This window comes from Pseudoxanthomonas sp. 97-1-1 (assembly GCF_057773125.1).
In genome coordinates, this window is the sequence record NZ_JBYMTJ010000002.1 from 167512 (window position 1) to 277179 (window position 109668).

General features: G+C 65.4%; 110 protein-coding genes and 3 pseudogenes (2 of these 113 cut by a window edge). 74 read left to right on the forward strand and 39 right to left on the reverse strand.

The window, feature by feature from the left end; genetic code table 11:
• Positions 1-180 carry the 3' portion of an NHL domain-containing protein gene (locus AC3DET_RS07935; protein ID WP_488391272.1) on the forward strand. The gene continues 2550 nt to the left of window position 1, outside the view, so 180 of the gene's 2730 nt are visible here — the last part of the coding sequence; the start codon falls outside the window, past its left edge; the stop codon is at positions 178-180.
• A 31-nt stretch (positions 181-211) separates the two neighbouring features.
• Positions 212-649, forward strand: coding sequence for a hypothetical protein (locus AC3DET_RS07940; RefSeq protein WP_488391273.1), 438 nt, complete (start codon positions 212-214; stop codon positions 647-649).
• A 65-nt stretch (positions 650-714) separates the two neighbouring features.
• On the opposite strand, the gene AC3DET_RS07945 is transcribed toward AC3DET_RS07940, so the two are convergent.
• The 7 genes from AC3DET_RS07945 to AC3DET_RS07975 all read right to left on the reverse strand — a co-directional run bounded on the left by AC3DET_RS07945 (position 715) and on the right by AC3DET_RS07975 (position 5649).
• Positions 715-1278, reverse strand: coding sequence for a redoxin domain-containing protein (locus AC3DET_RS07945; protein WP_488391274.1), 564 nt, complete (start codon positions 1276-1278; stop codon positions 715-717).
• Between the two features lie 73 nt (positions 1279-1351).
• Positions 1352-2128: a hypothetical protein gene (locus AC3DET_RS07950; protein ID WP_488391275.1), complete on the reverse strand. Its 777-nt coding sequence runs from the start codon at positions 2126-2128 to the stop codon at positions 1352-1354.
• Between the two features lie 91 nt (positions 2129-2219).
• Positions 2220-2864: a MarR family winged helix-turn-helix transcriptional regulator gene (locus AC3DET_RS07955; RefSeq protein WP_488391276.1), complete on the reverse strand. Its 645-nt coding sequence runs from the start codon at positions 2862-2864 to the stop codon at positions 2220-2222.
• A 73-nt stretch (positions 2865-2937) separates the two neighbouring features.
• Positions 2938-3471, reverse strand: coding sequence for a hypothetical protein (locus AC3DET_RS07960; protein WP_488391277.1), 534 nt, complete (start codon positions 3469-3471; stop codon positions 2938-2940).
• 21 nt (positions 3472-3492) lie between these two features.
• Complete coding sequence (locus tag AC3DET_RS07965) at positions 3493-3999, reverse strand: hypothetical protein (protein WP_337731184.1); 507 nt, start codon at positions 3997-3999, stop codon at positions 3493-3495.
• Positions 4000-4009: 10 nt separating this feature from the next.
• The gene (locus tag AC3DET_RS07970) at positions 4010-5095 is read right to left on the reverse strand and encodes an SMP-30/gluconolactonase/LRE family protein (protein WP_488391278.1); all 1086 of its coding nucleotides are present in this window, start codon (positions 5093-5095) and stop codon (positions 4010-4012) included.
• Positions 5096-5235: 140 nt separating this feature from the next.
• Positions 5236-5649, reverse strand: a complete 414-nt coding sequence (locus tag AC3DET_RS07975) for a DoxX family protein (protein ID WP_488391279.1) — start codon at positions 5647-5649, stop codon at positions 5236-5238.
• A gap of 115 nt (positions 5650-5764) precedes the next feature.
• Here AC3DET_RS07975 and AC3DET_RS07980 point away from each other — a divergent pair, with 115 nt between their 5' ends.
• From AC3DET_RS07980 to AC3DET_RS07990, 3 genes are all read left to right on the forward strand, one after another.
• Complete coding sequence (locus AC3DET_RS07980) at positions 5765-6676, forward strand: LysR family transcriptional regulator (protein WP_446538702.1); 912 nt, start codon at positions 5765-5767, stop codon at positions 6674-6676.
• 91 nt (positions 6677-6767) lie between these two features.
• On the forward strand, positions 6768-8162 hold the full coding sequence (locus AC3DET_RS07985; protein WP_488391280.1) for a DUF1800 domain-containing protein: 1395 nt from the start codon (positions 6768-6770) through the stop codon (positions 8160-8162).
• A 2-nt stretch (positions 8163-8164) separates the two neighbouring features.
• Positions 8165-9298, forward strand: coding sequence for a DUF1501 domain-containing protein (locus AC3DET_RS07990; protein ID WP_488391281.1), 1134 nt, complete (start codon positions 8165-8167; stop codon positions 9296-9298).
• A gap of 16 nt (positions 9299-9314) precedes the next feature.
• Here AC3DET_RS07990 and AC3DET_RS07995 read toward each other — a convergent pair whose 3' ends face one another.
• On the reverse strand, positions 9315-12488 hold the full coding sequence (locus tag AC3DET_RS07995; protein ID WP_488391282.1) for a putative bifunctional diguanylate cyclase/phosphodiesterase: 3174 nt from the start codon (positions 12486-12488) through the stop codon (positions 9315-9317).
• Between the two features lie 185 nt (positions 12489-12673).
• Complete coding sequence (locus tag AC3DET_RS08000; RefSeq protein WP_446538797.1) at positions 12674-13630, reverse strand: alpha/beta fold hydrolase; 957 nt, start codon at positions 13628-13630, stop codon at positions 12674-12676.
• Between the two features lie 351 nt (positions 13631-13981).
• Here AC3DET_RS08000 and AC3DET_RS08005 point away from each other — a divergent pair, with 351 nt between their 5' ends.
• Together AC3DET_RS08005 and AC3DET_RS08010 are read left to right on the forward strand one after the other, a co-directional pair.
• Positions 13982-14371, forward strand: coding sequence for an MAPEG family protein (locus tag AC3DET_RS08005; RefSeq protein ID WP_446538698.1), 390 nt, complete (start codon positions 13982-13984; stop codon positions 14369-14371).
• A 227-nt stretch (positions 14372-14598) separates the two neighbouring features.
• Positions 14599-15651 carry a COG3904 family protein gene (locus AC3DET_RS08010; RefSeq protein WP_488391713.1) on the forward strand — a complete coding sequence of 351 codons (1053 nt, stop codon included), beginning with the start codon at positions 14599-14601 and terminating at the stop codon, positions 15649-15651.
• Between the two features lie 17 nt (positions 15652-15668).
• Here the strand turns inward: AC3DET_RS08010 and AC3DET_RS08015 are convergent, their stop codons facing one another.
• From AC3DET_RS08015 to AC3DET_RS08025, 3 genes are read right to left on the reverse strand one after another with little or no spacing between them, the layout of a single operon-like run.
• Entirely contained in the window at positions 15669-15893 is a 225-nt protein-coding gene (locus tag AC3DET_RS08015) for an RNA-binding S4 domain-containing protein (protein WP_337731176.1), read from the reverse strand.
• A gap of 30 nt (positions 15894-15923) precedes the next feature.
• Positions 15924-16622 (reverse strand): serine/threonine protein kinase, encoded by a 699-nt coding sequence (locus tag AC3DET_RS08020; RefSeq protein WP_488391283.1) that lies wholly within the window; start codon positions 16620-16622, stop codon positions 15924-15926.
• Positions 16623-16626: 4 nt separating this feature from the next.
• Positions 16627-17112 carry an RNA polymerase sigma factor gene (locus AC3DET_RS08025; protein ID WP_488391714.1) on the reverse strand — a complete coding sequence of 162 codons (486 nt, stop codon included), beginning with the start codon at positions 17110-17112 and terminating at the stop codon, positions 16627-16629.
• Positions 17113-17321: 209 nt separating this feature from the next.
• Between AC3DET_RS08025 and AC3DET_RS08030 the strand changes: the two genes are divergently transcribed.
• The 6 genes from AC3DET_RS08030 (at position 17322) to AC3DET_RS08055 (ending at position 25981) form a co-directional block, all read left to right on the forward strand.
• On the forward strand, positions 17322-19226 hold the full coding sequence (locus AC3DET_RS08030; protein ID WP_337731175.1) for a DEAD/DEAH box helicase: 1905 nt from the start codon (positions 17322-17324) through the stop codon (positions 19224-19226).
• Between the two features lie 151 nt (positions 19227-19377).
• Positions 19378-20985 (forward strand): sensor domain-containing diguanylate cyclase, encoded by a 1608-nt coding sequence (locus AC3DET_RS08035; RefSeq protein WP_488391284.1) that lies wholly within the window; start codon positions 19378-19380, stop codon positions 20983-20985.
• A 133-nt stretch (positions 20986-21118) separates the two neighbouring features.
• On the forward strand, positions 21119-23548 hold the full coding sequence (locus AC3DET_RS08040; RefSeq protein WP_488391285.1) for a putative bifunctional diguanylate cyclase/phosphodiesterase: 2430 nt from the start codon (positions 21119-21121) through the stop codon (positions 23546-23548).
• 40 nt (positions 23549-23588) lie between these two features.
• Positions 23589-24308, forward strand: coding sequence for a pseudouridine synthase (locus AC3DET_RS08045; RefSeq protein WP_488391286.1), 720 nt, complete (start codon positions 23589-23591; stop codon positions 24306-24308).
• 88 nt (positions 24309-24396) lie between these two features.
• A complete protein-coding gene (locus tag AC3DET_RS08050; protein WP_488391287.1) occupies positions 24397-25467 on the forward strand; it encodes a GGDEF domain-containing protein in 1071 nt (356 codons plus the stop codon).
• A gap of 91 nt (positions 25468-25558) precedes the next feature.
• The gene (locus AC3DET_RS08055) at positions 25559-25981 is read left to right on the forward strand and encodes a universal stress protein (protein ID WP_337731170.1); all 423 of its coding nucleotides are present in this window, start codon (positions 25559-25561) and stop codon (positions 25979-25981) included.
• A 6-nt stretch (positions 25982-25987) separates the two neighbouring features.
• Here AC3DET_RS08055 and AC3DET_RS08060 read toward each other — a convergent pair whose 3' ends face one another.
• Positions 25988-26935, reverse strand: a complete 948-nt coding sequence (locus AC3DET_RS08060; protein ID WP_488391288.1) for a DMT family transporter — start codon at positions 26933-26935, stop codon at positions 25988-25990.
• Positions 26936-27036: 101 nt separating this feature from the next.
• On the opposite strand from AC3DET_RS08060, the gene AC3DET_RS08065 reads away from it, so the two are divergent.
• A complete protein-coding gene (locus AC3DET_RS08065) occupies positions 27037-27681 on the forward strand; it encodes a Pr6Pr family membrane protein (RefSeq protein WP_337731168.1) in 645 nt (214 codons plus the stop codon).
• A 202-nt stretch (positions 27682-27883) separates the two neighbouring features.
• A complete protein-coding gene (locus AC3DET_RS08070) occupies positions 27884-29185 on the forward strand; it encodes an MFS transporter (protein ID WP_488391289.1) in 1302 nt (433 codons plus the stop codon).
• A gap of 5 nt (positions 29186-29190) precedes the next feature.
• On the opposite strand, the gene AC3DET_RS08075 is transcribed toward AC3DET_RS08070, so the two are convergent.
• On the reverse strand, positions 29191-30015 hold the full coding sequence (locus AC3DET_RS08075; RefSeq protein ID WP_488391290.1) for a DUF72 domain-containing protein: 825 nt from the start codon (positions 30013-30015) through the stop codon (positions 29191-29193).
• Positions 30016-30084: 69 nt separating this feature from the next.
• Here AC3DET_RS08075 and rraA point away from each other — a divergent pair, with 69 nt between their 5' ends.
• Positions 30085-30567: a ribonuclease E activity regulator RraA gene (rraA, locus tag AC3DET_RS08080; RefSeq protein WP_337731165.1), complete on the forward strand. Its 483-nt coding sequence runs from the start codon at positions 30085-30087 to the stop codon at positions 30565-30567.
• Positions 30568-30622: 55 nt separating this feature from the next.
• Here rraA and AC3DET_RS08085 read toward each other — a convergent pair whose 3' ends face one another.
• Complete coding sequence (locus AC3DET_RS08085; RefSeq protein ID WP_488391291.1) at positions 30623-32434, reverse strand: DUF885 domain-containing protein; 1812 nt, start codon at positions 32432-32434, stop codon at positions 30623-30625.
• 113 nt (positions 32435-32547) lie between these two features.
• Between AC3DET_RS08085 and AC3DET_RS08090 the strand changes: the two genes are divergently transcribed.
• Entirely contained in the window at positions 32548-32898 is a 351-nt protein-coding gene (locus AC3DET_RS08090; RefSeq protein ID WP_488391292.1) for a GFA family protein, read from the forward strand.
• A 105-nt stretch (positions 32899-33003) separates the two neighbouring features.
• Complete coding sequence (locus AC3DET_RS08095) at positions 33004-33888, forward strand: DUF2785 domain-containing protein (RefSeq protein WP_488391293.1); 885 nt, start codon at positions 33004-33006, stop codon at positions 33886-33888.
• A 15-nt stretch (positions 33889-33903) separates the two neighbouring features.
• Here AC3DET_RS08095 and AC3DET_RS08100 read toward each other — a convergent pair whose 3' ends face one another.
• Positions 33904-34839 carry a LysR substrate-binding domain-containing protein gene (locus tag AC3DET_RS08100; protein WP_488391294.1) on the reverse strand — a complete coding sequence of 312 codons (936 nt, stop codon included), beginning with the start codon at positions 34837-34839 and terminating at the stop codon, positions 33904-33906.
• Between the two features lie 106 nt (positions 34840-34945).
• On the opposite strand from AC3DET_RS08100, the gene AC3DET_RS08105 reads away from it, so the two are divergent.
• The gene (locus AC3DET_RS08105) at positions 34946-35842 is read left to right on the forward strand and encodes a DMT family transporter (RefSeq protein WP_446538683.1); all 897 of its coding nucleotides are present in this window, start codon (positions 34946-34948) and stop codon (positions 35840-35842) included.
• Between the two features lie 136 nt (positions 35843-35978).
• Here AC3DET_RS08105 and AC3DET_RS08110 read toward each other — a convergent pair whose 3' ends face one another.
• Positions 35979-36884: a peptidylprolyl isomerase gene (locus AC3DET_RS08110; protein WP_488391295.1), complete on the reverse strand. Its 906-nt coding sequence runs from the start codon at positions 36882-36884 to the stop codon at positions 35979-35981.
• A 132-nt stretch (positions 36885-37016) separates the two neighbouring features.
• Here AC3DET_RS08110 and AC3DET_RS08115 point away from each other — a divergent pair, with 132 nt between their 5' ends.
• The 3 genes and pseudogenes from AC3DET_RS08115 to AC3DET_RS08125 all read left to right on the forward strand — a co-directional run.
• Positions 37017-37382 carry a PadR family transcriptional regulator gene (locus tag AC3DET_RS08115; RefSeq protein ID WP_488391296.1) on the forward strand — a complete coding sequence of 122 codons (366 nt, stop codon included), beginning with the start codon at positions 37017-37019 and terminating at the stop codon, positions 37380-37382.
• 353 nt (positions 37383-37735) lie between these two features.
• Positions 37736-38218: pseudogene (locus AC3DET_RS08120) on the forward strand (sensor domain-containing protein); the annotation flags it as partial.
• Positions 38195-38299 (forward strand): annotated as a pseudogene (locus AC3DET_RS08125) (sensor domain-containing protein); the annotation flags it as partial. The pseudogenes AC3DET_RS08120 and AC3DET_RS08125, both read left to right, overlap by 24 nt.
• A 137-nt stretch (positions 38300-38436) precedes the next feature.
• Here the strand turns inward: AC3DET_RS08125 and AC3DET_RS08130 are convergent.
• Together AC3DET_RS08130 and AC3DET_RS08135 are read right to left on the reverse strand one after the other, a co-directional pair.
• Entirely contained in the window at positions 38437-39684 is a 1248-nt protein-coding gene (locus AC3DET_RS08130; RefSeq protein WP_142124441.1) for a polyhydroxyalkanoate depolymerase, read from the reverse strand.
• A gap of 79 nt (positions 39685-39763) precedes the next feature.
• Positions 39764-40372 (reverse strand): class I SAM-dependent DNA methyltransferase, encoded by a 609-nt coding sequence (locus AC3DET_RS08135; protein ID WP_488391297.1) that lies wholly within the window; start codon positions 40370-40372, stop codon positions 39764-39766.
• 224 nt (positions 40373-40596) lie between these two features.
• On the opposite strand from AC3DET_RS08135, the gene AC3DET_RS08140 reads away from it, so the two are divergent.
• The gene (locus AC3DET_RS08140; RefSeq protein WP_337731157.1) at positions 40597-41028 is read left to right on the forward strand and encodes a CopD family protein; all 432 of its coding nucleotides are present in this window, start codon (positions 40597-40599) and stop codon (positions 41026-41028) included.
• A gap of 199 nt (positions 41029-41227) precedes the next feature.
• Here AC3DET_RS08140 and AC3DET_RS08145 read toward each other — a convergent pair whose 3' ends face one another.
• The gene (locus tag AC3DET_RS08145) at positions 41228-41602 is read right to left on the reverse strand and encodes a helix-turn-helix domain-containing protein (RefSeq protein ID WP_488391298.1); all 375 of its coding nucleotides are present in this window, start codon (positions 41600-41602) and stop codon (positions 41228-41230) included.
• A 325-nt stretch (positions 41603-41927) separates the two neighbouring features.
• Between AC3DET_RS08145 and AC3DET_RS08150 the strand changes: the two genes are divergently transcribed.
• From AC3DET_RS08150 to AC3DET_RS08160, 3 genes are all read left to right on the forward strand, one after another.
• Complete coding sequence (locus AC3DET_RS08150) at positions 41928-43193, forward strand: HlyD family secretion protein (protein ID WP_488391299.1); 1266 nt, start codon at positions 41928-41930, stop codon at positions 43191-43193.
• Between the two features lie 316 nt (positions 43194-43509).
• The gene (locus tag AC3DET_RS08155) at positions 43510-43983 is read left to right on the forward strand and encodes a hypothetical protein (protein ID WP_488391300.1); all 474 of its coding nucleotides are present in this window, start codon (positions 43510-43512) and stop codon (positions 43981-43983) included.
• Positions 43984-43996: 13 nt separating this feature from the next.
• Positions 43997-46099, forward strand: a complete 2103-nt coding sequence (locus AC3DET_RS08160) for a peptidase domain-containing ABC transporter (protein WP_488391715.1) — start codon at positions 43997-43999, stop codon at positions 46097-46099.
• An 85-nt stretch (positions 46100-46184) separates the two neighbouring features.
• Here AC3DET_RS08160 and AC3DET_RS08165 read toward each other — a convergent pair whose 3' ends face one another.
• On the reverse strand, positions 46185-47879 hold the full coding sequence (locus AC3DET_RS08165; RefSeq protein ID WP_488391301.1) for an alkaline phosphatase family protein: 1695 nt from the start codon (positions 47877-47879) through the stop codon (positions 46185-46187).
• Between the two features lie 141 nt (positions 47880-48020).
• Here AC3DET_RS08165 and AC3DET_RS08170 point away from each other — a divergent pair, with 141 nt between their 5' ends.
• The gene (locus AC3DET_RS08170) at positions 48021-49298 is read left to right on the forward strand and encodes a dicarboxylate/amino acid:cation symporter (RefSeq protein ID WP_488391302.1); all 1278 of its coding nucleotides are present in this window, start codon (positions 48021-48023) and stop codon (positions 49296-49298) included.
• The gene (locus tag AC3DET_RS08175; protein WP_488391303.1) at positions 49295-49726 is read left to right on the forward strand and encodes a GNAT family N-acetyltransferase; all 432 of its coding nucleotides are present in this window, start codon (positions 49295-49297) and stop codon (positions 49724-49726) included. Before AC3DET_RS08170 ends, AC3DET_RS08175 begins: the two co-directional genes overlap by 4 nt.
• Here AC3DET_RS08175 and AC3DET_RS08180 read toward each other — a convergent pair.
• The 3 genes from AC3DET_RS08180 to AC3DET_RS08190 form a co-directional block, all read right to left on the reverse strand.
• Positions 49723-50589 carry a bile acid:sodium symporter family protein gene (locus AC3DET_RS08180; protein ID WP_446538672.1) on the reverse strand — a complete coding sequence of 289 codons (867 nt, stop codon included), beginning with the start codon at positions 50587-50589 and terminating at the stop codon, positions 49723-49725. The two genes, AC3DET_RS08175 and AC3DET_RS08180, sit on opposite strands and share 4 nt — an antisense overlap.
• A gap of 168 nt (positions 50590-50757) precedes the next feature.
• Complete coding sequence (locus AC3DET_RS08185; RefSeq protein WP_488391304.1) at positions 50758-51531, reverse strand: C40 family peptidase; 774 nt, start codon at positions 51529-51531, stop codon at positions 50758-50760.
• Between the two features lie 119 nt (positions 51532-51650).
• A complete protein-coding gene (locus AC3DET_RS08190; RefSeq protein WP_337731148.1) occupies positions 51651-52208 on the reverse strand; it encodes a C40 family peptidase in 558 nt (185 codons plus the stop codon).
• A gap of 83 nt (positions 52209-52291) precedes the next feature.
• On the opposite strand from AC3DET_RS08190, the gene AC3DET_RS08195 reads away from it, so the two are divergent.
• The 6 genes from AC3DET_RS08195 (at position 52292) to AC3DET_RS08220 (ending at position 58561) form a co-directional block, all read left to right on the forward strand.
• Positions 52292-52771, forward strand: coding sequence for an FKBP-type peptidyl-prolyl cis-trans isomerase (locus AC3DET_RS08195; RefSeq protein WP_192201576.1), 480 nt, complete (start codon positions 52292-52294; stop codon positions 52769-52771).
• 113 nt (positions 52772-52884) lie between these two features.
• Positions 52885-54132: a DUF418 domain-containing protein gene (locus AC3DET_RS08200; RefSeq protein ID WP_488391305.1), complete on the forward strand. Its 1248-nt coding sequence runs from the start codon at positions 52885-52887 to the stop codon at positions 54130-54132.
• Between the two features lie 19 nt (positions 54133-54151).
• Complete coding sequence (locus AC3DET_RS08205) at positions 54152-55402, forward strand: NAD(P)/FAD-dependent oxidoreductase (protein WP_488391306.1); 1251 nt, start codon at positions 54152-54154, stop codon at positions 55400-55402.
• Positions 55399-56754, forward strand: a complete 1356-nt coding sequence (gene gorA / locus AC3DET_RS08210) for a glutathione-disulfide reductase (RefSeq protein WP_488391307.1) — start codon at positions 55399-55401, stop codon at positions 56752-56754. The genes AC3DET_RS08205 and gorA overlap by 4 nt, the downstream gene beginning before the upstream one ends.
• A 36-nt stretch (positions 56755-56790) precedes the next feature.
• Positions 56791-57567: an N-formylglutamate deformylase gene (gene hutG / locus AC3DET_RS08215; RefSeq protein WP_488391308.1), complete on the forward strand. Its 777-nt coding sequence runs from the start codon at positions 56791-56793 to the stop codon at positions 57565-57567.
• A 10-nt stretch (positions 57568-57577) separates the two neighbouring features.
• On the forward strand, positions 57578-58561 hold the full coding sequence (locus AC3DET_RS08220; RefSeq protein WP_488391309.1) for a DMT family transporter: 984 nt from the start codon (positions 57578-57580) through the stop codon (positions 58559-58561).
• A gap of 13 nt (positions 58562-58574) precedes the next feature.
• Here the strand turns inward: AC3DET_RS08220 and AC3DET_RS08225 are convergent, their stop codons facing one another.
• Complete coding sequence (locus AC3DET_RS08225) at positions 58575-59717, reverse strand: carboxylate-amine ligase (RefSeq protein WP_488391310.1); 1143 nt, start codon at positions 59715-59717, stop codon at positions 58575-58577.
• 117 nt (positions 59718-59834) lie between these two features.
• A complete protein-coding gene (parE, locus tag AC3DET_RS08230; RefSeq protein ID WP_192201568.1) occupies positions 59835-61724 on the reverse strand; it encodes a DNA topoisomerase IV subunit B in 1890 nt (629 codons plus the stop codon).
• Positions 61725-62004: 280 nt separating this feature from the next.
• Between parE and AC3DET_RS08235 the strand changes: the two genes are divergently transcribed.
• From AC3DET_RS08235 to AC3DET_RS08275, 9 genes are all read left to right on the forward strand, one after another.
• Positions 62005-62256 (forward strand): hypothetical protein, encoded by a 252-nt coding sequence (locus AC3DET_RS08235; protein ID WP_192201567.1) that lies wholly within the window; start codon positions 62005-62007, stop codon positions 62254-62256.
• A 141-nt stretch (positions 62257-62397) separates the two neighbouring features.
• The gene (gene pyrG, locus AC3DET_RS08240) at positions 62398-64059 is read left to right on the forward strand and encodes a CTP synthase (protein ID WP_488391311.1); all 1662 of its coding nucleotides are present in this window, start codon (positions 62398-62400) and stop codon (positions 64057-64059) included.
• A 152-nt stretch (positions 64060-64211) separates the two neighbouring features.
• Positions 64212-65045 carry a 3-deoxy-8-phosphooctulonate synthase gene (kdsA, locus tag AC3DET_RS08245; RefSeq protein ID WP_337731140.1) on the forward strand — a complete coding sequence of 278 codons (834 nt, stop codon included), beginning with the start codon at positions 64212-64214 and terminating at the stop codon, positions 65043-65045.
• Positions 65046-65062: 17 nt separating this feature from the next.
• Complete coding sequence (eno, locus tag AC3DET_RS08250; RefSeq protein WP_192201564.1) at positions 65063-66349, forward strand: phosphopyruvate hydratase; 1287 nt, start codon at positions 65063-65065, stop codon at positions 66347-66349.
• 3 nt (positions 66350-66352) lie between these two features.
• Positions 66353-66703, forward strand: a complete 351-nt coding sequence (ftsB, locus tag AC3DET_RS08255) for a cell division protein FtsB (RefSeq protein WP_192201563.1) — start codon at positions 66353-66355, stop codon at positions 66701-66703.
• A complete protein-coding gene (gene ispD / locus AC3DET_RS08260; protein WP_446538658.1) occupies positions 66703-67398 on the forward strand; it encodes a 2-C-methyl-D-erythritol 4-phosphate cytidylyltransferase in 696 nt (231 codons plus the stop codon). Before ftsB ends, ispD begins: the two co-directional genes overlap by 1 nt.
• 18 nt (positions 67399-67416) lie before the next feature.
• Positions 67417-67908, forward strand: coding sequence for a 2-C-methyl-D-erythritol 2,4-cyclodiphosphate synthase (ispF, locus tag AC3DET_RS08265; RefSeq protein WP_488391312.1), 492 nt, complete (start codon positions 67417-67419; stop codon positions 67906-67908).
• Positions 67905-68963, forward strand: a complete 1059-nt coding sequence (truD, locus tag AC3DET_RS08270) for a tRNA pseudouridine(13) synthase TruD (protein WP_488391313.1) — start codon at positions 67905-67907, stop codon at positions 68961-68963. Before ispF ends, truD begins: the two co-directional genes overlap by 4 nt.
• A gap of 119 nt (positions 68964-69082) precedes the next feature.
• Positions 69083-69307, forward strand: coding sequence for an outer membrane protein assembly factor BamD (locus AC3DET_RS08275; RefSeq protein WP_192201560.1), 225 nt, complete (start codon positions 69083-69085; stop codon positions 69305-69307).
• 59 nt (positions 69308-69366) lie between these two features.
• On the opposite strand, the gene AC3DET_RS08280 is transcribed toward AC3DET_RS08275, so the two are convergent.
• Positions 69367-69915, reverse strand: coding sequence for a Smr/MutS family protein (locus tag AC3DET_RS08280; RefSeq protein ID WP_488391314.1), 549 nt, complete (start codon positions 69913-69915; stop codon positions 69367-69369).
• 89 nt (positions 69916-70004) lie between these two features.
• On the opposite strand from AC3DET_RS08280, the gene surE reads away from it, so the two are divergent.
• From surE to AC3DET_RS08305, 5 genes are read left to right on the forward strand one after another with little or no spacing between them, the layout of a single operon-like run.
• Complete coding sequence (gene surE / locus AC3DET_RS08285; RefSeq protein WP_192201558.1) at positions 70005-70784, forward strand: 5'/3'-nucleotidase SurE; 780 nt, start codon at positions 70005-70007, stop codon at positions 70782-70784.
• Positions 70781-71458 carry a protein-L-isoaspartate(D-aspartate) O-methyltransferase gene (locus AC3DET_RS08290; protein WP_298121883.1) on the forward strand — a complete coding sequence of 226 codons (678 nt, stop codon included), beginning with the start codon at positions 70781-70783 and terminating at the stop codon, positions 71456-71458. Before surE ends, AC3DET_RS08290 begins: the two co-directional genes overlap by 4 nt.
• Before the next feature lie 5 nt (positions 71459-71463).
• A complete protein-coding gene (locus tag AC3DET_RS08295) occupies positions 71464-72120 on the forward strand; it encodes an exopolysaccharide biosynthesis protein (protein WP_337731136.1) in 657 nt (218 codons plus the stop codon).
• 37 nt (positions 72121-72157) lie between these two features.
• Complete coding sequence (locus AC3DET_RS08300; RefSeq protein ID WP_488391315.1) at positions 72158-72943, forward strand: peptidoglycan DD-metalloendopeptidase family protein; 786 nt, start codon at positions 72158-72160, stop codon at positions 72941-72943.
• An 11-nt stretch (positions 72944-72954) separates the two neighbouring features.
• Positions 72955-73809, forward strand: coding sequence for an endonuclease/exonuclease/phosphatase family protein (locus AC3DET_RS08305; protein WP_488391316.1), 855 nt, complete (start codon positions 72955-72957; stop codon positions 73807-73809).
• On the opposite strand, the gene AC3DET_RS08310 is transcribed toward AC3DET_RS08305, so the two are convergent.
• Genes AC3DET_RS08310 through yhbY form a run of 3 tightly spaced genes read right to left on the reverse strand, consistent with a single transcriptional unit; the run spans position 73770 to position 75116 of the window.
• On the reverse strand, positions 73770-74405 hold the full coding sequence (locus tag AC3DET_RS08310) for a D-Ala-D-Ala carboxypeptidase family metallohydrolase (protein ID WP_488391317.1): 636 nt from the start codon (positions 74403-74405) through the stop codon (positions 73770-73772). The two genes, AC3DET_RS08305 and AC3DET_RS08310, sit on opposite strands and share 40 nt — an antisense overlap.
• Before the next feature lie 7 nt (positions 74406-74412).
• A complete protein-coding gene (locus AC3DET_RS08315) occupies positions 74413-74790 on the reverse strand; it encodes an Mth938-like domain-containing protein (RefSeq protein WP_446538651.1) in 378 nt (125 codons plus the stop codon).
• Between the two features lie 20 nt (positions 74791-74810).
• Positions 74811-75116 carry a ribosome assembly RNA-binding protein YhbY gene (yhbY, locus tag AC3DET_RS08320; RefSeq protein ID WP_192201551.1) on the reverse strand — a complete coding sequence of 102 codons (306 nt, stop codon included), beginning with the start codon at positions 75114-75116 and terminating at the stop codon, positions 74811-74813.
• Between the two features lie 101 nt (positions 75117-75217).
• On the opposite strand from yhbY, the gene rlmE reads away from it, so the two are divergent.
• The 9 genes from rlmE to AC3DET_RS08365 all read left to right on the forward strand — a co-directional run bounded on the left by rlmE (position 75218) and on the right by AC3DET_RS08365 (position 84247).
• Positions 75218-75850, forward strand: coding sequence for a 23S rRNA (uridine(2552)-2'-O)-methyltransferase RlmE (gene rlmE / locus AC3DET_RS08325; RefSeq protein ID WP_192202383.1), 633 nt, complete (start codon positions 75218-75220; stop codon positions 75848-75850).
• 49 nt (positions 75851-75899) lie between these two features.
• Positions 75900-77828, forward strand: a complete 1929-nt coding sequence (ftsH, locus tag AC3DET_RS08330) for an ATP-dependent zinc metalloprotease FtsH (RefSeq protein ID WP_277726796.1) — start codon at positions 75900-75902, stop codon at positions 77826-77828.
• Between the two features lie 188 nt (positions 77829-78016).
• The gene (folP, locus tag AC3DET_RS08335) at positions 78017-78916 is read left to right on the forward strand and encodes a dihydropteroate synthase (RefSeq protein WP_488391318.1); all 900 of its coding nucleotides are present in this window, start codon (positions 78017-78019) and stop codon (positions 78914-78916) included.
• 57 nt (positions 78917-78973) lie between these two features.
• Entirely contained in the window at positions 78974-79924 is a 951-nt protein-coding gene (miaA, locus tag AC3DET_RS08340; protein WP_488391319.1) for a tRNA (adenosine(37)-N6)-dimethylallyltransferase MiaA, read from the forward strand.
• Positions 79925-80097: 173 nt separating this feature from the next.
• Positions 80098-80376 carry an RNA chaperone Hfq gene (gene hfq, locus AC3DET_RS08345; RefSeq protein ID WP_062355623.1) on the forward strand — a complete coding sequence of 93 codons (279 nt, stop codon included), beginning with the start codon at positions 80098-80100 and terminating at the stop codon, positions 80374-80376.
• A 34-nt stretch (positions 80377-80410) separates the two neighbouring features.
• Positions 80411-81751, forward strand: a complete 1341-nt coding sequence (gene hflX, locus AC3DET_RS08350) for a ribosome rescue GTPase HflX (RefSeq protein ID WP_488391320.1) — start codon at positions 80411-80413, stop codon at positions 81749-81751.
• Positions 81752-81985: 234 nt separating this feature from the next.
• Positions 81986-83110, forward strand: a complete 1125-nt coding sequence (gene hflK, locus AC3DET_RS08355; protein WP_337731128.1) for an FtsH protease activity modulator HflK — start codon at positions 81986-81988, stop codon at positions 83108-83110.
• Positions 83107-83970 carry a protease modulator HflC gene (gene hflC, locus AC3DET_RS08360; RefSeq protein WP_337731127.1) on the forward strand — a complete coding sequence of 288 codons (864 nt, stop codon included), beginning with the start codon at positions 83107-83109 and terminating at the stop codon, positions 83968-83970. Before hflK ends, hflC begins: the two co-directional genes overlap by 4 nt.
• A 91-nt stretch (positions 83971-84061) precedes the next feature.
• The gene (locus AC3DET_RS08365; protein ID WP_192201544.1) at positions 84062-84247 is read left to right on the forward strand and encodes a DUF2065 domain-containing protein; all 186 of its coding nucleotides are present in this window, start codon (positions 84062-84064) and stop codon (positions 84245-84247) included.
• 309 nt (positions 84248-84556) lie between these two features.
• On the opposite strand, the pseudogene AC3DET_RS08370 reads toward AC3DET_RS08365, so the two are convergent.
• Positions 84557-84889 (reverse strand): annotated as a pseudogene (locus AC3DET_RS08370) (endonuclease domain-containing protein); the annotation flags it as partial.
• Positions 84890-85449: 560 nt separating this feature from the next.
• Between AC3DET_RS08370 and AC3DET_RS08375 the strand changes: the two are divergent.
• The 3 genes from AC3DET_RS08375 to AC3DET_RS08385 all read left to right on the forward strand — a co-directional run bounded on the left by AC3DET_RS08375 (position 85450) and on the right by AC3DET_RS08385 (position 87936).
• Positions 85450-86742 (forward strand): adenylosuccinate synthase, encoded by a 1293-nt coding sequence (locus AC3DET_RS08375; RefSeq protein ID WP_192201543.1) that lies wholly within the window; start codon positions 85450-85452, stop codon positions 86740-86742.
• A gap of 278 nt (positions 86743-87020) precedes the next feature.
• The gene (locus tag AC3DET_RS08380) at positions 87021-87341 is read left to right on the forward strand and encodes a hypothetical protein (RefSeq protein WP_488391321.1); all 321 of its coding nucleotides are present in this window, start codon (positions 87021-87023) and stop codon (positions 87339-87341) included.
• A gap of 289 nt (positions 87342-87630) precedes the next feature.
• Positions 87631-87936 carry a hypothetical protein gene (locus tag AC3DET_RS08385; RefSeq protein WP_488391322.1) on the forward strand — a complete coding sequence of 102 codons (306 nt, stop codon included), beginning with the start codon at positions 87631-87633 and terminating at the stop codon, positions 87934-87936.
• Positions 87937-87977: 41 nt separating this feature from the next.
• On the opposite strand, the gene AC3DET_RS08390 is transcribed toward AC3DET_RS08385, so the two are convergent.
• The 5 genes from AC3DET_RS08390 to AC3DET_RS08410 are packed head-to-tail and all read right to left on the reverse strand — an operon-like array spanning position 87978 to position 95201.
• On the reverse strand, positions 87978-91079 hold the full coding sequence (locus tag AC3DET_RS08390) for an HsdR family type I site-specific deoxyribonuclease (RefSeq protein ID WP_488391323.1): 3102 nt from the start codon (positions 91077-91079) through the stop codon (positions 87978-87980).
• Positions 91072-92226: an AAA family ATPase gene (locus AC3DET_RS08395; RefSeq protein WP_488391324.1), complete on the reverse strand. Its 1155-nt coding sequence runs from the start codon at positions 92224-92226 to the stop codon at positions 91072-91074. The genes AC3DET_RS08390 and AC3DET_RS08395 overlap by 8 nt, the downstream gene beginning before the upstream one ends.
• A gap of 1 nt (position 92227) precedes the next feature.
• Complete coding sequence (locus AC3DET_RS08400) at positions 92228-93439, reverse strand: restriction endonuclease subunit S (RefSeq protein ID WP_488391325.1); 1212 nt, start codon at positions 93437-93439, stop codon at positions 92228-92230.
• A complete protein-coding gene (locus AC3DET_RS08405; protein ID WP_488391326.1) occupies positions 93436-94992 on the reverse strand; it encodes a type I restriction-modification system subunit M in 1557 nt (518 codons plus the stop codon). Before AC3DET_RS08405 ends, AC3DET_RS08400 begins: the two co-directional genes overlap by 4 nt.
• Positions 94989-95201, reverse strand: a complete 213-nt coding sequence (locus AC3DET_RS08410; RefSeq protein WP_488391327.1) for a helix-turn-helix domain-containing protein — start codon at positions 95199-95201, stop codon at positions 94989-94991. The genes AC3DET_RS08405 and AC3DET_RS08410 overlap by 4 nt, the downstream gene beginning before the upstream one ends.
• A gap of 607 nt (positions 95202-95808) precedes the next feature.
• On the opposite strand from AC3DET_RS08410, the gene AC3DET_RS08415 reads away from it, so the two are divergent.
• The 9 genes from AC3DET_RS08415 (at position 95809) to AC3DET_RS08455 (ending at position 104415) form a co-directional block, all read left to right on the forward strand.
• Positions 95809-96300, forward strand: a complete 492-nt coding sequence (locus tag AC3DET_RS08415; protein WP_488391328.1) for a hypothetical protein — start codon at positions 95809-95811, stop codon at positions 96298-96300.
• Positions 96301-96417: 117 nt separating this feature from the next.
• Entirely contained in the window at positions 96418-96783 is a 366-nt protein-coding gene (locus AC3DET_RS08420) for a hypothetical protein (protein WP_488391329.1), read from the forward strand.
• A gap of 1255 nt (positions 96784-98038) precedes the next feature.
• Entirely contained in the window at positions 98039-98905 is an 867-nt protein-coding gene (locus AC3DET_RS08425) for a PD-(D/E)XK nuclease domain-containing protein (protein ID WP_488391330.1), read from the forward strand.
• A 579-nt stretch (positions 98906-99484) separates the two neighbouring features.
• The gene (locus AC3DET_RS08430; RefSeq protein ID WP_488391331.1) at positions 99485-100141 is read left to right on the forward strand and encodes a hypothetical protein; all 657 of its coding nucleotides are present in this window, start codon (positions 99485-99487) and stop codon (positions 100139-100141) included.
• 598 nt (positions 100142-100739) lie between these two features.
• Entirely contained in the window at positions 100740-101252 is a 513-nt protein-coding gene (locus tag AC3DET_RS08435; protein ID WP_488391332.1) for a hypothetical protein, read from the forward strand.
• Positions 101253-101300: 48 nt separating this feature from the next.
• A complete protein-coding gene (locus AC3DET_RS08440; protein WP_488391333.1) occupies positions 101301-101696 on the forward strand; it encodes an H-NS histone family protein in 396 nt (131 codons plus the stop codon).
• A 173-nt stretch (positions 101697-101869) separates the two neighbouring features.
• Positions 101870-102466, forward strand: coding sequence for a PIN domain-containing protein (locus tag AC3DET_RS08445; RefSeq protein WP_488391334.1), 597 nt, complete (start codon positions 101870-101872; stop codon positions 102464-102466).
• Between the two features lie 46 nt (positions 102467-102512).
• A complete protein-coding gene (locus AC3DET_RS08450) occupies positions 102513-103100 on the forward strand; it encodes a hypothetical protein (protein WP_488391335.1) in 588 nt (195 codons plus the stop codon).
• Positions 103101-103209: 109 nt separating this feature from the next.
• Entirely contained in the window at positions 103210-104415 is a 1206-nt protein-coding gene (locus AC3DET_RS08455; protein WP_488391336.1) for a site-specific integrase, read from the forward strand.
• Here the strand turns inward: AC3DET_RS08455 and AC3DET_RS08460 are convergent.
• Positions 104412-104759: a helix-turn-helix domain-containing protein gene (locus AC3DET_RS08460; protein WP_488391337.1), complete on the reverse strand. Its 348-nt coding sequence runs from the start codon at positions 104757-104759 to the stop codon at positions 104412-104414. The genes AC3DET_RS08455 and AC3DET_RS08460 overlap by 4 nt on opposite strands.
• A gap of 223 nt (positions 104760-104982) precedes the next feature.
• Between AC3DET_RS08460 and AC3DET_RS08465 the strand changes: the two genes are divergently transcribed.
• Together AC3DET_RS08465 and AC3DET_RS08470 are read left to right on the forward strand one after the other, a co-directional pair.
• On the forward strand, positions 104983-105348 hold the full coding sequence (locus tag AC3DET_RS08465; protein ID WP_488391338.1) for a hypothetical protein: 366 nt from the start codon (positions 104983-104985) through the stop codon (positions 105346-105348).
• A 10-nt stretch (positions 105349-105358) separates the two neighbouring features.
• Complete coding sequence (locus AC3DET_RS08470; protein WP_488391339.1) at positions 105359-105805, forward strand: hypothetical protein; 447 nt, start codon at positions 105359-105361, stop codon at positions 105803-105805.
• Here AC3DET_RS08470 and AC3DET_RS08475 read toward each other — a convergent pair.
• Positions 105802-106350, reverse strand: coding sequence for a MarR family winged helix-turn-helix transcriptional regulator (locus AC3DET_RS08475; RefSeq protein WP_488391340.1), 549 nt, complete (start codon positions 106348-106350; stop codon positions 105802-105804). The genes AC3DET_RS08470 and AC3DET_RS08475 overlap by 4 nt on opposite strands.
• A 100-nt stretch (positions 106351-106450) precedes the next feature.
• Here AC3DET_RS08475 and AC3DET_RS08480 point away from each other — a divergent pair, with 100 nt between their 5' ends.
• On the forward strand, positions 106451-106906 hold the full coding sequence (locus AC3DET_RS08480) for a hypothetical protein (RefSeq protein ID WP_488391341.1): 456 nt from the start codon (positions 106451-106453) through the stop codon (positions 106904-106906).
• A gap of 505 nt (positions 106907-107411) precedes the next feature.
• Positions 107412-107963, forward strand: coding sequence for a hypothetical protein (locus AC3DET_RS08485; protein WP_488391342.1), 552 nt, complete (start codon positions 107412-107414; stop codon positions 107961-107963).
• Positions 107964-108150: 187 nt separating this feature from the next.
• On the opposite strand, the gene AC3DET_RS08490 is transcribed toward AC3DET_RS08485, so the two are convergent.
• Positions 108151-108924 carry a hypothetical protein gene (locus AC3DET_RS08490; protein ID WP_488391343.1) on the reverse strand — a complete coding sequence of 258 codons (774 nt, stop codon included), beginning with the start codon at positions 108922-108924 and terminating at the stop codon, positions 108151-108153.
• 561 nt (positions 108925-109485) lie between these two features.
• On the opposite strand from AC3DET_RS08490, the gene AC3DET_RS08495 reads away from it, so the two are divergent.
• A protein-coding gene (locus AC3DET_RS08495) for a hypothetical protein (protein ID WP_488391344.1) crosses the window boundary here: on the forward strand, positions 109486-109668 show its start. 345 nt of this gene lie beyond the right edge of the window; 183 of the gene's 528 nt are visible here — the first part of the coding sequence; its start codon is at positions 109486-109488; the stop codon falls past the right edge of the window.

Here is a 109668-nt window from a genome sequence, read left to right on the forward strand (position 1 = left end):
GTCGCGGCGCGGTTTCATCGGGCGCTGAGTGGGTGGCAAGAGGATGAGGCGCCCACATCCGTCACCTCTCAGGCCAGGGTGGAGCGGTCGCCGGCAACGGTCGGCGCCGCGACCAGGCCGACAGTGCCGGCACGCCCTCTGCGCTATGGCCGCGCGGCCATCTGCGACAGGCAGCATTGACTCAGACCAGAAAGAGGGTGTTGGCACGCACATGCACATTATCGGATCTGGCAGAGATGCGTTCTTGGAGTTCCTGCGGAATCTTACACCGCAGGCATTGCTGTTCTCCGCCGGTATCGTCGTCCTCTCGCTAATTAAGCGTCCGCTCTTTGCCGTCGCAAACATCGGCTATTGGGCTCTCGTAGTTGGCTTGTTATTGGTCGTTTTCCTCGCGGCAGCCGCAAATACTTGGAAATTCTTCGATAATGCCTTTAGTGGCTCAGCTTGGGCGCGCACGACTATGCGCCGCATCAAGCGTCTTGAATCTTTTCCGCGCAAACGATCGTGGATGTTTCTTGTATCAAGCTGGCGATTCAAGCGGGTTCTGTTTTTGGAGTTCTTCGTGGCTGTTGCAGTTGTTTACTCGTGCCTGATCGCAGTTCTGTCAATGGCAACACACAACACGTTGAGATCACTAGGCGCGCACTAGAAATTCATTCAAGCCGAAACTGCTTCTCGGCGCGGCCCAATCCAGGTGATATCTGGTGCCCGGGATCAAGCGTGCAGCGGGTCCGCATTGCATCCCTGCGTGTCGCAGGCAGTTGCCGGCTCAGGCGTTGGCATTCGAGGGACGCGTGATTCCGCCTGCGCCTCATGCACCAGCGCCGCGATCTGCGCGCCCAGCACCAGGTCGCTGACCTGGCCGAAGTGCTGGTGGCGGATGCGTCCCTGTGCGTCGATGAGGGTGAGCGTGGGCGTGCCGCGCATCGCGTAGGCCTGCATGGTCTGGGGGATCGGCCCGTGCGTGCCGGGGCGGTCCACGCCGACCGGGAAACCGATGCGGTATTCGCGCAGGAAGGCTTGCAGCGACACCGACGTCATCGCGTCATGGTGTTCGAACACGGTGTGCAGTCCGATCACGGCGACCTGGTCGTCGGGGAACGTGGCATGCACGCGCGCGGCCTGCGGCAGGCCGTGCGACACGCAGCCGGGGCAGAGCATCTGGAAGGCTTCCAGCACGACGACCTTGCCGCGCAGGGATTCCAGGGTGATGGCGTCGGATGTGTTGAACCAGCGGTCCACCTGCCAGGGTGGCGCCGGTCGGGTTTGCGTTGTCATGGGGGTGATCTCGTGATGCGCGGCGGCGAACGGTCCGGGAAGCGGACCGTCACCGCGTGGCGCGTACAGCGGTTTACTGGTTGGGTTTGCCGGGCAGGCTCAGGTTGCCCGAAGCGACCTTGAACACGTCCACCACGCACAGCAGCGGCGCATGCACGCTGGCATTGACGCGCAGGCCGGCGGTGACGCCGTCGAAGCTGCCCGCGGTGACCACGCCGATGTCGTCGAACGGCACCTTCACTTCCACCGTCTCGGCATTGAGCGTGGGGCTCCAGCCCGGGCTGTCGAGCAGGATCGGGAAACCCGGCCACGTCTTCGGCAGGCGTGGCTTGCTGCCTTCGGGAATGTCGACCACCGCGAGCGCGCCAGGGCCGCAGGCCTCGTTCGGTTTCAGCACGACCCAGTGGCTGTGCCAGAGGTTGCCGTCGTTGTCGAGCTTGCCGTCGCCGTTCTCGTCGTACAGCGGCGTGTCGTCGAAATCCGGATGCGCGGTGACCGCCATCGCCAGGATGCCGGCGCCTTTCTCGAAGCCGACTTCGTACGGATCGATCGTGGTCGGCCACACGTAGGAGAACACATCGCTGCCGGCCAGCTTGCCGGTGGCGGCGGGCGTGCTCTTGCCGGCCTTGCCGGACACGGCCATGTGGAAGGTGGCGATGTTCTTCTCGGTGGTGATCCTGGTGTGCACGATGTCGAAATCGGCGACCGCCGCCTTGTCGGCGGTGGGCTTGATGCCGCCGGTGTGCGACGTGCCGTCATGGGCCTGCAGACCGCCGACGACCAGCGCGAGCGCGGTGGCCAGTGCGAAGCGTGTGGCGGATGTTTTTTTGCGGGATGTGTTCTGGCGCATAATCGAATTCCTCTTGCTTGCTCTTGCAGGGTGGGTGGGAGGTACCGGGCGGCGTCCGATTGCAGTCGGGCGCCGCCCATCTTGTTTCCGCCTACTGCGGAGTCGGTTGGCGGAAGCGGGCCACGCTTCCAAGCCGTTGTGCGTCATCGGCGGGCTGCTGTTCGGCGCAGTCCACGCGCAGTTCGGCATCGCCGAACGGTGTACCGAGGAAGGCGCAGACATGCGGTGCCCCGGGTTCGCCCGAGGCGAAGGGGCGGAAGAACTCGCAGCCCAGGCAGGTCCGCAGGCCGGTGGCCAACCCCTGTTCCTGCGCCTCGTTCACCAGCAACTGGGTAACGCGCAGCAGGGCGCCGAGGTCGGTTTCGCCCAGAGATTCGACCAGCGAGCCCATGCCCTGGTCCGGGCGCTGCAACTGCGTGGCCATGCGCGAGCCGGAGGAGGTCAGCCTTACGCGCGCCGCGCGCGCATCGTCGGGGTCTGGCGTGCGACGGATCCACTGTTTGCCTTCCAGCGCCTTCAGCGAGTCGCTGAGGCTGGCCGGCGACACGCCCAGGCGCTCTGCGATCTGGCGGGCACGCAGGCCGTCCTGCACGCCCTGCAGCATGCGCAGCACTGCCGCCTGCGTCGGCGGCAGCGAAGGCGTGCCATCCTGGCGCCACGATTGCGCGCGCACGAGGTGGGCGAGCTGTTCCAGGCCCCGGGTGGCCTGCCTGCGCTGGAAGGGGGTATTGATCATGGCCAATAAGTTAGGAGTCCTAACCATGTAAGTCAACGACCGTTCGTCGGCTTGGCGAGACAGGCCCATCGCGTCACCAGCGCATCATCGGCAAGGGATCCAGCGGGTGCCGGCGCAACCGCTGCAGGGTGAGCATCGCCAGGCGCCGGTGGAAGCCCGCATTCGGGAACGCGGCGATCACCTCGCGCACGGCATCGCGAGGAAGCCCGAAGCGGCGCACGCCCCGGCTGACATCGATCCAGTCCGCACGTCGGAACACCTCCACGGTGGCCCGCGTGCCGGGTGGCAGCTCGCGGATCCGGTGGTGGGCATCGATCATCGCATCGACCTCGTCGCACCAGTCCGCGTGGCCGGCGGCATGCAGATGCGCGCGCGCCAGCTGGCGCGACGGCGGCAGGTAGTCGAACGTGCCGGCCGTCCAGATTCCAAGGTCGTGGAAGGCGACCGCGATGCTCAGCTTCTCGAGCGCGAGGGCATCGCCGGGTGCCAGCAGCCAGTAGAAGTTCGCCACCCGGTACGCGTGGTGGCGATAGGCGGTGGCGTCGCCGCCCAGCGACGTCGCGTGCGCGGCGAGCAGGGCGTCCAGCGTCGGCAGCGCGATCAGCATGGCCGCCGCGCGTCCGCTGGCTCAGGTCGCAGGCTGTGCCAGGGTCGTGCGTCCGCGGCGCAGTGCGCGCACCTGCAGCACCATGCCGACGAGGAACACCAGGAAGGTGCCGCCCACCAGCTTCTGCAGCAGCGGGTCCTGTGGCCCGGAGACCAGCGGCGCGCCGATCGGCACGCGCGTGAGCGTTTCGGTGAAGCCGGGGATGAAGTGGAAGTACACCGTCAGAGTGAATCCCAGCGATGCGGCGACGTGCCGCCACGAGCCGGATACGGCGTTGCGCCCCAGCAGCACCGCAAACGCAAGCACGATCAATGTCAGCACGGTCAGTCCGTGCGCCTCGCTCAGCTTGCCGGTCCGCATCAGGAAGAAGCTGGTGATGCAGGTGGCGACGGTGAACCACGTGTACGTCTTGCCGAGCGGCGTCGCATAGCGGATGTCGTGATAGCGCAGCAGCGCGTACAGGCCGCCGAACAGCGAGACCAGGCTGATGGCGGTGTGGAACCAGCCGAAGGGCGTGATGTTGAGCATGGGATGTTCCTCAGTGGGCAGGCGGTGGCGGATCGGGAAGATCGAACTGCACGAGGTTCCAGCGGGTGACGTCCTCCTCCCATTCATCGCCACGCGCGGCGGTGAGGGGCAGGGCCAGGTTGGCGACGATCATGCGGCGACCCTGCACGGCGGTCGCTGCGGGGAACAACAGGCCGCGCGGTGTGCCGTCGCCATCCACGCCCAGGGAGTCGCCGGCACGATGGCGCACGCGCCCCTGTTCGTCCAGTGCCACGATCGTGTCGATCTGGTTGGCGGCGACCCACAGCAATCCCCGGTGGAAGAGCAGGCCATCGGCGCCGTACGTACCGTCGGCCAGCACGTCGATCGCACCGTCCGGCATGCGCTTGCGCAGCACGCGGCCGTCGCCGGCGTTGTTGATGTAGAGCATCGATTCGTCGGCATTGAAGGCCAGCCCGTTCGCGCCGAACGGCAGTGCGCCCGTGGTCGCGAGCAATGGATCGCGCACGAACACGTCGATGGTGCAGGGCCGGCAAGTGGTCGCCTTCGCGATGCGGTAGATCGCACCCTGGAAGGAGTCGGAGACATACAGCGTGCCGGCGCGGTCGAACACCAGTCCGTTGATCGCCGGGAAACCCTCCGATCCATACGTGATCGTGTCCTGGCTGCCATCCGGATTGTCGACACGGCGTGCAGGCGGGGCTGTCGGCGACAGGGCCGTGAACGTTGCGACATCCTCCACCGCGCTGCCTGCATCGAATCGGGCCGGCAGCCGCTGGAGTTTCGATGCCCCGAAGTTGAGTACGTAGACGTGGCCGTCGCGATACGCCACGCCGGTAAGTGGGGTAGCCCCGAAGCGGCGTTGCACCAGCAGGCGGCCGTCGGCGCCGAAGCGCAGCAGCTGGTTGTCGCGGTCGGTCTCGGGCGAACGGGCGTCGAAGGTGCCGACGTAGACCTCGCCGCTCGCGGGATCGACGTCCAGGCTCTCCGGGTGCCGCGCATCGGGCGGCAACGTGGCGAACGCGGTCACCGGCAGGCGACCCACGTCCGCCGCATGGGAAGGCCCCGCTGCCGGGAGCATGGCAAGGCCGAGGGCGAGCAGGAGGCGACCGGACATGCGCGGCTCCACGGACGGGTCAGTCCCCACGTTGGCATGCGCTTCCGGCGGGCGCTTGTACCGGCGTGCGGGCAGGGCCCGGAATGCGGAACGCCGGCGGGTGCCGGCGTTCCAGGTGTGGGACATGAAGCGGAGCGAATTCAGCGGTTGTCGATGCTCCAGCTGCCGGCGCCGCGGGCCGCAAGCGTGATGAAACCACCCGCGATGGCGACGTTCTTCAGGAACATGATCTGCTGGATCTGGTCGCCCAGGTTGCTGTGGAACAGCACAGCGCTGGCGATGGAGAACACCGCAAGAATGCTGGCGACGATGCGGGTCTTGTAGCCGGCGATGATGGCCAGGCCGCCGAGCACTTCCAGCGCGATGACCAGCGGCAGCAGGGCGCCGGGGACGCCGACGGACTCCATGTAGCCGGCGGTACCGGCGTAGGCGGCCAGCTTGCCGAGACCGGAGATGACGAACAGCGAGGCGAGCAGGCTGCGGCCGATGAGGTCGGCGGCGCCACGCAGGGCGGGAACGCGGGTGGTGGTCGGGGTGGCGGTAACGGTGGACATGGTGGACTCCAGGAATGGGGTGGTGGGTGCAGCGGGTACGGAGCGCAGGTTAGGCCGTCGCCATGCATCCCGGAAGCCTATATATTTCGATGAAATCCATCGTTTGGAGCGATAGATGCTCGATGCCGTCACCCTGGACCAGCTGCGCACCTTCATTGCCGCCGCCGAGCAGGGCAGCTTCTCCGCCGCAGGACGCAAGCTGCGGCGTGCGCAGTCGGTGGTCAGCCAGACGCTGGCGAACCTGGAGCTGCAACTGGGCGTCACGTTGTTCGACCGCCGTGCCCGCTACCCGCAACTCACCGACGCCGGCCGTGCGCTGCTGGTGGAAGCGCGCGCGGTGGCTGGGCACATGGACACCTTCAAGGCGCGTGCCCGCAGCATGGCCGAGGGACTGGAGCCGGAACTGTCGGTCGCGGTGGACGTCATGTTCCCGATGGACGCACTGACGCGCGCCGCCGCGCACAGCGGCATCGCGTTTCCGCACACGCCGTTGCGGCTCTACGTGGAAGTGCTGGGCGGCGTGATCCAGCCGGTGCTGGACGGCACTTGCCGCATCGGCGTGGTGGGCTCGTTGCCGGAACTGCCGGACGTGCTGGCAGTGGAGCCGCTGGTGTCGGTGCCCTTCGTCACCGTGGTCGCGCCCGCGCATGCAATGGCCGGCATCCGCGGCACCGTTCCGACGAAGACATTGGTGCAGCATGTGCAACTGGTGCTCACCGATCGCACACCGCTGACGGCAGGTCGCGATTTCGCGGTGCAGTCGCCGCTGACGTGGCGGCTTGCAGACCTTGGCGCCAAGCATGCCTTCCTGCGCGCCGGGCTGGGCTGGGGCCACATGCCGATGCACATCGTCGAAGAGGACCTCGCGGCGGGCCGCCTGAAACGCCTGCGCATCGCAGACGCGGATCCACGCTACGCGCAGATGCCGATGCGCGCGGTGTGGCGCAAGGACACGCCACCGGGCCCGGCGGGACGCGCGTTCATGGCGCAATTGCGCGAGGGCCAGGTCGGCGCTCCAGTCGTGTAGAACCGCTTCGACATCGCTGACGATACGTGGAGCGTGTCAACGCGGATGCGGGCCGCGCGTTGGAAGGAGTATCGCCCCACGGAACTCCGCGATGATCCGCCGCGAAACCATCAGCGCCGCCAACCGCTTCGGCCTGGGCGCGCGACCCGGCACGCTGGCGCAGGTCGACGACCCGCGAGGCTGGCTGCATGCCCAGCTCGAGGCGCCAGCCGTCGCGCCGCGCGCCGCATTGCCTACCAGCGTGGACTACCTTCGGCAGGAATACGACTACCTGCGTGCGCGGCGCGCGGCTCGCAATGGCGACCGCGATGCGGCAATGGGGTTCCGCGAACGTTTCGCCCGATCGCAGCTGGACGAACTCGGCTGGCGCTACCGGCAGGCGGTCGCCACCGGACAGGACTTCGTCGAACGGCTGGTACGGTTCTGGTCGAACCACTTCGCCGTCTCCGCGGACAAGCGAACGGCGGCCCTGTATGCCGCGCCCATGGAGCGCGAAGCGATCCGCCCGCACGTGACCGGTACCTTCGCCGACCTGCTTGTCGCGGTGGAACAACACCCCGCGATGCTGCGTTACCTGGACAACGTGCGGTCGATGGGCGAACAGTCGCGCCTGGCGCAGCGCGCGCGTCGCCGCCGGGAAGACGGAGACGACGATGCGCCGCGCACAGGCCTCAACGAGAATCTCGCGCGCGAGATCCTGGAACTGCATACGCTGGGCGTCGATGGCGGTTACGCCCAGGAGGACGTGCGCGAACTCGCGCGCGCGATCACCGGCTGGAGCGTGCCGTTGCCGCGCGACGCCGGGGCGGGTGCCGCGACGGCGTTCCGGTTCCGCGCCAACGCGCACGAAGCGGGCACGCGCGACGTGCTCGGGCGTCGCTACGCGGCGGAGGGCGAAGCCCAGGGCCGCGCCATCCTGCGCGATCTGGCGGTGCACCCCGCCACGGCGCGCCACGTCTGCGGCAAGCTTGCGCGGCATTTCGTCAGCGACGCACCGCCACGTGCGCTGGTGGATCGCATGGCAGGGGCGTGGGAGCGCAGCGGCGGTGCATTACGCGCCGTGTACGCGGCGATGATCGACAGCCCCGACGCCTGGGCGCCCGACGCACGCAAGCTGAAGACACCGGACGAGTTCGTCGTGTCGGCACTGCGCAGCACCGGCACGTTGCCGGGCGAGCAGCCGCGCGCGCTGGTCGGATTGCTGGGAAAGTTGGGGCAACCGCCGTTCACGCCGCGCTCGCCCGCCGGCTTCGCCGACGATGCGGCGGAATGGAGTGGCGCCGATGCGGTATGGAAGCGCATCCAGGCCGCGCAGACGCTGGCCGAAACCGCGACGGGCGCCGGCCCGGATCCGTTGCGCGTCGCCGGAGACGTCTTCGGTCCGCAGCTGGGTGCGGATACCGCTTTGGCGTTGCGCCGCGCCGAATCGCCGCGCGAAGGGCTGGCGCTGCTGTTCGCCAGTCCCGCCTTCCAGTGGAGGAGCTGACAGTGAAACTGACCCGACGCCATTTCCTCGCGGCCGGCGGTGCCGCGACCACGCTCAGCTTGTGGCCGCGGCTGGCAGGCGCCGCCGATGCGCAGGACACGCGGTTGCTGGTCGTCCTGCTGCGGGGCGGGCTGGATGGCCTGCACGCGGTGATCCCCGTCGGCGACCCGCTGCTGGCGCGCATGCGCGGGGCGCTGATGGTGAAGGATGCGCGCCGGCTCGATGGCGATTTCGCGCTGCATCCGGCGCTGGCCTTCAGTCATGAACTCCACGCCCGTCGCGAATGGTTGCCGGTGCTCGCCGTGGCACCGCCGTACCGGCTGCGCTCGCACTTCGAGGCACAGGACAACCTGGAGAGCGGCACCGCCGCGGGCGGTGGGGCCTCGAACGGCTGGCTCAACCGCTGCGTCGCCGCGTTGCCGTCATCGCGTGCACTTGCGGTCGGCACGGTAATGCCGCTGATCCTGCGCGGGCCGGCCGACGCGACGACGTGGTCGCCGCCATTGCCGGAAGACGTCAATCCGATCCTGCTGCAGCGCCTGCAACCGCTCTACGCCGCCGATGCGCAGCTCGCGCAGCCGTTCGAACAGGCGGTCGCGGCGCAGGCCATGCAGGCTGGCGGCAACGTGGCGCGCCTGCCGCAGGCGATGGCGGCGGCGGCGCGCTTCATGGCCGCGCCCGATGGCCCGCGCATCGGCTTTGTCGAAAACACCGGTTGGGACACCCATGCGCAGCAGGGGCCGGTGCTGGCGCGCAAGCTGGCCGAACTGGACCAGGGCCTGCGCCAGTTCCATGACGGCATCGGCGCGCTCTGGGCGCGCACGGTGGTGATGGTGGTGACCGAGTTCGGGCGCACGGCCGCCGTCAACGGCACCGGCGGCACCGATCACGGCACCGGCACGCTGGCGATGCTGGCCGGCGGGGCGGTGGCGGGAGGGCGCATCGCAGGCGACTGGCCAGGCCTGGCACCGGCACAGCTCAACGAGGGCCGCGACCTGCGTGCGACGACCGACCTGCGCAGCGTGTTCAAAGGCGTGATCGGTGACCACCTGGGCATCGCGACATCGGCACTGGAGGCCCGCGTCTTCCCGGACAGCCACGCTGCGACGGCGATGAGGGGCCTGCTGCGCGGATAAGGCGAAACGCGCCCGGCTATGTCTGTGCCTGGCGCAGCTCGCCGCGCGCCAATGCGGTGGCCTCTTCGACTTCCATCGGCCGGCCGAAGAAATACCCCTGCATCTCGTCGCAACGCATCTGCTGCAGGGCGTGCATCTGTTCGGCGGTCTCGACGCCTTCGGCGATGGTGCGCAGGCCCATCTCGTGGGCGAGCACGAGGATGGTGCGCGCGATGGCGCGGTCGGTGCTTTCCGCGGCGATGCCGTCAACGAAACTGCGGTCGATCTTGATGATGTCCAGCGGCAGGCGCTGCAGGTACGACATGCTGGAATAGCCGGTGCCGAAGTCATCCAGCGCGAGCTGCACGCCGAGCGCATGCAGGGACTGCAGCATCTGCTGTGCGGCGCCCATGTCTTCCACCAGCACGCTCTCGGTGAGTTCGAGCGTCAGTGCGTTGGCGGGCAGTGCGTGGCGCTGCAGGCAGTCGGCGATCCACGGCGCCAGCGTGGGCTGGCCCAGCTGGCTGGGCGACAGGTTCACCGCCATGCCCAGCGTGCGCAGCCCCATCGCACGCCAGCGCGACAGCTGCTGGCAGGCCTGTTCGAGCACGAAATGACCGATGTCTTCCATCAACCCCGCGCTTTCCGCCAGCGGGATGAACACCGATGGCGGCACCTCGCCCCAAGCGGGATGCCGCCAGCGTGCGAGCGCCTCGAATCCGGTCAGTTGCAGCGTGTCGCCTGCCACCACGGGCTGGTACGCCAGCCGCAACTGGCCGCGGGCGACGGCTTCGCGCAGGGCGGTCACGCGGCTCAGGCGGTCGTTGGCTTCCTGCTGCGTGCTGGCGGAAGGCAGTCGCACCTGGTTGCGGCCTGCGCGCTTGGCGAGGTGCCGGGCATCGTCGGCGCTGCGCAGGAGGGTCTGCAGGTCAACGCCGTGTTCGGGCGAATGGGCCAGGCCGATGCTGGCCGTGACGGTGAAGGAGGGATGCGTGGAATACAGCGCGATCGGCTGCCCCACGGCGCGGCGGATGTCTTCGGCGATGCGGGTGAGCTGGTCGATGTCGATGTCGGCGAAATGCGCGAGGAAGCCCTCGCCACCGTAGCGGTACACGAAGCCCTGTTCGCCGCATGCCGCGGAAATGCGCTGGCCCATGCGGCGCAGCACTTCATCGCCGCCGTCGTGGCCGAACGAATCGTTGACCATGCCGAAGCCGTCCAGGTCCATGATCGCCAGGCCGTGGCCCGACATGGAGGGTGTTGCGATCCTCTCGGTGATGAGGTTGGCCTGGGCCGAGAAACGCGGCAGGCCGGTGGCGCTGTCCATCGCGGCGGCATCATTCAGCCGCCGCTGCGCATCCAGGCGGCGTTCGGTCTCCAGCAGCAGCGAACGCGCAGTCTCCGCCGCTTCCGACGAGCGCCGCCGCGAGAGTTCGAGCAGGAACAGCACGAACGCGATCAGCAGTCCGCTGCTAAGGCCGCCCACCACCAGGGCGCGCGGCAGCACGAACGAGCTGAGTGCTGGCGGCGACCACATTTCCAGTTGCACGTCGTGGCCCGGCAGCGAGACCGTCTGCACCGAGAGCGGCGCCCCCGCGGGCTGGCCGTGTTCCACCGTGGCCATGCCCTCGGCCGTCGCGCGCACGGGGCGGTCCGAGAGCACGGCCTTGCTCAGTGTCGTGACGAAGTCATCCAGCGCGACGAAGGCCTGCGTGCGCCGCCCCGCGACATCGACGGTCAGCCACCAACCGCCGGGGACCGATTGCAGGTGGCCTTCTTCCGACACCGGCCCGGCGGGCGAGGGCGCCGCGGGGGCATCGAAGCCAGGCCGCACCCACCGCAGTTCGCTGCCGTCGTCGCCCACGCTGCGTACGACACGGAATGCGCCGTAGACGCGCACCATGTCCTCGACATGCTGGTCGAAGAGGACTTCGGCGGCGTCCGGCCGGGCCGCGGCCAGCGCGGCGGACAACTGGCGCAATGCACCGCGCCGCAGTTCCATGCCGCGCAGGAAGGTGGGCGTGGCGCTGGCGGTCTGGATTTCCATCACGCGGCGCGCCATCGCATCGCGATCGGCCGTCGCGGCGACCCAGTACATGCCGCCCAGGAGCAGCGCCGCCGCCATCGGCATGACGCCGAGCAGGCGATGGCGCAGCGAGTTTTCGCCCGCCACCGCCAGTGCCAGGCCCACCGCCACCAGTTGCGCCGATGCGGTCAGCGATACCTGGTAGATCGACAGGCCTTCACGGTGATAAGGCAACTGGATCAGCAGGCCCAGCGCCGCCATGCCGGCGACCGAGGCCATCGCGATGCCCAGACCGCGGGTGATGCCCCAGCGCAGGCTTTCCCAGCGCTCCAGTGCCTGCGGCAGCACGGCGACCGCCAGCCATGCGGTGAGCACGCCGTAGTCGGTATAGCCTCCGATCAGTGGTGTGGTGAGGCGAGGCAGCCAGCCGAGCCGATGCAGGAGGGCATTCGCCGGGGTGACGATGCCCCCGAGCGTCTGCAGCAGCGTGAGCAGCAACGGCACGGTGACCACGGTCAGCAGGATCCACGCCGGACGTTCCTGTTCGCGCTGGCGCAGCAGCAGGGCCAGCGCCACGAGCGCCACGCAGAGCGTGGAGATGGGCCGCATGGGCGGATAGGCCACGCCCATCTTGCCGACCAGGCTGCCGGGAACGTGCCAGCCGATCAGGGCGAGCGCCGCGAACGCCAGCACGAAGGCGACCAGTTCGGTACTTGCGTCGAGCGTGCGGCCCGAGCGCAGCGATGGCGTATAGACCAGCAGGAACATCGCCAGCGCCGACAGCGCGACCGACCAGCCGATCTCGGCCACGCCGCCGGGCTGCAGCGCGCCCAGCACCGGCTGCACGGCGAGCAGCAGCAGCGCCGCGGCGAATACGCGCATGACGAACTCGGGCCAGAAGCCGCGCCACAACCGCGTCCATACGATGATCGCGGTCGCGGCCAGGACCAGGCAGGTGCCGAGCGCATGGAAATGCCACAGGTGCAGCAGGAACAGCACCGCCAGCAGCCCGGCGACGGCGAGGCGCACCGGGCGCTGCTCGCTGCGCCAGGTGGCGATGGCCACCATCACGCCGATCACCGGCACGCTGTCGTCGACGAAGTGCACGCCGCCGATGTTCACCAGGGTGAAGGTGGCGGCCAACAGCCACGCGAACGCCGCCGCGAAGCGTTGCGCCCAGTGCACGGGCCGCCAAAGGTCCTGGTGTATCGCCAATGCTGTCCCCTGGGGGCCGACACCCCGTCGCACTGTGATACCCAAATCGCCGCCTACCCGCAAGCACGGAGGGTGCAATGGGTGATCCGGCCCGGCAGATCGGCTGCCGGTGCGCGGCCCGCGCTGTGCGGACCGCGCAGGCCTTGCTCGGGCCGTCAGGCCTTGGCGAACGCCAGCATGTCGGCGTTGAGCTTGTCCTTGTGCGTATCGGTGATGCCGTGCGGGGCGCCGGCGTAGACGATCAACTGGCTGCCCTTCACCAGCTTGGCCGACGCGCGCGCGGCGGCATCGATCGGGACAATCTGGTCATCGTCGCCATGGATGATCACGGTCGGCACGTCGAACTTCTTCAGGTCCTCGGTGAAATCGGTTTCCGAGAACGCCTTGATGCTGTCGTACGTGTTCTTGTGCCCGCCCATCATGCCCTGCAGCCACCATGCGTCGATGACGCCCTGCGACGGCTTCGCGCCGGGGCGGTTGTAACCGAAGAACGGTCCCGAGGGGATGTCCTTGAACAGCTGCGAACGGTTGGCCAGCAGGCCGGCGCGGATGCCGTCGAACACGTCGATGGGCAGGCCGCCGGGATTGGCCTCGGTCTTCACCATCAGCGGCGGCACAGCGGATACCAGGCCGGCCTTCTTCACCCGCTTGGTGCCGTGGCGGCCGATGTAGCGCGCCACTTCGCCGCCGCCGGTGGAGAAGCCGAACATCGTGATGTCCTTCAGGTCCAGGTGTTCGATCAGCTGCGCCAGGTCGTCGGCGTAGTGGTCCATGTCGTTGCCGTCCCAGGGCTGGCTCGAACGTCCGTGGCCGCGCCGGTCGTGTGCGATCACGCGGAAGCCGTTGGCGGCCAGGTGATAGGCCTGGGATTCCCAGCTGTCCGCGTTGAGTGGCCATCCGTGGCTGAGGGTCACCACAGGTCCGTCCTTCGGACCCCAGTCCTTGAAGTAAATCTGCACGTCGTCTTTGGTGGTGAACAGGCCCATGGTGGTTCTCTCGATGGCGGGGGGAGGGGAAGGCAGCGCGGATGTCGCGGAAGTAGCCGCCGGCGGGCGGCTGCACGCCGCCAGGGGCAGCAGCGCGGCGGCGGTGACGGCGGCGCCCGCCAGCATCACGTGCCGGCGTTGCAGGTCTATGTCATGCGGGGAGGGTGGCAGGGCCATGCTTCCGGTCCGGTGAAGGCGACCCGGGGTCGCGGTGCGGTAGGGCCTCCACCTTCCCATCGGGGGCGGCGTGCCGATTGCACCCGCGTGCGCAGATGGCACCGCCGTGGCGCAGCGGCGTGCTCGCCGTCAGCCTGCGAAGGTTTCGCCGATCCGTCCGGCACCATCGCGCTACAACAAGCGCCTGGGCCAGCGCCGCGTGCAAGCCGCGAACTACGGCGAAGACTGCAGCCGCCAGGTGCGCGCAGGCGTGCGCGGGGCTGCGCTAGAGTGGGCGGACCTTGCACGAGGCCGTCCACCATGCCGATCGAACTGAAGATGCTCGCCTGGTCCATCGCACTGGGAGTGGCGCATGTGCTGCTGGGGGCCGCGCTGACCACCCGGCAACGTGGGCTGAAGTGGAATGTCGGTGCGCGCGATGCCGTGCTGCCGCCGCTGGAGGGCGCCGCGGCACGGATGGATCGTGCATTGCGCAACTTCCTGGAGACCTTCCCGTTCTTCGCTGCCGCCACGCTGGCGGTGGTGGCGCTCGATCGTGGCGACGCCGGCACCGCGCTTGGCGCGCAGTGCTATTTCTGGGCGCGTCTTGCTTACGTGCCGCTGTACGCGGCGGGCGTGCCGTACCTCCGTACCATCGTCTGGACCGTCTCGCTGTGGGGCCTGCTGCAGGTACTCTGGGCGTTGCTGTGACGTCGCCACGGACGGTGGGTTCATCGCACGGTGGGCCCGCGCCGCGGGTTTGACACTAGACTAGGCCGACCCTCACCCATGCCCGTGCCTTCGTGCGCAGGCGTCGCGCCCTGATCGACCGGATGTTGTCCCGCACCCTGCACCTTCCCCTGTCCCTGCTGCTCGCCGCCAGCCTCGTGCTGGCCGGCTGTGGTGCGCGCGAGGCGGACGGCGATGCGCCCGATGCGATGGCCCAGGCGCCGGCCACCGACGCCGCACCGCCAGCGGAAACAACCTCGCAGCAGGCTGAACGTGGCGACGGTGCGGTGTCCACCGGACCGATGTCGCCTGCGCGTGGCGCGCCTGCCGAGAGTGGCTCCCGCGAGGGCCTGCCTACCGATTGGCCGCTGGCGAAAGTCGAGTCGGGCAAGGCCTGGGTCAGTTGCCGCGCCGACTACAACACCAAGCAGGGCGATGGCGAGCCGCTGGAATCGCTGGCGTTCTTCAGCGTGGTCGATGCGCTGTCGGCATGCCAGAAGGGCGGCGTGCTGCGCCTGCGTTACCAGGGCAAGATCGCGGCGGACTTCACCGATCTGGTCTCGCGGGTGGCCGACATCGCCGAGCGCATGGCCATCCACAAGCGCATCCTCGATCTGGACTCGGCCGGCGGGCAGGTGGAGGACGCGATCAAGGCGGGCGATGCGATCGGCGGCGGCGGCTGGACGATCTGGGTGCGCGAAGGCTCGGTCTGCCACAGTGCCTGCGTGTTCGTGCTCGGTGCCGGCGACAACCGGATGATCTCCGGCAAGGTCGGCGTGCACCGGATCATCCGCATGAGTTCCACGGCGACCACGCGCAGCGAACTGAACGAGGAACTGCGCGGCGTCTACGACCGGGTGAAGGACTATCTGTCGCGCAACGGCGTGGCGGTCGCGGTCGCCGACCTGATGATGACGGTGCCCAACCGCAGGTTGCGCCTGCTCAGCAAGGACGAGCTCCAGGAATACGGCCTGGATGGCACCAATGCCGCCCAGGACGACCTCGACCGCCTGCAGCTGATGCGCCGCTGCGGCGAGGATTTCGTGTTGCGCCGCGACGCCTTCCTGCGCAGCTTCGACAGCGAGTGCAAAGCGGCGGGGAAGGACCTGGACCAGATGCAGGCGTGCGGTCTCACCCTGCGCGAGCGTTTCGAGTTTCCCGATGCGAAATGCCCGGCCGACAGTCCGTTGTCGGAGTTCGACCGCATGGCCGACGCGGAAGAAGCGCTGGAACCCGGCGACGCATCGGGCACCGCGCCCTGACCCGCTCGCGTTGAGGCTCAGCCGGGACCGGCGACCACGCGGATCTCCGCATCGCCGACGCGGACGACCTGGCCGGCGCGGATCTTGGCGGTCTTGCGCGATTCCACCACGCCATCCACGGCGACCTCGCCCGCCGCCACGATGGCCTTGCCCTGGCCGCCGCTGTCGGCAATGCCGACCAGCTTGAGCAGTTGGTTGAGTTCCACGTGGTCGCGGTCAAGTTCGAAATCGATACGTTGCATGCGCGCAGTGTAAGCCACGCGGGTGACGGCTCAGTCCTGCTCGAAGCGCGCGATCTCGTCGAACTGGGCGCGTGCGCGGCGCAGGCTGGCGCCACTGATGCTGTCTTCCATCGCCTTCGCCAGGCGCGGCCGCGCCGGGTTGCGCGACCAGCGATGGAACCAGGCCGTGGCCAGCAATCCCGCCGCGCCGACCAGCAGGCCGATCCACACCATGCCGGGTGCGCGGGCGTACAGGTCGGTACCCCCGAGTCCGGCCAGCACCATCAGCACCGGCACCCACAGGAACCACCACGGCAAGCCCGCCAGCATTCCGTTGACGATGTAGGTGCGCCGCAGCGTGGCCAGCCGCTTCTGGATGTCGACGATGGGCTGGGCGTAGTCGATCTGCCCGATGCGGTGCAGCGTCTGGCCGGCCATCGCGATGGTCGCGATGCCATAGAGCTGCACGATGATGCCGGCCACGACGGTCGTCCATGGCAGGCCGTCGCCGGATTGCCCGCCTCGGATCCACAACAGCGCCGCCAGCAGGATGAAGGGGATGCCGAACAGCGTCTGCGCCACCTGGCCCCAGAACAGCGGGCGCAGGCTCGACAGCGCCTTCTGCTTGCGTTGCTCCAGCAGCACGTGGGCCTGCAGGGCATCGTGCCGTTCCAGGCGGCGCGACAGCGTCTGCCATGCCAGTTTCAGTTCATCGGTTTCCATGGCGATAGTTCCGTAAGAAGAAGTCATCGGGTCAGAGTTCCTGGCGCAGCCGCTGTTTCAGCCGGCTGATCTTGGTGGCGACATTGGTTTCGCTCAGGCCCAGCACGTCGGCCATCTCGCGGTAGCTGTGGTCTTCCAGGTAGAGCAGCAACAGGGCGCGGTCGAGCGGCGGCTGTGCCTGGATGAAGCGGTACAGCAGGTCGACCTGCTGGCGCCCTTCGTAGTCATGTGCATGCGGGTCGGCGAGGTCGTGATGGTCTTCGGTCCACGCCTCGGACGACGGTCCGCGCGTACGGCTCCGGACGTGCGAGATCGCCACGTTCAGCGCGATGCGGTACATCCAGGTGGCGAACGGGCGCGCGTGGTCGTAGTCGGGCCAGGCCTTCCAGAGCTGCGTGGCGATGTCCTGCATCAGGTCGTCGCGGTCGTCGCGGTGCCAGGCGTAGGTGCCGGCGACCTTGGCGATGATGCCGCGGTGGGCCTGCAGCAGCGCCGGGAAGCCCTCGCGGGCGTCCATGGGGCTGTGGGCATTCATGGCGGTGGTCGAATCCATTCCGGCATCGGCTCGATTGTGCGGTGTGCAGGGTGATTCGCCGACGGGCCCGGAAAATCACGCGGCCGCATCGCCGGCGCCGGGTCAGCGGGTGCTGCAGCGCGACAGGAGCCCCCCGAAAGCGCACAATACGCGGCTCGGCGTGCGGCTCCGCGACGCCCCGGAGTATCCGCATGTCCCAAGAATCCCCTTCGCCCGCCCCCCTCCTTTTCGCCGATCTCGGCCTGCCGGCACCGGTCATGGCCGCCGTCACCGAGGTGGGCTACGAGACCCCGTCCCCGATCCAGGCGGCCACCATCCCCGCCATGCTGGCCGGGCGTGACGTGCTGGGCACGGCGCAGACGGGTACCGGCAAGACCGCGGCGTTCGCGCTGCCGGTGCTGGCGAACATCAACCTGAATGCCGGGAGCCCTCAGGCGCTGGTGCTGGCGCCCACGCGCGAGCTGGCCATCCAGGTGGCCGAAGCGTTCCAGAAGTACGCCGGCAAGATTCCCGGCTTCCACGTGCTGCCGATCTACGGCGGCCAGAGCTACTACCCGCAGCTGCAGGCGCTGAAGCGCGGCGTGCACGTCGTGGTCGGTACGCCCGGCCGTGTGATCGATCACCTCGAGCGCGGCTCGCTGGACCTGTCCGGGCTGACCACGCTGGTGCTGGACGAAGCCGATGAAATGCTGCGCATGGGCTTCATCGACGACGTCGAGACGGTGCTGAAGAAGACCCCGGAAACACGCCAGGTGGCGCTGTTCTCCGCGACCATGCCGCCGGCGATCCGGCGCATCGCCCAGACCTACCTGAAGGATCCGGTCGAGGTGAACATCGCCTCCAAGACCACCACCTCGGCCAACATCCGCCAGCGCTACTGGTGGGTCAGCGGCATGCACAAGCTGGATGCGCTGACGCGGATCCTGGAAGTGGAGCCGTTCGACGGCATGATCGTGTTCGCCCGCACCAAGGCGGCGACCGAGGAACTGGCCGACAAGCTGCAGGCGCGTGGCCTGGCAGCCGCGGCGATCAACGGCGACATGCAGCAGGCGGCGCGCGAGAAGACCATCCAGCAGCTCAAGGACGGCAAGCTGGACATCCTCGTCGCCACCGACGTGGCCGCGCGCGGCCTGGACGTGGAACGCATCAGCCACGTGCTGAACTACGACATCCCGTACGACACCGAAAGCTACGTGCATCGCATCGGCCGCACCGGCCGCGCCGGTCGCACCGGCGATGCGATCCTGTTCGTCACCCCGCGCGAGAAGGGCATGCTGCGCTCGATCGAGCGCGCCACCCGCCAGCCGATCGAAGAGATGCAGCTGCCCAGCGTGGAAGCGGTGAACGACCGTCGTGTGGAGAGGTTCCTGGCCCGCATCACCGACATGCTGGCATCCGGCAAGGCCGGCGAATTCCGTGCGCTGATCGAGCGCTACGAACGCGAACAGAACGTGCCTGCGGTCGACATCGCCGCCGCGCTGGCGCAACTGGTGCAGGGCGACACGCCGCTGCTGCTGTCGCAGGAGCGCACCCCGCGCGAACAGCGCCCGGTGCGCAGCGAGACCTATGGCAACGCGCCGCGCCGCGAGCGCGACGAGCGTCCGCGCCGCCACGAGGACGGTCCGGGCGAGCGCCCGGCGCGCAGCTTCGACAAGCCCGAGCGCTCGCGCATCGAGCGTCCCGACACCGACCGTCCGCGCGCCGACAAGCCGCGTGGTGCGCCGGAAGTGGGCATGGAGACCTACCGCATCGAGGTGGGCCACGCCCACGGCGTGAAGCCGGCGAACATCGTCGGCGCGATCGCCAACGAGGCCGGGCTGGAGAGCCGCTACATCGGCCGCATCGACATCCAGCACGACCACACCACGCTGGACCTGCCCGAAGGCATGCCGCGCGAGCTGCTGATGCACCTCAAGAAGGTCTGGGTGTCCGGCCAGCAACTGCGCATCCACAAGCAGGGCGAGGATGCCGGCAGCGCGCCGCCACGCCGGTTCGCGGGCGCAGGCGCAGGCAAGGGCAAGCCACGCGGCGACAAGCCGTTCGGCGCAGGCAAGCCGGCCGGCAAGCCGCACCGCAAGGGGCCGCCGCGCGAGTGACGGCTCTGCCGGTGCCCCCGGCACTGCGAGTGGCACGGAAGTTGCATTCCGGAGACGCAAGCCAGCGCACCGGTCATCGGGAGGGCGGCGACATACCGGAGTGTCTGTGAGGGGGAACGGGGATCAACGTGGCGGAATCGCGGGGTGGCTGATGCTGCTCTTCGCGCTGTCGTGCCCGGTCCAGGCCGCTCCGGAAGCCGGCAGGGACTACCTGGTCACCGGTGCGCCGACCTCCGAACAGGCACCGCAGCGGCACTGCACGGCCGCGATGCTGGCCGGGCTGACCGAGCGGGTCGAGGTCCCCGCACCGCCGGGAGGGTGGTCCGGTGCCCCGCAGGCGGTCAACGTGTTCAACATCTTCGCGGGCGAGGTGCGGGTGCACCATGGCGACCGCGAGGTCTGCGGGCGCATGCACGACGCCCGCACGCGCGATTCGCGGTTCCGTGCCGGCGTGGGCATGGTGGTGGTGCCCCCGGCGGGCAACCGGGAACCCATCGAGGTGGCCTGGGCCACGCCATTGAAGCCCGGATGGATTCCCACCGTCCGCATCGGTGCGCCCAGCCCGGTCCAGCAGTTCGACACCGCGCGCCTGCTGGTGCGGACGGCGTGCGTGGCCATCGCCATCGCGCTGGCCTTCATGGCACTGATGGGATTCCTGAGCACGCGTGATCGGGTCTTCCTGGGTTACACCCTGCTGTGCGCGCTCAGCGTGTTGGGACAGGCGGTGCTCAGTGGTCTGAGCGGCTACCCGGAACCCTGGCTGCCCATCGGCGACGGCGAATCCCGGTGGCTGGTCGCGTTCTCCTGCCTGGGCTTGCCGACGCTGTTGTACGTGATGTGGCTGCTGGTCGGCGGCGCGCGCGCCTGGCCCGGCACGCGACGCTGGCTGCCCTGGCTCGTCGCGGGCATCGGCGCCACCAGCATGGCCGTGGCCTGGTTGCCGCAGGAAGGCCTGTCGCGGCTGGCGACCGGCGTGGACATGGGGTTTTCCGCAGGCTGCGGTGTCATCCTGGCCCTGGGCCTGTGTTTCCTGCGCCGCCAGCGCGCCGATGCCATGGCGGCGATCGCCGCCGTGATGCCGTTCCTGGCGATGGCCGCGATGGACCTGGTCGACAGCCGCCTGTTGATCGAATACCGCGTGGAAGCCATCCAGCTGTCGATCACCTGGTTCCTGACCGTCAGCGCGTACGTGCTGAACCTGCGCCTGGGCCAGTTGCGCCGCCAGCGCGACGAGATGCGCGCCCTGGCCGACACCGACGAACTCACCGGCCTGCCGAACCGCCGTGCCGGCCTGAAGCGGCTGGAGCAGCACATGCGCGATGCCCGCGCGGGTGAGGAATCGCTGGCCGTGGGCTTCCTCGACATCGACCTGTTCAAGCGCATCAACGACGTGCACGGGCATGCGGTCGGCGACCGCGTGCTGGTGGCGGTGGCGGGCACCCTGACCTCGGTGGTGCGCGACCCTGCGGACGTGATCCGGATGGGCGGCGAGGAGTTCCTGGTGCTGTTGCCCGGCATAGGCGGTGCCACCGCGCGGGCGCGCCTGGAAGCGATGCGTACGCAGGTGCGCGCGACCGGCGCCGGGCTGGGCATCGAGGGCCTGCTCGTCACCGCCAGCATCGGCCTGGCGACACTGGAGCCGGAGGACCTCGACGCGGCATCGCTGCTGCGTCGCGCCGACGAGGCGATGTACCGGGCCAAGCGGGCCGGGCGCGACCAGGTAGTCGACGCCGGGGCCGCCCCGGATGACAGCAACTGACGCGGGACGACCATTTGTCGGCGGTCCGTGTCGAATGATGACCATGGCCTCAAGCGCACCGGGGCCGGGCCGATGAACGACGATGGAGGCCTGCGCGAATGCCTTCCATCGCGTGGACCAACAGGAGTGACATGTGGACAACAGGGAAGCACCCCTAGCGGGCGGAATGGCCGGCGGTGACCGCGACCGGGGGCTGCAGCGCCTTCCGGCCCGGGTCGCGGTGCTCATCGTCCTGTCCGCGCTGGGCGCACTGCTGATCGCCGCCGTGCTTGAAACGCAGGCGGGCGCGACCGCCTACATCATCGGCGAGAGCCACTGGTCCAAAGCGCAGCAGCGTGCCGTGCACAGCCTGTACCGCTACGCGCGCCATGCGCAGCCCGCCGACCTGGCCGATGCGCGCGCCGCCCTGCGCGTGCCGCTGGGGGACCGCGCGGGCCGACTGGCGCTGGAGCGCACGCCGGTCGACGTGGCCGCCGCCCGTGCGGGGTTCCTGCAGGGCGAGAACGCGCCGGAGGACATCGAGCGCCTGGTCTGGATGTACCGCATGCTGGGCAAGGCCCCGTACTTCCGCGAATCGGTGCGCCTGTGGCGCGAGGCGGAAGTCGAGATCCAGCAGCTGGTAGCGCTGGCCGACGAACTCGAGTCGCGTCCGCCAGGCGCCACGCGCGACGATGCCAGCGTCCGCGCCTACCAGCACAGGTTGATGGAAATCGACGCGCGCGTGCGCCCGAAGGAACTCGCGTTCTCGCGCTCGCTGGCGGAGGGTGCGCATTTCATGCGGCGCGTCCTGCTGGGGCTCAGCGCGGTGGCGTTCCTCGTGCTCTGCGCGTATGCGCTGCACGTCATGCGCAGCACGCTGCGCCGCGTGCGCGAGACCGAAAGCGAATTCCGCATGGCGTTCCACCAGTCCGTGGTGGGCATGCTCAAGCTGGATCGCGACGGACGTTTCACCCAGGCGAACGAGGCGCTGGCGCAGATCCTGGGGATGCCGCTGCATGACATCCGCTCGCTGCACCTGTCCGACGTCCTGCATGCCGACGATCTGCAATGCGATGCCCACGGCGCCATCGACTGGACCCGCATGCTCGAGCCGGGCGAGCGCCGGCTCGTGCGTCGCGACGGCGACGTGCGCTGGGTGCGCTGGACGGCGTCGGTGGTCGCGGCGCGCGCGCGCTGCGCGGAGCGGGTGTTCGTGCTGGTGGAAGACGTGTCCGAAGCACATGAACTCGCCTGCGAGATCGCGCACCAAGCCAGCCATGACGACCTCACCGGCCTGATCAACCGGCGCGAGATCGCCCGCCGGCTGGGCAGCGCGCTCGGGCAGGCACATGGATGCGATGGGCGGCACACGCTCTGCTACATCGACCTGGACCAGTTCAAGCTGGTCAACGACACCTGCGGGCATGAAGCGGGCGATCGCTTCCTGTGCCATTTCGCCACCCGGGTGGCGGCGCAGCTGCGTCGTGAAGACTGGCTGGGGCGCCTGGGCGGCGATGAGTTCGCGGTGCTGCTGCACGACACCACGCTGGAGGAAGCGGAAGCGGCGATGGCGCGCATCCATGCGTCGCTGGGCGAGTCCTCGTTCCAGTGGAACGGGCGTACGTTCGGCCTGAACTGCAGCATCGGCGTGGCCGAGATAAACGACACGGCAGTGGACGTGGACTGGCTGCTGCGCGCTGCCGATGCCGCGTGCTATGTCGCCAAGGAAGAAGGGCGCAACCGCATCCGCTGCTATCGCGATTCCGATCCCAGCCTCTCGCGTCGCCGCCACGAACTGGAATGGGTGGCGCACACGCAACTGGCGATCGCGGAAGACCGCCTGTTGCTGTATGCGCAGCAGATCGTCGCGCTGGATGGCAGCCAGCGCCTGCAGTACGAAGTGCTGGTACGCCTGCGCGACCGCGAGGGCCGGCTGCATGCGCCGGGGGTTTTCCTGCCGGCGATGGAGCGTTACGGGCAGGGCATGGCGGTCGATGCCTTCGTCGTCGATGCGGTGTGCCGCCACTTCGCCCTGCATCCTGCGCACCTGGCCCGCGTGGATCTGTGCCACGTGAACATGTCCGCGCAGTCCATCGCCGACCCCGCTTTCCTGGAGCACGTGAACCTGCTGCTGGACCAGCACCCGGACGTGGCCACGCGGCTGTGCTTCGAGATCACCGAAACGGCGGTGATCGCCAACCTGGACGATGCCTGCCGCTTCATCGATGCGATGCGGGCGCGCGGGTGCCGGATCGCGCTGGACGATTTCGGCAGCGGCCTGTCGTCGTTCGCCTATCTCAAGCGGTTGCCGGTGGACATCCTCAAGATCGACGGCGCCTTCATCCGCGACCTGGCGCGGGGCGAGGTCGACCTGGCGCTGGTGCGTTCGATGAGCCAGATGGGGCAGGCGCTGGGCAAGGTCACCATCGCCGAGTGGGTCGAAAGCGATGCGGTGATGGCGCAACTGCGCGAGGTGGGCATCGGGCACGTGCAGGGCTACGCCGTCCACGTGCCCTGTCCGCTGGACGAACTGATGGCGGCATGGGAGTCCGTTCCGGCCGCCGCCTACGCGGAACCTGCCTGAAGCGGGCGACGGCGGGCGCCCGATCCCGGATAATGGCGGCATGACCGTCCGCCTCAACAAGCGCATCGCCGACACCGGCTTCTGTTCCCGCCGCGAGGCCGACCGCCTGATCGCGGAACGCCGCGTCACCGTCAATGGCATGGCCGCCGGCATGGGCGCCGTGGTGGGCGAGGGCGACGAGGTGCGGGTCGATGGGCAGCCGCTGAAGGCGCGGGCGGTGAAGGCAGGCAAGCGCAAGCACGTATACATCGTGCTGAACAAGCCGGTCGGCATTACCTGCACCACGGAGTCGTCGGTGAAGGACAATATCGTCGACTTCATCGGCCACGAGCAGCGCATCTTCCCGATCGGGCGGTTGGACAAGGATTCCGAGGGCCTGATCCTGCTGACCAGCAACGGCGACATCGTCAACCAGATCCTGCGCGCGGAGAACCGCCACGAGAAGGAGTACCTGGTGGCGGTCAACAAGCCGGTGACGGACGAGTTCCTGCGCGGCATGGCGCGCGGCGTGCGCGTGCACGGGCAGATGACGCTGCCGTGCCGCACCAGCCGGATCGCCAGGTTCGGTTTCCGCATCACCCTGACCCAGGGATTGAACCGCCAGATCCGCCTGATGGCCGCTGCCTTCGACTACCGCGTCACCCAGTTGCGCCGGGTGCGGATCGACAACGTGAAGCTGGGTGACCTGAAGCTGGGCCGCTGGCGCAACCTCACCGATCAGGAGCTGCGTGGCCTGCTGCCGCAGCAGGAAGCCTGGTGACGCATAGCGTGATCGTCGTCGCGCGGCGGCGACTTACGGTGCGCACGAACACCGGCATACTGCTCCGGTCTCCACATCCCCTGCCGGCATGAGCCGACCTCTCAAGCCCGACAACGAAGAAGAACGCCTGGCTGCCCTGCGCAGCTTCGACATTCTCGATAGCGATCCCGAACGCGCCTTCGACGACCTGGTCCGGATCGCCGCCGCGATCTGCGATGTGCCGATGGCCGCCGTCACGCTGATCGATCGCAACCGGCAGTGGTTCAAGGCCCAGGTCGGCATGGACAACCCGGACCCCTCGCTGGAAACGTCCTTCTGCGCGCACACCATCCTCAGTCCGGGCGCCATGACGGTGGTGCCGGATGCGACGCGTGATGCGCGCTTCGCCGACAATCCGCTGGTCACCGCCGGGAACGGCATCCGGTTCTATGCGGGCGCACCGCTGATGACGTCGGATGGCTTCGCCCTGGGCGCGCTGTGTCTGGTGGACGCGCAGCCGCGGCAGCTGGAGCCGTTCCAGCTCACCGCACTGGATGCGCTCTCGCGGCAGGTCTCCCAGCTGCTGGAGTTGCGCCGCGTAAGCCGGCAACTGAGCCATCAATTGCGCGAGCGCGGCTGGTACGAACAGCAGATGCAGCTCTACCAGGACCAGCTGGAGCAGCAGAACGCCGATCTCTCCGAGCAGACCCGCACCGACGTGCTGACGGGGCTGCCCAACCGGCGGGCATTCGCGGCTGCGCTGGAGGCTGCGATGCGCAAGGCCGAGGAGTCCGGCGAGCCGCTGGCGGTGGCGGTACTGGACGTGGACCACTTCAAGACGATCAACGACCTGCATGGCCACGATGAAGGCGACCGCGTGCTGGTGGCGCTGGCGGACATGCTGAAATCCCAGTCGGCCGGACGTGGACTGGCCGCCCGCTACGGTGGCGAGGAGTTCGTCATCCTGATGCCCGGCGCGAAGTGCGACGAGGCACGGCTGCAGTGCGAGTACATGCGGCAGAGCGTGGGCCTGCTGCCCATCGGCCTGCCGGTATCGGTCAGCATCGGTCTGGCGGACCGTCAGGGCGGGGACACCGCGGAGACCATGTTCCGTCGCGCCGACCAGGCCCTGTACGAAGCCAAGCGCAGCGGGCGCGACCGGGTGGTGGTGGCGACCTGAGTTGATCGGGATCAATGCGCGCCGCGACGGACTGACGCATGCTGTACCCATCGGCGGCGCAGCGGGCGCCCGCCCCATGCGGAGAACGACGATGAAGATCCTGTTGGCCGTGGATGGAAGCGAGATCGGACTGGCGGCTGTCCGCCACCTCGTGGAACTGAGCAAGTCGTTGGCCGAGCTGCCCACCGTGACCCTGCTGTATGTCGATCCGCCGCTGCTGCGCTCGGTCGCGCTCGAACTCGGCAGCGATGGCGTGGAGCGTTACCACGCAGAGAACGGCGCCTATGCGCTGAAGAAGGCGCGCACCGCGCTCAAGCGCGCGCAGTTGCCCTTCGTGGAGAAGATCGTGGTGGGCGAGCCGGCCGAGAGCATCGTCAAGCAGGCCAAGTCCGGCAAGGCGGACCTGATCGTGATGGGTACCCACGGGCGCGGCGCGTTGAAGCAGCTGCTCGTCGGTTCGGTGGCGCTGAAGGTCATCGCCACCAGTCCGGTGCCGGTGGTGGTCGCGCGCTGACCGCGCTCAATCGACGATGTTCTTGGCCTCGGAGGTGCCCAGCACTTCCGGGTGCTCGATGCGCCTGGGGCGTTGCGTCAGCGGATGCAGGAACACCGCCGCCAGGATGATGCCGACGCCCAGGTAGAACAGCGGTGTCAGCTCGCGCTGCTCGCCCAGCAGCACGATCGCCAGCATGATGGCGTAGACCGGTTCCAGGTTGGTCACCAGCTGCACGCCGTATGCACTGAGGTGCTTCAGCGCGACCAGCGACAGCGCGAACGGCAGCAGCGTGCAGGCCAGCGACAGCACCAGCAGCAACACGCCGTCCTTCAGCCCGGGCAGCACGAACAGTTCGCCGGCGAAGGCGGGGAACAGGATCGGCATCAGGGGTGCCAGCAATGTCAGCAGGATGGTGCCGGCGCCAAGTTCCAGTCCGGTGATCGTCAGCGGCTCGCCATGGTCGATCAGGCGCTTGTTGAGCGGCCCGAACACCGCCACCAGCAACGCGGATATCGCGCCGACCAGCACGCCCAGCCGCATGCCGTCGGGGATCCCGCCGACCACCAGCGCCACGCCCGGCAACACCGCGATGCCGAACAGCAGTTCGCGCCAGGAAAACGGCCGGCGTGTCAGCCACGGCTCGATCACCGAGGTGAAGGCCGGCGCCAGTGCGATGCAGGTCACCGCCACGGACGCATTCGACAACTTGATCGCGCCGTAGAACGTCAGCCAGTGCAGTGCCACGATCACGCCGATGCCGCAATACGCGAGGGCCAGCTTCAACGGCATCGCGCGCAGGCCACGCCATACGCGTGGCAGCAAGGCGAGGGCGACCACCACGATCAGCATGCGCCACCAAACCAGCGGCAGCGCGGACAGGCTGATCAGCTTGCCCAGGATGGGCGTGAAGCCCCACAGCAGCACGCACAGGTGGATCTGCAGCTGGGCCCTGGCGGTCGGTGTCATCGGCATGCGTGCATTGTCGCCGAAGCGCCGCGCGGCTGGCGATGAGACCACTCCCGACCGGGCGCTCGCCGTGGCAAGCTGGCGGGACCGCGGATCGAGGATGACCGATGTCGCCCACATGCCTTCCCGTCGTGCCCCGCACGTTCGCAGCGCTTGTGGGGCTGCTTGCCCTGGCGGCGCTGGTGCTGCAGTACGTCCTGATCCTGCAGCTGACCCGCGACAATGTCGGCGTGGTCCTGGGCACGGTGCGCTTCGTCACCTACTTCACCATCCTCAGCAATATCGCGGTGGCGCTGGTCGCCTTCGCCGCGGCGACGGGGCGGTCGGGCTTCTTCGGGCAGGCCCGCGTGCGCGGCGCGGTCGCGTTGTACATCGGCGTCACCGGCAGCATCTACTTCTTCATCCTGCGCCACCTGTGGCAGCCGCAGGGTGCGCAATGGTGGGCCGACACCGGCCTGCACTACGCGGTGCCGCTGGCGTACTGGGCGTGGTGGCTGACGTGTGTGCCGCATGGGGCGCTGCGCTGGCGCGATGTGGCGGGATGGCTGCTGTTCCCGCTGGGTTACGTCGGCTGGGTGTTCCTGCGTGGCGCGTGGGTGGGCGAGTATCCGTACCCCTTCATCGACGTGGGCCAGCTGGGCTGGGCGCGCGTGGGCGTCAACGCGCTGGGCGTCATGGGGGTGTTCGTGGTGCTGGGGCTGGTCGTCGTGGGCCTGGACCGGCTGCTCGGCCGGCGTAGAAGTCCCCTGTAGGAGCGACGTGAGTCGCGACCGTGCATCAAGCTCGCCAGGGCACTTGGCAATCCGACGGACTATGGGCGATGCAGCTGTGCATGACCGGTAGGCGTCCGGTCGCGACTCACGTCGCTCCTGCAGGGGGCGACAGCGCTGGACGCGTCTCGCGCGGCGTGCGATGTTCGCGCGCCACGACCGTACCGACATTCAGGGCTTCCGCATGACCGTCGCTGACGCATCGCGTCCGATCCACCGTCCCTTCGACCGGCGCGATGCGAAGACGCTCGGCCTGTCGGCGCTGGGCGGTGCGCTGGAGTTCTACGACTTCGTCGTGTTCGTGTTCTTCGCCAAGGTGCTGGGTGCGTTGTTCTTCCCGCCCGGTACCGCGCCGTGGCTGGCACAGCTGCAGGTGTACGGCATCTTCGCGGCGGGCTACGTGGCGCGACCGCTCGGCGGCGTGGTGATGGCGCACTTCGGCGACCGCCTGGGCCGCAAGCGCATGTTCACGCTCAGCGTTTTCATGATGTCGGTGCCCACCCTGTTGATCGGCCTGCTGCCGACGCACGCGCAGGTCGGCGCGCTGGCGCCGCTGTTGCTGCTGGCGATGCGCGTCGTGCAAGGGATCGCGGTGGGCGGTGAAGTGCCGGGGGCCTGGGTGTTCGTGGCCGAGCACGTGCCGCGCGGTCGCGTCGGCATCGCCTGCGCCACGCTGACGGCGGGCCTGACCGCCGGCATCCTGATCGGCTCGTTGCTGGCGGCCTGGATCAACGCGCATTACAGCGCGGCCCAGGTGCAGGAGGGCATCTGGCGCGTACCGTTCCTGCTGGGCGGCGCGTTCGGCTTCATCGCGGTGTGGCTGCGGCGCTGGCTGGAGGAGACGCCGGTGTTCGTCGAGATGCGCGAGCGCCGGCAGCTGGCGCGACGGCTGCCGGTGAAGCAGGTGCTGGCCGCACACCGGCCCGCGGTGATCCTGTCGATGCTGGCCTCGTGGCAGTTGACCGCTGCCATCGTGGTGATCGTGTTGCTGACGCCAACGCTGGTGCAGACCAGCTTCGGCATTGCGCCTGCCGTGGCATTCCAGGGCAACAGCCTGGCGACGCTGGCGCTGGTATTCGGTTGCCTGGTCGCGGGCTGGGCGGTGGACCGCATCGGCGTGGGGCGCGCGCTGCTGTTCGGGTCCTTGGGGTTGGGCGCGGCTGCGTACGCGTTGTACGGCGCCCTGGTGGCGGGCCACCAGGCGCAGTTCGTGGCCTGGTACACGCTGGCCGGTTTCTGCTGCGGGGTGGTGGGCGTGACGCCGGCGCTGATGGTGGCGGCGTTCCCGCCCGAGGTGCGCTTCTCCGGCCTGTCGTTCTCGTACAACGTGGCGTACGCGGTGTTTGGCGGACTGACGCCGCCGCTGATCGCATGGGTGTCCGTCGCCTGGGGACCGTTGGCGCCGGCGCACTACGTGTCGTTCACCTGTCTGGTCGGTGTCGGCGTCGCTGCATGGGTCATCGTGAAGCGTCCGCTGCGCTACTGACGGCGCTATCCCGCCAGCTTGCGGATCAGTTCCATCGCCGCGGCCGGATTGCGTTCCTTCGCGCTGCTGATGAAATACACGAACACATCGCGCCGCGGCAGCGCGGCCGCGGGTTCGCCGACGTGCGGCAGCTCGGCGATGTCTTCGCCGCGCGACCAGGCGCGCGCGCGTTCGGCCCACTGCGCCAGTTCCTTCGGCGGATACCCGGTCTCGATCGGCTGCGAGCGCATCAGGCGTGCATAGACGAAGTCCGCCGTGAGGTCGGCGAAAGAGGGATAGTCGGTGGAATCGGTGAAGACCGTGGCGACCTGGTGGCGACGCGCCAGGTCGATGAAGTCCCCATCCACCGCGCCGGGATCGCGGACTTCCAGCGCATGCCGTAGCGGGCGTCCATCGATCTCGCGAGGCAGCAGCGTCAGGAAGGCGTCGAGTTCATCCGCGTCCACGCGCCGGCCCGCTTCGAACTGCCAGACCAGTGGGCCGAGCTTGGCGCCGAGTTCGGCGATACCGGCGACGAAATCCTCCACCTGCACCCGCGTGGAAGCCAGCGAGCGCGATTGCATGATGCGCTTGGGCGCCTTCGCCGAGAACATGAAGCCATCCGGCGTCTGGTCGCGCCAACTGGCGTAGGTCGCGGGCTTCTGCGCGCTGTAGTAGGTGCCGTTGATCTCGATGGCGGTGAGCTGGCGGCTGGCGTATTCCAGCTCACGCCGTTGCACCAGGCCACCGGGATAGAAATTCTTGCGCCAGGGCGCGAAGGTCCAGCCGCCGATGCCGACACGGATACCGTCGGTCGAGACCGGGGGTGCAGAAGCGAAGAGATCGTCCATGCGCGCAGGATAGCGCGGCCTCCGTCGCCGCCGCGTTACCATCGAGCCACCCCACGCCGGAGAATCCGCATGTCCTGGACCACGCCCGATCTGTGCGACCAGTACCCCGATGTGCAGGTCGCCGAGCCGGTGTTCCGCAGCTATGGCGGACGCGTCGCCTTCGCCGGGCCGGCGGTGACGGTGAAGTGCTTCGAAGACAACTCGCGCGTGCGCGAACTGGCCGCCACGCCGGGCGAGGGCCGGGTCATCGTGGTCGATGGCGGCGGTTCGCTGCGTCGCGCGTTGCTGGGCGACCAGATCGCGGCGAACGCGGTGAAGCATGGGTGGTCCGGCTTCCTGATCTTCGGCTGCGTGCGCGATGTCGATGCGCTCGCGGCCCTGCCGCTCGGTGTGCAGGCGCTGGCGTCGCACCCGATGAAGACCGAGAAACGCGGACTGGGCGACGTGGACATGCCCGTGGCGTTCGCCGGTCTGTCGATCGCGCCGGGCGACTGGATCTACGCCGATGCCAACGGCGTGATCGTGGCGACGACGGCATTGCAGGCCGAATGAAGAAGGGCGGGCCTTGTGGCCCGCCCTTCGCGGTGTCGCCTCTGGCGCGCGTCTATTACTTGATCGGCTCGTCCAGCATCAGCTGGCGGACGAAGCGCACCGGCGGCGCGCCGTAGGACAGCACCTGGTCGTGGTAGGCCTTCAGATTGAACTGCGCGCCCTGCTTGGCCTCGGCGGCCTTGCGCATGTCGAAGTGCTCCTGCACGCCGACGAAGTAGGTGGGCAGCTGCGCCGACGTCAGCTGCGCGCGCGTCCACTTGCCTGATGCTTCGCGTTCCTGCTGGAAGGTCTGGCGCACCATCAGGTCCATCGCCTGTTCGCGCGTCCAGCCGTCCACCTGCACGCCCTGGTCCAGGATCGCGTTGGCGATCGTGCGCAGGTAGAACTTCATCTGCACCAGGCGGAACAGCGGATCGTTGTCGAGGTAGCCGGCGTCGGCCATCATCTTCTCGGTGTACACCGCCCAGCCTTCGGCGAACATGCCCGAGCGCAACACGGCGCGCAGCGTGGACGGGAACTTGGCCGAGTGCCAGCCTTCCAGGTAGTGGCCCGGCGTGCCCTCGTGGATGCTCAGCAGGTGGATCATCCGGCTGTTGTATTCGCGCAGGAACGAATCGACCTGTTCCTGGCTCCATTCCTCCGGGATCGGCGAGACGGCGTAGAAGGTCTTCAGGTGCTTGTCGAGCGGGCCCGGCGAATCGCAGTAGGCCACCGCCACGCCGCGCTGGAATTCCGGCATCTCGATGATTTCGACCGGCGCATCGGGCAGCGTGACCAGGTCGTGCTTGCGCACGAACTCGGTGGCCTGCGCCAGCGCGGCTTCCGCATCCGGCACCACCTTGTCGCGCGCCGGGCGTTCGGCGTAGGCCAGCTCGAGTGCGGCCTCGATCGCCTTCTGCTGTTCGTCGGCGCTGGGCGTCTCGGGCAGGGCCGGTGCACCGGGCTTGTCCTTCAGCACGGTACGGGCGATGCCGTACATCTCCTCGCGCACGCGCTTGAGCTCGCCTTCGGCGCGCTGCTTGATGTCGGCGCGCGACAGCGACGACAGCAGCGCGAACTGGAGTTTCTGGTCGTACAGCGCCTGGCCGATGCGGAAGTCGCCCTTCGCGTTCGGCACCAGCGTCTTGTCCAGCCAGGCCTGGTGTTCGGCCACGGCGGTCTTCAGGCCGTCGATGGCGGCCTGCGCCTGCGCACGGTCGGCCTCGGGCAGGTCCTTGAGGTTCGGCGTGATGAAGGTGTCGACGATGCTGAGGATGCCGGCGTTCTGCTTGGCGACGGTTTCGGCATGCACCTTGGGCACGCGCGCCGGGTCGAGGTTCTCGCGTGCCTGCGCCAGCAGCGCCGGGATCTTCTGCATGCGCGCAGTGGCGGACTTCAGGCGCTCGGGCAGCGGCGCGAACTCGCGCGCCATCAGTCCGTAGATCGCGCCGCCGGCCACGTTGTTGTAGACCTGCGGATCCCAGGCCCAGCTCTGCAGCGTCTCGGCGGTCCAGATGTCGTACTGCAACTGGTTGCGCAGGATGGCGGCATCCACCTGGTTTTCGCGCGACAGCGTGGCGACGTCGAGCGCATCGAGTTCGCCGAGGATCTTCTTGCTGAAGTCCAGGCTCTTCTGGCGACCGGTCGTGCTGAGATCATCCAGTTCGCCGTCGTATTTGTGCTCGCCGATCTGGGTGGCGCTGACGGGCGACAACTGCAGCCAGCCATCGAGCGCGCGCTTGGACAGGTCGGCGAAGGCGGCATCGGCCTTGGCGGTGTCAGCGGTCGCGGTCGCGGTGTCGGCACCCGGGGCGGCGGTGGGGGCTTCGCTCTTTTGGCAGGCGGCCAGCGAGGCCAGGAGGGCGGCGGCGAGCAGGGTCTTGCGCATGGGAGTCCTGTTGCAATGCAGCGTGGTCGAGGCGCACAGGATAGGCCGAAGGTCACCCCCATGCCCATGCCATTCGATATACGCTGATCCGCCGGACGAAGGAAAACCACGCCATGAAACACGAAGGAAGCTGCCATTGCGGCCGTATCGCATTCGAGGTCGAGGGCGACATCACCGACGTCGTCGACTGCAATTGCTCGCTGTGCCGTCGGCGGGGTGGCCTGCTGTGGTTCGCGCCACGCGAAGCCCTGGTGCTGAAGACGCCGGAAGCCGACATGTCCACCTACACATTCAACAAGCACCACATCCAGCATCGCTTCTGCGCGACCTGCGGCATCGCACCGTTCGGCGAGGCCGCGCATCCGGCGACCGGTGCGCAGATGGCGGCCATCAACGTGCGCTGCCTGCCCGGCGTGGACCTTGTCGCATTGAAGGTCACTGCCTTCGATGGTGCCAGCGCCTGATCGCGACGAGGACGGAGTAGTTCGCCTGCGCTGTCCCGTACGTTGTTGCTGGCAGCCAGCAGGGTCCGCAAGGTAGGCGACGGAACAAGTGTCGGGGAGATGACGATGCGTGCATGGGCATGGCTGGCATGGGTGGGGATGCTGCTGTCGTATTCGGCGCAGGCGACCTGTCCGCCCGAAGGCACGGATCCGGCTTCGCTGCGGTTGCTGCGGGAACAGAAATTCGCCGTACCCGACGAGGTGCGCGCTGCCCTGGTGGCGGGACTGCCGGCTTGCCTGGCCGATCCCGACCCCGCAGTGCGCGATGGTGTGGCATACGAAGGTCTCAGCACCTGGCTGCGGGCGGGACAACTGGACGTGCAGCAACGGCGCGCATTGCGCGACCGCCTGTACGCGATGCTGGGCGAGGATGCCGCCGCAGGGTTCGGTCCGCCTTTCGCGGCGCTGGTGTTGTCGGAGGTCGCGCGCACCGACCGGGTGGCGCCATGGATGTCTGCAGACGAGCGCGCCGACATGGTCGCGCGCGCCGCCGCCTACCTGGCGTCGGTGCGCGACTATCGCGGGTTCGACGCTGTCGAGGGTTGGCGGCACGGCGTGGCGCATGGTGCGGACTGGTTGCTGCAACTGGTGCTCAACGAACAGGTGGACCGCGGGCAGGTGGATACGCTGCTGCAGGCGATCGCGGAACAGGCCGTGCCGGAGAGCGCGCACGCCTATGTCTTTGGCGAGCCGGGGCGACTGGCGCGGCCGGTGCTGTACGCCGCCAGGCGTGGCCTGCTGGACGAGGCGGCGTGGACGCGCTGGTTCGGTGCGTTGCCGCCAAGGCTGGGCATCCCGGAACAGGCGTACGCCGACAGCGTATGGCTTGCGCGCCGGCACGATCTGATGGCGTTCCTGATGAGTGTCCACCTGGAAGCCGACCAGTCCGGTGACCCCAACATCCGCGCGCTGAAACCGGCCGTGGTGCAGGCACTGAAGGCCGTGCCCTGACCGGTCGCGCGCAGGTCAGCTGCCGCGACGTCCCAGGAAGTCATCCGGCATCGGTGGCAGGGGCGTGCGTTCGTCGCGCGCTTCCTCTTTCAGCCAGTCGATGAAGGCCTGTGCGGCGGCGCTTGGCGGTTTGTGCGCGGGGTGGACGGCGTAGTACGCGAAGCGCGCCTTCAGGGCCGGACCGGGCAGGCGCACCAGTTCGTAGCGTTGCAGATACGGTTGCGCAACGTGGCGGCGCGCCAGGGCGGCACCCACGCCGTACACCGCGGCGCGCATCGCGTCGGTGCTGTCGTTGAAGCTGTGCATGGTGGGCAGCCGCAGGCCGCGCACGCCCGCGGCACGGAACCAGTCGCGCCAGCCCTGCAGGGCGAGGTCGGTGACCAGCGGCAGCTGTGCGATCTGGCGCGGCTCCAGCACGGCGTCGATGCCCGGCAGGGCCGGGGACGCGACCGGGAACAGTTCGTCGTCCATCAGGTGGTGCGCGGTCAGGCCCGCCCAGTGCCCGGGCCCATGACGGATGCCCAGTTCCGGACCCTCGTCATCGAACCGCGTCAACGCGATACCCGTATCGACATGCAGTCGGATGTGCGGATGGCGCGTGCAGAACCGGGGCAGTCGTGGCAGCAACCAGCAGTAGGCCAGCGAATGCAGCGTGGTGAGGCGCAGCGTGGTGGTCTTGCCGGCCAGTTGCAGATGCGACGCCACCGCATCGATATCGCCCAGCGCCGCGTTGGCCGCATCCGCCAGCTGCCGGCCTTCGGCGGTGAGCTTCACGCCACGGGCATGGCGCTGGAACAGCACCACGCCCAGCAGCGCCTCCAGCTTGCGCACGTGGTGGCTGACAGCGCTGGCGGTGAGGTGCAGCTCGTCGGCCGCATGGGCGAAGTTCTGGTGGCGTGCCGCAGCGGCGAAGACGCCGAGGGCGGGGAGCAGGGCGGGGCGCAGGCTCATGGCAGTTCCAGGCACAAACCGGATTTGTGGCTTGGCCGTATCGTACGCGCTTGTGGAGGCCGTACGTTGGGTCAGAATGGCGGCAGGCACGAATGAGGGTGTGGCGATGACACAGGGAAACGCAGCCGTGGGAACGCTCCCCGAGGTGGCGGGACGTGACTGGCGCACGCCGCTGGAACTGCTGGCCCTGGGCGCGATCTGGGGCAGCTCGTTCCTGTTCATGCGGATCGCGGCCAACCCGTTCGGGCCGTTCGCGCTGGTGGAGGTGCGGCTGGCGCTGGGTGCGCTGGTACTGCTGCCGTTCCTGTGGCGCGAGCGCGCGCATTTCAGCGCCGGCATGTGGCCGAAGCTGGCCCTGATCGGCGCGATCAACTCCGCGATTCCATTCCTGTTGTTCGCGTGGGCCGCGCAACGTTCGCCGGCCGCGATCGGTGCGATCTGCAATGCCATGACCGTGTTGTTCGCGGCATTGGTGGGGTTCCTGTTCTTCGGGCAGAAGATCGGGTTGCGGCGGTCGCTTGCGCTGCTGGTAGGGTTCGTCGGCGTGGTCGTGCTGGCCACCAGCAAGGCGGGCGGGCTGAGCGTGGGCGGTGCCGTCGTCGCGGGTTCCACCGCGGCGTTGCTCTACGGCGTGGGGGTCAACCTGGTGCGCAGGCACCTGGCGGGGATTCCTCCCGCCGCTGCGGCAGCGGCCACACTGGGGTGTGCAGCCCTGCTCGTGCTTCCGTTCGCGGCCACGCACTGGCCCACGGCGTCGATCGGCATCGGTGCGTGGAGTGCCGCGATCGCCATCGGCGTGGTCTGCACGGGGTACGCGTTCCTGCTGTACTACCGCCTGATCCACCGCATCGGACCCGCACGCGCCTCGACGGTGACCTACCTGGTCCCGCTGTTCGGCGCCGCCTTCGCATGGCTGTTCCTGGGTGAGCCGGTCACACCCGCGATGCTGGCGGCGGGTGCGCTGATCCTGGGCAGTGTTGCGGTGAGCCAGCGCGCGGCGTGATCGCGGTCGTAGTGGCAGGTGCGGGAGCGGCGTCAGTCGCGATGACGTATCGGCAAGTCCTGAGCTGCGGAATGGCTCGCGGGGCTGACCTCATGCAATCGCGACTGACGTTCGCTCCCGCAACATGCCCGGCGCGTCAGCGCTTCGCTTCGCGTACGGGCAGCGGCACGTTGCACAGGTCGATGTGGCCTGCGGGTTGCACGTACCAGCCATCGCGGCGATTGCGGCGCGCTTCGGTGGCGGCGGCGAAGGTTTTCGAGTCGGTGCGCAGCACCTGCAGCGGCATGCGTTCGCTTTCCGGCATTTCACTGGCCAGGCGGATGGCGGTGATCGGCGTGCGTTCCTCCGCCTTCTCGTAGAAGCCCATCGGCTCCGGCCCGCGCGGAATCGCACTGAGCAGTTCCATGCCCTTCACCACACGGCCTACCAGGGTGATGTTGCGGTCCAGTTGGCGCGGCGATTGGCCGGTGACGACATAGAGTTCGCTGCCATTGCTGCTGTCGGGCGGACCGCCGCGACCTGCGCCGAGCGCGCCGTAACAGTGCGCCAGCCAGGCATCGCCCGTCTTCGGATCGCGCGCGGCGGGAAACCCGTCCACGAAGCCCACTTCTGGCGCCCAGCCATCCACGTCCGGCAGCCGAGTGAAGGCCAAGCCGGTTGCCGTGCGCGCGAACTCGGCCGGCAGTTTTGTCTTCGCAGTGCCCAGCGACTTGGCTTTTGCGGCGTCCTCCGCCTCCGCATCGCCGAACTGGACCACGAAGTTGTCGTGCGAGCGGTAGATGCCCAGGCCGTTCCAGAAGCCCTCGCGCGCCAGTGTGCGGATGTTGGCAACGTGTTCCGGTGCGAATGCCGGCGCAAGTTCGATCACCACCCGGCCCGCAGGCAGGTCCATGTACAACGTGTTCGCCGGCTCCAGCGTGCGCCAGTCCGCGTCAGGCGATGCATCGAGGATCTCCTTCGCACTGGGATGCTTCGGTGGTTCCTCGGCATGCGCGGCGGGAAGGGCGAACAGGCAGGCGAGCAGCAGTGGCGTCAGGCGCATGGCGGGTCCGGGACGGGAGATGCCTCGATTGTAGGGAGGCCGGCGGTCCCAGTGACTACTGGCATATCCGCTATATCAAACTTCGTAATAGCATCGTCTCCAACCTAGCGGGAGTGCCGCGGAGGGGGAGCCATGAGTGAGCCCGATATCCAACTGAAGAAGTTCCAGAAAGAACTGAGTGCGGGCACCGTGTCGCTGGCGTTGCTGGCGGTCCTGGCCCGGGCGGGGGAGCCGCTGTACGGGTACCTGATCGCCAAGCAGCTCGAACGCGTCGGCGAGGGCGTGCTCAGCGGCAAGCAAAGCGCGCTTTACCCGGTGCTGCGCAACCTGGAGGGCGGCGGACTGCTGGACAGCTTCGTCGAACCCTCCGTTGCCGGCCCACCACGGCGCTACTACCGCATTACCGAGGCAGGGCGGCTGACCCTGCAGTCCTGGATCGCCGCCTGGCGTGCCACCCGCGATTCCGTCGATTCCGTGCTAGAGGGGATTCCTGCATGAACACCACCGCCACTCCGGGCAGCCGCCTGCCCACCACCATCCCCGAGTACCTGGATCAGTTGCGTGCGGCGCTCGCCGGCGCCGACAAGGCCATGGTCCAGGACGCCGTGTACGACGCGGAGGAATACCTGCGTTCGGAACTGGCGGAAAACCCCGGAAAGTCCGAAGCCGAGGTGATCGCCTCCGTCGCCGGCAGTTACGGCGCACCAGCGGAAGTTGCGGACATCTATCGCGAGACCGAAGTCACCGTGACGCGCGCGCTTCGGCCCCCCTTGCCGCCCAAGCGCAAGTCGGTGCTGGGACAGTTCTTCGGGGTCGCCGCCGATCCGCGCACCTACGGCGCCTTGTTCTACATGCTGCTGTCGCTGGCCACCGGCACGTTCTACTTCACCTGGGTGGTGACCGGCGCCAGCCTGTCGATCGGCCTGCTGATCCTAATCATCGGCATTCCGTTGCTGCTGCTGTTCCTGATGTCGGTGCGCCTGCTGTCGCTGGTCGAAGGTCGGGTGGTGGAAGTGTTGCTGGGCGAACGCATGCCGCGCCGCCCGCTGTACACGCAGCGCGACAAGCCGTGGATGACGCGCTTGAAGGAACTGTTCACCGATGGCCGCACCTGGACGGCGATGCTGTACCTGCTGCTGATGCACCCGCTGGGCATCCTGTATTTCTCGGTCGCCATCACCTTGCTGGCCTTGTCGCTGGGATTGATCGCAGCGCCTGTGGCGTACTTCCTGCCGTTCGACTATGTGCTGAACTTCGGCGGCTGGAGCCTGGTCAACGAAGCGCCCTGGCTGCTGCCGTTGGCATCGGTGGCCGGCATCCTGCTGCTGTTCGCCACGCTGCACCTGGCGCGCCTGACCGGCCTTTTCCACGGCTGGCTGGCCAAGCACCTGCTGGTGCGTACGCCGGTGGTGTGAGGTCATGATGCGGGAGCGACCTCGGTCGCGAACAAAAAAAGGCCGCCCGAAAGGGCGGCCTTTTTCTTGCGCCGGCATGCAGTTGGCGATCCCGTGGAGGCTTCGTGACTGACGTCGCTCCCACAGTAAGCGATGCGTCAGCCGGCATACTTGGCGATGAAGTCGCGCACCTGCGGGTAGACCTTCTCGCGCCAGCGACGTCCGCTGAAGATGCCGTAATGGCCGGCACCTTCGACCGTCAGGTGCTTGTGGTGCGCCTTCGCGATACCGGTGCACAGGTCATGCGCGGCGGCGGTCTGGCCCTGGCCGGAGATATCATCGAGTTCGCCCTCGATGCTCATCAGCGCGGTCTTCCTGATGGCGGCCGGCTTCACCAGTTCGCCATTGACCGTCCATTCGCCGCGCGGCAACAGGAACTCCTGGAACACGGTACGGATGGTGTCCAGGTAGTACTCGGCCGGCATGTCGAGCACCGCGTTGTATTCGTCATAGAACTTGCGATGCGATTCGGCATCCTGCAGGTCGCCCTTGACCAGGTCCGCATAGAAATCCCAGTGCGACATGAAATGGCGGCTGGGGTTCATCGCAAGGAACCCGGCATGCTGCAGGAAGCCGGGATACACGCGACGGCCTTCGCCGGGGTAGGGCACCGGCACGGCGTGGATGACATTGTTCTCGAACCACGACAGCGGGTTGCGCGTGGCCAGGCTGTTGACTTCGGTAGGGCTGCGGCGCGCGTCGATCGGGCCGCCCATCATCACCAGTGAACGCGGCGTGGCTTCGCCGCGCGCTGCCATCAGCGACACCGCCGCGAGTACCGGCACGGTGGGCTGGCAGACGCTGATGACGTGGAGTTTCTCGGCGCCGATATGGCGGATGAACTCCTCCACGTAGGCGACGTAGTCGTCGAGGCTGAAGGGGCCTTCCGACGCGGGCACCATGCGCGCGTCCACCCAGTCGGTCACGTAGACCTTGTGGTTGCGCAGCAGGGTGTGCACGGTATCGCGCAACAGCGTGGCGTGGTGGCCCGACAGCGGCGCCACCACCAGCACCACCGGGTCGTCCTTCAGCAGGGCGATGGTGTCGGCGTCGTCGGTATAGCGTTTGAAGCGGAGCAGGCGGCAGAACGGCTTCTTCACCGCTTCCAGTTCCACCACGGGCACCGTGCGGCCGTGCGCCTCGACTTCGCGGATGTCCCACGCCGGCTTTTCGTAATCCTTGCCGATGCGGTGGACGAGTTCATTGCCGGCCGCGATGCGCTCGGCCCCCGGTACGTTCGAGAGCCAACTGGTCGGCGTGGAGAACATCCGTGCGTTGGCTTCGGCCATGTAGGCCAGCGGCGCCATCCATGCGCGTCCGAGTTCGTGCAGTTGGTACAAGGTCATGGCTGTCCGGAATCCCGCTTTTGGTGCACGGTGCTGCGCCGCAGCATACCGCAAAGCCGGTACCGCCGCGCATGCCTGTTCAGGTTATCGGCCGGAAATCCGCAGCCTCCAGCACCGCGACATCGCCCGCCAGGCCCGGGCCCAGCCAGCAGTGGTTGCCGATCGACTGGAAGTTCAGTCCATTGAACGCTTCCCGGTACCACGCTGCCCTGCGTGGCTGGAATCCCTCGTGGTCGCCTTCGAATTCATCCTCTTTCGCGAAGGTTTCAAGGAAGGCGACACCGCCGCACAGTTCCGCCAGCCCCGGCAGTCCGCGCTTCAGTTCGCGGGTCGGCACGTAATGCAGCACATCCGAGCACACCAGCAGGTCGACCGGCTCGCAGGGGCGCAGGTACTGGAAGTCCTCGAAACGCGCGTAATGCAGGTTGCGGGTGCGCCCGAAGCGCCGGATCGCATACTCACTGCTGTCGAAACCGAGGTACTGCAACTTCGGCCGCAGCTTGAGCAACGGCGCGCGCCACGCGCCTTCGCCGCACCCGATGTCGAGCACCGTGCGGATCGGCCGTTCCAGGTGGTACTCGGCCACCGCCACTGCCATCGTCACCTTGCGCGCCAGCCGCGGCGCGCCGCCGATGTCGCCGTCGCGATACCAGCGCTGGAAGTAGTCGGCGTCGTAGTGCTTGGTCATTGGTATGTTCGGGAAGAGGGAAGCAAGCGTGTTGCTCGTCATGCCAGCGCTAGCCGGGATCCATTGCGCCGTTGCTCTCCTTGATCTGCAGAGCAACGGGAAAATCAAATTGGATTCCAGCTTACGCTGGAACGACGGGTCCGTGGCATTCCATCGCGTTGGACAGTCGTTGCGACAGTAGCGGAGAATCCCGCATCACCCTTTCGAGCGGCGGAGCGGCCAGCGTGGACAAAGCCAGCCTTTACCTGTGGGTCAAGACCTTCCATCTCGTCTTCGTCATCGCCTGGATGGCAACGGTGTTCTACCTGCCGCGCATCCTGGTCAACCTGGCCGAGACCACGGGGCAGGCCGACGTGCAGGCGCGCCTGCAGCTGATGGGACGCCGCCTCTACGGCTTCGGCCACAGCATGTTCGGCATCGCGGTGATCCTGGGCGGCGTGCTGTGGTTCCATTTCGGCATCAGCGGCGGCTGGCTGCATGCCAAGCTGACGCTGGTGGCGCTGATGCTGGTGCACTTCATCGTCACCGGCCGCTGGCTGAAGGGCGTGGCGAAGGGCAAGACGCTGCCGTCGCCGACGGCCTTGCGCTGGTTCAACGAGCTGCCCTTGTTCGGCTTGATCGCGGTGGTGTGGCTGGTGCTGGCGAAGCCGTTTTGAGGAAGCTCTGAATAGCTGCCGTCGTCCCCGCGAAGGCGGGGATTCAGCGACTTCAGGTCATTGAAGGCAAAGACGCTGGGATCCTGCGTTCGCAGGAATGACGGACAAAACTTGAGTTGTTCAGAGGATCACCAAGACGATGCCGTTTGCGCGGGGTTGTCCTGACGCATTCTGGTTCCGAACCCATGTCCCCACACGGTCAGCGAGGCAGTAGCTCTTTCCGCGAAGCGGGAGAAGCCGCCGCTTCGCACTGCATCAAGGTCTCCTGCCGTGCGCGTTCCGTCATATGGCGGAACGCCGCAAGCAGGCGCCGTTCCCGTTCGTCGTACACCATTTCGCCGTCGACAGCGGGAATGCTTTCCTCGTTGCCGGCGTGATCGATGGTTCCACGGCCCGTGGCCAGCCACTCGAAGTTGACGTTGGTCAACTCGGCGAGTTTGGCCAGTCGTGCCGAAGCGGGCAGTACGCCGTCGGTGCATTCCCAGTTGGCGACGGCGCTGCGGGTGACGCCGAGATTCAAGGCGAGGGCCTCTTGCGAAAGCCGTGCGCGCTGGCGCGCGATCCTGATGCGCATCGAAAGCTTCATTGCGGAGTGCGTCTTGCGATTACCTGCATCCAAGCTAATCGACAGGATTGTTCGACGCAACTCACATTATTGCGTCAGCAATACTGACGTCGGGTTGTGCAGTGTGGCTGACGTCGTCACGCAAGTGGCTGATGTCAAAGGTCGAGTCCAGTGTGATTGCCAGCAGGGCTGACGCGCAACGCTGGTTCGCGTGTTGATCGGACTGTCGCGGCTGCGACAGGATGGCGAGGAAGGCAGGCGCACGGTGTATCGCCGAAGCGCAATGAGTCCAAACGGACCTGAGGCCTGACGCACTCAAGGACGCACGACCGCAATGACGCAACCGCTGTTCCGCCCCGAAGTCCTGGAAGCCAAGCGTGGCAGCTGGCTGGGCGGCATCTCGCTGGCGCAACCGGTCCGGTTGTGGGTGCTGACGCTCGCGGCTGTTGTAGCCGCCACCTCCATCGTCCTTTTCGTGACCTTCGGTACGTACACGCGCCGTTCCACGGTGACCGGACAACTGGTGCCATCGCAAGGTTTGGCCACGGTACTGATGCCGGCTACGGGCGTGATGACCAGACTCGATGCACCGGAGGGTGGCCGTGTGGAAGCTGGCGCGGTGTTGGCGGTGGTCACCGTGCCCCGCGCGACGTTGGCCTCAGGCGATACGCAGGTCGCGCTGGAGCAGCAGTTGGACCAGCGGCAGGCGGGACTCGTGTCCGCGCAGGAGGCGCAGCAGCAGCAGTTGAAGGCGCAGACGCAAGGCGTACGGGAGCAGCTTGCGGTCGCGCAGCGCGAACTGGCGCAGATCGAAGCGGAAGTGGCGACCCGCCAGGACCAGATCCGTATCGCCAACGAGACGCTGGAGCGCCTGCGCCGGCTGGAGGATGGGCAGTACGTCAGTGTGTTGCAGATCAAGCAGCAGGAAGCGGGCGTGCTGGAGTACACGGGACAGATGCAGGCCTTGCAGCGCCAATCCATCGGCACGCGGCGTCTGATCGCGCAGTTGCAGCAGGCAGTGCGCGAGTTGCCCGCGCAGGGGCAAGCGAGCGAGGCGGGGTTCCAGCGTGAACTGGCGCAGTTAGAACAGGAGCGGGTGCAGACGCAGGCCGGCGGTGCGCTAGTGGTCAAGGCGCCGGTGACCGGTGTGGTGGCCACGCAGGTGGTCAAGCCCGGCCAGGCGGTGCAGGCCGGCCAGCCATTGATGACGCTGTTGCCAGGTGACGGGCGTCTGGAAGCCGAGTTGTTGGTGCCGAGCCGCGCCATCGGCTTCATCGAGCCAGGCGACCGCGTGCTGTTGCGCTATCAGGCGTTTCCGTACCAGAAGTTCGGTCATCAGGAGGGGCGCGTCGCGGCGATCAGTCGCAGCGCGTTGAACCCCGGTGCGCTGGGTGCGTTGATCGGAAATGCGCAGCAGGGCGAGCCATTCTATCGGGTGACGGTCTCGCTGGCGCGGCAGGCGATCACCGCTTACGGCAAGCCGGAGGCGTTGAAGCCGGGAATGCTGGTGGATGCGGATGTGCTGGGTGAGCGAAGGACGCTAGTTGAGTGGATTCTTGAGCCGCTTTACTCGTTGGCCGGGAGAATGACTGGAAGTTGAGGTTGGTGTAGGTATGGAATCTTGACCTCAAAATGTTTGGCTAGACCCTGGCGTAGGGCTTGCGCTGCTAAAAGGAGAGCACGTGTGCGATCGTTAACTGTACTGGAGATTTCTGAGGTTTCGGGTGGAAACAAGTTGGTTGTAGAGTTCCTTAAGTGGGTTGCAGGAAGCGTGGGTTGGGATCTTGCCACTAGTGGTGAAAAGCAGGACTCTCAGAAGTTCATCGTGGACGAGCCGAGTGCATCGAGTGCGGTGCGTGGTTAATCGCTTAGCGCTTTCCGCTGGCCCTCATTGAGGGCCAGCTTTATAGGGGTTCATGGGCGGTATGCAAAAAGCAATGCTGCTGCTTTGCGCAAGAAGGGCTGTTGCGAGTTTCTCAATCGCAATTGGAGTTGCTCTGATGCTCTATGCGTTGGTTGATCCTCCGGTGCGAGATACTACTAGCGCCTCTTGTAGTGTGGGTGGTCACGCTGCGCTCTTTTTGGGGCTTGTCCTTGTCTCGCCCTTGGTCGAAACATTGGCTTTGGCGATACTTTATTCATTCTCTCGATTGTTCTTTAATTCTCTCGTCTCGACTTGTTTAGCGGCCGTCGCTCTGGCTTCGTTGCACGCTTTAGTTTGGTGGGGATGGGCTGTGATTGTGCTTGTTCCGTTTATGCTGTTCGCTACTCCATTTTCTGTATCTTCAGACACGATTGAAAAGAAATTCATCTACTCGTTAGCGATGCATTCTTTTCATAATTTTTATGTATTTCTGGCGATCGTTCTTGCCACGTTGTTTGGCTGTTGATGAGTTTTCTAAAGTGAGAAAACTTGTCCAGTCCGAAGCTGCTGAGTGTGGTCTTGTTGCACTGGTCATGGTGCTAAGGGCAAATGGGCACGAGACAAGTTTGTTGGAGTTGCGCCGTCGCTTCTATGTCTCCCTCAAGGGTGCAAAACTCAGTCGCCTGATCGATATCGCTCAGCAACTCGGTTTCTCCACCCGCCCACTGCGGCTGGACATGGAAGATCTGGGCAAGCTCAAGTTGCCCTGCATCCTGCACTGGGATCTCAACCACTTCGTCGTATTGGCGAAGGTAGGCAAGTCGAAAATCACCATCCTCGACCCTGCAGTGGGCGAACGGAAGCTTTCGCTCGCCGAGGTCTCTGATCACTTCACTGGCGTTGCGCTGGAACTGACGCCTACCGCTGAGTTCAAGCCGCAGAATGCGGCACCCGCCGTGACGGCTCGGCAGCTTACGGGTCCGGTGCGCGGCCTGTGGCGCGCCCTGGCGCAGATCCTGCTGCTGTCCGTGGCCCTGCAGGTCTTCGTGGTGCTGGCGCCGTTCTACATGCAGTGGGTCGTGGACCAGGTGTTGGTCTCCGCCGATCGCGACCTTCTGACCGTACTTGGAATTGGCTTCGGACTGGCACTGGTCCTGCAGATCGGCATTAGCCTGCTGCGCGGCTGGTCCGTGGTCTACCTGTCGTCCCGGTTGGGCCTGCAATGGATGGGCAATGTGTTCGCCCATCTGCTCAAACTGCCGCTGGACTACTTCGAGAAGCGCCACCTCGGCGACATCACCTCGCGAATGTCGTCGGTGCAAGCCATCCAGCGCACGCTGACCACCAGCTTCGTCGAGGCCATCATCGACGGCCTGATGGCCATGGTCACCCTGGGGCTGATGCTTTTCTACAGCTGGAAGCTGGCCTTGGTAACGTTGCTGGCCATGATCCTTTATCTTGGTATCCGTGCCATCGCGTATCGGCCCGTCCGCGACCGCACCGAGCAACAACTGGTGGCTGGTGCCAAACAGCAGACGCACCTGCTGGAATCGTTGCGCGGCATGCAGAGCCTGAAAGTCGCAGGCGAGGAGTCGCAGCGCCGCAGCACCTACGACAACCTGATGCACGACACCGTCAACCAGGAGGTCAGGCTGGCGCGCATGGGCCTTGGCTTCAACAGCGCCAGCCAACTCGTGTTCGGTATCGAACGCATCGCAGTGATCTGGATCGGCGCCACGCTCGCGCTGCAGAACGTGTTCTCGGTCGGCATGCTGATCGCCTATCTGGCTTACAAGGACCAGTTCGCCGGACGCATGGCAGCCCTGATCGACAAGTGGATCGAGTTCCGCATGCTGCGTCTGCATGGCGAACGCTTGGCCGACATAGTGCTGACGCCGCCGGAGGAGCAGGCCGCCCAGCCAGAAGTGTTGCCCCCGGCCAGTACCCGGATCGAGGCGGAGAACCTCTCGTTCCGCTACGGCGACGGTGAGCCATGGGTGTTGAAGGACTGCAGCTTCACGGTCGAGGCGGGCGAATCGGTGGCGATCGTCGGCGCCTCCGGTTGCGGCAAGACCACGCTGGTCAAGGTGCTGCTGGGCCTGTTGCCGCCCACGGAGGGCATCGTTCGGGTGGGCGGGCACGACCTGCACAAGATCGGCCCGCGTAGTGTCCGCACCCTCGTCGGCGCTGTCATGCAGGACGACCAGCTGTTCGCCGGCAGCGTGGCGGACAACATCAGCTTCTTCGATCCGGAGATGGATCAGTGCCGCATCGAGCACGCGGCGAGACTGGCGGCGGTCCATGACGAGATCGCGGCCATGCCGATGGGCTACCACAGCCTGATCGGCGACATGGGCAGTTCGTTGTCGGGTGGGCAGAAGCAGCGCGTGATCCTGGCCCGGGCGCTGTACCGCAATCCCAAGCTCCTGTTCCTCGACGAGGCCACCAGCCATCTCGACGTGGTGAAGGAGCGGTTGGTCAACGACGCGGTCAAGGCCCTGAGCCTGACCAAGGTGATCGTCGCCCACCGTCCCGAGACCATCGCCAGTGCCGACCGCGTGCTGATGATGGAGCAGGGTCGCATCGTGCAGGAGATCAGGCCTCAGCGGCCAGCGCCGGACACCGTAGCCGTACCTGCTTGAACTGCGGCGGCGCCTCGGGGCAATCGCTTTTTGGCAGTGGAAGCACATCGTGTCCCGGATGCCTCCACGCAGACCGGTCCAAGATCTACTTCTTCTCGAAATCCACCGGGCTCGGCAGCTCCACCGGCACGCCATTCGCATCGCACGTACCCGCCGCGCACAGGCGCGCGCGCAGCTTCGGGGCGGCCTGCACGATGACGTGGTAGATCGCGTTCTGTTCCAGCGTGCCGCGGAAGGCGTCGCTGCCTGGACCGATGGCCCAGATGCCGACGTCTTCGCCGCCGTGTGATTCCGACTTCAGCGGCACCAGGGCTTCCTGCAGGTAGTCGGGATGCTCGGTATCGACATGGCTCAGGTCCGGCCGGCCTTCGGACGGCTCGACGCTGCTGGGGGAATGCAGGAAATGCTTCGGCCCTGCCGGCTGGCGGTTGCTGGCGCCGGTGTAACCGGGACCATTGGCGTACGTCAGCGTGGTGAACGTCATGCCGGTCTGGTCGCGCGCGAGGTCGCCGGGCGTGTCGTCTTCGCCGCCCTGGCCGCGCACCTTGCCCAGGATCGGATTGCCGCGCACGGGATAGCCGACGAAGTTGAGCGTGTGCGAATGATCGGCGGTGACCACGATCAGCGTGTCGTCGCGTGAAGTGGCCTCTGTCGCGGCGCGCACGGCATCCGACATCGCGACGGTTTCATCGAGCGCGCGATACGCATTGCCGTAGTGGTTGGCGTGGTCGATGCGCGCGCCTTCCACCAGCAACACGAAGCCTTCCGGATTGCGCGAGAGCGTGCGGATCGCGGCGCGGGTCAGGTCGGCGAGCGAGGGTTCGCCCTGGTCGTCCTTGCGACGGTCGTGCTCGAACTGCATGTGGTCGTACTCGAACAGGCCCAGCAACTGGGGCGCATCCGCGGCGGCTTCCAATTGCTGGGTGTTCCAGGCATAGGCACCCTGCGGATGCGCCTGTTGCCACTCGGCGACCAGGTTTCGGCCGTCGAGGCGCTGGCCGACCTTGTCGTCTTCTTCCGGATCGCGCACGTCCACGGGCAGGAACTCGCCGCGCCCGCCACCCAGTACCACCGACGGGCCATGTCCGAAGCGTGCGGCGGCCAGCAATTGCTGTGCAATGTCCTTGCAGCCGGCGTCGGTCGCTTCCGCTGGCAGGTCGCTGTCGTTTTCCCAGTCGCGATGCGAGACATGCGCGTAGGTCGCGGCGGGGGTCGCATGCGTCACGCGGGCGGTGGTGACGACACCCGTCGCCAGTCCCGCGCTGTCCGCCAGCGTCAGCCAGCTGAGCAGGTCCTTGCTGCCGTCGGGCGTGCATTCGCCCTTGCGTCCGGCCGACACGCCGATGGCGCCCATGTGCGACTTCACGCCCGTGGCTACCGCCGTCATCGTGCCCGCGGAGTCGGGGGTCTGCGAGTCGGTGTTGTAGGTCTTGCTGAAAGCGGTGTGCGGGAAGCGCTCCCAGCTCAGCAGGTTCTCCTCGCCCGGCATGCCCTTGCGCTGGCCCTCGAAAATGCGCGCGGCGGCCACCGTGGTCAGGCTCATGCCGTCGCCGAGGAAGACGATCACGTTCTTCGCACGTCCCTGCATGGCGCCATTGGCTGCGGCCCTGGCGGCACCGCTGCGGTACCACCATTGCGGTGTCTCGCCCTGCGGGTGCGCGACGGGCGGGACGTCGACGGCGAGCGGGGAGGGAGTGGCGGGCGAGGTGCTGGCGCAGCCGGCGAGGACGGTGAGCCACGCCAAGCCAGCGAACGGCGATACGAGGGAACGCAGGAACATGAGGAGCCGTGTGGAGGACAGTCGGCCCATTATGACGGTCGCGCAGTGTCCTGTTCATGACACCCGGCATTCCGTCGGCATGGTCGCCCCGCGCGGAGCCATGGGCTAAGGTGTCGCGTCCGTTTTTGTGAGTCGCGGTGGATGAGTCTGGTCTCGGCCTGGTTGAGGATTCCGTTCTGGCAGCGCGTCGTCGCCGGCTTCATGCTGGGCGCGCTGGCGGGATGGTGGCTGGGACCGGCGGCCGGGGTCTGGCTCAAACCCCTCGGCGACCTGTACGTCACGCTCATCAAGATGATCGCGGTGCCGCTGGTGTTCTTCGCGGTCATCAACGCCGTCTCCAGCCTGCACGGGCAGAAGTCGGTCGCTGCGCTGGGCGGACGCACGTTCCTGTGGTTCGCGATCACGGCGGCGATGGCCGTCTGCGTGGGCCTGGCGGTGGGCTGGGTAGTGCAGCCCGGCAAGGGCCTGACCGGTTTGATGATGGCGCCGGACTATCAGGTACGCGAAGTGCCGACGCCGGTGCAGGTGCTGCTGGACATCGTGCCGTCCAATCCTTTCAAGGCGCTCACCGAGGGCAAGATCCTGCAGGTGATCTTCTTCGCCGGCCTGCTGGGCTTCGCCCTGGTCAAGCTGGGCGAACGCAGTGCGGGCCTGCGCAAGCTGGCCGGCGAGGCCAGCGACACCATGGTGCAGGTCACGCGCTTCGTGCTGGAGATGACGCCGCTGGGCACGTTCGGCCTGATCGGCGCGCTGGTGGGCACATACGGTTTCGAGAAACTGTTGCCACTGGGCAGCTACATCGGCGCGCTGTACCTGGCATGCGCGCTGCACATCGTCGTCGTTTACGGCAGCCTGCTGCTGGCGCACGGATTGAACCCGTGGAAGTTCTTCCGCGGCGCCGCGCCGGGCATGCAGGTGGCGTTCGTCAGTTCGTCCAGCTTCGCTTCGATGCCGGTCGCGCTGCGCAGCGTCACCCACAATCTGGGCGTGGACAAGGACTATGCCGCGTTCGCGGTGCCGCTGGGCGCCAGCATCAAGATGGATGGCTGCGGCGCGATCTATCCGGCATTGACTTCGATTTTCGTGGCCCAGTACTTCGGCCTGGACCTGTCGGTGAACCAGTACTTCGTCATCCTGCTGGCCTCGGTGCTGGGCAGCTTCGGCACGGCCGGCGTACCCGGCACGGCGACCGTGATGGTCACGCTGGTGCTGAGCGCGGCCAACCTGCCGCTGGAGGGCATCGGCTTGCTGGTGGCGATCGACCGCATCCTGGACATGATGCGCACGATGACGAACGTGACCGGCCAGATGCTGGTGCCGGTGCTGGTGGCGAAGGAAACCGGTCTGCTGGATCGCGAAATCTACGAAAGCGCGTCGAGCAATGTCGGCCTCGGGGATGATGCCGCCTCGACGCCATGAATGCCGATGCGATCCAACTAGTGGATTCCTTCCCCGACGTAGCCACCCATCGTCGGCTCCGGGTCGAAGCAGGACTGTCGCCCAAGACGCAGGAAGCCGCCGAGCGCGGCCTTGCCAACACGCTGTACGGCGTCAGCCTGGTGAAGGCGGGTGACGTGATCGGCATGGGGCGCGTCATTGGCGACAACGGCACGGTGTTTGCCGTCGTGGACATCGCCGTGCGGCCCGATCATCAGGGCCAGGGGCAGGGCAAGTGCATCATGGCCGCCCTGGATGCGTGGCTGCGCGCGAATGCGCCCGCTTCCGCCTACGTCATGCTGATCGCCGACGGTGACGCCAGACACCTCTACAGCCGGTTCGGGTTCGCCGAAACGGCGCCCGCCTCGGTCAGCATGGCCTATGTGGCCGATGGCCGCCGGGGAGCCTAGGCGGTTGCGGCCTTGTCCCGCGATACCCACCACGCGAACACGCCCGCCGTGACGAACATCAGCAGGCTGTAGACCGCCGCCGGCACCGAGATGGTCGCGTTCTGCAGCACGTTGAGTGCGATGAAGATCGCCAGCGTGCCGTTGTGGATGCCGATCTCCATGGCGATGGCGATGGCCTGCTTCTTCGGCAGGCGCAACGCCAGCGGCGCCGCATAGCCGGCGCCCATGCTGATCAGGTTGAACAGCAGGCAGGCCAGCCCGACGATGGCGAAGTAGGTGGTCAGCGTCTTCCACTCCTGCGCCACCGCCGCGACCACCAGCAAGGCCAGCACCAGCACCGACAGCAGGCGGATGGGCTTCTCGGTGCGCGCCGCGAACCCTGCGGCCTTGGCGCGGATGATCATGCCGAGGGCAACCGGCAGCAGGATGATGGCGGCGACTTCGACGACTTTCTTCGTCGGTGGCGGCACGTACTGGCCTGCGCCGAGGAAGTACTCCAGGGAAAGGTTGAGGATCACCGGCAGCGTCAGCAGGCAGAGCAGGCTGTTGATCGCGGTCAGGGTGATGTTCAGCGCGACATCGCCGCGCGCGAGGTGGCTGTAGATGTTGGCGGTGGCGCCACCGGGCGAGGCGGCCAGCAGCATCAGGCCCACCGCGAGTTCCGCAGGCAGACCGAAGCCCAGGGCCAGGCCGAACGCGACCCAGGGCAGTACCAGCGTCTGCAGGGCGAGACCGATCAGCACGGCGCGCGGATAGCGCGCCACGCGACGGAAATCCTCAAGCGTCAGTCCCAGCCCGAGGCCCAGCATGATGATGCCCAGGGCCAGCGGCAGCAGCAGATTGGTCAGCAGTGATGCCTGCATCGCGTACGACTCCCCTTCGGCGCGAAGAAACGGGATGCGCGGTAATGGCGCAATCGTCGGAGGATGGAGGCAAGCCGGCGAGCGATGCAAGCTGCGGCGCACAGAAGATGGAAAAGAGGAAGGCCGCGCGGGGCGGCCTTCTTCATCGTTGCTCTGGCATCCGTACGGTCACATCGCGACGCGACGCGCACTCAGGTAGCGGTTGGCCCAGTAGCCGGTGAGCAGGCTGTCCACCCGCACATCCTTGCCACGACTGGGCGAATGCAGGAAGCGGCCTTCGCCTACGTAGATGCCTACATGGTTCACCCGGCCCTTCAATCCGAAGAACACCAGGTCGCCCTGGCGCAGTTCCTCGCGCGCGCCGACCATTTCCGCGTCGGCCTTGGCGGCCATGTCGCGGGACACGCGCGGCAGCTCGATGCCCAGTGCCGTGCGGAACACATAACCGACCAGGCCGCTGCAATCGAAGCCGCTGTCGGGCGACGTGCCGCCCCAGCGGTAGGGCGTGCCCATCAACGCGAGGGCGCGCTGGAGGACCACCTGTACCTTGCCTCCCTGCTGTTCCTGCGCCACGACGCCTTCCTTGCTCAGGTCGTACGCGGCCAGCAACTTGCTGATGTCGCCGGCCACCATGGCCGAGCGGTCGACCAGCGGCAGCGTATCGCTGGCGGCCAGACGCGGGAGCAGGGCGGAGAGGGTGGCGGTGGCGGCCTCGGCGGCCTTTTCCTTGACGCTGGTGGTGACGGATTTGGCGGCCGGGGCCACCACCACATCACTGGACGCCGGCGTTGACGCGGCGTCGACGGTGGCCGGGGCAGTCTGGGCCTGCACCACGGCGGCCATGGTGCACAGGCCAAGGCCCACAAGAAGTCGGGAAACCCTCCGCGGCAGGCGGTGGGTGGCGGCAGGCTGGCCTGTTGGCAGGTCGTCGTCGGTCGTCACGCGCGGGATGGGTTTAACAAGTCAGGGGCGATAATGCCGGCTGATCGGAGCGATTTGGTTCAGAAATCGTTATTTATTTGTTAATTGTGAACGTTCCGCGTCACAGACTTGACCGATTCCTAACGAAGGACGCGTTTCGCGCCGCTGTAATGGTCCCGCCAGTAGGGGCCGTCCAGATGATCGAGCCGGACCGTACCGCCCGTACTCGGGGCATGCACGAACCGGCCTTCACCGACGTAGATCCCCACATGGGTCACGTTGCCGCGACTGCCGAAGAACACCAGGTCTGCGGGCGCCAGGCGGCGTGGTTCGATCCTGGGTCCCTGCACCTGCGCCAGTTCCCGCGACGTGCGCGGCAGACGCACATCCAGCATGTCCCGATAGACGTAGGTCACCAGGCCGCTGCAGTCGAAGCCGGATTCCGGCGTGTTGCCGCCGTACCGGTACGGCGTGCCGACCAGGCCGATGGCGCGCATCAGGACCGAAGTGGCGGCGGCGGGATCGTCGGCCTGCACCACCGGCCAATCGCGTTGCGCGTGGGGCGGTGGCGATTTGCGGACCTGGGGCTTGGAGCCGCCACAGCCGGCCAAGGCGATCAGACCGGCGCAGAGCAGGAGGACGGCCCAGCGCCGAAGTGGCGCGGGCAGGGTCAAGCCGGGATAATGTCGGGCCTTCATCGCGGCGCATCTTCGCCGCATTCCCTTGCGGTCCACAAGCCGCGCCCGTCCTGCCCGCCGGCAGGCCCCGTCCAGAGTCCCGCATGAAAATCGCAAAAGACAGCGTCGTCCGTTTCCATTACACCGTGTCCGAAGCCGGCCAGGAGCCGATCGAAAGCTCGAAGGACCGCGAGCCGCTGGCGATCCTGATCGGCCACGGCAACATCATCCCGGGCCTGGAGACCGCGATGCAGGACCGTGAAGCCGGCGAGAGCTTCGGGGTGGACGTGGCTGCGGCCGACGCCTACGGCGAGCGCCGTGACGGCCTGAGCCAGCGCGTGCCCAAGAAGCACTTCGGCAACCAGCGCCTGGTGCCGGGCCAGCAGGTCGTGCTGCAGACCAACTTCGGCCCGCGCGCCGTGACCATCCAGAAGGTCGGCATGAGCGTGGTGGACGTGGACCTCAATCATCCGATGGCAGGCAAGGACCTGCACTTCGACGTGGAGATCGTTGAAGTGCGCGAAGCCAGCGCCGAGGAACTCGAGCACGGCCATGTGCACGGCGACGGTGGTCATCACCACTGATCCACGGCATGCCTGCTTCCAGAACGGCCCGCGAAAGCGGGCCGTTTCTTTTGGCTGCGCGGGATCCCGGGCAGCGCATGGTCTAATCGGAGCGAAGACATCAGGGGATGGGAATGGCGGCGACGATCACCGATAACCTGGCGCCCATCGCGGTGGCCGAACGCATCGAAGCGATGGACGTGCTGCGCGGCTTCGCGCTGCTGGGCATCCTGCTGATGAACATGGAGGGCTTCGTGGGGCCGGTGATGGCGTCGGGCACCGGCCTGGACCCGACGCTTGCGGGGATCGACCGCATCGTCGACCTGCTGGTGTATGTGCTGGTGCAGGGCAAGTTCTACACGCTGTTCTCGCTGTTGTTCGGCATGGGCTTCGCGATCATGTCGCAGCGCGCCGAGCTGGCGGGCCGGCCGTTCGCCGGCGTGTACTGGCGACGGGGCCTGGTGCTGCTGGCCTTCGGCGTGATCCATGCCCTTTTCATCTGGGCCGGCGACATCCTGATGATGTACGCGCTGTGTTCCTTCCTGCTGCTTGCGTTCCGGCCAATGCCATACCGCTGGTATGGCGGCCTCGGCCTGGTCGCATATGCCATGCCGATCGGCTTCATGTTCCTGATGGGAGGCATGGGGTCGCTGTTGGACGGCACAGAGGGCTGGGACAAGGCGATGACCGAGATCGGCACGCAGATGCGGGCGCTGATCGACAGCGAGCGCATCGCGTACGGCAGTGGCAGCTATGCCGATGCCACCTGGCAGCGCCTGAAGAGCACGGGCATGGCGCTCAGCAACATCACCATGTTCGGCTTCATCGCGTTCGGCCTGTTTTTGCTGGGCGCCTGGTTCGTGCGCAGTGGCGCCATCGCGCGGCCCGGAGAATTTCCGCGCATGTACGCGACCCTGCGCTGGGTGGCATGGCCGCTGGGGTTGCTGTCCATGCTGGGTTCGGTGGCGCTGGAACCGACGATGGATTTCGCCACGTTCAACCTGCGGGTGTCCACGGCGTTCACGCTGCAGATGCTGGCGAACCTGCTGATGTGCCTGGGCTATGTGGCCTGGGTGATGCGTGCGCTGGCCTCGGCGCCGTGGCAACGGCCGTTCGTCTGGCTGGCGCCGGCGGGGCGCATGGCGCTGACCAATTATCTGATGCAGTCGCTGGTGTGCACCTGGATCTTCTACGGCTATGGCCTGGGTCATTTCGGCCAGTTGCCGCGTGCATGGCAACCGGTGTTCGCGGTGGTGCTGTTCGGCCTGCAGGTGGCGTTGAGCCGGCTCTGGCTGTCGCGGTTCCGGTTCGGTCCCGTCGAATGGCTGTGGCGTTCGCTGACGTACGCGGAGCTGCAACCTTTGCGGCTTCGCGCAGGGTGAGAGCGACTAGACTGACAGGGTGGATATTCCCAGCGACGACGTCCTGATCATCGGTGGCGGTGCCATTGGCCTGGCGACCGCGCTGGCACTGCTCGAAGCAGGCCGGGGCGTGCGCGTGCTGGACGCCGCCCGCGTCGGCGGCGGCGCCTCGCATGGCAACTGCGGCACCATCACGCCCAGCCACGCGCCACCCCTGGCCGCGCCGGGCGTGGTGGCACAGGCATTGCGGTGGATGTTCACGCCGGATGCGCCGCTCTACCTCAAGCCCCGCGTCGATCCCGCGCTGTGGCACTGGCTGCTGCGCTTCGCCGCCCGTTGCAACCTGCGCGACTGGCGTCGCAGCACGCAGGCGCGTGCCGCATTGCTCAATGATGCGCGGGTCCGGCTGACGGACTGGGTAGGCCGCTATCGACTGGAGTGTGAGTTCGAGGAGGAAGGACTCGACTACGTGTTCCGCGATCCACGCAGATTCCAGCGGTACGTGGATGAATGCGCGGCACTGGCGGAGTTCGGCATTGCCACGCAGGTGTTCGGCGGCAAGGATTACGAGCGCGAGGAGCCCGCCATGCTGCCTGGTGTCGCGGGCGCCATCCGGTTTCCCGGCGATGCGCGGCTGCGTCCGGACCGTTATGTGGCGGAACTCGCGCGCGCGGTGCGCGAGCGCGGGGGTGTCATCGAAGAACACTGTCGCGTGGAAAGGCTGGAAACGACTTCCACCGGCGTGCGGCTGGCAACGACGCAGGGCACGCGCGCGGGACATGACGCCGTCATCGCACTGGGAGCCTGGACGCCTGCGTTCGCGCACACGCTGGGATTGAAGGCGCCCATCCAGCCAGGCAAGGGTTATTCGATCACCTACGCACGGCCTCTGCGCGTGCCGCGTCACCCGATGGTGCTGAAGGATCGCTCGGTCTGCGTGACCGTGTGGGAAAGCGGCTTCCGGTTGGGCAGCACGATGGAATTCTCGGGCCTCGACGACACCCTCAACGAGACGCGGCTGGCTGCTCTCGAACGCGGCGCGCGCGAGTTCCTGCGTGAGCCCTTCGGTGCCGAAGTGCTCGAGCGCTGGTACGGGTGGCGCCCGATGACGTGGGATGATCTTCCGTTGCTGGGGCGCGCGCCCGGCCATCGTCACGTGTGGATGGCGGCGGGCCACGGCATGCTCGGCATCAGCATGAGCACGGCGACCGGCCAGCTGATGGCCGACCTGATGACGGGCCGCACCCCGGCTCTCGATCCCTTGCCCTACCGACCGGAGCGATTTGCATGAAGCCGCAGGAATTCGACCTGATCGTGTTGGGGGGCGGCTCGGGCGGCCTGGCCGGCGCATTCCGCGCGGCGTCGCATGGTGCGAAGGTGGCGTTGCTGGAACCCAGGGAACTGGGGGGCACCTGCGTCAACGTGGGCTGCGTACCCAAGAAGGCGATGTGGCTGGCGGCCGAACTGTCGCAGAAGATCGCCTTGGCATCATCGCTGGGCTTCGATGTCTCGCCGCCCACGCTGGACTGGAAGGAGTTCATCGTCCATCGCCAGCGCTACATCGCCGGCATCCATGCCAGCTATCGCAAGCGGCTGGATGAAAGTGGCGTGGTGCTGATGCCTTGCCATGGCCGTTTCAGCGACGCGCACACCGTGGTCAATGCAGACGGCGTGGCGCTGCAAGGCAGGCAGGTGCTGATCGCGACAGGGGGCCGGCCATCACGACCGGAGATTCCTGGCGCTGGGCTCGGCATGGTCTCGGATGATTTTTTCAACCTGTGCGCGGCGCCTCCCCGCGTGGCGATCGTGGGCGGTGGTTACGTCGCGGTCGAGCTGGCCGGCGTGTTGCAGGCGCTGGGCAGCCAGGTGGAACTTTTCGTGCGCGGCCAACGGTTGTTGGACGGCTTCGACGAGCAGATCACCGCGGAGCTGGCGGATGACATGCGCCAGCACGGGGTGCGTCTGCATTTCGGACATGCCGTGGCAGCGCTGGAGGAGGCGTCCGGGGGCGGAGTGACGGTATTGGCGGTGGACGGGACGCGCAGCGAGCGCTTCGACGCCCTGATTTTCGCGACGGGGCGAACACCCAACACTTCCGGCATGGGCCTGGAGAAGGCGGGCGTGGCGATCGATGCACGCGGATTCGTCCAGGTGGACGCGTATCAGAACACCTCGGTCGCCGGGATCTGCGCCGTGGGCGACGTGACGGGACAGGCGGCACTGACGCCCGTGGCCATCGCGGCGGCACGTCGCCTGATGGATCGCGTGTTCGGTGGACAGGCCGATGCGAAGCTCGACTACCGCAGCATCGCCACAGTGGTGTTCTCCCATCCGCCGGTCGGAAAAGTGGGTCTGACCGAAGCCGAGGCACGTGCCTGCTTCGGCGAGCAGGTGAGCGTATATGCGACGCGCTTCAGGCCGATGCTGCATGCACTGGCCGATTCGCCGCAGCGCAGCCTGTTCAAGCTGGTCTGCACGGGCGACGACCAGCGCGTGGTCGGCCTGCATCTGCTGGGCGAGGGGGGCGACGAAATGCTGCAGGGGTTCGCGGTGGCGTTGAAGAAGGGCATCACCCTGGCCGACCTGCACGACACGATGGCCATCCATCCCACCAGCGCCGAGGAAGTGGTACTCCTGCGCTGACGCCTGCCCCGGTGGGGGCGGCGATACAATGGCGGCATGGACACCTACACCCTGCATCGCGGCACGGCGCCGCTGCTCATCAGCCTGCCGCACCATGGCACCGCGCTGCCGGACGAACTCGCTGCGCGCCTGACGACCGAGGCACGCCGCGTTCCGGATACCGACTGGCATGTCGCCGAGCTGTATGCCTTCGCGCGCGGACTCGGCGCATCGATCATCGTGCCTGCGTACTCGCGCTATGTGGTCGACCTCAACCGGCCCGAGGATGATGTCTCGCTCTATCCGGGCCAGAACACCACCGGCCTGTGCCCCGTCGTGCGTTTCAGCGGCGAGTCCGTCTACCTGCCGGGACAGGAGCCGACGCCGGAGGAGATCGCGGCACGCGTGGACACCTACTGGCGCCCCTATCATCGAGCCCTGCAGGCCGAGATCGCGCGCCTCCACGAAGCGCACGGGCGCGTCGTGTTGTGGGAAGGTCACTCCATCCTCAGCGAGGTGCCATTCCTGTTCGAGGGTCGCCTGCCGGATTTCAATCTCGGTACCGCCGGTGGAGCGAGCTGTTCGCCGGACCTGCAGCACGCGCTGGAAGGCGTGCTTGCGTCGCAGACGGATTTCAGCTTCGTCGTGAATGGTCGATTCCGCGGCGGCTACATCACCCGCCATTACGCCGATGTCACCCGGGACATACAGGCGGTGCAGCTCGAACTGGCGCAGCTGAACTACATGGACGAAGACAGCTTCGCCTACCTGCCTGAGCGCGCCGCGCGCACGCAAGTGCTGATCCGTCGCCTGCTGGAATGCACGCTGGCGTGAAGCGGTCGCGATGACACAGCCGCAAGCGGAAGACGAACTGGCGCAGCCACTCGACGTGGCACCGGCCGAGGCAGTGGAAGCGCCGCAGGCGCGACCGGGCCTGCACGCGGTCAGCCGCTCCGGCCTGCTGCTCGCCGCCATGGGTGCCATCGCCTTTTCCGGCAAGGCGATCATCGTCAAGCTGGGCTATCGCTACGGTGCCGACGCGGTGACCTTGCTGGCGCTGCGCATGCTGGTCGCGTTCCCGTTCTTCCTGCTGATGGGGTTGTGGGCCGCGCGGCGGAGCGCGGCGCTGTCGAAGGGCGACCTGGGCAGAATCCTGCGGCTGGGTTTCCTCGGCTACTACCTGGCCAGTTTCCTCGATTTCGCGGGCCTGGCCTACATCACTGCCACGCTGGAGCGGTTGATCCTGTACCTCACGCCGACGTTGGTGGCGCTGATCGGCTGGTTGGCGTTCCGCAAGCGCATCTCGCGCAGGCAGGCGTGGGCGCTGGGGGTCAGCTATGCCGGCGTGGCCCTGGCATTTGGCCATGACCTGCAGGCAGGCGGTTCCAACATCGCGCTCGGCAGCGTGCTGGTGTTCTGCAGTGCGCTGGCCTACGCGCTCTACCTCGTTGGCAGCGGTGAGGTGGTGGCGCGCGTCGGTGCGGTACGCCTGACGGCGTACGCCAGCAGTGTGGCCAGCGTGCTTTGCCTGCTCCAGTTCCTGCTGCTCCGGCCGCTCGGTGCGCTGGTGTTGCCGTGGGAGGTGTACGCGCTTTCGTTGGTCAATGGCACGCTGTGTACGGTGTTGCCGGTGCTGGCGGTCATGATGGCGGTGGCCCGGATCGGCTCTGCCCTCGCGGCGCAGGTCGGGATGATCGGGCCGGTGTCGACCATCGTGCTCAGCCTGTTGTTGCTGGGCGAGCCGATGGGTCCGTGGCAGATCGCGGGCACGGTGTTGGTGATGGCGGGTGTTTTCGTGGTGTCGCAGCAGAAGGCCACCGTGCGCTGAGCGCACACACCGGTCACGCGGCGGCGCTTGCGCGCGCAAGCCACTGCACCACATGGGTGAGAGCCTCGGCATGCGTGTCGCCGGCCAGGCGGCGTTCGCGGTGCAACTGCAGTTGACGATGGGCGCTGGTGCCTTCGTCGAGGATGCGCCAGAAGCGATCGATCTGCGGCCTGCATGCCAGGGCGTCGATGTCGCCGGCCAAGGCATCGAGCGTGTTGTCCAGCATCTCACGCACGGATACCAGGCGCAGACTGCCGAGGTCGATCAGCCCGGCATCGAAGCCATAACGCTGCGCACGCCACAGGTTCTCCGCGACCACGGCCTGGTCGCCGGCCCCCAGCTCCGCATGCAGGACCGGCCTGCGCTCCAGGTGCCGTACCAGGCAGCGGAACAACTGCGCGATCGCCAATGCGTCACGCGGGTCGGTACACGCGTCGGTGACACGCAGTTCCAGTGTCGGGAAGGCGAGCGAAGGCCGCAGTGCCCACCACAGGAAGCTCGCATCCGGAATGGCGCGGCCGTCGACCATGCGCTGCACGTAGCGGTCGTATTCCGCCTGGTCGCGGAACAGCGGCGGCAGCCCGGTCCGCGGGATCTCCTGGTAGGCGGTCTGCCGGTATCCCATCAGTCCGGTGGCATGCCCCATCCAGAACGGTGACGATGTGCTGAAGGCCAGCAGCAGCGGCAGGAAAGGTTGCATGCGCGCCATCAGCGCGACGCGCGAGGAAGAATCGGCTGGTTGCACGTGCACATGCAGTCCGCACAGCAGGTTGCGGTGACCGAGCATCTGCAGCTCATCCATCACCTGGTCGTAGTGCGGCTTGTCGGTGCTGAGCTGCCCGCGCCATTGCGCCGAAGGATGCGTGCCGACCGCCAGGATCCCCAGCCCATGCTTGCGCGCAACGCCACTCACGCTGCGACGCAATGCCTGCAGATCGGATTCCGCGTCAGAGGGGTCGTCGTGTACCCGGGTCTGCACTTCGACCTGGGTCTGCAGCATCTCGCTGCCGAAACGGTTCCCCAGCGCGTCGCGGCATTCCTCGAAGAAGCGGCGTGGCATGTGCCGCAGGCGCCGGCCGTTGCTGCGCACGAGGAAGTACTCTTCCTCGAGTCCGAAGGTGTAAGGGTGGGCTTCGTGCGGTGGTGTCTGCGCCATGTCCGCGTTATCTCACCGGGAGGGTGAACGGCATGTTGAACCGCACCCGCCATGGCGCCGCTATCGCGGGTGAAGAGGCCGCAGGTGCGGCCCCGGACAATCGATCGCCGCCGGGACTCAGACTTCGAGGGAAGCCAGGTCGCCCTTCGCTTCCAGCCACGTCTTGCGGTCGCCCGCCCGCTTCTTGGCCAGCAGCATGTCCATCAGGCCGTGCGTCTGCAGGCTGTCGTCCACGGTCAGCTGCACCAGCCGCCGCGTATCGGGGTGGATGGTGGATTCGCGCAACTGGGCGGGGTTCATTTCGCCGAGACCCTTGAAGCGGGTCGTGTTGACCTGGCCGCGGATCTTCTCGCGCTCGATCTTCTCCAGCAGCAGGCGTTTCTCTTCCTCGTCCAGCGCATAGAACACCTGCTTGCCCACATCCACGCGGAACAGCGGCGGCATGGCGACGAACACATGGCCCGCCTGTACCAGCGCCGGGAAATGGCGCAGGAACAGGGCGGCCAGGAGCGTGGCAATGTGGAGGCCGTCGGAGTCGGCGTCGGCCAGGATCACGACCTTGCCGTAGCGCAGCCCGCTGATGTCGTCCTTGCCGGGATCGCAGCCGATGGCGATGGCGAGGTTGTGCACTTCGTCGGAAGCGAGCACCGACGTGCTGGCGACTTCCCAGGTGTTCAGGATCTTGCCGCGCAACGGCAGGATGGCCTGGAAATCCTTGTCGCGCGCCTGCTTGGCGCTGCCGCCTGCGGAGTCGCCTTCCACCAGGAACAGCTCCGTGCGCGACAGGTCCTGGCTGATGCAGTCGGCCAGCTTGCCGGGCAGGGCGGGGCCCTGGGTGACCTTCTTGCGGATGACCTGCTTCTCGGTCTTCAGGCGCGCACTGGCGCGCTCGATGGCGATCTGCGCGATCTTCTCGCCCAGCTCAACGTGCTGGTTCAGCCACAGGCTGAAGGCATCGTGGGCGGCGCCTTCGATGAAGCCGGCGGCCTGGCGCGACGACAGGCGTTCCTTGGTCTGGCCACTGAACTGCGGATCGGTCATCTTCAGCGACAGCACGAAGGCCACGCGGTCCCACACATCTTCCGGCGCCAGTTTCACGCCGCGCGGCAGCAGGTTGCGGAAATCGCAGAACTCGCGCAACGCATCGGTCAGGCCGCTGCGCAGGCCGTTCACATGCGTGCCGTGCTGCGCAGTGGGGATCAGGTTGACGTAGCTTTCCTGCACCAGTTCACCTTCCGGCACCCAGGCCACGGCCCAGTCGACGACCTCGCTGTCCTTCTTCAACTGGCCGACGAAGATGTCCGGCGGCAGCAGTTCGCGGCCCGCCATTTCGCCCCGCAGGTAATCGCGCAGGCCGTCTTCGTAATGCCAGCTGTCGCGCTCACCGCTCGCTTCGTCGAACAGGGTGACATTCAGGCCGGGGCAGAGCACCGCCTTGGCGCGCAGCAGGTGCTTGAGCGCGCGCACGTTGAATTTGGGCGTGTCGAAATACTTGGGATCGGCCCAGAAGCGCACGCGGGTGCCGGTGTTCTTCTTGCCCACGCTGCCGACGACTTCCAGCGGCGAGGCGCGGTCGCCGTTGCGGAAGGTGATGCGGTGCTCGCTGCCGTCGCGCTTGATGTGCACTTCCACCAGGGTGGACAGCGCGTTGACCACGCTGACACCCACGCCATGCAGGCCGCCGGAGAAGGTGTAGTTCTTGTTGCTGAACTTGCCGCCCGCATGCAGCCGGGTGAGGATCAGTTCCACGCCCGGGATCTTCTCTTCGGGATGGATGTCCACCGGCATGCCGCGACCGTCGTCGCTGACTTCGCAGCTGCCATCCTTGAACAGCGTGACTTCGATGCTGCCGGCGTGTCCGGCCAGCGCCTCGTCCACTGCGTTGTCGATGACTTCCTGCGCCAGATGGTTCGGGCGCGAAGTGTCCGTGTACATGCCCGGGCGGCGCTTGACGGGGTCAAGGCCGGAGAGGACTTCGATGTCGGCGGCGTTGTAGCGACTGCTCATGGGGTTTTCAGGTTCTCGGTGCGGCGGCGCGGCGCCATGGACGCCGCAGGATGACGTGATGGTGGGGACAGTCGACCCGAAGGTCGTCGCAGGCCACGCGACGCGCCCTGTTCCCGTCCGGAATCCCGGACCGGGCGGCAGTGTGCGGCCAGTGCGGCTTTTTTGCCATGTTCAGTCCAGGGCCGGGCAGGGCGCAGTACGCTTGCGGTGTGGACATGGAAGCCCTTGCGGGCGCCATCCGGTGCCCCCAGATTCCCGCCATCCCACGAGGAGCATTCCCATGAAGTCGCGCAACCTGTTGCTGCTCTCCGCCGCCGTCGCCGGCGCGCTGTTCGCGGTCCATGCGTTCGCCCAGTCCAAGGCGGGCGCCGATGCCGACAAGCCGAAGCAGGACCAGTCCCAGACCAGTGATCCGTCCGACCCCGACGCCAAGGCGCGCCGCCGTGCCGCCAACGAGGCCGCTGCCAAGCGCAAGGCCGCCGAGGGCCAGCAGAAGAAGGCGGGCGAGGAAGAGGAAGAGCGCAAGCCCTGACCTTCCGCAGATCCGCCGAAACCCTTGCGTCGCAAGGGTTTCGTGGCTCATCACTGATGACAGACGCCCCGCTCCGGCGGGGCGTCGCGCTTCCGGGCGACACGTGTTGCCTGTAGACTATGGCTTTCCGGAGCCCCGCCCATGACTCCCCTGATTTTCGTTACCGGCGGCGTTGTGTCCTCGCTAGGCAAGGGCATCGCCGCCGCTTCGCTTGCGTCCATTCTCGAAGCACGTGGCCTGAAGGTCACGATGATGAAGCTGGACCCCTACATCAACGTCGATCCGGGCACCATGAGCCCGTTCCAGCACGGCGAGGTGTACGTCACCGATGACGGCGCCGAGACCGATCTGGATCTCGGCCATTACGAGCGCTTCGTGCGCACGCGCCTGAGCCGCAAGAATTCCGTCACCACCGGCCGGATCTACGAGAACGTGATCCGCAAGGAGCGTCGCGGCGACTACCTGGGCGCCACCGTCCAGGTGATTCCGCACATCACCGACGAGATCCGCCGCTGCATCGACGAGGCCACCGAAGGCTTCGACGTGGCGCTGGTGGAAATCGGCGGCACGGTCGGCGACATCGAATCGCTTCCTTTCCTGGAGGCCATCCGTCAGATCCGCACCGAGCGTGGTCCCGAGAAGGCCCTCTTCATGCACCTGACGCTGGTGCCGTACGTGGCGGCCGCGGGCGAGCTGAAGACCAAGCCCACACAGCATTCGGTGAAGGAACTGCGGTCGATCGGCATCCAGCCCGACGTGTTGTTGTGCCGGTCGGAGCAGCCGATCCCGGACTCCGAGCGCCGCAAGATCTCGCTGTTCACCAACGTGCCCGAGCGTGCCGTCATCAGCGTGCCGGACGTGGACGTGCTGTACCGCATTCCGATGGGGTTGCACGGGCAGGGCCTGGACGAGATCGTCCTGCGCCAGTTCCGCATCGACAACACGAAGGCGGCGGACCTGTCCGAGTGGGAAGCGGCGGTCGATGCCACGCTCAATCCGCTGGACGAGGTGACCATCGCCGTGGTCGGCAAGTACGTCGACCACCAGGATGCCTACAAGTCCGTGGGCGAGGCGCTCAAGCATGGTGGCCTGCGCCAGCGCACGCGCGTCAACCTCAAGTGGATCGAAGCGCAGGAACTGGAAGGCACCGACATGGCCCTGTTGCGGGGCGTGGACGGCATCCTGGTGCCCGGCGGTTTCGGCGACCGGGGTTTCGAAGGCAAGGTGCTGACCTCGCGCTTCGCGCGCGAGCAGAAGCTCCCGTACTTCGGTATCTGCTATGGCATGCAGGCGGCGGTCGTGGATTACGCACGCCATGTGGCCGGCCTGACGGACGCCAACAGCACAGAGAACGACAAGCAGTCGCCGCACCCCGTGATCGGTCTGATCACCGAATGGCGCACCGCGACGGGTGACGTGGAGAAGCGCGACGAGCGCTCCGACCTGGGCGGCACCATGCGCCTGGGCCTGCAGGAGCAGCGCCTGAAGCCCGGCACGCTGGCGCGCGAGCTCTACGGCAAGGACGTGGTGGCCGAGCGCCATCGCCACCGTTACGAATTCAACAACCGCTACCGCACGCAACTGGAAGACGCCGGTCTGGTCATCGCCGCCAAGTCGATGGACGACCTGCTGGTGGAGATGGTGGAACTGCCGCGCAGCGTGCACCCGTGGTTCCTGGCCTGCCAGGCGCACCCGGAGTTCCTGTCCACGCCGCGCGATGGCCATCCGCTGTTCGTCGGTTTCATCCGCGCCGCGCGCGAGAAGAAGGCCGGCGGCAAGCTGTTGAAGGAAGCGCGGGCTTGAAGGCTTGTTCCTTCTCCCTCCGGGAGAAGGTGCCCCGAAGGGGCGGATGAGGGTACGGCGAAGTCCGGGATGTTCCAGCCTTGCTGATTCCGCCGTACCCTCACCCCAACCCCTCTCCCGGGGGGAGAGGGGCTCTGACCAAAGGTGAATGCATGAAACTCTGTGGTTTTGACGTCGGCCTGGATCAGCCCCTTTTCCTGATCGCCGGTCCGTGCGTGATCGAGTCGATGCAGTTGCAGATCGACGTGGCCGGCCGCCTGAAGGAAATCACCGGCAAGCTGGGGATGAACTTCATCTTCAAGTCCAGCTTCGACAAGGCCAACCGCACCTCCGGCACCAGCTTCCGTGGTCCCGGCATGGAGGAAGGCCTGAAGGTGCTCGACGCCGTGAAGAAGCAGGTCGGCGTGCCGGTGCTCACGGATGTGCACGAATACACGCCGATGGATGAAGTCGCGGCCGTCGTCGACGTGTTGCAGACGCCCGCTTTTCTGGTCCGCCAGACCGACTTCATCCGGAAGGTCTGCGCCGCCGGCAAGCCGGTCAACATCAAGAAGGGCCAGTTCCTGTCGCCGTGGGACATGAAGCCGGTCGTCGACAAGGCCAAGTCCACGGGCAACCAGGACATCATGGTCTGCGAGCGCGGAGCGTCCTTCGGCTACAACAACCTGGTCAGCGACATGCGCTCGCTGAGCGTGATGCGCGATACCGGATGCCCGGTGGTGTTCGACGCGACCCATTCGGTGCAGTTGCCGGGCGGGCAGGGCACCAGCTCCGGCGGCCAGCGCGAATTCGTGCCGGTGCTGGCGCGCGCGGCCGTCGCCGTCGGCGTGGCCGGCCTGTTCGCCGAGACCCACCCGGATCCGGCCAAGGCCCTGTCCGATGGCCCGAACGCGTGGCCGCTGGACAAGATGGAAGCGCTGCTGGAAACCCTGCTGGCGCTGGACGGCATCACCAAGAAGAACGGTTTCCTCGAATCCACTCTCTGAGCTGAGCACACGACACGATGACCCAGATCGCCAAGATCCACGCCCGCGAAATCCTCGATTCCCGCGGCAATCCCACCCTCGAAGCCGAGGTCACGCTGGACGACGGTTCCTTCGGTCGCGCGATGGTGCCGTCCGGCGCCTCGACCGGCACCAAGGAAGCGGTCGAACTGCGTGATGGCGACAAGACGCGTTACCTGGGCAAGGGCGTCCGCAAGGCGGTGGAAAACGTCAACGGCCCCATCGCCAACGCGCTGCATGGGTTCGACGCCACCGACCAGGAAGGCCTGGACCGCCGCCTGATCGATCTGGACGGCACCGAGAACAAGGGTCGCCTGGGCGCGAATGCGCTGCTGGGTGTGTCGCTGGCCAACGCGCATGCGGTGGCGGCGTCGAAGAAGATCCCGCTGTGGCAGCACCTCGCCAACGGCAACGACGTCACCCTGCCGGTGCCGATGATGAACATCATCAACGGCGGTGCGCACGCGGACAACAACGTGGACTTCCAGGAGTTCATGGTGCTGCCGGTCGGTTTCGATTCGTTCGCCGAATCGCTGCGTGCCGGCACCGAGATCTTCCACTCGCTGAAGTCGGTGCTGAAGGGCCACGGCCTGAGCACGGCGGTTGGCGACGAAGGCGGCTTCGCCCCGGACTTCCGCAGCAACGTCGAGGCGCTGGACACCATCCTCGAAGCCATCGGCAAGGCCGGCTACACGGCCGGCGAAGATGTGCTGCTGGGCCTGGACGTGGCCTCCAGCGAGTTCTTCGACAACGGCAAGTACCACCTGGTGGGCGAGAACAAGCGCCTGACCAGCGAGCAGTTCGTCGACTTCCTCGCCGACTGGGCCGCGCAATACCCCATCATCACCATCGAGGATGGCCTGGCCGAGGACGACTGGGCTGGCTGGAAGCTGCTGACCGACCGGATCGGCAAGAAGGTGCAGCTGGTCGGCGACGACCTGTTCGTCACCAACCCGAAGATCTTCAAGGAAGGCATCGAGTCCGGCACCGCCAACGCCATCCTGATCAAGGTCAACCAGATCGGCACGCTCAGCGAAACGCTGGAAGCCATCGCGATGGCGCACCACGCCAACTACGCGTCGGTCGTCTCGCACCGCTCCGGCGAAACCGAGGACACCACCATCGCCGACATCGCGGTGGCCACCACGGCCACGCAGATCAAGACCGGTTCGCTGTGCCGCAGCGACCGCGTGGCCAAGTACAACCAGCTGCTGCGCATCGAAGAAGCGCTGGGCGGCAAGGCGCGCTATGCCGGTCGAAACGCCTTCGTGTCGCTGAAGAAGTAATCCATGCGCAAGGCGCCCTGGTTGCTGCTGGTGCTCGTACTGCTGCTGGGATGGCTGCAGTACAAGTTCTGGTTCGGCGTGGGCAGTTCCGGCCAGGTCGTCGCGCTGGAGCAGCAGGTCGAGGCGCAGAAGCGCGAAAATGCCGGCCTTCAGGAGCGCAACGACGCCCTCGCCGCCGAAGTCGAGGACCTCAAGTCCGGCGAATCGGCGGTGGAGGAGCGCGCGCGCAGCGAGCTGGGCATGATCAAGCCGGGCGAGAAGTTCTACCGCGTGGTCGAACCGGCGGCGCCGACACCGGTCGCGACCAGTGACGAGGCGGGAAGCGACGGTGATGTCGCGGAGCCCGTTCCCTGATGGCCCGCATCTGGGCCGTCGTGCCTGCCGCCGGACGCGGTACGCGCTTCGGCGGCGAGCTTCCCAAGCAGTATCTCGTTGTCGATGGCGCGCCCCTGATTGCGCATACGCTGGCGGCCCTGTTCGCGCATGACGCGGTGGAGGGTGCGGTGGTGCCGGTCTCCGAGAACGACCCGGACTGGCCGCGCTGGACCGAGTTCGCGGGCAAACCGGTGCGCGCCTGTATCGGGGGTGCGAGCCGTGCGGCGTCCGTGCTGGCCGGCCTGCAGTCGCTGCCGGGCGATGTGCGCGCGGATGACTTCGTGCTGGTACACGACGCCGCGCGTCCGAACCTGTCGCTCGCAGACCTGTCGCAGCTGCTGGAACGCGGCCGCAACGATCCGGTCGGCGCCATCCTCGCCGCCCCCGTGCGCGACACGTTGAAGCGTGCGGGCGACGATGGCGGCATCGATGCCACCGAGCCGCGGGAGCGGCTGTGGCGTGCCTTCACCCCGCAGTTGTTCCGCCGTCTGCAGCTGACCCGTGCTTTGGAGGCCGCCACGGCCGACGGTGTGGAAGTCACCGACGAAGCGATGGCGATGGAGCGCCTGGGCCTGCGGCCGTTGCTGGTGGAAGGCTCCGAAAGCAATTTCAAGATCACCACGCCGGCGGACCTGGCGCGGTTCGCCTACGAACTGGCACAACGCGATCGCTGACGCCGAACCGGGAACGACATGTCCGACTCATTGAACATCCGCATCGGGCAGGGCTTCGATGTGCACGCCTTCGGCGATGGCGACCATGTCATGCTCGGAGGCGTGCGCGTGCCCCATGAACGCGGCGTGCTCGCGCACAGCGATGGTGACGTGGTGCTGCATGCGCTGTGCGACGCCATGCTGGGCGCGTTGGCGCTGGGCGATATCGGCCTGCACTTCCCGCCGTCGGATGACCGCTGGAAAGGGGCGGACAGCCGTGCATTCGTGCGCCATTGCAACGCCCTCATCGGCGGGCGGGGCTGGCGCGTCGGCAACGCCGACGTGACCGTGGTCTGCGAGCGGCCGAAGGTCGGCCCGCATGCCGGTGCGATGCGGGCATGCGTGGCGGAAGACCTGGGCATCGATATCGATGCCGTCAGCATCAAGGCCACCACCACCGAGACGCTGGGGTTCACCGGCCGCGGCGAGGGCATCGCGGCGCAGGCGGTCGTGCTGCTGGTGAAGGCGTGAGCGAAGAGCTGCCCCGTGCGTTCGGCGCATCCGTGCTGTCCGCGACCATGCGCAACGCGCCGGAAGACTTCTTCGTGGAGGAATTGCCCGGCTTCGCGCCTTCCGGCGAGGGTGAGCACCTGCTGCTGACGGTCGAGAAGCGCGGCATGAACACCCAGTTCGCGGCCAAGCGCATCGCCGCATGGGCGGGCATCGCGGAGATGGGCGTGGGGTATGCGGGCCTGAAGGATCGGCACGCGGTCACGCGACAGCGTTTCAGCGTCCATCTGCCGCGCAAGACGGCGCCCGATCTGGCGGCTCTTGCCTCCGACGATCTGGCGGTGATCGAGTCGACCTGGCATTCGCGCAAGCTCCCGCGCGGAGCCTTGGCGGGCAATCGCTTCGAGCTGGTGCTGCGCGATGTCGTTGGCGATGCCGGGGCCATTGAGGCGCGATTGCGCGACATCGCCCTGCATGGCCTCCCGAACTGGTTCGGCGAACAGCGATTCGGTCGCGACGGCGGCAATGTCGCGGCGGCATTGGCGATGTTCGCGGGTCGGCGGGTGCGTCGCGAACAACGCTCGATACTGCTGTCGGCGGCGCGTTCGGCCTTGTTCAACCGGGTGCTGGCGGCCCGGATCGCCGATGGCAGCTGGAATCGGGGGCTGGAGGGCGAAGTCTGGACGCTGGCGGGCAGCCGCAGCGTGTTCGGACCGGAACCCTGGAGCGATGCGCTGGCACAGCGGCTGGCCGGTTTCGACATCCATCCCTCCGGTCCGTTGTGGGGCCAGGGAGAGCCGCGTGTGCAGGCCGCGGCACGCCTTTGCGAGGAGCGCGCGCTGCAGGGGGATGATGCGGCCGCGATGCGGGCCGGGCTGGAGCGCGAAGGGCTGAAGCAGGAGCGGCGTTCGTTGCGATTGCGGCCCGACGGCCTGGCCTGGCAATGGCTGTCGACGGATGTGCTGCGGTTGGCATTCGCCTTGCCGCCGGGGAGTTACGCGACGGCGGTGCTCCACGAACTGGGTTCGACGCGGGATGCGTCGCAGCCGCAAGACCGTCCGTCGGAACGCGACTGAAGACACTGGAAGCGCCGTCCAGCAGGCGTATAAGCGGAAACAGGCGTCGCCAGCGACGTGCCGGCTGCAGACCGCTGGAGGGCGCCCCACAGGTTCTTTCCACACGCCGGAGGGTCGCCATGAACACCATGCTTCGCCTTGCAGTTGTGTTGTCCGTCTGCGCCTTGCTGGCCGCATGCGCCAGTACGCGTGGAACCGCCAGTTCGCCGCCGCCCGCCCAGCGTCAATTGACCGCCGAGCAGCAGTACATCGCCTATGTCGAGCGGATCGCCAAGCGTCGTGGCATCCACCTGACGTGGGTGAATCCCCCGCGGATCGAGGACAGCACTGCCAACAAGCAGTGAGTCTGGCCCCAGAGTGGTCGACGCCCATGCCTGTCGGAGCGGCGGCAGGGGCGTCCTGATCAGCTGCGGCTTCGTGCCAGCAATACCAGGACCGCCCCCGTGCCGCCCTGCGTGGGCGGTGCCGAATGGAACGCCAGCACGTCCGCGCGCTGGCGCAATACCCGGTCCACGAGATTCTTCAATACCGGTGCATCGCCTTCGGAGCGCTGGCCCTTGCCATGGATCACGCGCACGCAGCCATGGTCATGCGCATGCGCTTCCGCGAAGAACCGGCGTAGCAGGCCCTCCGCCTGCAGCGCGGTGGCGCCATGCAGGTCCAGTTCGTCCTGTACCGAGAACTGCCCACGTTTGAGGCGCTGGAAGGCGCGCGGTGAGAGCGCCTCGCGGCGGTAGCTCAATACATCACCGGCGGCGCGTACATCCAGGGATTCCATGCCACGCTGGAACTCGCCAAGCGCTTCGTGCTCGTCGCGATCGGCCATGCGCGCCGAAGGCTTCGGCGGCGCCTTGCGTGGCGGTGGCGGCGCTTCCTGCAGCCGTCGCACCTCGCCGATCGCATCGCGGAACAGCGCGGCGTCATCGTCGTCGGGAGGCGTGGGGCGGGACATGTCGTCAGCGTAGCGGCATCGGCACGTGACGCAAGCGCGGGAAGCTGCGGCGTGGTTCCGGTATCATGGGGCCGTCCCCGAGGAAACCCATGCGCGTACTGGTCAGCAACGACGACGGCGTTGACGCCCCCGGCATCCGAATCCTGGCAGAAGGCCTGCGCAGTGCGGGCCACGAAGTGTACGTGGTCGCCCCCGACCGCGACCGCTCGGGCGCCAGCAATTCGCTGACGCTGGACCTGCCGATCCGGCTCAAGCGCATCGATCACTACACCTGCAGCGTGGCAGGCACGCCGACGGACTGCGTGCACCTGGCGTTGACCGGGATGCTGGAGTTCGAGCCCGACATCGTGGTGTCGGGCATCAACAACACGGCCAACCTGGGCGACGACGTCATCTACTCCGGCACGGTGTCGGCGGCGATGGAAGGCCGCTTCCTCGGCTTGCCGGCGGTGGCGATGTCGCTGGTCACCCGGAACCACGATGCGAAGCACTACGAAACCGCCGCGCGCGCTGCGGTGGAGATCGTGGCCCGGCTGAAGTCCGATCCGTTGCCGGCTGACACCATCCTCAACGTCAACGTCCCCGACCTCGCCTGGTCCGACCTGCGGGGCTTCGAGGTCACCCGCCTCGGCAACCGCCACCGCTCCGAGCCCTGCGTGCCGCAGCCTGACCCGCGCGGCCATACCGTGTACTGGATCGGTCCCGCGGGGCGCGAGCAGGACGCAGGCCCCGGCACCGATTTCCATGCCGTGCGTACCGGCCATATTTCCATCACACCGATCCACGTCGATCTGACGCGCTATCAGGCGCTGGAGAAGGTCGCCGGCTGGGTGGGCGGATTGACTGCCGCGCTCGAGGACGCCCCATGACGCCGCGGCTGCGTCTGCAGCCCGAGGCCGTCGGCATGGGCATGACGTCCCAGCGCGTGCGCGATCGCCTGGTGGACCGCTTGCGCGAGTCCGGCATCACCGACGAGCGCGTGCTCAATGTCATCCGCACGCTGCCGCGTCACCTGTTCGTCGATGAGGCGCTGGCAACGCGCGCCTACGAGGACACGGCGCTGCCGATCGGCCACAGCCAGACCATTTCCCAGCCCTGGGTGGTGGCGAGGATGACCGAAGTGCTGCTGGAGACCTCGCCGAAGAAGGTGCTGGAGATCGGCACGGGTTCGGGTTACCAGGCTGCAGTGCTCGCCATGCTCGGGCTCGAAGTGCATACCGTCGAGCGCATCGGCGACCTGCTGCGGCAAGCCCGCAAGCGCCTGCGCCAGCTGGGCATGAACGTGCGCAGCAAGCACGACGATGGCCGCATCGGCTGGGCCGAGCACGGTCCGTACGATGCGATCATCGTGACCGCCGCCGCTCCCGCGCTGGTGCCCGTGCTGGTGGAACAACTCGCCGTGGGCGGGCAACTTGTCGCGCCGGTCGGCGGCAGTGGTTCGCAATCCCTGGTGCGCCTGCTGAAGCGCCCGGATGGCAGCGTGGAAGAAACCACGCTGGCCCCCGTGGTCTTCGTGCCGCTGCTGTCGGGAACCCTGGATTGAGCGGCGTGACGGATCCGCAACACGACGCAGATGCGCTCGATCAGGCGGCTTCGCTGGGCGAGCAACTGGCGGACATCATCGAGCGCCTTCCGCCGGACACGTTGAGCCTGGGCGAACTGCTGGATGTCTTCAGCGACGAAGGGCTGCTGTTGCTGACCATCCTGCTGACGCTTGTGTTCCTGATCCCGGTGTCGATCCCGGGCGTCAGCACCGTGTTCGGCGCGGCCATCCTGCTGGTCGGGGTAAGCCGGTTGATCAACCGCCCGCTGTGGCTGCCGGCGCGCGTGAAGGACAAGGCATTGCCGGCCGATCGCCTGCGACCGGGCCTGATCGGCGGACTCGTATGGGTCCGCAGGATGGAGAAGATCAGCCGGCCGCGCCGCCTGCGCTTTTTCGTCGATGGTGCGGGGCAGGGGACGCTCAACAATCTTGCTTTCATCCTGGCCGCACTGCTGTTGATGGCGCCGTTCGGATTCGTGCCATTCAGCAATACCCTGCCAGCCTTGGCGCTGTTGCTCTACGCCATCGGTTTCATCCAGCGCGACGGGGGTGCGATCCTGCTGGGCCATCTGGCCAACATCGGCACGATCATCTACTTCAGCGTACTGATCGGCGGCGGCGGCGTCGCGGTGCGCGAACTGTTCCAGCGATTGACCGGCTGAGGCCGCCAAGCCACGCCTTGAGGAAACGACTCCACGCATGACCACGACGCTCCGCTCCCGCAATCGAATGACGCGCGCCCTCATGATCGGTTTTGCCGTGGCGATGCTGGGCGCCTGCTCGACCACGGTGGTGCGCGAGCCGTCCTCGTCATCGACCCGCAAACCTTCGCAGGCCAAGCCGGGTGCGACGGTGCGCGTGCAGCGCGGCGATACCCTGTTCGGCATCGCATTCCGCAATGGGGTCGATGTCAACGACCTCGCGCGCTGGAACGGCATCGCGCCGCCCTACACGATCTACCCCGGGCAATCGCTGAAGCTGTATCCGGGCAGCGCCGGCAGCCGGCCCACCGCGACGACCACGCCCCCCAAGCCCGTCACCGGCGCGACCACGCGCCCGACACCGCCCGCACCGGTCACGCGTCCTGTCGCGCCGCCAGCGCCGGCGAACGCCGGATTCTCGTGGCGCTGGCCGGCGGAAGGTCATCTGATCGGACGTTTCGTCGCAGGAGATGCCACCAAGCAGGGTATCGATATCGCAGGCAGCAGTGGCCAGGCGGTGCGCGCGGCGGCGGACGGTGTGGTGGTGTACTCCGGCGCCGGCCTGGTGGGCTATGGCGAACTGATCATCATCAAGCACAACGAAGCCTGGCTGTCCGCATACGGCCACAACCGCAAGCGGCTGGTGAATGAAGGCCAGAACATCAAGGCCGGCCAGCAGATCGCGGAAATGGGCAGCAGCGGCGCATCGCGCGAGATGCTCCACTTCGAGATCCGCCACAACGGCAAACCGGTCGATCCGCTGCAGTATCTCCCCGCGCGTTGAGTATCGTGCCGATGACCGTGTCGATATGGCGGAAGCGGGCCCTGATGGCGTTGGGGCTGATGGCAGTGGTGGCCCTGGTCGCCTGCCAGCGGCCACGCAGCGCACCGGCGGTGTCGACCATCGACGTGGTCACCCTCAACCTGTGGCACGACAAGCAGGACTGGCCCCATCGCCAGGACATGATCGTCGCCGGGTTGAAAGCGCTGTCGCCGGACGTGATCGTGTTGCAGGAAGTGCTGCAGGATGCCGCGCTGCCCAACCAGGCGCAGGTGCTGGCCTCACGCCTCGGCTACCGGTACCGGTTCTTCTCGGCCGACGCACCGGAACAGCCACGGCGCTATGGCAACGCCATCCTGGTCAAGGGCGCGATCGAACAGTCGCGTGAAGTGAAGCTCGCGCCACTCGACGATTACCGGAATGCGGGCTGGGTGCGGACGACGGTGCACGGGATGCCGTTGAACGTCTACGTGACCCATCTGCATTACAAGCCGGAGGGCGGGGCGATACGTGCCGAACAGATCGCGGGCGTGCTCGCGCTGATCGACGAGACGGCCGGTGACGCACCCTCGATCATCGGCGGCGACTTCAACACGCGTTCGGACACGCCGGAACTGGCGCCGCTGCGCACGCGCTTCCTCGAGGCCTACTCCGAGGCGCACGCGGGCGTGGACACCAACACGCCGGTGCACACCACGCTCAACACGCACCTGGGTCATCCGCCGATCCGCATCGATCATGTCTTCGCCCAGCGCAAGGCGTTCCGCGTCCTCGACGCGGACATCATCCTTGACCAGTCCGACGCGCAGGGCGCCTGGCCGTCCGACCACTACGGTGTCCGGGCGCGGTTGGCCCGCGCGGTCGACTGACCCGCCGCGCCGGTGGCGCACAGCGAGGTTCCGCGCTGGTGGTCGTTGCCCCAGGTACGGTGCCCGGACGTATCGATGTGGATCCTGGTCGGCGTGTAGAAGCCCAGTCCCATCGCCAGTGACGGACCCTGCGTGCGCCAGAACTCGCACAGGACGCTTGCTTGGCTGCCGTCGGCGAGGTCGAAGTCCAGTGCAGTGTTGAGGAGGTGGCGGCTGCGCGTGCTCCCTCCCGAACAGCGGTTCAGCGCGGCGGAACGGTAACCGGAGCGCACGTTGCTGCCTTCGACGATACCCAGGGCCTGCAATTGCGCGACCACGCGCAGGGTCGGCACGATGGCGGCGGCGTGGTCGGAAGGGGGCAACAGGAACTCCGGCGCCTGGCAGGTCCGCCAGCGACGGCTGGAGCGCAACAGCGCATGCATCGGCACCACATCACCGACACCGGCGTCGGTCAGCATGCGTTCGTAAGCGGTCAGGCTCTGTGCGCCGGCGCCCTGCCGCCAATCGTCGTAGCGCTGCGCGGCATCCGGTGGGGCCCGGGTGCATGCGGTGGCGAACAGGATGGCGGGCAGCAGGAGCAGGTGCCGCATCGCCATGACGCGGTCAGCGTGGCGCCAGCAGGAACCCGGCCACGACCTTGCGAGATTCACTGGCCAGCACGTTGAACGTGCGGGCGGCGGCGGCGTTCGTCATGACCTCAAGGCCGACGCCCTGGCTCAGGCACGCGGCCATGACCGCTGCAGGCGGGAACACCTGGCGCTCGCCGGTGCCCAGCAGGACCACTTCCGGCTTCAGCGCCAGCAGTGGCGCCAGATCGTCCGGTGCAAGCGAAGCGCTGTCGCGTACCGGCCAGTCTTCGACGAGTTGCTGCGGCGAGAGGATGAAGCTGGCCGACAGCGTCCGGTCGTTCACCCGGGCGGACTGGCCGTCGGCGGACCGCAGGGTGAAGGCGTAGTCGGGCAGTTCGTGGTTCAGTTGCATGGCGGGCGACCGCGCCGGGATCAGCCGCGCGGCAGCACGATGTGCCGGCGTTCCTTGCTGGGCCGATACAGCACGGCCGTGTGGCCGATGCGCTGCACCAGGGCGGCGTCGGCCTTGTCGGCCAGGTCGTCGATCATCGCGTCGCGGGCGTCGCGGTCCTCGCCGGCGACCTTCACCTTGACCAGTTCGTGCTGCTCAAGCACGGCATCCAGCTCGGCGATGAAGGCCGGCGTGACACCCTTGTTGCCGATCTGCAGCAGCGCCTTCAGGTCGTGGGCCTGGCCGCGCAGGAAACGGGTCTGGGCAGCGGTCAGGGCAACAGGCATGCGGCACGGTACGGGTTCAAAAGGGTGATCAGGGTATCATGGCCACCCCCACGAACGGCTCCGGCGGCTCCCGTCGCAGCGTGCCCGGAGACCTCGCCGACATGGCCACCCGCAGCAAGAGCAGCCAGCGCTGGCTGAAGGAACACTTCTCCGATCCCTACGTGAAAAAGGCCCAGGCCGAGGGCCTCAGGTCGCGGGCTGCCTACAAGCTGGAAGAACTGCTGGAGCGCGATCGCCTGCTCAAGCCGGGCATGGTCGTCGTCGACCTGGGCGCCGCGCCGGGCGGCTGGTCGCAGTTCGTCCGCCAGGCGTTGGGCGACAGTGGCCGCGTGGTGGCGATGGACATCCTCGACATGCCGCCGCTGGCCGGGGTGGAGTTCCTTCATGGGGATTTCAGGGAAGACAGCGTCCTATCCCGGTTGGAAGCCATGCTGGACGGCGCTCCCGTGGACCTTGTGCTGTCGGATATGGCCCCCAATAAGAGTGGTGTGGATGCGGTCGACCAGCCGCGGATGATGCATCTGGCGGAGTTGGCCATGGAGTTCGCCGACAGCCACCTGAAGCCGGGCGGGGCGTTCCTGATCAAGCTGTTCCAGGGCACCGGTTCCGACGACTACATCCGCGAGCTTCGCCGCCGCTATGACAAGGTGGCGATCCGCAAACCGGACGCGTCCCGCAAGCGCTCCCCCGAGGTGTATGCCCTGGGACAGGGCAAGCGGATCCAGATCAAGTAAGGTGACGTAAAGTGCGTATTACGAAAGAGGAACGCCGGAGCCGATGAGGATGAACGACCTGACCAAGAATCTTCTGCTGTGGGTAGTCGTCGCCGTCGTGTTGATGGTCGTCTTCCAGAGCTTCTCGCCCAAGGGGGGAGCGACCGCCACTGGCGGGCCGATCACCTATTCCGAGTTCCTGCAGGAAGTCGAATCCGGTCGTGTAGCTTCGGTGGAGTTCACCAACGAGAGCAACCTCGCCACGAACGCAATTGCCTTCAAGCGCAAGGACAGTTCGAGCGGTACGGTCTACGGTCCGCAGGACGACAAGCTCGTCGACACGCTGCTGAGCAAGAACGTCACCATCGACCGCGAGCAGCCCGAGAGCGGCATCTCGCTGGTCGCGATCCTGCTGAACTTCCTGCCCGTGCTGCTGATCATCGGCTTCTGGATCTTCATCATGCGCCAGATGCAGGGCGGTGGCGGCGGTGCCAAGGGCGCGATGTCCTTCGGCAAGTCGCGCGCCAAGCTGCAGGGCGAGGACCAGGTGAAGGTGACCTTCGCGGACGTCGCCGGCTGCGACGAGGCGAAGGAGGAGGTCGGCGAACTGGTCGAGTTCCTGCGCGATCCGGGCAAGTTCCAGAAGCTGGGTGGCAAGATCCCGCGCGGCGTGCTGATGGTCGGCCAGCCCGGCACCGGCAAGACGCTGCTGGCCAAGGCCATTGCCGGCGAAGCCAAAGTGCCGTTCTTCAGCATTTCCGGTTCGGACTTCGTCGAGATGTTCGTCGGCGTCGGCGCCAGCCGCGTGCGCGACATGTTCGAGCAGGCCAAGAAGCACGCCCCGTGCATCATCTTCATCGATGAAATCGACGCCGTCGGCCGCCACCGCGGTGCCGGCCTCGGCGGCGGCCATGACGAGCGCGAGCAGACCTTGAACCAGCTGCTGGTCGAGATGGACGGCTTCGAGGGGGGCGAAGGCGTCATCGTCATCGCCGCCACCAACCGTCCCGACGTGCTGGACCCGGCGCTGCTGCGTCCAGGCCGCTTCGACCGCCAGGTCGTGGTCGGGCTGCCTGACGTGAAGGGCCGCGAGCAGATCCTGCGCGTGCACATGCGCAAGCTGCCGCTGGCGGACGATGTCGAGCCGATGGTCATCGCGCGCGGCACGCCGGGCTTCAGCGGTGCCGACCTGGCCAACCTCGCCAACGAGGCCGCCCTGTTCGCCGCGCGCGAGAACGCGAAGGAAGTCCGCATGGACCACTTCGACCGCGCGCGCGACAAGATCCTGATGGGCGCCGAACGCCGTTCGATGGCGATGAGCGAGGACGAGAAGACGCTCACCGCCTACCACGAGGCCGGCCATGCCATCGTCGGCCGCCTGGTGCCGGAGCACGATCCGGTCTACAAGGTCACCATCATCCCGCGCGGTCGCGCGCTGGGCGTGACGATGTACCTGCCGGAAGGCGACAAGTATTCGCTCAACCGCGTGGCCATCGAGTCGCAACTGTGTTCGCTGTATGGCGGCCGCGTCGCCGAGGAGTTGATCTTCGGTGCCGACAAGGTCACCACGGGCGCGTCCAACGACATCGAACGCGCCACCAAGATGGCGCGCAACATGGTCACCAAGTGGGGCCTGAGCGACGAGATGGGGCCGATCGCCTATGGCGAGGAAGAGGATGAAGTCTTCCTCGGCCGGTCGGTCACCCAGCACAAGAACGTCTCCAACGAGACCGCGCGCCGGATCGACGAAGTCGTCCGCGCCATCCTGGATCGCGCCTATGCGCGCACCAAGACGATCCTGACGGAGAACATGGACAAGCTGCACACCATGTCGCAGCTGCTGCTGGAGTACGAAACGATCGACGTGCCGCAGATCGACGCCATCATGGAAGGGCGCGAGCCGCCGCCGCCGATGGGCTGGAACAAGACGGGCAAGGACGACGACAAGCCCGAGTCGCGTCCGCTGCCGCCGATCGGGGGTCCGGCCGCGCAGACCTGAGGCGCGTTGATCCACCCGTCGCGTGACGCGAAGGCCTGGCCATGCCAGGCCTTCGTCGTTCCGGCCTGGCGGAAGCGACGCGAGGCGCGATGCTTCCTCGTGCCGCGTCCGTCACGGTGGGCGGCGACTGGCGTCGCTCCCACAACGGGGCGCGCTCTACAATGCGCGCAGCACATCGGGAGAAGCGCATGTTCGACACCGTCCCCCAGCTCGACTGCGCCGGCCGCATCCTCCGGCTCGACCGCCCGCAGGTGATGGGCATCGTCAATGTCACCCCGGATTCGTTTTCCGATGGCGGCGCGCATGACACGACGGAAGCGGCTGTCGCGCACGCGTTGAAACTGGTGCAAGAGGGCGCGGACCTGCTGGACATCGGGGGCGAATCCACGCGCCCGGGCGCGGACGAGGTGGCGCTGGAGGAGGAACTGCGCCGCGTGATACCGGTGATCGAGCGCCTTGCCGCGCAGGTCGCGGTGCCGATCAGCGTCGACACCTCCAAGCCGGGCGTGATGCGCGCCGCCGTGCAGGCCGGTGCGAGCATGATCAACGACGTCTACGGCCTGCGCCGCGACGGTGCGCTCGACACCGCCGCGACGCTCGGCGTACCGGTGGTCCTGATGCACATGCAGGGCGAGCCGCGTTCGATGCAGGCCGCAGCGCAGTACGACGACGTCGTCGGCGAGGTGCACCGGTTCCTCGCCGAGCGCATCTTCGCGGCCGAAATGGCCGGCATCGCCAAGAAGCACATCGTCATCGATCCCGGCTTCGGTTTCGGCAAGGACACCCCGCACAACCTGCAGTTGCTGGCGCAGCTGGACCGCTTCGTCGAGCTCGGCGTGCCGGTGCTGGCGGGCCTGTCGCGGAAGCGCAGCATCGGGCAGCTCACCGGCCGCAATGCGCCGGCTGATCGCGTGGCCGGATCGGTGGCCGCGCACCTGATCGCCGTGCAGCGCGGCGCGGCCATCGTGCGCGTGCACGACGTGGCCGCCACGGTGGATGCGTTGAAGATATGGAATGCCGTCGCCGCCATCCCGGCGCCCCGCAAGCCGACCGCCGCGCCGACGATCCGCTGGCCCGACGACGAGTAGAGGGCCGGCCCAGCCGCCACGCCGGGCTGCGTGGCGGACGGATGCGACAATACCCGCATGCCGCTCGATGCCCGTCCCCTCGCCATCGCCATCATGGGCCCGACCGCGTCGGGCAAGACCGCGTTCGCGCTGGAAGTGGCGCAACGTTTCGGTGGCGAGATCGTCAGCGTGGATTCGGCGCTGGTCTACCGGGGCCTCGACATCGGTGCGGCCAAACCCACGGTGGAAGAGCAGGCGCGCGTGCCGCATCACCTGCTGGACGTGCGCGACCCGTGGCAGGCGTATTCGGCGGCCGAGTTCGCGCAGGAGGCACGCGTCGCGCTGGACGGCATCGCGTCGCGCGGACGATTGCCGATCCTCGCCGGCGGCACCGGCCTCTATTTCCAGGCCCTGCTCGAAGGGCTGGCCGCCATGCCGGCGGCGGACGCCGCATTGCGCGCCGAGATCACCGCGGAAGCGCAGGCGCAGGGTTGGCCGGCCCTGCATGCGGCGTTGGCCCGGGTCGATCCCGCCGCCGCCGCGCGAATCCATGCCACCGATCCGCAGCGCATCCAGCGTGCGCTGGAGGTGTACCGCCTCACCGGCAAGCCCATCAGCCAATGGCAGCGCGAAGCACGCGGCATGCGCCTGCCGTTCCGCGTGCTGAAGCTGGTACTCGCACCGGCCGACCGCACCGTGCTGCATGAGCGCATCGCGCGCCGCTTCGACCTGATGCTCGAACAGGGCTTCCTCGACGAAGTCCACCGCCTGCGCGCACTGCCCGGCATGCAGGCCGTCGCCGTCCCCCTCGACCTGCCGGCAGTGCGCGCCGTGGGCTATCGCCAGGCGTGGGAGTATCTCGACGGCCAGGGCGATGCGGCGGCGTTCCGTGAGCGCGCCATCGCCGCCACCCGCCAGCTCGCCAAGCGCCAGCTGACCTGGTTGCGCGGAGAACGGGACGCGCGCTGGTTCGATCCGGCCATCGATCGCGCCCGCCTGGACGATGCACTGGCCCTGTTCCTGCCGTGATCGTGGGCCGTTTGGGTCACATTGTCCGGAATTGGGACCCGTTGCCTGACTTGGCAACGCCCCGCCGGGCCGATGTTGTGTAACATCGGGGCTCCGGGACGACAGGGGAGCTGTTCGTCGGCCCGGCACGGCACCACATACCTAACTATAAGAACGCAAGGCGGGAGTACGTCATGTCCAAGGGGCAATCCCTGCAGGATCCTTTCCTGAATGCACTGCGGCGCGAGCGCGTCCCGGTGTCGGTCTACCTGGTCAACGGCATCAAGCTGCAGGGCACCATCGAATCCTTCGACCAGTTCGTGGTCCTGCTGCGCAACACGGTCAGCCAGATGGTCTACAAGCACGCCATTTCCACCGTGGTGCCGGCGCGCAACGTGCGCGTGGGACCGGGCGGGGGCTACGTGCAGCAGGGTGACGAAGACGCCGAAGGCGGCGACGACGAAACCGCGTGATAATGCGTGCCTCTAGTGAAGAGGCACGACCCCATTGTTTGAAAGATCCCGCAAGGGCGAGCATGCGCTGCTGATTCAGCCGCATGCCGGCGGCCGTCCCGACGACGGCCTCACCGAGGAATTCAGCGACCTGGCCCGCTCGGCCGGCGCCACCATCGCCGCGCTGCTCACCGCGCGCATCGACCGCCCCAATCCCTCCACGCTGATCGGCAGCGGCAAGCTGGAAGAAGTGAAGGCCGCCGCCGATGCCACCGGCGCCGATCTCATCCTGGTCAACTTCCCGCTGTCTCCGGGCCAGGAACGCAACCTCGAAAAATTCCTCGAGCGACGCGTGCTGGACCGCACCGGGCTGATCCTGGACATCTTCGCGCAGCGCGCGCGCAGCCATGAAGGCAAGCTGCAGGTCGAACTGGCGCAGCTGCGCCACATGGCCACGCGCCTGGTGCGTGGCTGGACCCACCTCGAGCGCCAGCGCGGCGGTTCCATCGGCCTGCGTGGCCCCGGCGAAACCCAGCTGGAAACCGACCGCCGCCTGCTGCAGAAGCGGGTGGAGCAGTTGCAGAAGCGGCTGGAGAAAGTCGAGGTGCAGCGCACCCAGATGCGCCGCGCCCGCGTGCGCAGCGAACTGCCGCGCGTGGCGCTGGTGGGCTACACCAACGCCGGCAAGTCCACCCTGTTCAACATGTTCACCGGCGCGGAGGCCTACGCGGCCGATCAGCTTTTCGCCACCCTGGACCCCACCGTGCGCCGCATCGGCCTGCCCGGCGGCGCCGTGGTATTGGCCGACACCGTCGGCTTCGTGCGCGACCTGCCGCACGAACTGGTCGCCGCCTTCCGCTCCACCCTGAGCGAGGCGCGCGAAGCCGACCTGCTGCTGCACGTCATCGACGCCGCCGATCCGCACCGCGAAGAGCGCATCGCACAGGTGGATGAGGTGCTGCAGGAAATCGGCGCCGGCGACCTGCCGCAGATGCTGGTGTTCAACAAGATCGACCGCATCGAAGGCGCCGAACCGCGCCACGACCAGCCAGACCCCGGCGTGGACGAAGGCGACGCCCCCAGTGCCGGCATGGGCCGCGAGCGGGTATGGCTGTCGGCGCGCGATGGCGCGGGCATCGATCTGCTGCGCGGCGCGCTGGCGCAGCGGCTGGGCTTCCAGCGCGTGCGCGGTGAACTGCATCTGCCGGCGAACTCGGCGCGCCTGCGCTCGCGCCTGCACGCACTCGGCGCGGTGCTCGCGGAGGACTTCGAGGAGAACGGCTGGCGCGTCACCCTCGACCTGGCCCTGGCCGACGCGCAGCGGCTCGCTTCGCAGGCCGGCGGGCATCCGCTGGAGGCGCTGCTGCCGAAGATGGAGCGGGAGGAGTGGCAGTAGGGATTGCCTGCTTTCTGTAGGAGCGACGTCAGTCGCGACCGCACGGCCGGATCGGCAGGATCATTCGTCATGGCCGGGACGTGTCCCGGTCGCGACTCACGTCGCTCCTACAAAGGCCCGAATCCGGGGCGCGCATGACCTCCCGGCCTTGCCTCCGGGCCCGGTCGCCCCTATCTAGTAGAATCGAAACCTGCGCCGGCCCCGGCCGCGCGAATCTTTCAATACGGAGTGGGCATGGCCTGGAACACCCCTGGCAGTGGCGGCGGCGGATCTGGCAACAACGGCAACCGGAACAACAGCTGGAAGCCGCGCAACCGGCAGGGCGGCGGCATCGGCGATGTGGTCGAACGCCTGCGCGGCCTGTTCGGCGGCGCTGGCGGCGGCAATCCGCTGCGCTGGGTGCTGCTGGGCGTGGGCATCCTGGTGCTGTTCTCCAGCTTCCAGCTGATCGGCGAGCAGGACCGTGGCGTGGTACTGCGCTTCGGCCAGTACAACCGCACCATGCAGCCCGGCCCGAACTTCAAGTTCCCCTGGCCCATCGAAAGCGTCACCAAGGTCAACGCCACCGGCGTGCGTACCTTCAGCAACAGCCTGCCGGTGCTGACCCGCGACGAGAACATCATCACCGTGTCGTTCAACGTGCAGTACCGCGTGGGCGATCCCAAGCTGTTCCTGTTCGGCACCACCGACGCCACCCGCGTGCTGGAGCAGACCGCGCAGAGCGCCGTGCGTGAAGTGATCGGCCGTTCCGATCTGGACGCGGCGCTCAACAATCGCGGCCCCTTGTCCGCCACCGCCGGCACGGCGCTGCAGGCCTCGCTGGAGGCCTACCGCACCGGCCTGGTCGTCACCGAACTGAGCCTGCAGGACGCCCGCCCGCCGGAAGCCGTCAAGCCGGCGTTCGACGAGGTCAACAGCGCACAGCAGGAAAACGAGCGCGTGGTCAGCCAGGCGCGTGCCTATGCGGCCAAGATCGTCCCCGAGGCGCGCGGCGATTCGCAGCAGATCCGTACCCAGGCCGAAGGCTACAAGACCGCCGCCATCGCCCGCGCCACCGGTGACGCGACCCGCTTCAGCCTGTTGCTGGACGAGTACCGCAACGCGCCTGAGGTCACCCGCAAGCGGCTGTGGCTGGATACCGTGCAGCAGGTGCTCGCCGACAACCGCAAGGTGATCGGCGGCGACAGCCGCCAGCTGATCTACGTGCCCATGGGCAATGCCGCCGGCTCGTCCGCCGGCCAGCTGCCCACGGGCGTGATTCCCACCGAAATGATGCCGCCCGTGGAAAGCACCCCGTCCAGTTCCCGCAATGCGGTGCGCTCACCGCGCCCGGCCGGCCGTGAGGAGGCGCAGCCATGAAGACTTCATTGATCGTCGGCATCGCCGTGGCCGTACTGCTGGGCCTGATGGGCTCGGTCTACGTGGTGCGCGAAGGGCAGGTGGGCCTGGTGCTCAACCTGGGTCGCGTGGTGCGCAGCGAGATCGGCCCCGGCCTGCACTTCAAGCTGCCGCTGGTGGAAACCGCGCGGGTGTTCGATCGCCGCTTCACCGCCAACGAGTTCCCGCCGGAACGCTCGCTGACCTCCGAGCGCAAGGACGTCAGCGTCGACTTCATCGCCATCGGCTTCATCGTCAACGCGGCCGATTTCTACCGTGCTACCGGCGGCCAGGCCGACCTGGCCACCGAGCGCCTGGCACCCATCATCAAGGAATCGCTGCGCAACGAGATCAACTCGCGCACGCTCACCCAGCTGGTGTCGGGCAACCGCAACGAGCTGATCGAGAAGCAGCTGCCGGCGATCAATGCCGGCGCCAAGAACCTGGGCATGCAGGTGGTGGACATCCGCTTCAAGCAGATCGATCTGCCGACCGACAGCGAAGTCATCGACCAGGTCTACAACCGCATGCGCGCCGAACGCTCCCAGGTGGCCAGCGCCCTGCGCGCGCAGGGCGCCGAGCAGGCGCGGATCGTGCGGGCGCAGGCCGACCGCGACGTGGCGGTGCTGCTGGCCGAAGCCGAGCGCGATGCGCAGAAGCTGCGCGGTGAAGGCGATGCCGAAGCGGCCCGCCTCTACGGCGTGGCCGCCAACCGCGATCCGGCGTTCTACGCCTTCCAGCGCAGCCTGGAGGCCTACCGGGCCTCGTTCAAGGACGGGCAGGGCGTGATCGTGCTGGACAAGGACGACCCCTTCCTCCAGTACATGCGCAGCGACCGCTGAGCCTCCTCCACCGGCCGCCCCAGGGCGGCCGGTGCCGTTTCAGCCCTGTTCTCCATCGCCCCGCCATCACGGCGGCGCCGGGACTTCCCCCATGTCCGAACTCTGGTCCGCCCTGTGCCTGGTCGCCATCCTCGAAGGCCTGGTGCTGTTCGCCATTCCCGCGGGATGGAAGCGCGCCGTGGTGCAACTGCTGCAGATGTCCGACGGCCAGGTGCGCGCGGTCGGCGGCTTCATCCTGATCTTCGGGCTGACGTTCTTGTGGGTGTTGAAGCGCTGAGGAGTCGCTTGCGACGCGGCATTCGCGTCAGCGGATCGGAAAGCGCCCCTCATCCGCCTTCGGCCCCTTCTCCCCGCTTCGCAGGGAGAAGGGGGCAATCATCGCTTCGCTCTTTCCTTCTGCTGGTTTTGCAGTGGAACGGGCCGTCACGGTTTGGCTCTTTCCTTTTCCCCGCTTCGCAGGGAGAAGGGAGCAGTCACGGCTTTGCTCTTTCCTTCTACTGGTTTCGCAGTGGAAGGGAGCCGTTACGGCTTCGCTCTTTCCTTCTCCCCGCCTGCGGGGAGAAGGTGCCGAAGGCGGATGAGGGGCGAGCGCGGTGGCGATTGTGGCCAGTACCGCTTCCGTATCGCGCAACACGTCATCGTTCCAGAATCTCAGCACCCGGAACCCCTGCGTTTCCAGGAAGCTCGTACGCGCGTCGTCGTGACGCTGTTGGGTCAAATGCTGGCTGCCATCCAGCTCCACGATGAGGCGCACCTCCACGCAGGCGAAGTCCGCAAAGTAGGGCCCTATCCGATGCTGCCGGCGGAACTTCCACCCCAACAGGCGCCGGTCACGCAGGGGTTGCCACAGCACGCGTTCCGCCTCGGTCTGGTCGCGTCGTAGCTGACGCTGGCGCGCGTGGTCTGTTTTCCTTCGCATGATGTTGCCTCCTGTGGGAGGCAGCGTCGGTCCACGGCGGGCCTTGACGATATCCGGAAGTGCCGCGTCGGCGGATCGGAAGGCGCCCCTCATCCGGCCTTCGGCCACCTTCTCCCCGCTTCGCAGGGAGAAGGGGAGGAGCGGGGCGCCTGGCGTTTCCTTCTCCCCGCCCGCGGGGAGAAGGTGCCCGAAGAGCCTGCCGCGTAAGTGGTACGGGGCCGGATAAGGGGCCGCTCTTCGAGCAGACCCGCACCGGCACGCATCCTTCTCCCCGCGAGCGGGGAGAAGGTGGCCGAAGGCCGGATGAGGGGCCGCTCTTCGCGCGATTCCTGAACCCGCAGCACGGCCCCCCGGCAGGGTAGCCCCCGTCCCCCTAAACCCGGATAATGCACAAAAGCCGGACGGGCTCCCTGCGTGGGAAGACCGCCGGCTTTTTCCGTGTCTGGGCCCGGCGTGGCGGGCGGCTCCCCGATGGAGCCTGCCGGCATCAACGGCGCCGTGGACCAGCACGACCCTTCCGGTGGCCCCGATGGCCGCCAACAATCGAGGAGTTACCCGTCATGGGTCAATCAGTCGTCGTTCTCGGCGCCCAGTGGGGCGATGAAGGCAAGGGCAAGATCGTCGATCTGCTCACCGAGGAAATCGGAGCCGTCGTCCGTTTCCAGGGTGGCCACAATGCCGGCCACACGCTGGTCATCGGGGGCAAGAAGACCGTCCTGCACCTGATCCCGTCCGGCATCCTGCGCCCCGACGCGCTGTGCCTGATCGGCAATGGCGTGGTGCTGTCGCCGGCCGCGCTGATCAAGGAAATCGACGAACTGGAATCGGCCGGCGTGGAAGTGCGTTCGCGCCTGAAGATCTCCCCGGCCACCCCGCTGATCATGCCGTACCACATCGCCCTGGATCAGGCGCGCGAGAAGGCTGCCGGCGGCAAGGCCATCGGCACCACCGGCCGCGGCATCGGTCCGGCGTACGAAGACAAGGTGGCGCGTCGCGGCATCCGCGTGGCCGATCTGCATTACCCCAAGCAGCTGGAAGAACTGCTGCGCACCGCGCTGGATTACCACAACTTCGTGCTCACCAAGTACCTGGGCGTGGACGCGGTCGATTTCCAGAAGACCTACGACGAAGCACTCGCCTTCGGCGAATACGTGCAGCCGATGAAGTCCGACGTGGCCGGCATCCTGCACGACCTGCGCAAGCAGGGTAAGCGCGTACTGTTCGAAGGCGCGCAGGGTGCGCTGCTCGACATCGACCACGGCACCTACCCGTACGTCACCAGCTCCAACACCACCGTTGGCGGCGCGTTCGCCGGCACCGGCGTGGGCGCGGACGCGATCGACTACGTGCTGGGCATCTGCAAGGCCTACGCCACGCGCGTGGGCGGTGGCCCGTTCCCGACCGAGCTGGACGACGAAGTCGGGCAGGGCATCCGTGACCGCGGCCAGGAATACGGCGCCTCCACCGGCCGTCCGCGCCGCTGTGGCTGGATGGACATCGTTGCGCTGAAGCGCGCCGTCGCCATCAACGGCATCTCGGGCCTGTGCATCACCAAGCTGGACGTGCTGGACGGCATGAAGACGCTGAAGATCTGCATCGCGTACGAATACCGCGGCAAACGCACCGAGTACGCGCCGCTGGATGCGGGCGGGTGGGAAGAGTGCACGCCGGTGTACCTGGAATTCCCGGGCTGGGACGAGAACACCCATGGCGTCACCGAGTGGGACAAGCTGCCGCCGGCCGCGCGTGCCTACCTGCGCGCACTGGAAGAACTGTCCGGCTGCCCGCTCGCCATCGTCAGCACCGGTCCCGACCGCGACCACACCATGGTCCTGCAGGACCCGTTCGCCTGAGGGATTCTCCCCGCAACGCGGGCGCATGCTCTCCTTCTCCCCGTAAGCGGGGCGCATCCTTCTCCTTCTCCCCGCAAGCGGGGAGAAGGTGCCGAAGGCGGATGAGGGGCAAGCGCGATCCATCACCACCGACAAAGCCCCGCCCACGCGGGGCTTTTTTCTTGCGCGCCCCACATTCCGGCACACGCCTTGCATCGCGGACATCACCCTAAATAGCGGCCGCCCGTGGCCGTTAGTAGCAACAGATGTCACCCGCAATTGTTGGAGCCCCCACCCCCATGCATCGCACCGCTGCCCACGCCTCCGTCGTCAATGGTCCCTGGCAGGCCTCCGCCCCCAAGGCGGCGGCCCCGCGCGCGCCCGAGCGCCGCAAATCCACCGCAGCGCAGGATGCCGCCGACCTGCGCGCCGGCCTCACGCCCGCGCAGTTGATGACGCTGGAAGCGCTGGAGATCTTCCAGTGGCGCCTGGCCTTCGTGCGCCGCCCGTTGTTCTGCGCGCCCATCCCGGTGTTGTTCGATCGTGACGCAACGCGTCACGTGGTGATCGAAGAAGACGGCACCCTCAACGAAACCCCCACGCTCGTCCTGCGCGCCTGACGGCCGCATATCCTTCTCCCCGCGGGCGGGGGTGAAGACGATCTGCTTGCGCGGCATGCCGCGCGATCGTCGGAACGCCGGGCGTGCTTCGCCCGGCCGGGGTGGGTGCCCGAAGGGCGGATGAGGGGCAAGCGAGACCTTCCCGCGCCAGCCAACCCCCTTCCCTGAACGCTCTCTCCGCGACACAACGCGGTCCTCACGTTCCCTTGAGCCCGGCCGATAGAAGGTAAAGCGGCCGCCACAGCGGCATGCACGTTCCCGTTCCACGCCATCAGGAGCCCCCCACCGGATGACGGATCCCCATCGCCCCCGCGACACCCCCGACCCGGACACCCCGGGCATGTCTCCCCGCACGCCGGAGCGCCGCAAGGGCGCGCCGAAGATGGACGACGCCACGCTGCTGGCCGGCCTCACCCCGCAGCAGCAGGCCACCATCCACACGATGGAAACCTTCCACTGGCGCCTGAAGTTCATCCGCCGCCCCCTCTTCAAGATCCCCATCCCGGTGCTGTTCAACCGCGCCGGCGACCGCTACGTGGTCGTCAACGAAGACGGCACGATCGATGAGAACCCGACGTTGAAGTTGAGGGATTGAGGGGGCAGCGCATCGTCGCCGCGGCGACGGAGTGGCCGCCCTTAGACCTGACCGCCAACCCCTTTGAACTTTTCCACGAAAGCGGCGATCTGTCGGAACACTGTCTGCTTCTTTGACAAGTACTGCGGATTCAACGGGCTCATCTTGGGCAGAATCGCATTGAGCTCGGTGCCGTTCTCGCTGGCAAATTCCCGTTTGAGTGAGTTAGCGATGTAGCGTCTAGCCGCCTCAGTATTCAGACCTTCGGCGGTGATCAGCTCCTGCACCTCGCGCTTCTGTTCCGCCTGGGCGAAGGTGAAGAAGGCCTCGATCACGCTGGCCTTGTCGCTGATCGGGTCCAGATCGGTCTGGTTGATGAAGTCCACCAGCAGGCCTTCCTTGGCGCGGTTGCCTAGGCTGGCGCGGATCACCCGGCGCACTTCCTCCACCAGCTCAGCCTTGCTCCGGGTCTTCTTGTTGTGCTCGAAGATCAGCTCCAGGATGTAGTCCAGGTTGATCTCCTGCGACTTGAGCAGGTCCACCTCGAAGACCACGTCATCCCAGTCGATGGTGGATTGCTCCTTCTCGGCGGCGGCCTTTTCCTTGCGCAGCCAGTCGCGGATGTCGTTGTAGGTCGAACGGTAGTCCTGGAGTTTGCGTTCGGCCGGCAACCGGATCGACTGCAGCGTCGCCAGGTCCTCGTCGCTCAGATAGTGGGCGGCCTTGAACGCCTCCACCGCGGCCGGGTCGCCCATGTCCACGCCCTGCAGGGCCTTCAGACTGGCGAACTCGTCGTAGTTCTGCAGCACATTCTCCACACGCAGGTATTCGCCAAACAGCTTCGCAAAGGCCTTCTTGTCCGTCTCCTTTTCAATGGCGGCGGGGTCGGGGAAGCGCTGCTCCAGCTCCCGCACCACCTCCACGAAGCCGCGTCGCGCCTCGCCGGTCACCGCATCGGTGAAACCTTCCATGTACTCCCTGTAGCTCTTCTCCAACACCACGTTCTTGGTGTTCTTGTCGCCGAACAGGGTGATGGCGTCGATGGTCGCCTGTTCCAGGTCGCGGAAGGTGACGATGTTGCCGAAGGTCTTGGTGGCGTCGAAGATGCGGTTGGTGCGCGAATACGCCTGGATCAGGCCGTGGTAGCGCAGGTTCTTGTCCACGAACAGGGTGTTGAGCGCGGGCGCATCGAAGCCGGTCAGGAACATGCCCACCACGATCAGCAGGTCGATCTCCTTGGCCTTCACCTGCTTGGCCAAATCGCGGTAGTAGTTCTGGAAGCCGTTGCTGTCCACGCTGAAGTTGGTTTTGAACAGCGCGTTGTAGTCGGCGATGGCCGCGCCCAGGAACTCCTTGGCGCTGCTGTTCATGGCCGACACATCGAAGCTCTCGTCCTGGATCTCGCCGATGGCGTCCTGCTCCTCGTTGGCGGCGAACGAGAAGATCGTCGCCACCCGCAACGGCTTGTCGCTGTCCTGCTGCAGGGTCTTGAACGCCTCGTAGTAGAGCTTGGCTGCGTCGACGCTGCTCACCGCGAACATGGCATTGAAGCCCTTGGCGCCGGCCTGCAGGCGGTGGGTCTTCTGTCGGAAGTTCTTCAGGATGTAATGGCTGACCTCGCGGATGCGGTCGGGGTGCAGTAGGACCTGCTTGTTCTCGGCGGCGCTGAGTTTCTTCTCGTCCTGCTCGCTTTCGATGGCCTTGAACTGCGGGCGCACGTCGTTGTAGTCGACCTTGAACTTGAGCACCTTCTCGTCGCGGATGGCGTCGGTGATTACGTAGGAGTGCAGCTCACGGCCGAACACGCTCGCGGTGGTGTCCGCGCCCAGCGCGTTCTGCGGGAAGATCGGCGTGCCAGTGAAGCCGAACTGATAGAACTTCTTGAACTTCTTCTTCAGGTTCCGCTGTGCCTCGCCAAACTGGCTGCGGTGGCACTCGTCGAAAATGAATACGACCTGCTTACCGTAGATGGGCAGGTCTCCCTCACTCTTCATCAGGTTGTTGAGCTTCTGGATAGTGGTGACGATGATCTTGTTGTCGTCCTTGTCCAGGTTGCGCTTGAGGCCGGCGGTGCTGTCCGAACCGTTGACGCTGTCCGGCGAGAAGCGCTGGTATTCCTTCATGGTCTGGTAGTCCAGATCCTTGCGGTCCACCACGAAAAACACCTTGTCGATGAAGTCCAGCTCGGTGGCCAGGCGCGCGGCCTTGAAGCTGGTCAGGGTCTTGCCGCTGCCGGTGGTGTGCCAAATGTAGCCGCCGCCTTCCGGCTTGCTCCAGGCCTTGGCTTCGTGGGCGCTCCTGATCTTCCACAGGATGCGTTCGGTGGCGGCGATCTGGTAGGGACGCATCACCAGCAGGGTGTTGCTGACGTCGAACACCGAGTAATGCAGCAGCACGTTGAGCAGCGTGTGCCTCTGGAAGAAGGTCGCGGTGAAGTCCTTCAGGTCCTTGATCAGGCCATTGTCCGCCTTCGCCCAGTTCATAGTGAAGTCGAAACTGTTCTTGTCGCGCTTGGTCGTATTCGCGAAGTAGCGGGTATCGGTGCCGTTGGAGATCACGAACAGCTGCAGGTACTTGTACAGAGATTGCTCGCTGTTGAAGCTCTCCTTGCTGTAGCGGTGCAGCTGGTTGAAGGCCTCGCGGACGGCCACGCCGCGCTTCTTCAGCTCCACCTGCACCAGCGGCAGGCCGTTGACCAGCACTGTCACGTCGTAGCGGTTTGCGTGGCTGCCGGTCTGCTCGAACTGCTTGATCACCTGCAGCTTGTTGCGGGCGATGCTCTTTTTGTCCAGCAGATAGATGTTTTGGATGTGTCCGTCGTCGAACACGAAGTCGTGGATGTAGTCGTCATGGACCTTGCGGGTCTTCTCGACGATTCCGTCGCTCGGCTTGTCCAGGTAGGTCTCTACGAAGCGCAGCCACTCGCCGTGGGAGAACTGAACGCCGTTGAGCACCTGCAATTGCGCACGCACATTGGCGAGCATGGCCTCTGGGGTGTTCAGACCGGGCAGAAACTCATAGCCTTGGGCAACCAAGTCCTGGATGAACTCGCGCTCCAGCGCGTCCTCGCTTTGGTATCCCTCTGCGACTTTCCATTCGCGGGTGTACTTGTCCAGAACGATGAAGTTGTTGGACTCGGCAATGGGCGTCAGGTATTCAGCCATTCTGGAAGTCCTGCTGCTGGAGGTAGCCGTAGGTGTTGATCAGATGATTAAGGAGGAACGTAACCGTCTGCTTTTCCGGCCCTGTGGGCTCGGCAACCGCCTCACTGGAGAGCGTGCTATGACTGGTGTACTGGATGACGCGGTTGAAATAGGTCTGTCGGTCATCGGGAAGAAGTTCCGACCACCGCTGATGCCCGAGGAAGCTGGCGGTCTTTTCGTATAGGTTGCGCAGCAGGGTGAAGTGGTAGCGCTCGACCTGGTCTGTGGCGATAGCCTGCTCAAGGACCTTCCTTAGATGAAGGTGGTAAGAGAAGCTCCGGTTGGAGTCACCGTACTTCACATTCAAGTTGAAACTGCCGTCCTCGAACCGTTCCAGCAGGTAACAGCCCTCCTTCTTGCCATTGGCACTCAGGCCAAGTTCGTTGTGGAGCACGTTGTAGAAGAGAGGGCTGTGCGTCGTGATGACAAACCTGAGGTTGGACTCGCTGCTCTTGATCAGTCCCGCGAGATTGACGGCTAACTCGATAAGGTGGTTGTCGTCCAGAGAGCTTACTGGGTCATCGATGAAGACATACTCCAGTCGGTCGAACTCTGGGGTTTCACGATTTTCAGGCTCAGGGACGTTGAGCGTGCTGACTACTTGGTCCAGCAGCGTGTAGAAGACACTCCAGATGAAGCTGCTTTCCTCGCCTTTGGAAAGCTTAAGGCTGCCGGAACTTTCGTTGTCTCCTTGTTCAAGGGAGAAAGTAACCTCGGAGAAATCGTCGCTGAAATGCGGTGTCAGCTTGTCGTTGGTGTACTGCTGGAAACAGCGGACGATGTTGCCGTCCTGCCCAAGGTCCCTCAAAAGCGTGAGCAGCCAGCCTGTGAAGGAATTAGGCTGGATCCTCAGCCTATGCTCTGCATCCTGCGCCAGATCGTTGTCCCAATAGAACAGGTCTTCGGTAAAAGCGCTGTAATACAGGATCTTGCTGCGGGGCGGCTCAACCTGATCGATCTCGTCGCCGCCCTCCCCTTTCGGCGAGATAAGATGCTTGAACACCCGGGAAAGGCGCGTCTTGCCTGAGCCGTTGAAGGCATAGATCAGCTGCACCTTCTTGTTGGCGTCTTTCAGCTGCTGGGCGATTTCGGTCAACGTCTTGCCCATGTCAGCTCGCCACCTCTTCCGGCTTGGGGAAGCTCAGCAGCAGGTCGCGGTAGTGAGCGTATTGTTGCTGGCGCAGCACGATCTCGCGCGGCAGGCCTTCGCTTATTGAATTGGTCAGTGCGTCAAACTTGTCGAGGATGGCGACGATGCGTGCTTGTTCGGCCAGCGATTTTTCAGTGTCACCCGGGTACGGTATTGGTATGCGGACCTTAGCCACTCCGTCAATCAGCAATCTTTTAACTTTTCCGCGAGATACGTGCTTCGCTTTTTCTGCCGCAAACGAGGCTGTCTGCAGCGCGTAGGAAATATATTTCGGGTTCATTGGGTGGCGGAAGGCGTAACTGTCATCGTGAATGGCTACGTCTTCTTTGCCGATCCACGCAACGGCCTTGCCAACGTCCTCTACCGTTTCCCCGACGCCTGCGATGACGACGTCACCGGGCTTGGCGTAGCGCAGCGAATCGGCCAGATCGAAACGAGCCTTTGAGAATGCTCGATCGGTCCATACGCCATACCTTGTGTATATCTCACCGTAGTGGATGACGCTAATGCCCTCTTCGGCGTAATCCGCCTTGGTGAAACGCTTGCCGCGAATAAACTCGCCGATATCCCCCAACGGCTGCCACTCTACCTCTGCGTCTTCAAACCGAAGCAACTGGTCGCGGTAGTGGTTGTATTGTTTTCTGCGGGCGGTCAGCTCGGCGGTCAGCTCGGCGGTCAGCTCGGTGAAAGCGTCCAGGATGCGGACGATTTCGGCCTGGATGGCTAGCGATTTCTGAGGATTATCTGGGCAGGGGATGGGGATCTGCAGGGGCGCCACATCTCGTGGGTAGACATGAGGGACGCCGCCACCACTTTTCAGTTCATGCAATTGCTGTTGCATGCCCTCAAGCCAGTAAAAGCAATATTTCGGCAGCAACTCCGCGCGGGGTTTTACAGTGAATGCGTCGGATACAAAGATTGGCTGGTCCCACCAGCTGACGAAGCCCGCATATGCCCCTGATCCTGCAATAACGATCGTTTCACCCGTGCGATTGCTGGCGCTGTGGTAATAGGCGGGTGTGCGTCCGCCTGCGATCACCGGGACATCGCCGGGTGTTACGTCCTTCTGAGTGATCGACGTGCCGCGCTTAATTTCGGCCACATCGCCCAGAGGCCTTTCTAGAACATCTGCACCATCGAGCAGCCGATCTAGATAGTCCATCCCGCTCATGCCTCCGCCTCCGCGCCCTCGATCTCGGCGACGATGGCATCGATCTCGCGGCGCAGCTGGTCGATACGGGCCACGGTGGTCTTCAGGTCGGAATTGAGCGCGGCGATGTCCACCGCCTCGCGGGTGTCCCGGGCTTCGACATAGCTACTCACCGACAGGTTGTAGTCGTTGCCGGCGATGCGCTCCAGCGGCACCGAGCGCGCGAAGTGGTCCACCTCGGCCTTGCTGTCGAACACCGCCATGATCTGCTCGATGTGCTTCTCGGACAGTTCGTTGTTATTCGTCTTTTTGTCGAACAGGCCGCTGGCGTCGATGAACTGGGTGCGAATGTCAGTCTTGTTCTTAGCCAGCACCAAGATGTTGACGGCGATGGTGGTTCCGTAGAACAGGTTGGGCGCCAGCGCGATCACCGTTTCCACATAGTTGTTGTCGACCAGGTACTGGCGGATCTTCTGCTCGGCGCCGCCGCGGTAGAAGATGCCGGGGAAGCAGACGATGGCGGCGCGGCCCTTGCTGGACAGGTAGCTGAGCGCGTGCAGCACGAAGGCGAAGTCGGCCTTGGACTTGGGCGCCAGCACGCCGGCCGGGGCGAAGCGCTCGTCGTTGATCAGGGTGGGGTCGTCGCTGCCGATCCACTTCACCGAGTAGGGCGGGTTGGAGAGGATGGCGTCGAAGGGCTTATCGCCGCCGAAGTGCGGGTCGGTCAGGGTGTTGCCCAGCTGGATGTTGAACTTGTCGTAGTTGATGTTGTGCAGGAACATGTTCATCCGCGCCAGGTTGTACGTGGTGTGATTGATCTCCTGGCCGAAGAACCCGTCCTCGATGACGTGGGCGTCGAAATGTTTCTTGGCCTGCAGCAGCAGCGACCCGGAACCGCATGCCGGGTCGTAGATCTTGTTGACGCTGGCCTGCTTGTGCATGGCAAGCTGGGCGATCAGCTTGGAGACATGCACCGGCGTAAAGAACTCGCCGCCGGACTTGCCGGCATTGGCGGCGTAATTGGAGATCAAAAACTCGTAGGCGTCGCCGAACAGCTCGATATGGGCGGCATCGAAGCGGCCAAAATCCAGTTCAGCCACGCGCTTGAGCACATGCGCCAAACGCGTGTTCTTGTCCTTGACGGTATTGCCCAAGCGGTTGCTGGTGGTGTCGAAGTCGGCGAACAGGCCCTTGATATCGTGCTCGGACGCGTAGCCGCTGGCGGAGCTTTCGACGGCCGCGAAGATCGCCGCCAGGTCGGTGTTGAGTTTCTCGTTGCTGTGAGCGCGAGCAGCCACATTGGCGAACAGCTGGCTGGGGTAGATGAAGTAGCCCTTGGTCTTGACCGCGTCGTCCCTGATTTCGGGGGTGATGACGTCGTCGGCCAGCTCGGCATAGCGGATGCTGTCGTCGCCGGCTTCGATGTAGGCGGCAAAGTTCTCGCTGATGAAGCGGTAGAACAGGGCGCCCAGCACGTACTGCTTGAAATCCCAGCCGTCGACGGCGCCGCGCACGTCATTGGCAATGGCCCAGATCTGGCGGTGCAGGGCGGCGCGCTGTTGCGCACTGGTCATGGTTGGTTTCCTTTGGAATCGTTAGTCTTGTCTTCATCTGCGCCCCCGGCGCGCACCCACTCATCTATCTCGGAGAGCTGGAATTTCCATAGCCGTCCGACACGATGCGCAGGCAGGCCCTTGCGCTCCCGCCAGCGATAGATGGAGTCCTTGGCTACACCCAAGTGCTGGGCGACGACCTCGGCGGTGACCCACGGTTCGGTGCTCACGGCATAGTTCTCTGCATTTCAAAGTCGTTGTAGATCGTCTCAAGTCTATCAGGATTAGGGGGTGTCGACTCACATAGTTGCCTCTCATCTGCTAGTCACCGCACGGTACGACCGCTTTCGACTGGCGTGGAAGTCGATATAAGCGTGTGCTCCAGTGGCGCACTGGCAATGGAGGTTTTTTGCTAATAGGAACCGCAAGTGAGTACTGGAGGCGTTTGAACCTATCCGGGCTCTCTCCTCACACAAACATCCACCCTTGGATGTTTTTCGGCCTTTCTTCTCACACCAAGGCCCAACGTTCCGTCTTTTTCGGTGTTTCTTCTCACACAAAGATCCAACGTTGGATGTTTTTCGGTGTTTCTTCTCTCACTAAGGTGGAACGTTCCTTGTTTTTCGGTGTTTCTTCTCACACAAACATCCAACGTTCCCCCTTTTACATCCAACGCCGGATGTTTTTCGGTGTCGCGACACTCTTTTCGGGGCAATCGGGCGGGGCAGTGTGAGAACTACTCCAATAGCGGGGTAGGGCGTCGCAACACGGGCGGGCGGCAGTAGGCTGCCCATGCCGGCCGGACCCGGCCGGTACAACCTGAAAGGACGCAATCACATGACGCAGAACCGCATCAGCATGATGTTCGAAGCCGACCGCCTGGAACGCATCGACGGCTCCCTGACCGCCCTCGAAGCCGACCTCGACCTCCTGATCGCCCTCACCATCGACGAACGCTCCGACCTGGTGAAGATGGGCAACAAATCCCGCGCCTTCTGCACCAGCGCACTGGCCGTCGCCCAACAACACGCCGGCCTGATGCCGCGCGACTTCGACTTCGAGGCCTTCCGCCACGACCACCTGGCCCTCGAAGCCCTGCGCCCGCGCGCCGCCCGGCTCGCCCATCTGATGCAACGCGCCGCCGACACCGAACTCGCCCTTGGCAGCGACTTGATGGCCGCCTCGCTGGAGGTCTACGGCGTCATCAAGGTGGCCGGCAAGGACAAGGGCGTGGATGAAGCCCGCCGCGAACTCTCGCAGCGCTTCGTCCGCAGGAACCGCACCGCCTCGCCCGACGAACCCGTCGGCTCGAGCGGCAGCAACGGCTGACACACAGCCCGCCCGGAAAACAGAAGGCCCCGCACTGCGGGGCCTTTTCATGTGCGGTCGAGCAAGCGCACATCCACGTGATAAAACCCCGTCACCGCCCCCAGGCAAGGAGCCTGCATGCCCGTCTACATGATCCTCAGCTGGGTCTTCATCGTGGCCGGACTGGTGTACAGCGTCGTGGCGCTGGTGCTGCAGTGGCGCGCATGGCGCCGCTTCCGCCACGTCAGCTTCGGCCTGCTGACCATCTCCACCGTGACCGCCCTGATCAACCAGGGGCTGATGGCCATTCCCTACGTACGCACCCTCGACGCAACCGCATTGGCCTCGCTGATGGCGCTGGCCGCCATCCCGTTCGCCCATGCCCTGGTGCTGGGCGTGTGGGGAACGTGGTCGTTGTTCCGTGCTTATGGGCGTGTGGTGGAGGAGAACGGGCGGTTGCGTGAGGTGTTGGGGCAGGAGGGTGAGGGTGGTCGTGGGCTGTGAGCGAATGCCTCCCGTGGGAGGATAGGGGCCGACCAGCCCCGGCTTAAGGGACGTCACCCGTTATGAGAAGCGGCTGACATGGGGCACGGCAGTGCTTGATCTGGAAGGGGCTGGGGTCGCGCCCAACGCTTGGGACAGCGCATCGTGTATGCGCCGCTCCCCGCGGCGATCCTCAATGCGGGTGATCCGCGATACGGGACATGGAAGTCTTCGAGCGGGGGCGGGATTGCCGCCCCGAGCGCGTCGAAGTGGAGGGTGGGGCGGATCCACCCCATACAAGCGGAGACATTACTTCAGGTCTGCGCTCATTTTTAAAAAAGGGCTCCGTATCTAACGCTTGGTACATCCTTGGCTAGGGGAATAGCGATGCACGAGGTCAGCTTTCTGCGAAGGACATGGTCGCTGGTGGGGATCTGCATTTTCGTCATCGGTGCGGTCATGTCGATGTTCGTGGCGCCCTGGTTTGGGTATCTCATCTATGTGGGATTGCTCATCTTTTGCGTGGATGGATTTTTCTGGTGTAGGGCACGGTTCTTTCGCCGCGATTAGGGAGGGCAGGGAGTGGCGATCATTGGTGAACCGAAATGCGTGCGGGGCACGAGAACAAGGAGTCTTCAGCAACGCTCCCTCCTGGCTTCCCAACGGCGTACACGCCATCCCCAACACCCCCACATTGACCCGCCCCCACCCCAGCCCCTAAAATTCGCGGCTCCGCCGGAATAGCTCAGTTGGTAGAGCGGCGCATTCGTAATGCCTCCAGCGCGGTTCCGAAGCGACACTTACAAGCTTCAGCAAACAAGGCCCGCTAACGCGGGCCTTTGTTTTTACAGGTGTTTCCAATGGATGCGGATGTGATGCATCCGAGCGCGAAATCGACGTTGTGGCGTAAGTCGGCTTAGTGCCGGCTTCGGCCACTTGGCTGCTTACGACTCAGAATAGACATCCTTCAATGCTTCCCGGACGCTCTTGAAGCGCGGGCTGCGCAGCTCGCTGGGACCGGTTACACGTCGGCTTGTTAGCCGGACCCAGCCGCCCTAAGATCGAGCCGTATCAAGGGGACAGCCCACCATACGCTGGTCTGTGGATAGTCATATAGCCAAGCCAAACGGATCCGACTATGGATGGTTGGCATGCTTTGGAGAGACTTCGTGGATCTGCCGTTGGATATAGATCAAGTTCGCGGAGGCTTTAAAGGCGAAGAAGGCATCTGCGGTTTACATTCGTGTTGGCCGTCAATCAACGGACGTCAAATATCGTGAATCTTGAACCGACTATAAAGTACCTGACTGATTTCTTTCACTCCCATCAGGAGGACTACTTCGAGATGATGCGTGATGCTGGATCTTCCAGCTATCCGCCCAAGTTCGAAGGAGAGAGCGAAGTAATCCAAGCAATACGCAACATTGTTCACAACATTGGAGATAACTACTGGGACCTCTCTATTCCAAAGGGTTATGCATCTCCGTCGTTACTGCTCAGTGCACTGACCGGCCTTCGCGACTTGGCAGATAGACAGCTGGCAGAAATAGACCGGATCCTCCATGAATTGAAAGTGCCACGGTATGATGCGATCAGCTACGCGCACAAGATCAATCTGGAAGTCCGTGAGGCCATAGATCATGGCCTCTCTCTCTCCACAGATGTCGTAGCAGTTCGCTCAGCGCCTTTGGAGCGGGTCAAGCGCCTGGCCACACGTCTACCTACGGTTGCGATGCAGCTTTTGCGCAGGCGCAACGAAGGCGGAAAGCCTCGATCCACACTGAATGTCAATGACGAATATGACGTCCAAGATCTGTTTCACTCCATCCTAAAGTTGGAGTTTGACGACATTAGGCCAGAGGAGTGGTGCCCTTCATATGCGGGTTCATCAAAGAGATTGGATCTTCTTATTAAAGAGGCATCGATCGTCGTAGAAGTGAAGATGACTCGCAAAGGGCTCGGGCAGAAACAGGTTGGCGAGCAGTTGATTATCGATATCGCAAATTACCGAAATCACAAAGATTGCAAGCATCTCTTCTGCCTTATTTGGGACAGTGGCAAGATCATTTCTAATCCGATCGGCTTGCAGTCCGACCTTGAGTCCTCGAACTCTGGATTCGTCACCGTCTGCATCATTGGATAGATGTTAAGAACTTCTTCAATTCGACGTCGTCTCTTCGCATCCGTAAAGCCTCCAGCGCAGTTCCGAAGCGACACTTATCAGCAGCCCGCTAACGTGGGCCTTTGTTTCTACAGGTGCTTCCAGCGGATGAGGACAAGGACCACCCGCTCTCGTAGCGCCAGGTTTCGACGTGGGTTGGCTTAGTTCAGGCTTCGGGCGACTGGGCCCTCAACGTGGCAGCCAGACGCTTGCTTGCCGTTGGCCATACTCGTTCTCAGGCCCATATCTAAACCGGTTGCCGAAGGGAGGCGGCCGCTTGTTGGTCGGGTGCTGTACATCTAAGATCATGATGCACTGAGGAGCCTGAATAAGCTTCTCTCTGCGACCCCGAAGGCTGGCGCAGCGAAGACGCCTCACTCGACGAAAAATCTCTTGCCTGCTATGACATTCAGTCCAACATTTGTGCTTCTATCGCAGGAGGCCTATCTCGCTCGGAGCAGCCTTGCTGGAGGGCTGACGTCGTTACGAAATGCGACGTTTCCGGACAAAGGCGCGTTCTATGCCGGCTTCTTCAACACGTCTATTGGACTGGAAAGAGTGATGAAGCTGATCGTAGTCGTCGATCACATGCTTCAGAGCAACTACGTTCCTCCAAGCAAGTCCCAGCTGAAGGCATATGGACACGACTTGGTCGCGCTTTACGCTTCTTGCGTTGTTGCTGCGCAAAGGATCGGGCTCGTAGCTATCCATCCTCCTATCATCGGATCAATCGAAGAGAGGATTCTCGTATTCCTTTCCGAGTTTGCCACGTGGTCACGCTACTACAATCTTGATTCACTAAAGGCCGCCGCAAGTTCTTACTCGGACCCGCTTGGGGCGTGGGATCAAATTCTGGAATCGGTGCTGGTTACCGATGTGCCGGGTGAGAAGGTCGCAAAAAAACTTCAGCAAGCGCGGGCGATACATGATCTGATCGCTGATCGTGTCCTCGCACTTCAACATGGAATGTCGGGCAGCCTGCTAAGTCTTCCAGAGGTGTTTAGTACTCCGGTCAGGCACGAGCTTTCCGTGCCTTATGCCATGGTACGAGTTTTCCATCTCCTCACTCCGCTCCTGCAGACCTTAGACAGGCTCGGAAGCTTGGCTTTCTATGGCCCACCTCGACCATCCTCGCCCCAGGCGCCATTGTTCAGTGAGTTCTTTGTGAACTTCAGGCGAACCGATGCTGAGATTCGGCGCAAGAAGCGGTGGCCATGATGGCCGGTTTTTCTGCGCGCTTTCGGCTCGCTGGTTTACTTCTGCTTTGCTACCTTTCTACAGCATATGCGATCGCATTGGCCAGCGACTGTCCTCACCCTGTCAATCTTCCTGCCGTTTGCATGGAGATATCCGACGCGCAGGGAATAAGCTGCGCTGTGGGTTGCGGATACAATGCAGCCCGTCAGCCGGCCGGGAAGTCTAAGTAGAGGGTTAGCGCATGGCATACGAAGTGTCCATTTCTGCCTATAAGCTCACATGGCCAATGAAATGCGCCAAATGTCTTGGAGTTCCGGATATGCGCGTGACGATTCGAACAAAGAAGATCACGGCTCGAAACATGTTCGAGGCCACATGGGATGTGCCCTATTGCCAAGTATGTGAAGCTTTAGATCGCCGGCGACCCTTGCGCTTCGGGTGGTTCAAGAGCTTTTGGGACACCTTTACACAGCAGGTATACGCCGTTGAGTACCTTAGGCTACACAACTCTGCCCATTCTTTTCGTTTTGAGAACAGGGAGTACATGCAACTTTTCCTGCAATCAAACGGTGGAAAGCGACGTTCCGATGTCATCCAAGGTGGCGGATAAGGTCGCGTAATGAAGCCTGCGTTCCCAATTAAGCCAAAGTATCGGGGCTCACCTGCCATCTATCGAGTAAAAAACGCTTTTGCGATTGCTTTGCTGCTCGCACTGACGAGCCCCGCCTCAGCCGAAGATAGAGAATCGGAAACGTTGGGCCACTTCCTGCTTTCGATGCCGGCACGTACGTTGGACCCAATCATTGAGCATTGTTCCCAGAAGCTTCCCGAGCTAAGGGAACCGTTGATGAAGGAAAGGGCGGGATTTGTCGTCAAACTTAGCGAGGCGAATAAGCCCCTAATGGAACAATTGAATGACGACCCTGAGTTCAATGCGCCTGTGCAAGAAGCGATACGACAGCGCGTACAGACATTCAACGATGGCGCGCTCGGCAAGTTTAAACAGTATGACCCCGCAGTCGTATGCCCGACAGTCCTGGAAAACATCCAAGGCGCTACGATAGAAAAGCTTTCCCAAGTGGTACAGGATACATATCGAGCCTACCTGCCAGTCGTTCGAGAGAAGAACTGACGGTAGTCAGGTTGTCCAAGTTTGCATGCAACATGAGGTTTCAACCGAATGACCAAACCAACCCTCGACTCCATCGCCACGGCCAAGGCCAAGTTGGAGGAGGAACTCCGCAAGCTGGAAGAACAGGAAGTCCAGCTACGCCAGCAACAGTCGGCTGACGCGTATACCGAGGTTATGGGCTTGTTGGCCCAGTACGGGGCCTTGTTCACAGCCAAGCAAAAGGCCGAGATCGTTACGGCCGTCGGTGCGAGCAGTCCCGGCCGCCCCAAGAAGGCCCCCGTAAGCAAGGAAGTGGCCCCGAAATACTGGTTGCCGCATTCCGGGGAGACTTGGACTGGGCGGGGTCGTCCGCCCCGTGCCTTCACGGCTTGGGAAGGTACGGCTGCTTACAAGGAATGGAAAGCAAGGCACCCGAACGAGAAGTTCCCGAAGATTCCCGGCTGATCCGGGGGGAAGCAGCCTTGGTGCTTGATGAGAAGGGGCCGAACTTGGCCCCTTTCCTTTTTCTGGTCTGGCCGGGGCACGTGGGAGGGGCTGCCAAGTTGCCCGACGGTCTTGCCCTGCCTATGATCGTCCCAGGGAAGGGGATCGCTACTGGCGATGGGTAAGGGGACAGGATGAAGACCAACTACGTTCTGATTGACTACGAGAACGTGCAGCCTTCGGCGCTGGCTGTGCTTGAGAAAGAACACTTCAAAGTGCTGGTGTTCGTGGGCGCCAACCAGACAAAGATCTCCTTCGACTTGGCAGCGCAGCTACAGCGCCTCGGTCCGAAAGCCAGCTACGTAAAGATCACGGGGAATGGCCCCAACGCGTTGGACTTCCACATCGCGTTCTACATTGGTCAGATCGCAGCGACCGAGCCAGAAGCCTACTTCCACATCATCTCGAAGGATGCAGGCTTTGATCCCTTGATCGCCCATTTGAAGTCGAAGAAGATTTTTGCGTGCCGCTCCCGTGACGTCCATGACATGCCAATCGTCAAGGCGGCCAATACCAAGACGCCGGCCGAGAAGCTCGCGGTAGTCCTTGATAACTTGAGGCATCGTGGTGCGTCTAAGCCACGTACAGTCAAGACGTTGTCAAGCACCATTAGCTCGCTTTTCCAGAAGACCTTGGGGGAGGAGGAGCTTTCTGCCGTTCTGCACCAGTTGCAGGTTCAGGGCTTCGTGGAAGTTGCCGGGACAAAGGTCACTTACACGTTGCCGAATTGAATGCCGTCCGCTTGCGCATTCCTTCTAATCCATTGCTGGGACGTCTATGAAATTGTTCGCCATAGCATTGTCGTTGTCCTTGGCGTCTTTGCTTTCAGGATGCGCAACACCTTTGCCGCTCAACACGCTCAAGTACGAGAATGATCTTGGCGTCCGATCGTCCAAGGAAGCAACGGTCGTGGTGGTTTCTGGCCCGGAGCGAGGTTCAGAAGGAAGTGGATACATGCCTGCCGGTGGCGTCTTCATTCCGATTGTCATGGGACCCAATCCCGAGCTGCAGTTCCATGCTGATGACCAGCAGGAGTTTGCACAGTCACTGCGCACTGAACTTGTTCGGACCGGAGTTCTAAAGGCTGCTGAAGCCGAGGATGGCCGGAGCAGGGACTTCAAGATACGGATCTTCTTTGCGCAGACTCAGCACTACCCGACGTTTCAGCAGTATGCGCTTGAAGTCGTCGTAGAAATGACCGGTGGAAAGGAGCCTGCCCTGAAGCATTACCGCATCCTGTCTTCGGATAAGGACACGACATGGGAGAAGTGGAACACGAATGCGTATCAGGGCAAGCAGAAGGCTGCCAAATTGCTGCTGGATGAGCTAATGCCGGATATCGCGACCTATGTTGCCGAGTCATAGCAATCTGACTGGTTGGCGGAAGACGATCTTGATGCGGACCATCCTTATCCAAACACCGTAAGCCGGGCCATCCTACGCTCTGGGCATCGAACCTACATCGGTGCCCAACATGCGTATCACCCTGACCAAGCGTCTTGTCGCCCAAGCCCAGCCCCAGCCCAAACCCTACGAAATGCGGGACATCCTCGTTAGGGGCTTGATCCTGCGCGTCCAACCGAGTGGGCATAAAGCGTGGGTCGTCACCTGGCAGCATGGGAAGCGCCGTACGCTCGGTTCGATTGAACACCTCACGCTGGAGCAGGCCCGAGCGCACGCGGCTCAGGCCGTCGCTGAGGCCGTCCAACAGCGTTTGCCAGCCTTAGCGACCATCAAGCAACGGGCCTGCACCCTGCGGGAGTTCCTTGACGAGCACTACGCCCCTTGGGCTGCTACTGAGCTACGCCGGGGTAGCAAGTACGTCATGCGGATCAAGACGCACTTTGCTGATCTATTGGATCGCTCCATGTCCGATATCGACGTAGCGACGATCAATCGCTGGTGGTCTGATCGCCTGACGCCCGTAGACGGCAAGCGTGCCGTTGAACGCATCACGGCCCATCGGGACTTTTCGACGCTACGGGCTGCAATGTCGTATGCCGTGGAATGGCGCTTGCTGGAACGTAACCCCTTGCTGGGGATGCGCCAGAAGTCGGTACAGGGCCGCAAGGTGGTCCGCTTCCTGTCGCCCCATGAAGAATCCCGGTTGCGGGTTGCCATGACAGCGCGCGACAAGCGGGGCGTGCAGGGCAGGGCGAACGCTAATGCCGACCGTAGGCGCTACGGACAAGCCGTCCTGCCTGATCTGCCCCAAGACGGCTATATGGACCACTTGACCCCCGTTGTGCTGCTTGCCATGAACACCGGCATGCGTCGGGGCGAGCTGCTTTCTCTGGAATGGTCCGATATCGACCTCGAAGCCAAAATCATCACCGTGCAGGCCCGCAAAGCCAAAAGCGGCAAGCAGCGCCATATCCCCTTAAACGCCGAAGCGTTACGCGTCGTGACCAAGTGGCGTGAGCAGTCGGACGGGGTAGGGCAGGTGTTTGAGCCGCAGGACGTCAAGAAGGGCTGGGGTGCGTTGCTGACAACTGCCAAGATCACTGGCTTCCGATTCCACGACCTGCGCCATCACTTCGCAAGCAAGCTCGTCATGGCTGGAGTGGACTTGAACACAGTCCGTGAGCTACTGGGTCATGCGGACTTGGCAATGACACTGCGCTATGCCCACTTGGGGCCGGAACACTTGTCGGCTGCTGTCGCCAAGCTGGTGGCTTAGGCATCCGGTTTGTCTGCGCCAGATCGTTGCTTCACGTCGGCCAGCACCTTGGCTTGCTGCTTCGGGTCGAGCGTGCTGTAGGAAAGAATCAGTTCGGCCAGTTCGTCCGAATCGGCGAACAGGTAGGCGAGAGGCACGTTCAGGGCTTCTGCCAATTCGGCAGCTTTCTCGATGTCGGCCAAGTTCACCTGCTGCTCGTATCGATTGACGCGAGCGGCCCCACGATTCTTGTCCCGCTCCTTATCCACGAGTGCCCCCAGCGCGCGCTGTGAAAGGCCCCGCATTGCACGGGCTTCCTTCAAGCGCTTGGCGAATGTCGCCTTGATGGTGTCGGGCTGGGACAAGCGGGGGGAACGGTGACTGAACCTGGGCAAGCATGACCCATATACCTCGCGGGTAGAACCCGTTACGCTCGACGTATATAGCGTCACACGAGGAGCGCCCAGTAGCAAGGGGAGGGCGCGCCGGGGAAACAACGACCGACAAGGGGGTCTACCTATGAAGCGTTTCGCCGTGTTCTGCTTGATACCTGCGCTGGTTGCAGCCTGTGCCACCAGTCCTGTTGCCATGACCGACGCCAAGCCGGTCCCGGCTGATCGGGTCTTCGCCTACAGCCAGCCCATGGATGGCCCCAGCGGGCAGCTGGTGGTCGTGCGGGATCAGGGGGCATTCGGTGCTGCTTGCCCGATCGCGGTCTACGTGGACGGCCAGGTCGCAGCCCACTTCCGGACGTCCGAGACCCTGACTCTGCACCTTGCCCCAGGTCAGCACGTCATCGGGGCCGGACCGTCAGGCGGAGGCATGTGTTCGTGGAGCAACGAAGCGGCCCATCGCCGGGAAATCGCCCACACCGTGGAGGCAGGCACCCAAGCCAAGATGCGCCTGTCCATCACGCAGCAGGGCTTGCACCAGATCACGCCGACGGGCTTCTGAGGGCGCGACGATGAATACCGGAAAGTTCGGACTCGTCTTGTTCCTGCTGGGGCTGGTAGTCGCTGGGGTTGCTGGAATGCAGCGCATGTCCCTTGAGCGCCAAGCCATCCATGCCAATACCCAGTCGGTGCTGACGTACGACAGCTTCGGCAGCATCACGTCCAATAATGCTGCCCAGCAGGCCCGTGATTTACGAAAGCAGCGGGATCGTATGACTCCATGGATGATGGGCGGGGCTATCGGAGCGTTGCTGGGGCTGGGTTTGATCTTTGCGACCGGGAGCAACGCCCGGCCGACGCGGACCTGTCCAAAGTGTGCCGAAACCGTCCAGGCGGCTGCAGTCGTTTGCAAGCACTGTGGGGCCCAACTCGCTCCTATAAAGGAACAACCCGGGGAGTCTTCATACAAGGCGCTTGCTAAGGCCGCAGAAGCGGCCGAGCGCCAGAAGCGGAGTTAGGGCGTCTTAGCCTGCTTGCGGGGCTTGCCCCTGTCGGTGAGTACGCGTTTTCGCGTGTCATGCAGCCTCAAGGACTTTAGGTACCTGTCGGCTCTCTCGTCCAAAGCCCGTTGGTTGTAGCCACCATTGAGTGTCGCCAGTGCGACAAACAGGTCATTGCGGCGCTTTGCTGGCAAATCTGCAAACCACACATCGGCAACATCGTCCCAGCCGACCAAGCCAGCATGCATGGTTTTCTGGCCCTTCGCCGTCAAACGCAGTTGGATGGCCTTTTCGCCGTACTGGAACGCACCCGGCTCCACGTAGCCAAGGCGCGTTAGCCGTCCCACCAGCACCGACATCGAGCCGTTGGTTAGCCCCAATCTCTCGGCCAAGCGCGCACGCGTGCAAAAGCCGACTCGCTGGTGCCGAGCTATCTCCACCAGTGCCTGCAATCCAGTGAGCGTCAGGCCCAGCGGTTTCAGACGGCGCTCCATGTCTCGGTGCAGTCGGTTGTAAAAAAGGAACAGGGCTTCGAGGTCGCTATGGGCGGCAAGTTGGGTCATGCGAGGATGTGTTGAATTCAACTATTCCACCATTTTACACAAGCGCACCATTTCCTCACCGGCAGCAATCACGCAGCCGGGCCAACGAGGAGTAAAGAAGATGTCTCTCACCAATGACTACAGCCGCATCAAGCGGCTTCTGGACGCCCGCGGATCGAGTCTCGATAAAGCCGCCCGCATCGAGGATGAAATCAGCCGGGAGATCGTGCGGCCCGAAATCCTCAAGAAGGACAGTATTTGCAGGCAGACCGCACATGCCGACAACCGCGCCATGACGGCATTCTCTGCGTCTGAGCAACTCGCCAAGGTGATGGATGGTTACCTGCCTATCGACCAGAAGGGCAAGTACGACCCGAAGTTCGCCCTGCCCCGTACGGTCAATGACTTGTGGCGGGTTCGCCAGGCCATCGACCAGTTGGGCCTGCCGTATACGTTCTACGTAGACGCAGCCATTCCCTACGTCGGAAAGCCGAAGGGTCGAGCGCCTCGCCTGTCGCAGTTGGTCGGGCGGGACGTGGTGACCCACGTCGCTGAACAGTGGGTCCGCAGCCAGTAACAACCTGATCGTGTCGTACCTCTGAGCGCTCGGAGTCTCGCTGGTAGGCGCCTACCAGCACCACTTGACGATTGTTCAGCTTTGTGACATACTATCGCCTCGGGCATCGTGCCCGCTTCCTGCCCTTGTCGGATAACGCTCGGGGCATGTCGTAAAGCATCGCGGTTCAACCCGATGCGGACCATAGAGGGGAACCGTCGTATGGTCAGCGGTCGTGATTCTTGGGCACACCATGAGGTCCAAGTCACAGCAGCCGTGACGGTGAATGTCCGCCCGTAGCCTTAAGACTTGTCGGGATGGAACTACAGATCAGTGCTGTGTCAGTCGAAGCCCCTAAACGATAGGTACTATCGGTCAGGAGATGGCAAGTCCAAGACTCGCTACATGCGGGTCTGGGATGATTTTGCCTCCTACCGATAGTAGGGACAGAAACAACACCAGACACAGCAAGACAAGAACAAGAAGAACAAGGAAACAACCTAAGGTAAGGGCTTAAACGCAAGGTATGAGCTTACCGGTACCAACTGAACTGGTTAGGGTTGAAGGCGAACCCATAGCCGACATTGAAGACATCCTTGAAGGTAGGGTCTTCCACGTCACTTCGCTTCCCAACTGGAACTTGATACGTCAGTCCGGCTCCATCCTTCCCAATCCCGACGGCCTACTTCCTACCACCTTCGGTTCCAATAACTCCTACTTCCGTAAGCGTGGTTGTGTCAGCGTCTTCGACTATCGGGCCAAGCCACCCGAAGATCCAGTTAACTACAGGCATCGCTGTCATCCACTTCAACCAGCCCAACCTGATACGCCGGGCGTAGCAATTCTTTTCCTGCATCCCGACATCTACCCGACGCTTCTTTCATGGGAACTGTGTCAGGATGAAGTCATGCTCCGGGAACGCGTCGTACCTTTTGTAGAAGCAGGTCATCCAGGTCCGATTCCGATATCACTAATCGAAAGTTTCATCTACTTCCGGCGCACGGAGAATCCGAATTCCTTTGCTGCGATCGTTCGTCGGTCAATGCAAGGCGACGCTGCTGACAGCAAACCTCAATGAAACCGCATGGAAACCTCAAGCATGCGGTTCCCATTGTGGTTCTGACCAATGCTTGAGGCTGGCGCCATGAATGGTGTTCTTGTTGCCGTAGTAGGCTCTCGTAGGTAGGACTTGCCCTGTATGAAGTGTCAGCCCATGTTTCGCCTTACACCAGCGGTGAATTCATCCATAGCGAAAAATATTGCACCTACGTCGGCTCCATGAAGTGGATGGCAACGCCCGCATCTCGCTCCAATGCCTTAGAAATGTCGCTTAGCCTTTCGAAGGAAACGACGTCTATCAAGAAGTACTCGTTGCGCATCGAACCCTCATTTTCGGTGAAGGCGTACTGCACTTCCATCTGAAAATTGTCTTGGATCTTGACCGGCTCACCTTCGCCGTAGAAATCCGTACCGAAAGCCCCTTCCAGCGAGTTGCAGACTATCAGCGGATAGTTCAGCGTGACCGTCTTGCGCCTTGATGATTCGACAATGGATGGCGGTTGATTTCGCATTGCCGTGAGGGCATTCAGGGCCTGATTGAGCGCCTTGTAGAACGGATCCTGCTCGACAGACTTCTCGGTGGCAAAGAGCTTCGCCACCCTCGAACTGTCAGACAGATAGTGATGCTTCTTCGTATATGTGTTATCGGGCCGGAAGCCACCACGCAGTTTGGCGACCATCTTCATTGCAAGTGCTTCATCCTTGTCTGCGAACCAAAAGACCGAGTTCCCAGCGATGAACTTGCACTCGATGAACAGCCTTACTACTACGTCGCCCATCAACCTATTCGTTATATCGCGCACTGGCCAGGATTTTTCAGCTACGAGGTCGATTTCTCTCGCCTTGTTCTGAGTCTGATCCATAAAGTATGGGCTGATACTTACCTTCCAGCCGTCATCGGTGAACCAGCGTGCCACCTTCGCATGGAAGGTGTTCCCGCTCTCTCTGATCAGCTTTTGGACTGCCTCGGGTACTTTCATGACCTGTCCCTTAAGTTTGTGGACTGCTGTTCGAACGCGCCTCAGCGATCCCCCACTCCATACTATTCTTCTTATCGCCTACGCCGGAACCGTTTGGGCTTGCCGGGCGGCTTAGGCGGCTCGGGTGCTGGTGGAGTCCATACCCTCGGTTCACCCACCGGCAGCGCAGGCAGCCCAGCCTTGCGGGGTAAGGCTGCGATCTCAGCCCGCAAGCGTCCCAAGTTCACCCGGGCCCATCGTTCGGCCATCTTTTTGCCATGCGGCACCGTAGGTGACACTCCGCTACAACGCATCCCCGGCTCCCATTCCCTATGCCGATTGACGTGCACCAGCCAGTCACCGGGGACACGCTTGGAAATCAGCGCCACCTCGCGCCCGTCGATCGTCAGCCAATGCTGGTCGTAGCGTTCCAGATGAGTCCACTGCATGGGGGCGTCGTCCATGCCTGCATCGTAGGTAGGTCAGTCACAGGGCTTGCGACGGGGCACAATCTATCAGCCCGTTGGCAGGTGTCCCTCCGTTGGTTACGCTTTCGGTGTCTCAGGCTGAGGAGGGAATTCCATGCGTAAGACGATAGGCGTCATGTCCGCCCGTTGGGCCGCTTGTTTGACACTGGCTGCCGGTGCGGTCTTCCACGCACAGGCGCAGGAGTACTGGGACACTGCCGTACCGAATGCCCAGATTCCGAACGTCCTACGCGATGTCGCACAGTGGCACGACTTCCAGTACCCAGATTGCAAGTAC

Bases quoted from the DNA above. Each gene is read 5' to 3' on its own strand.
- AC3DET_RS07940 (WP_488391273.1), top strand. From the start codon at position 212: ATGCACATTATCGGATCTGGCAGAGATGCGTTCTTGGAGTTCCTGCGG.
- AC3DET_RS07945 (WP_488391274.1), bottom strand. From the start codon at position 1,278: ATGACAACGCAAACCCGACCGGCGCCACCCTGGCAGGTGGACCGCTGG.
- AC3DET_RS07950 (WP_488391275.1), bottom strand. From the start codon at position 2,128: ATGCGCCAGAACACATCCCGCAAAAAAACATCCGCCACACGCTTCGCA.
- AC3DET_RS07955 (WP_488391276.1), bottom strand. From the start codon at position 2,864: ATGATCAATACCCCCTTCCAGCGCAGGCAGGCCACCCGGGGCCTGGAA.
- AC3DET_RS07960 (WP_488391277.1), bottom strand. From the start codon at position 3,471: ATGCTGATCGCGCTGCCGACGCTGGACGCCCTGCTCGCCGCGCACGCG.
- AC3DET_RS07965 (WP_337731184.1), bottom strand. From the start codon at position 3,999: ATGCTCAACATCACGCCCTTCGGCTGGTTCCACACCGCCATCAGCCTG.
- AC3DET_RS07970 (WP_488391278.1), bottom strand. From the start codon at position 5,095: ATGTCCGGTCGCCTCCTGCTCGCCCTCGGCCTTGCCATGCTCCCGGCA.
- AC3DET_RS07975 (WP_488391279.1), bottom strand. From the start codon at position 5,649: ATGTCCACCGTTACCGCCACCCCGACCACCACCCGCGTTCCCGCCCTG.
- AC3DET_RS07980 (WP_446538702.1), top strand. From the start codon at position 5,765: ATGCTCGATGCCGTCACCCTGGACCAGCTGCGCACCTTCATTGCCGCC.
- AC3DET_RS07985 (WP_488391280.1), top strand. From the start codon at position 6,768: ATGATCCGCCGCGAAACCATCAGCGCCGCCAACCGCTTCGGCCTGGGC.
- AC3DET_RS08000 (WP_446538797.1), bottom strand. From the start codon at position 13,630: ATGCTGGCGGGCGCCGCCGTCACCGCCGCCGCGCTGCTGCCCCTGGCG.
- AC3DET_RS08005 (WP_446538698.1), top strand. From the start codon at position 13,982: ATGCCGATCGAACTGAAGATGCTCGCCTGGTCCATCGCACTGGGAGTG.
- AC3DET_RS08010 (WP_488391713.1), top strand. From the start codon at position 14,599: ATGGCCCAGGCGCCGGCCACCGACGCCGCACCGCCAGCGGAAACAACC.
- AC3DET_RS08015 (WP_337731176.1), bottom strand. From the start codon at position 15,893: ATGCAACGTATCGATTTCGAACTTGACCGCGACCACGTGGAACTCAAC.
- AC3DET_RS08020 (WP_488391283.1), bottom strand. From the start codon at position 16,622: ATGACTTCTTCTTACGGAACTATCGCCATGGAAACCGATGAACTGAAA.
- AC3DET_RS08025 (WP_488391714.1), bottom strand. From the start codon at position 17,112: ATGGACGCCCGCGAGGGCTTCCCGGCGCTGCTGCAGGCCCACCGCGGC.
- AC3DET_RS08030 (WP_337731175.1), top strand. From the start codon at position 17,322: ATGTCCCAAGAATCCCCTTCGCCCGCCCCCCTCCTTTTCGCCGATCTC.
- AC3DET_RS08035 (WP_488391284.1), top strand. From the start codon at position 19,378: ATGCTGCTCTTCGCGCTGTCGTGCCCGGTCCAGGCCGCTCCGGAAGCC.
- AC3DET_RS08045 (WP_488391286.1), top strand. From the start codon at position 23,589: ATGACCGTCCGCCTCAACAAGCGCATCGCCGACACCGGCTTCTGTTCC.
- AC3DET_RS08050 (WP_488391287.1), top strand. From the start codon at position 24,397: ATGAGCCGACCTCTCAAGCCCGACAACGAAGAAGAACGCCTGGCTGCC.
- AC3DET_RS08055 (WP_337731170.1), top strand. From the start codon at position 25,559: ATGAAGATCCTGTTGGCCGTGGATGGAAGCGAGATCGGACTGGCGGCT.
- AC3DET_RS08060 (WP_488391288.1), bottom strand. From the start codon at position 26,935: ATGCCGATGACACCGACCGCCAGGGCCCAGCTGCAGATCCACCTGTGC.
- AC3DET_RS08065 (WP_337731168.1), top strand. From the start codon at position 27,037: ATGTCGCCCACATGCCTTCCCGTCGTGCCCCGCACGTTCGCAGCGCTT.
- AC3DET_RS08070 (WP_488391289.1), top strand. From the start codon at position 27,884: ATGACCGTCGCTGACGCATCGCGTCCGATCCACCGTCCCTTCGACCGG.
- AC3DET_RS08075 (WP_488391290.1), bottom strand. From the start codon at position 30,015: ATGGACGATCTCTTCGCTTCTGCACCCCCGGTCTCGACCGACGGTATC.
- rraA (WP_337731165.1), top strand. From the start codon at position 30,085: ATGTCCTGGACCACGCCCGATCTGTGCGACCAGTACCCCGATGTGCAG.
- AC3DET_RS08085 (WP_488391291.1), bottom strand. From the start codon at position 32,434: ATGCGCAAGACCCTGCTCGCCGCCGCCCTCCTGGCCTCGCTGGCCGCC.
- AC3DET_RS08090 (WP_488391292.1), top strand. From the start codon at position 32,548: ATGAAACACGAAGGAAGCTGCCATTGCGGCCGTATCGCATTCGAGGTC.
- AC3DET_RS08095 (WP_488391293.1), top strand. From the start codon at position 33,004: ATGCGTGCATGGGCATGGCTGGCATGGGTGGGGATGCTGCTGTCGTAT.
- AC3DET_RS08100 (WP_488391294.1), bottom strand. From the start codon at position 34,839: ATGAGCCTGCGCCCCGCCCTGCTCCCCGCCCTCGGCGTCTTCGCCGCT.
- AC3DET_RS08105 (WP_446538683.1), top strand. From the start codon at position 34,946: ATGACACAGGGAAACGCAGCCGTGGGAACGCTCCCCGAGGTGGCGGGA.
- AC3DET_RS08110 (WP_488391295.1), bottom strand. From the start codon at position 36,884: ATGCGCCTGACGCCACTGCTGCTCGCCTGCCTGTTCGCCCTTCCCGCC.
- AC3DET_RS08115 (WP_488391296.1), top strand. From the start codon at position 37,017: ATGAGTGAGCCCGATATCCAACTGAAGAAGTTCCAGAAAGAACTGAGT.
- AC3DET_RS08130 (WP_142124441.1), bottom strand. From the start codon at position 39,684: ATGACCTTGTACCAACTGCACGAACTCGGACGCGCATGGATGGCGCCG.
- AC3DET_RS08135 (WP_488391297.1), bottom strand. From the start codon at position 40,372: ATGACCAAGCACTACGACGCCGACTACTTCCAGCGCTGGTATCGCGAC.
- AC3DET_RS08145 (WP_488391298.1), bottom strand. From the start codon at position 41,602: ATGCGCATCAGGATCGCGCGCCAGCGCGCACGGCTTTCGCAAGAGGCC.
- AC3DET_RS08150 (WP_488391299.1), top strand. From the start codon at position 41,928: ATGACGCAACCGCTGTTCCGCCCCGAAGTCCTGGAAGCCAAGCGTGGC.
- AC3DET_RS08155 (WP_488391300.1), top strand. From the start codon at position 43,510: ATGGGCGGTATGCAAAAAGCAATGCTGCTGCTTTGCGCAAGAAGGGCT.
- AC3DET_RS08165 (WP_488391301.1), bottom strand. From the start codon at position 47,879: ATGTTCCTGCGTTCCCTCGTATCGCCGTTCGCTGGCTTGGCGTGGCTC.
- AC3DET_RS08170 (WP_488391302.1), top strand. From the start codon at position 48,021: ATGAGTCTGGTCTCGGCCTGGTTGAGGATTCCGTTCTGGCAGCGCGTC.
- AC3DET_RS08175 (WP_488391303.1), top strand. From the start codon at position 49,295: ATGAATGCCGATGCGATCCAACTAGTGGATTCCTTCCCCGACGTAGCC.
- AC3DET_RS08180 (WP_446538672.1), bottom strand. From the start codon at position 50,589: ATGCAGGCATCACTGCTGACCAATCTGCTGCTGCCGCTGGCCCTGGGC.
- AC3DET_RS08190 (WP_337731148.1), bottom strand. From the start codon at position 52,208: ATGAAGGCCCGACATTATCCCGGCTTGACCCTGCCCGCGCCACTTCGG.
- AC3DET_RS08195 (WP_192201576.1), top strand. From the start codon at position 52,292: ATGAAAATCGCAAAAGACAGCGTCGTCCGTTTCCATTACACCGTGTCC.
- AC3DET_RS08200 (WP_488391305.1), top strand. From the start codon at position 52,885: ATGGCGGCGACGATCACCGATAACCTGGCGCCCATCGCGGTGGCCGAA.
- gorA (WP_488391307.1), top strand. From the start codon at position 55,399: ATGAAGCCGCAGGAATTCGACCTGATCGTGTTGGGGGGCGGCTCGGGC.
- hutG (WP_488391308.1), top strand. From the start codon at position 56,791: ATGGACACCTACACCCTGCATCGCGGCACGGCGCCGCTGCTCATCAGC.
- AC3DET_RS08220 (WP_488391309.1), top strand. From the start codon at position 57,578: ATGACACAGCCGCAAGCGGAAGACGAACTGGCGCAGCCACTCGACGTG.
- AC3DET_RS08225 (WP_488391310.1), bottom strand. From the start codon at position 59,717: ATGGCGCAGACACCACCGCACGAAGCCCACCCTTACACCTTCGGACTC.
- parE (WP_192201568.1), bottom strand. From the start codon at position 61,724: ATGAGCAGTCGCTACAACGCCGCCGACATCGAAGTCCTCTCCGGCCTT.
- AC3DET_RS08235 (WP_192201567.1), top strand. From the start codon at position 62,005: ATGAAGTCGCGCAACCTGTTGCTGCTCTCCGCCGCCGTCGCCGGCGCG.
- pyrG (WP_488391311.1), top strand. From the start codon at position 62,398: ATGACTCCCCTGATTTTCGTTACCGGCGGCGTTGTGTCCTCGCTAGGC.
- kdsA (WP_337731140.1), top strand. From the start codon at position 64,212: ATGAAACTCTGTGGTTTTGACGTCGGCCTGGATCAGCCCCTTTTCCTG.
- eno (WP_192201564.1), top strand. From the start codon at position 65,063: ATGACCCAGATCGCCAAGATCCACGCCCGCGAAATCCTCGATTCCCGC.
- ftsB (WP_192201563.1), top strand. From the start codon at position 66,353: ATGCGCAAGGCGCCCTGGTTGCTGCTGGTGCTCGTACTGCTGCTGGGA.
- ispD (WP_446538658.1), top strand. From the start codon at position 66,703: ATGGCCCGCATCTGGGCCGTCGTGCCTGCCGCCGGACGCGGTACGCGC.
- ispF (WP_488391312.1), top strand. From the start codon at position 67,417: ATGTCCGACTCATTGAACATCCGCATCGGGCAGGGCTTCGATGTGCAC.
- AC3DET_RS08275 (WP_192201560.1), top strand. From the start codon at position 69,083: ATGAACACCATGCTTCGCCTTGCAGTTGTGTTGTCCGTCTGCGCCTTG.
- AC3DET_RS08280 (WP_488391314.1), bottom strand. From the start codon at position 69,915: ATGTCCCGCCCCACGCCTCCCGACGACGATGACGCCGCGCTGTTCCGC.
- surE (WP_192201558.1), top strand. From the start codon at position 70,005: ATGCGCGTACTGGTCAGCAACGACGACGGCGTTGACGCCCCCGGCATC.
- AC3DET_RS08290 (WP_298121883.1), top strand. From the start codon at position 70,781: ATGACGCCGCGGCTGCGTCTGCAGCCCGAGGCCGTCGGCATGGGCATG.
- AC3DET_RS08300 (WP_488391315.1), top strand. From the start codon at position 72,158: ATGACCACGACGCTCCGCTCCCGCAATCGAATGACGCGCGCCCTCATG.
- AC3DET_RS08305 (WP_488391316.1), top strand. From the start codon at position 72,955: ATGACCGTGTCGATATGGCGGAAGCGGGCCCTGATGGCGTTGGGGCTG.
- AC3DET_RS08310 (WP_488391317.1), bottom strand. From the start codon at position 74,405: ATGGCGATGCGGCACCTGCTCCTGCTGCCCGCCATCCTGTTCGCCACC.
- AC3DET_RS08315 (WP_446538651.1), bottom strand. From the start codon at position 74,790: ATGCAACTGAACCACGAACTGCCCGACTACGCCTTCACCCTGCGGTCC.
- yhbY (WP_192201551.1), bottom strand. From the start codon at position 75,116: ATGCCTGTTGCCCTGACCGCTGCCCAGACCCGTTTCCTGCGCGGCCAG.
- rlmE (WP_192202383.1), top strand. From the start codon at position 75,218: ATGGCCACCCGCAGCAAGAGCAGCCAGCGCTGGCTGAAGGAACACTTC.
- ftsH (WP_277726796.1), top strand. From the start codon at position 75,900: ATGAACGACCTGACCAAGAATCTTCTGCTGTGGGTAGTCGTCGCCGTC.
- folP (WP_488391318.1), top strand. From the start codon at position 78,017: ATGTTCGACACCGTCCCCCAGCTCGACTGCGCCGGCCGCATCCTCCGG.
- miaA (WP_488391319.1), top strand. From the start codon at position 78,974: ATGCCGCTCGATGCCCGTCCCCTCGCCATCGCCATCATGGGCCCGACC.
- hfq (WP_062355623.1), top strand. From the start codon at position 80,098: ATGTCCAAGGGGCAATCCCTGCAGGATCCTTTCCTGAATGCACTGCGG.
- hflK (WP_337731128.1), top strand. From the start codon at position 81,986: ATGGCCTGGAACACCCCTGGCAGTGGCGGCGGCGGATCTGGCAACAAC.
- hflC (WP_337731127.1), top strand. From the start codon at position 83,107: ATGAAGACTTCATTGATCGTCGGCATCGCCGTGGCCGTACTGCTGGGC.
- AC3DET_RS08365 (WP_192201544.1), top strand. From the start codon at position 84,062: ATGTCCGAACTCTGGTCCGCCCTGTGCCTGGTCGCCATCCTCGAAGGC.
- AC3DET_RS08375 (WP_192201543.1), top strand. From the start codon at position 85,450: ATGGGTCAATCAGTCGTCGTTCTCGGCGCCCAGTGGGGCGATGAAGGC.
- AC3DET_RS08380 (WP_488391321.1), top strand. From the start codon at position 87,021: ATGCATCGCACCGCTGCCCACGCCTCCGTCGTCAATGGTCCCTGGCAG.
- AC3DET_RS08385 (WP_488391322.1), top strand. From the start codon at position 87,631: ATGACGGATCCCCATCGCCCCCGCGACACCCCCGACCCGGACACCCCG.
- AC3DET_RS08390 (WP_488391323.1), bottom strand. From the start codon at position 91,079: ATGGCTGAATACCTGACGCCCATTGCCGAGTCCAACAACTTCATCGTT.
- AC3DET_RS08395 (WP_488391324.1), bottom strand. From the start codon at position 92,226: ATGGGCAAGACGTTGACCGAAATCGCCCAGCAGCTGAAAGACGCCAAC.
- AC3DET_RS08400 (WP_488391325.1), bottom strand. From the start codon at position 93,439: ATGAGCGGGATGGACTATCTAGATCGGCTGCTCGATGGTGCAGATGTT.
- AC3DET_RS08405 (WP_488391326.1), bottom strand. From the start codon at position 94,992: ATGACCAGTGCGCAACAGCGCGCCGCCCTGCACCGCCAGATCTGGGCC.
- AC3DET_RS08415 (WP_488391328.1), top strand. From the start codon at position 95,809: ATGACGCAGAACCGCATCAGCATGATGTTCGAAGCCGACCGCCTGGAA.
- AC3DET_RS08420 (WP_488391329.1), top strand. From the start codon at position 96,418: ATGCCCGTCTACATGATCCTCAGCTGGGTCTTCATCGTGGCCGGACTG.
- AC3DET_RS08430 (WP_488391331.1), top strand. From the start codon at position 99,485: ATGAAGCTGATCGTAGTCGTCGATCACATGCTTCAGAGCAACTACGTT.
- AC3DET_RS08435 (WP_488391332.1), top strand. From the start codon at position 100,740: ATGAAGCCTGCGTTCCCAATTAAGCCAAAGTATCGGGGCTCACCTGCC.
- AC3DET_RS08440 (WP_488391333.1), top strand. From the start codon at position 101,301: ATGACCAAACCAACCCTCGACTCCATCGCCACGGCCAAGGCCAAGTTG.
- AC3DET_RS08445 (WP_488391334.1), top strand. From the start codon at position 101,870: ATGAAGACCAACTACGTTCTGATTGACTACGAGAACGTGCAGCCTTCG.
- AC3DET_RS08450 (WP_488391335.1), top strand. From the start codon at position 102,513: ATGAAATTGTTCGCCATAGCATTGTCGTTGTCCTTGGCGTCTTTGCTT.
- AC3DET_RS08455 (WP_488391336.1), top strand. From the start codon at position 103,210: ATGCGTATCACCCTGACCAAGCGTCTTGTCGCCCAAGCCCAGCCCCAG.
- AC3DET_RS08465 (WP_488391338.1), top strand. From the start codon at position 104,983: ATGACCGACGCCAAGCCGGTCCCGGCTGATCGGGTCTTCGCCTACAGC.
- AC3DET_RS08470 (WP_488391339.1), top strand. From the start codon at position 105,359: ATGAATACCGGAAAGTTCGGACTCGTCTTGTTCCTGCTGGGGCTGGTA.
- AC3DET_RS08475 (WP_488391340.1), bottom strand. From the start codon at position 106,350: ATGACCCAACTTGCCGCCCATAGCGACCTCGAAGCCCTGTTCCTTTTT.
- AC3DET_RS08480 (WP_488391341.1), top strand. From the start codon at position 106,451: ATGTCTCTCACCAATGACTACAGCCGCATCAAGCGGCTTCTGGACGCC.
- AC3DET_RS08485 (WP_488391342.1), top strand. From the start codon at position 107,412: ATGAGCTTACCGGTACCAACTGAACTGGTTAGGGTTGAAGGCGAACCC.
- AC3DET_RS08490 (WP_488391343.1), bottom strand. From the start codon at position 108,924: ATGAAAGTACCCGAGGCAGTCCAAAAGCTGATCAGAGAGAGCGGGAAC.